Annotated in this window: 101 protein-coding genes and 1 pseudogene (1 of these 102 cut by a window edge); 60 read left to right on the forward strand and 42 right to left on the reverse strand. The window is 57.2% G+C overall.

The features are described from left to right. The 5 genes from glnP to CWM57_RS05580 form a co-directional block, all read right to left on the reverse strand. Nucleotides 1–491: the 5' portion of a glutamine ABC transporter permease GlnP gene (glnP, locus tag CWM57_RS05560; protein ID WP_100631724.1), read on the reverse strand. Its footprint begins 166 nt before the window's first position; the window shows 491 of its 657 coding nt (coding positions 1–491); the start codon lies at nucleotides 489–491; its stop codon lies off the left edge, out of view. A 51-nt stretch (nucleotides 492–542) separates the two neighbouring features. Beyond that, nucleotides 543–1,295, reverse strand: a complete 753-nt coding sequence (gene glnH / locus CWM57_RS05565) for a glutamine ABC transporter substrate-binding protein GlnH (RefSeq protein WP_008807644.1) — start codon at nucleotides 1,293–1,295, stop codon at nucleotides 543–545. A gap of 127 nt (nucleotides 1,296–1,422) precedes the next feature. Beyond that, on the reverse strand, nucleotides 1,423–1,977 hold the full coding sequence (locus CWM57_RS05570) for a carboxymuconolactone decarboxylase family protein (RefSeq protein ID WP_206052721.1): 555 nt from the start codon (nucleotides 1,975–1,977) through the stop codon (nucleotides 1,423–1,425). Continuing rightward, a complete protein-coding gene (locus CWM57_RS05575; protein ID WP_100675741.1) occupies nucleotides 1,974–3,302 on the reverse strand; it encodes an aspartate aminotransferase family protein in 1,329 nt (442 codons plus the stop codon). Before CWM57_RS05575 ends, CWM57_RS05570 begins: the two co-directional genes overlap by 4 nt. Nucleotides 3,303–3,430: 128 nt before the next feature. Then, nucleotides 3,431–4,288, reverse strand: a complete 858-nt coding sequence (locus tag CWM57_RS05580) for a MurR/RpiR family transcriptional regulator (protein ID WP_074386242.1) — start codon at nucleotides 4,286–4,288, stop codon at nucleotides 3,431–3,433. 226 nt (nucleotides 4,289–4,514) lie between these two features. Here CWM57_RS05580 and CWM57_RS05585 point away from each other — a divergent pair, with 226 nt between their 5' ends. Together CWM57_RS05585 and CWM57_RS05590 are read left to right on the forward strand one after the other, a co-directional pair. Further along, nucleotides 4,515–5,522: an AraC family transcriptional regulator gene (locus tag CWM57_RS05585; RefSeq protein WP_100675742.1), complete on the forward strand. Its 1,008-nt coding sequence runs from the start codon at nucleotides 4,515–4,517 to the stop codon at nucleotides 5,520–5,522. Between the two features lie 102 nt (nucleotides 5,523–5,624). Then, nucleotides 5,625–6,455 carry an oxidoreductase gene (locus CWM57_RS05590; protein WP_061156380.1) on the forward strand — a complete coding sequence of 277 codons (831 nt, stop codon included), beginning with the start codon at nucleotides 5,625–5,627 and terminating at the stop codon, nucleotides 6,453–6,455. Between the two features lie 13 nt (nucleotides 6,456–6,468). Here the strand turns inward: CWM57_RS05590 and CWM57_RS05595 are convergent, their stop codons facing one another. Next, a complete protein-coding gene (locus tag CWM57_RS05595) occupies nucleotides 6,469–7,404 on the reverse strand; it encodes a LysR family transcriptional regulator (protein ID WP_074386244.1) in 936 nt (311 codons plus the stop codon). 100 nt (nucleotides 7,405–7,504) lie between these two features. Here CWM57_RS05595 and CWM57_RS05600 point away from each other — a divergent pair, with 100 nt between their 5' ends. Continuing rightward, nucleotides 7,505–8,614, forward strand: a complete 1,110-nt coding sequence (locus CWM57_RS05600) for an alkene reductase (RefSeq protein ID WP_100675743.1) — start codon at nucleotides 7,505–7,507, stop codon at nucleotides 8,612–8,614. Between the two features lie 26 nt (nucleotides 8,615–8,640). Beyond that, a complete protein-coding gene (locus tag CWM57_RS05605) occupies nucleotides 8,641–9,234 on the forward strand; it encodes an ester cyclase (RefSeq protein ID WP_082228077.1) in 594 nt (197 codons plus the stop codon). A 90-nt stretch (nucleotides 9,235–9,324) separates the two neighbouring features. Here the strand turns inward: CWM57_RS05605 and CWM57_RS05610 are convergent, their stop codons facing one another. Continuing rightward, on the reverse strand, nucleotides 9,325–10,074 hold the full coding sequence (locus CWM57_RS05610) for an SDR family oxidoreductase (RefSeq protein WP_008807653.1): 750 nt from the start codon (nucleotides 10,072–10,074) through the stop codon (nucleotides 9,325–9,327). Between the two features lie 167 nt (nucleotides 10,075–10,241). On the opposite strand from CWM57_RS05610, the gene CWM57_RS05615 reads away from it, so the two are divergent. The 7 genes from CWM57_RS05615 (at nucleotide 10,242) to CWM57_RS05645 (ending at nucleotide 18,638) form a co-directional block, all read left to right on the forward strand. After that, the gene (locus tag CWM57_RS05615; RefSeq protein ID WP_012542113.1) at nucleotides 10,242–11,147 is read left to right on the forward strand and encodes a LysR family transcriptional regulator; all 906 of its coding nucleotides are present in this window, start codon (nucleotides 10,242–10,244) and stop codon (nucleotides 11,145–11,147) included. A gap of 438 nt (nucleotides 11,148–11,585) precedes the next feature. Beyond that, nucleotides 11,586–11,792 carry a hypothetical protein gene (locus tag CWM57_RS05620; RefSeq protein WP_223168502.1) on the forward strand — a complete coding sequence of 69 codons (207 nt, stop codon included), beginning with the start codon at nucleotides 11,586–11,588 and terminating at the stop codon, nucleotides 11,790–11,792. Nucleotides 11,793–12,107: 315 nt separating this feature from the next. Further along, nucleotides 12,108–14,801 (forward strand): magnesium-translocating P-type ATPase, encoded by a 2,694-nt coding sequence (gene mgtA / locus CWM57_RS05625; protein WP_082228020.1) that lies wholly within the window; start codon nucleotides 12,108–12,110, stop codon nucleotides 14,799–14,801. Between the two features lie 75 nt (nucleotides 14,802–14,876). Continuing rightward, a complete protein-coding gene (locus tag CWM57_RS05630; RefSeq protein WP_016160720.1) occupies nucleotides 14,877–15,101 on the forward strand; it encodes a hypothetical protein in 225 nt (74 codons plus the stop codon). Between the two features lie 14 nt (nucleotides 15,102–15,115). Beyond that, nucleotides 15,116–16,768: a Na/Pi cotransporter family protein gene (locus CWM57_RS05635; RefSeq protein WP_100675785.1), complete on the forward strand. Its 1,653-nt coding sequence runs from the start codon at nucleotides 15,116–15,118 to the stop codon at nucleotides 16,766–16,768. Between the two features lie 65 nt (nucleotides 16,769–16,833). Next, a complete protein-coding gene (locus CWM57_RS05640; RefSeq protein ID WP_008807658.1) occupies nucleotides 16,834–17,178 on the forward strand; it encodes an SLOG family protein in 345 nt (114 codons plus the stop codon). Nucleotides 17,179–17,504: 326 nt separating this feature from the next. After that, entirely contained in the window at nucleotides 17,505–18,638 is a 1,134-nt protein-coding gene (locus tag CWM57_RS05645; RefSeq protein WP_100675744.1) for an FAD-dependent oxidoreductase, read from the forward strand. Nucleotides 18,639–18,781: 143 nt separating this feature from the next. On the opposite strand, the gene CWM57_RS05650 is transcribed toward CWM57_RS05645, so the two are convergent. Beyond that, on the reverse strand, nucleotides 18,782–19,369 hold the full coding sequence (locus CWM57_RS05650) for a TetR/AcrR family transcriptional regulator C-terminal domain-containing protein (RefSeq protein ID WP_012542120.1): 588 nt from the start codon (nucleotides 19,367–19,369) through the stop codon (nucleotides 18,782–18,784). A gap of 165 nt (nucleotides 19,370–19,534) precedes the next feature. On the opposite strand from CWM57_RS05650, the gene CWM57_RS05655 reads away from it, so the two are divergent. Further along, complete coding sequence (locus CWM57_RS05655; protein WP_100675745.1) at nucleotides 19,535–20,977, forward strand: DHA2 family efflux MFS transporter permease subunit; 1,443 nt, start codon at nucleotides 19,535–19,537, stop codon at nucleotides 20,975–20,977. 122 nt (nucleotides 20,978–21,099) lie between these two features. On the opposite strand, the gene CWM57_RS05660 is transcribed toward CWM57_RS05655, so the two are convergent. Then, the gene (locus CWM57_RS05660; protein WP_100675746.1) at nucleotides 21,100–21,885 is read right to left on the reverse strand and encodes an SDR family oxidoreductase; all 786 of its coding nucleotides are present in this window, start codon (nucleotides 21,883–21,885) and stop codon (nucleotides 21,100–21,102) included. Between the two features lie 51 nt (nucleotides 21,886–21,936). Continuing rightward, nucleotides 21,937–22,833, reverse strand: coding sequence for a GntR family transcriptional regulator (locus tag CWM57_RS05665; RefSeq protein ID WP_012542124.1), 897 nt, complete (start codon nucleotides 22,831–22,833; stop codon nucleotides 21,937–21,939). 192 nt (nucleotides 22,834–23,025) lie between these two features. Here CWM57_RS05665 and CWM57_RS05670 point away from each other — a divergent pair, with 192 nt between their 5' ends. From CWM57_RS05670 to CWM57_RS05700, 7 genes are read left to right on the forward strand one after another with little or no spacing between them, the layout of a single operon-like run. Next, nucleotides 23,026–23,838 carry an ABC transporter substrate-binding protein gene (locus CWM57_RS05670; RefSeq protein ID WP_082228017.1) on the forward strand — a complete coding sequence of 271 codons (813 nt, stop codon included), beginning with the start codon at nucleotides 23,026–23,028 and terminating at the stop codon, nucleotides 23,836–23,838. A 27-nt stretch (nucleotides 23,839–23,865) separates the two neighbouring features. Next, complete coding sequence (locus CWM57_RS05675) at nucleotides 23,866–24,591, forward strand: amino acid ABC transporter permease (protein ID WP_008807665.1); 726 nt, start codon at nucleotides 23,866–23,868, stop codon at nucleotides 24,589–24,591. Beyond that, nucleotides 24,588–25,328 (forward strand): amino acid ABC transporter ATP-binding protein, encoded by a 741-nt coding sequence (locus CWM57_RS05680; protein ID WP_012968502.1) that lies wholly within the window; start codon nucleotides 24,588–24,590, stop codon nucleotides 25,326–25,328. Before CWM57_RS05675 ends, CWM57_RS05680 begins: the two co-directional genes overlap by 4 nt. A 13-nt stretch (nucleotides 25,329–25,341) precedes the next feature. Beyond that, complete coding sequence (locus CWM57_RS05685; protein ID WP_061154975.1) at nucleotides 25,342–26,517, forward strand: M20 family metallopeptidase; 1,176 nt, start codon at nucleotides 25,342–25,344, stop codon at nucleotides 26,515–26,517. Continuing rightward, nucleotides 26,514–27,614, forward strand: coding sequence for a mandelate racemase/muconate lactonizing enzyme family protein (locus CWM57_RS05690; RefSeq protein ID WP_100631728.1), 1,101 nt, complete (start codon nucleotides 26,514–26,516; stop codon nucleotides 27,612–27,614). The genes CWM57_RS05685 and CWM57_RS05690 overlap by 4 nt, the downstream gene beginning before the upstream one ends. Then, the gene (locus CWM57_RS05695; protein ID WP_016160709.1) at nucleotides 27,601–28,770 is read left to right on the forward strand and encodes a M24 family metallopeptidase; all 1,170 of its coding nucleotides are present in this window, start codon (nucleotides 27,601–27,603) and stop codon (nucleotides 28,768–28,770) included. The genes CWM57_RS05690 and CWM57_RS05695 overlap by 14 nt, the downstream gene beginning before the upstream one ends. A 10-nt stretch (nucleotides 28,771–28,780) precedes the next feature. Continuing rightward, nucleotides 28,781–29,704 (forward strand): dihydrodipicolinate synthase family protein, encoded by a 924-nt coding sequence (locus CWM57_RS05700; protein WP_074386254.1) that lies wholly within the window; start codon nucleotides 28,781–28,783, stop codon nucleotides 29,702–29,704. On the opposite strand, the gene CWM57_RS05705 is transcribed toward CWM57_RS05700, so the two are convergent. Beyond that, nucleotides 29,688–30,785, reverse strand: coding sequence for a glutamine amidotransferase-related protein (locus CWM57_RS05705; protein WP_100675747.1), 1,098 nt, complete (start codon nucleotides 30,783–30,785; stop codon nucleotides 29,688–29,690). The genes CWM57_RS05700 and CWM57_RS05705 overlap by 17 nt on opposite strands. A 68-nt stretch (nucleotides 30,786–30,853) precedes the next feature. Here CWM57_RS05705 and CWM57_RS05710 point away from each other — a divergent pair, with 68 nt between their 5' ends. Continuing rightward, nucleotides 30,854–32,062: a pyridoxal phosphate-dependent aminotransferase gene (locus CWM57_RS05710; protein ID WP_061154980.1), complete on the forward strand. Its 1,209-nt coding sequence runs from the start codon at nucleotides 30,854–30,856 to the stop codon at nucleotides 32,060–32,062. 386 nt (nucleotides 32,063–32,448) lie between these two features. Beyond that, nucleotides 32,449–33,036: a TetR/AcrR family transcriptional regulator gene (locus CWM57_RS05720; protein ID WP_100675786.1), complete on the forward strand. Its 588-nt coding sequence runs from the start codon at nucleotides 32,449–32,451 to the stop codon at nucleotides 33,034–33,036. Between the two features lie 26 nt (nucleotides 33,037–33,062). Here CWM57_RS05720 and CWM57_RS05725 read toward each other — a convergent pair whose 3' ends face one another. Beyond that, nucleotides 33,063–33,839, reverse strand: a complete 777-nt coding sequence (locus CWM57_RS05725) for a BPL-N domain-containing protein (protein ID WP_100675748.1) — start codon at nucleotides 33,837–33,839, stop codon at nucleotides 33,063–33,065. 494 nt (nucleotides 33,840–34,333) lie between these two features. Here CWM57_RS05725 and umuD point away from each other — a divergent pair, with 494 nt between their 5' ends. From umuD to CWM57_RS05740, 3 genes are all read left to right on the forward strand, one after another. Further along, nucleotides 34,334–34,753 (forward strand): translesion error-prone DNA polymerase V autoproteolytic subunit, encoded by a 420-nt coding sequence (gene umuD, locus CWM57_RS05730; RefSeq protein WP_008807676.1) that lies wholly within the window; start codon nucleotides 34,334–34,336, stop codon nucleotides 34,751–34,753. 2 nt (nucleotides 34,754–34,755) lie between these two features. Beyond that, the gene (gene umuC, locus CWM57_RS05735; protein WP_100675749.1) at nucleotides 34,756–36,018 is read left to right on the forward strand and encodes a translesion error-prone DNA polymerase V subunit UmuC; all 1,263 of its coding nucleotides are present in this window, start codon (nucleotides 34,756–34,758) and stop codon (nucleotides 36,016–36,018) included. Nucleotides 36,019–36,281: 263 nt separating this feature from the next. After that, nucleotides 36,282–36,524, forward strand: coding sequence for a DinI family protein (locus CWM57_RS05740; protein WP_002901096.1), 243 nt, complete (start codon nucleotides 36,282–36,284; stop codon nucleotides 36,522–36,524). A 171-nt stretch (nucleotides 36,525–36,695) separates the two neighbouring features. Here CWM57_RS05740 and CWM57_RS05745 read toward each other — a convergent pair whose 3' ends face one another. Further along, complete coding sequence (locus CWM57_RS05745) at nucleotides 36,696–37,832, reverse strand: glycosyltransferase family 9 protein (RefSeq protein ID WP_162822960.1); 1,137 nt, start codon at nucleotides 37,830–37,832, stop codon at nucleotides 36,696–36,698. Between CWM57_RS05745 and CWM57_RS28130 the strand changes: the two are divergent. The 3 genes and pseudogenes from CWM57_RS28130 to CWM57_RS05755 all read left to right on the forward strand — a co-directional run bounded on the left by CWM57_RS28130 (nucleotide 37,827) and on the right by CWM57_RS05755 (nucleotide 39,143). After that, nucleotides 37,827–37,983: pseudogene (locus CWM57_RS28130) on the forward strand (hypothetical protein). The gene CWM57_RS05745 and the pseudogene CWM57_RS28130 sit on opposite strands and share 6 nt — an antisense overlap. A 95-nt stretch (nucleotides 37,984–38,078) precedes the next feature. Beyond that, a complete protein-coding gene (locus CWM57_RS05750; protein WP_023339958.1) occupies nucleotides 38,079–38,579 on the forward strand; it encodes a YbaK/prolyl-tRNA synthetase associated domain-containing protein in 501 nt (166 codons plus the stop codon). Between the two features lie 117 nt (nucleotides 38,580–38,696). Continuing rightward, on the forward strand, nucleotides 38,697–39,143 hold the full coding sequence (locus CWM57_RS05755) for a DUF441 domain-containing protein (RefSeq protein ID WP_012968512.1): 447 nt from the start codon (nucleotides 38,697–38,699) through the stop codon (nucleotides 39,141–39,143). On the opposite strand, the gene CWM57_RS05760 is transcribed toward CWM57_RS05755, so the two are convergent. Next, on the reverse strand, nucleotides 39,127–39,921 hold the full coding sequence (locus tag CWM57_RS05760; RefSeq protein ID WP_008807682.1) for an AraC family transcriptional regulator: 795 nt from the start codon (nucleotides 39,919–39,921) through the stop codon (nucleotides 39,127–39,129). The genes CWM57_RS05755 and CWM57_RS05760 overlap by 17 nt on opposite strands. Before the next feature lie 106 nt (nucleotides 39,922–40,027). On the opposite strand from CWM57_RS05760, the gene CWM57_RS05765 reads away from it, so the two are divergent. After that, nucleotides 40,028–41,203: a CynX/NimT family MFS transporter gene (locus tag CWM57_RS05765; RefSeq protein ID WP_162493322.1), complete on the forward strand. Its 1,176-nt coding sequence runs from the start codon at nucleotides 40,028–40,030 to the stop codon at nucleotides 41,201–41,203. Between the two features lie 31 nt (nucleotides 41,204–41,234). On the opposite strand, the gene CWM57_RS05770 is transcribed toward CWM57_RS05765, so the two are convergent. After that, the gene (locus CWM57_RS05770) at nucleotides 41,235–41,927 is read right to left on the reverse strand and encodes a CTP synthase (RefSeq protein ID WP_100675750.1); all 693 of its coding nucleotides are present in this window, start codon (nucleotides 41,925–41,927) and stop codon (nucleotides 41,235–41,237) included. 145 nt (nucleotides 41,928–42,072) lie between these two features. Between CWM57_RS05770 and CWM57_RS05775 the strand changes: the two genes are divergently transcribed. Both CWM57_RS05775 and CWM57_RS05780 read left to right on the forward strand, forming a co-directional pair. Next, entirely contained in the window at nucleotides 42,073–42,582 is a 510-nt protein-coding gene (locus tag CWM57_RS05775) for a DUF523 domain-containing protein (protein WP_100675751.1), read from the forward strand. A 4-nt stretch (nucleotides 42,583–42,586) separates the two neighbouring features. Further along, nucleotides 42,587–42,925, forward strand: a complete 339-nt coding sequence (locus CWM57_RS05780; RefSeq protein WP_165784153.1) for a DUF488 domain-containing protein — start codon at nucleotides 42,587–42,589, stop codon at nucleotides 42,923–42,925. Here the strand turns inward: CWM57_RS05780 and CWM57_RS05785 are convergent. Next, nucleotides 42,915–43,154 carry a DUF333 domain-containing protein gene (locus CWM57_RS05785; RefSeq protein ID WP_100675752.1) on the reverse strand — a complete coding sequence of 80 codons (240 nt, stop codon included), beginning with the start codon at nucleotides 43,152–43,154 and terminating at the stop codon, nucleotides 42,915–42,917. The two genes, CWM57_RS05780 and CWM57_RS05785, sit on opposite strands and share 11 nt — an antisense overlap. A gap of 301 nt (nucleotides 43,155–43,455) precedes the next feature. Between CWM57_RS05785 and CWM57_RS05790 the strand changes: the two genes are divergently transcribed. From CWM57_RS05790 to CWM57_RS05805, 4 genes are all read left to right on the forward strand, one after another. Further along, nucleotides 43,456–44,469, forward strand: coding sequence for a sensor domain-containing diguanylate cyclase (locus tag CWM57_RS05790; RefSeq protein ID WP_074386264.1), 1,014 nt, complete (start codon nucleotides 43,456–43,458; stop codon nucleotides 44,467–44,469). 57 nt (nucleotides 44,470–44,526) lie between these two features. Then, the gene (locus CWM57_RS05795; RefSeq protein WP_004150782.1) at nucleotides 44,527–44,628 is read left to right on the forward strand and encodes a YoaK family small membrane protein; all 102 of its coding nucleotides are present in this window, start codon (nucleotides 44,527–44,529) and stop codon (nucleotides 44,626–44,628) included. Continuing rightward, nucleotides 44,628–44,702: a protein YoaJ gene (yoaJ, locus tag CWM57_RS28395; protein ID WP_004892898.1), complete on the forward strand. Its 75-nt coding sequence runs from the start codon at nucleotides 44,628–44,630 to the stop codon at nucleotides 44,700–44,702. The genes CWM57_RS05795 and yoaJ overlap by 1 nt, the downstream gene beginning before the upstream one ends. 119 nt (nucleotides 44,703–44,821) lie before the next feature. Further along, nucleotides 44,822–44,947 carry a hypothetical protein gene (locus CWM57_RS05805; RefSeq protein ID WP_012542130.1) on the forward strand — a complete coding sequence of 42 codons (126 nt, stop codon included), beginning with the start codon at nucleotides 44,822–44,824 and terminating at the stop codon, nucleotides 44,945–44,947. Nucleotides 44,948–45,006: 59 nt separating this feature from the next. Here the strand turns inward: CWM57_RS05805 and CWM57_RS05810 are convergent, their stop codons facing one another. The 4 genes from CWM57_RS05810 to fraE form a co-directional block, all read right to left on the reverse strand. Beyond that, a complete protein-coding gene (locus tag CWM57_RS05810) occupies nucleotides 45,007–45,270 on the reverse strand; it encodes a DUF2534 family protein (RefSeq protein ID WP_004203731.1) in 264 nt (87 codons plus the stop codon). A gap of 130 nt (nucleotides 45,271–45,400) precedes the next feature. Further along, the gene (leuE, locus tag CWM57_RS05815) at nucleotides 45,401–46,039 is read right to left on the reverse strand and encodes a leucine efflux protein LeuE (protein ID WP_061155011.1); all 639 of its coding nucleotides are present in this window, start codon (nucleotides 46,037–46,039) and stop codon (nucleotides 45,401–45,403) included. A gap of 89 nt (nucleotides 46,040–46,128) precedes the next feature. Beyond that, on the reverse strand, nucleotides 46,129–47,043 hold the full coding sequence (gene lpxP / locus CWM57_RS05820) for a kdo(2)-lipid IV(A) palmitoleoyltransferase (protein WP_061155012.1): 915 nt from the start codon (nucleotides 47,041–47,043) through the stop codon (nucleotides 46,129–46,131). A gap of 656 nt (nucleotides 47,044–47,699) precedes the next feature. Further along, nucleotides 47,700–48,743 carry a fructose-asparagine asparaginase gene (fraE, locus tag CWM57_RS05825; protein WP_074386265.1) on the reverse strand — a complete coding sequence of 348 codons (1,044 nt, stop codon included), beginning with the start codon at nucleotides 48,741–48,743 and terminating at the stop codon, nucleotides 47,700–47,702. Between the two features lie 309 nt (nucleotides 48,744–49,052). Here fraE and CWM57_RS05830 point away from each other — a divergent pair, with 309 nt between their 5' ends. Next, nucleotides 49,053–50,261, forward strand: a complete 1,209-nt coding sequence (locus CWM57_RS05830; protein ID WP_100675753.1) for an HD domain-containing phosphohydrolase — start codon at nucleotides 49,053–49,055, stop codon at nucleotides 50,259–50,261. 72 nt (nucleotides 50,262–50,333) lie between these two features. Next, nucleotides 50,334–52,118, forward strand: a complete 1,785-nt coding sequence (locus tag CWM57_RS05835) for a sensor domain-containing diguanylate cyclase (protein ID WP_100675754.1) — start codon at nucleotides 50,334–50,336, stop codon at nucleotides 52,116–52,118. Between the two features lie 6 nt (nucleotides 52,119–52,124). Here the strand turns inward: CWM57_RS05835 and CWM57_RS05840 are convergent, their stop codons facing one another. Then, nucleotides 52,125–53,015 (reverse strand): LysR substrate-binding domain-containing protein, encoded by an 891-nt coding sequence (locus tag CWM57_RS05840; protein WP_074386268.1) that lies wholly within the window; start codon nucleotides 53,013–53,015, stop codon nucleotides 52,125–52,127. A 120-nt stretch (nucleotides 53,016–53,135) separates the two neighbouring features. Between CWM57_RS05840 and CWM57_RS05845 the strand changes: the two genes are divergently transcribed. Then, entirely contained in the window at nucleotides 53,136–54,638 is a 1,503-nt protein-coding gene (locus CWM57_RS05845; RefSeq protein WP_016160696.1) for a UbiD family decarboxylase, read from the forward strand. Nucleotides 54,639–54,713: 75 nt separating this feature from the next. Here the strand turns inward: CWM57_RS05845 and CWM57_RS05850 are convergent, their stop codons facing one another. Beyond that, nucleotides 54,714–55,124, reverse strand: coding sequence for a Spy/CpxP family protein refolding chaperone (locus tag CWM57_RS05850; protein ID WP_074386270.1), 411 nt, complete (start codon nucleotides 55,122–55,124; stop codon nucleotides 54,714–54,716). 129 nt (nucleotides 55,125–55,253) lie between these two features. Further along, nucleotides 55,254–55,940 carry an EAL domain-containing protein gene (locus CWM57_RS05855; protein WP_061155017.1) on the reverse strand — a complete coding sequence of 229 codons (687 nt, stop codon included), beginning with the start codon at nucleotides 55,938–55,940 and terminating at the stop codon, nucleotides 55,254–55,256. 466 nt (nucleotides 55,941–56,406) lie between these two features. On the opposite strand from CWM57_RS05855, the gene CWM57_RS27160 reads away from it, so the two are divergent. Continuing rightward, on the forward strand, nucleotides 56,407–56,595 hold the full coding sequence (locus CWM57_RS27160) for a hypothetical protein (protein WP_133122269.1): 189 nt from the start codon (nucleotides 56,407–56,409) through the stop codon (nucleotides 56,593–56,595). Here CWM57_RS27160 and CWM57_RS05860 read toward each other — a convergent pair. After that, the gene (locus CWM57_RS05860) at nucleotides 56,574–57,206 is read right to left on the reverse strand and encodes a DNA-binding protein (protein WP_074386271.1); all 633 of its coding nucleotides are present in this window, start codon (nucleotides 57,204–57,206) and stop codon (nucleotides 56,574–56,576) included. The two genes, CWM57_RS27160 and CWM57_RS05860, sit on opposite strands and share 22 nt — an antisense overlap. Nucleotides 57,207–57,779: 573 nt before the next feature. Between CWM57_RS05860 and CWM57_RS05865 the strand changes: the two genes are divergently transcribed. After that, nucleotides 57,780–57,977, forward strand: coding sequence for a hypothetical protein (locus CWM57_RS05865; protein ID WP_032754041.1), 198 nt, complete (start codon nucleotides 57,780–57,782; stop codon nucleotides 57,975–57,977). Between the two features lie 59 nt (nucleotides 57,978–58,036). Here the strand turns inward: CWM57_RS05865 and CWM57_RS05870 are convergent, their stop codons facing one another. Further along, a complete protein-coding gene (locus CWM57_RS05870; protein WP_100675788.1) occupies nucleotides 58,037–58,831 on the reverse strand; it encodes an AraC family transcriptional regulator in 795 nt (264 codons plus the stop codon). A gap of 77 nt (nucleotides 58,832–58,908) precedes the next feature. On the opposite strand from CWM57_RS05870, the gene CWM57_RS05875 reads away from it, so the two are divergent. The 3 genes from CWM57_RS05875 to CWM57_RS05885 are packed head-to-tail and all read left to right on the forward strand — an operon-like array spanning nucleotide 58,909 to nucleotide 62,082. After that, nucleotides 58,909–60,960 (forward strand): FUSC family protein, encoded by a 2,052-nt coding sequence (locus CWM57_RS05875; RefSeq protein WP_100675755.1) that lies wholly within the window; start codon nucleotides 58,909–58,911, stop codon nucleotides 60,958–60,960. Beyond that, entirely contained in the window at nucleotides 60,953–61,165 is a 213-nt protein-coding gene (locus CWM57_RS05880; RefSeq protein ID WP_074386273.1) for a DUF1656 domain-containing protein, read from the forward strand. The genes CWM57_RS05875 and CWM57_RS05880 overlap by 8 nt, the downstream gene beginning before the upstream one ends. Beyond that, nucleotides 61,162–62,082 (forward strand): HlyD family secretion protein, encoded by a 921-nt coding sequence (locus CWM57_RS05885; RefSeq protein ID WP_100675756.1) that lies wholly within the window; start codon nucleotides 61,162–61,164, stop codon nucleotides 62,080–62,082. The genes CWM57_RS05880 and CWM57_RS05885 overlap by 4 nt, the downstream gene beginning before the upstream one ends. Here CWM57_RS05885 and cydB read toward each other — a convergent pair. From cydB to CWM57_RS05915, 6 genes are all read right to left on the reverse strand, one after another. Then, nucleotides 62,076–63,086 (reverse strand): cytochrome d ubiquinol oxidase subunit II, encoded by a 1,011-nt coding sequence (gene cydB, locus CWM57_RS05890; protein WP_074386275.1) that lies wholly within the window; start codon nucleotides 63,084–63,086, stop codon nucleotides 62,076–62,078. The genes CWM57_RS05885 and cydB overlap by 7 nt on opposite strands. Next, nucleotides 63,083–64,489, reverse strand: coding sequence for a cytochrome ubiquinol oxidase subunit I (locus tag CWM57_RS05895; RefSeq protein WP_061155025.1), 1,407 nt, complete (start codon nucleotides 64,487–64,489; stop codon nucleotides 63,083–63,085). Before CWM57_RS05895 ends, cydB begins: the two co-directional genes overlap by 4 nt. Before the next feature lie 55 nt (nucleotides 64,490–64,544). After that, nucleotides 64,545–65,432 (reverse strand): manganese catalase family protein, encoded by an 888-nt coding sequence (locus CWM57_RS05900; RefSeq protein WP_100631739.1) that lies wholly within the window; start codon nucleotides 65,430–65,432, stop codon nucleotides 64,545–64,547. A gap of 16 nt (nucleotides 65,433–65,448) precedes the next feature. Then, a complete protein-coding gene (locus CWM57_RS05905; RefSeq protein WP_074386277.1) occupies nucleotides 65,449–65,955 on the reverse strand; it encodes a ferritin-like domain-containing protein in 507 nt (168 codons plus the stop codon). 26 nt (nucleotides 65,956–65,981) lie between these two features. Then, nucleotides 65,982–66,476: a ferritin-like domain-containing protein gene (locus CWM57_RS05910; RefSeq protein WP_074386278.1), complete on the reverse strand. Its 495-nt coding sequence runs from the start codon at nucleotides 66,474–66,476 to the stop codon at nucleotides 65,982–65,984. A gap of 89 nt (nucleotides 66,477–66,565) precedes the next feature. Continuing rightward, on the reverse strand, nucleotides 66,566–66,751 hold the full coding sequence (locus CWM57_RS05915; RefSeq protein ID WP_004150795.1) for a general stress protein: 186 nt from the start codon (nucleotides 66,749–66,751) through the stop codon (nucleotides 66,566–66,568). 610 nt (nucleotides 66,752–67,361) lie between these two features. On the opposite strand from CWM57_RS05915, the gene CWM57_RS05925 reads away from it, so the two are divergent. Next, nucleotides 67,362–68,555 carry a zinc-dependent alcohol dehydrogenase gene (locus tag CWM57_RS05925; RefSeq protein ID WP_074386279.1) on the forward strand — a complete coding sequence of 398 codons (1,194 nt, stop codon included), beginning with the start codon at nucleotides 67,362–67,364 and terminating at the stop codon, nucleotides 68,553–68,555. A 107-nt stretch (nucleotides 68,556–68,662) separates the two neighbouring features. Continuing rightward, nucleotides 68,663–68,890: a DUF1272 domain-containing protein gene (locus tag CWM57_RS05930; RefSeq protein ID WP_012542149.1), complete on the forward strand. Its 228-nt coding sequence runs from the start codon at nucleotides 68,663–68,665 to the stop codon at nucleotides 68,888–68,890. Nucleotides 68,891–68,944: 54 nt separating this feature from the next. On the opposite strand, the gene CWM57_RS05935 is transcribed toward CWM57_RS05930, so the two are convergent. Beyond that, entirely contained in the window at nucleotides 68,945–69,490 is a 546-nt protein-coding gene (locus CWM57_RS05935; RefSeq protein WP_074386280.1) for a cysteine hydrolase family protein, read from the reverse strand. A gap of 293 nt (nucleotides 69,491–69,783) precedes the next feature. Continuing rightward, nucleotides 69,784–70,425 carry a GntR family transcriptional regulator gene (locus CWM57_RS05940; RefSeq protein WP_074386281.1) on the reverse strand — a complete coding sequence of 214 codons (642 nt, stop codon included), beginning with the start codon at nucleotides 70,423–70,425 and terminating at the stop codon, nucleotides 69,784–69,786. A gap of 172 nt (nucleotides 70,426–70,597) precedes the next feature. Here CWM57_RS05940 and CWM57_RS05945 point away from each other — a divergent pair, with 172 nt between their 5' ends. The 4 genes from CWM57_RS05945 to CWM57_RS05960 all read left to right on the forward strand — a co-directional run bounded on the left by CWM57_RS05945 (nucleotide 70,598) and on the right by CWM57_RS05960 (nucleotide 72,626). After that, nucleotides 70,598–71,071 (forward strand): OsmC family protein, encoded by a 474-nt coding sequence (locus CWM57_RS05945; RefSeq protein ID WP_074386282.1) that lies wholly within the window; start codon nucleotides 70,598–70,600, stop codon nucleotides 71,069–71,071. Nucleotides 71,072–71,207: 136 nt separating this feature from the next. After that, nucleotides 71,208–71,531: an antibiotic biosynthesis monooxygenase family protein gene (locus tag CWM57_RS05950; protein ID WP_012542151.1), complete on the forward strand. Its 324-nt coding sequence runs from the start codon at nucleotides 71,208–71,210 to the stop codon at nucleotides 71,529–71,531. Continuing rightward, nucleotides 71,524–71,916 carry an amino acid-binding protein gene (locus CWM57_RS05955; protein ID WP_074386283.1) on the forward strand — a complete coding sequence of 131 codons (393 nt, stop codon included), beginning with the start codon at nucleotides 71,524–71,526 and terminating at the stop codon, nucleotides 71,914–71,916. Before CWM57_RS05950 ends, CWM57_RS05955 begins: the two co-directional genes overlap by 8 nt. Continuing rightward, nucleotides 71,913–72,626 carry an ArsR/SmtB family transcription factor gene (locus tag CWM57_RS05960; RefSeq protein WP_074386284.1) on the forward strand — a complete coding sequence of 238 codons (714 nt, stop codon included), beginning with the start codon at nucleotides 71,913–71,915 and terminating at the stop codon, nucleotides 72,624–72,626. The genes CWM57_RS05955 and CWM57_RS05960 overlap by 4 nt, the downstream gene beginning before the upstream one ends. Nucleotides 72,627–72,742: 116 nt before the next feature. Here the strand turns inward: CWM57_RS05960 and CWM57_RS05965 are convergent, their stop codons facing one another. Then, the gene (locus tag CWM57_RS05965) at nucleotides 72,743–73,183 is read right to left on the reverse strand and encodes a GNAT family N-acetyltransferase (protein WP_064143977.1); all 441 of its coding nucleotides are present in this window, start codon (nucleotides 73,181–73,183) and stop codon (nucleotides 72,743–72,745) included. Nucleotides 73,184–73,464: 281 nt separating this feature from the next. Beyond that, nucleotides 73,465–74,715 (reverse strand): NADP-dependent isocitrate dehydrogenase, encoded by a 1,251-nt coding sequence (gene icd, locus CWM57_RS05970; RefSeq protein WP_008806032.1) that lies wholly within the window; start codon nucleotides 74,713–74,715, stop codon nucleotides 73,465–73,467. Between the two features lie 240 nt (nucleotides 74,716–74,955). On the opposite strand from icd, the gene rluE reads away from it, so the two are divergent. The 5 genes from rluE to purB are packed head-to-tail and all read left to right on the forward strand — an operon-like array spanning nucleotide 74,956 to nucleotide 79,313. Beyond that, complete coding sequence (gene rluE, locus CWM57_RS05975) at nucleotides 74,956–75,606, forward strand: 23S rRNA pseudouridine(2457) synthase RluE (RefSeq protein ID WP_032729972.1); 651 nt, start codon at nucleotides 74,956–74,958, stop codon at nucleotides 75,604–75,606. A gap of 16 nt (nucleotides 75,607–75,622) precedes the next feature. Next, nucleotides 75,623–76,081 (forward strand): NUDIX hydrolase, encoded by a 459-nt coding sequence (locus tag CWM57_RS05980; protein WP_061155057.1) that lies wholly within the window; start codon nucleotides 75,623–75,625, stop codon nucleotides 76,079–76,081. Between the two features lie 56 nt (nucleotides 76,082–76,137). Then, nucleotides 76,138–77,244 (forward strand): tRNA 2-thiouridine(34) synthase MnmA, encoded by a 1,107-nt coding sequence (gene mnmA / locus CWM57_RS05985; RefSeq protein WP_074386605.1) that lies wholly within the window; start codon nucleotides 76,138–76,140, stop codon nucleotides 77,242–77,244. A gap of 53 nt (nucleotides 77,245–77,297) precedes the next feature. Then, complete coding sequence (hflD, locus tag CWM57_RS05990) at nucleotides 77,298–77,939, forward strand: high frequency lysogenization protein HflD (RefSeq protein ID WP_004140557.1); 642 nt, start codon at nucleotides 77,298–77,300, stop codon at nucleotides 77,937–77,939. 3 nt (nucleotides 77,940–77,942) lie between these two features. Then, the gene (gene purB / locus CWM57_RS05995) at nucleotides 77,943–79,313 is read left to right on the forward strand and encodes an adenylosuccinate lyase (protein WP_100675757.1); all 1,371 of its coding nucleotides are present in this window, start codon (nucleotides 77,943–77,945) and stop codon (nucleotides 79,311–79,313) included. Nucleotides 79,314–79,367: 54 nt separating this feature from the next. Here the strand turns inward: purB and CWM57_RS06000 are convergent, their stop codons facing one another. Both CWM57_RS06000 and CWM57_RS06005 read right to left on the reverse strand, forming a co-directional pair. Beyond that, a complete protein-coding gene (locus tag CWM57_RS06000; RefSeq protein ID WP_074386307.1) occupies nucleotides 79,368–79,730 on the reverse strand; it encodes a cupin domain-containing protein in 363 nt (120 codons plus the stop codon). Nucleotides 79,731–79,813: 83 nt separating this feature from the next. Next, a complete protein-coding gene (locus CWM57_RS06005; RefSeq protein ID WP_074386308.1) occupies nucleotides 79,814–80,620 on the reverse strand; it encodes an AraC family transcriptional regulator in 807 nt (268 codons plus the stop codon). Between the two features lie 282 nt (nucleotides 80,621–80,902). Here CWM57_RS06005 and phoP point away from each other — a divergent pair, with 282 nt between their 5' ends. From phoP to CWM57_RS06020, 3 genes are all read left to right on the forward strand, one after another. After that, entirely contained in the window at nucleotides 80,903–81,574 is a 672-nt protein-coding gene (gene phoP / locus CWM57_RS06010; RefSeq protein WP_004150807.1) for a two-component system response regulator PhoP, read from the forward strand. Continuing rightward, nucleotides 81,574–83,040, forward strand: coding sequence for a two-component system sensor histidine kinase PhoQ (gene phoQ, locus CWM57_RS06015; protein ID WP_074386309.1), 1,467 nt, complete (start codon nucleotides 81,574–81,576; stop codon nucleotides 83,038–83,040). Before phoP ends, phoQ begins: the two co-directional genes overlap by 1 nt. A gap of 85 nt (nucleotides 83,041–83,125) precedes the next feature. Next, on the forward strand, nucleotides 83,126–84,247 hold the full coding sequence (locus CWM57_RS06020; protein WP_012542214.1) for a cupin domain-containing protein: 1,122 nt from the start codon (nucleotides 83,126–83,128) through the stop codon (nucleotides 84,245–84,247). A gap of 137 nt (nucleotides 84,248–84,384) precedes the next feature. Here the strand turns inward: CWM57_RS06020 and CWM57_RS06025 are convergent, their stop codons facing one another. Together CWM57_RS06025 and pepT are read right to left on the reverse strand one after the other, a co-directional pair. Then, complete coding sequence (locus CWM57_RS06025; RefSeq protein ID WP_088717287.1) at nucleotides 84,385–84,876, reverse strand: REP-associated tyrosine transposase; 492 nt, start codon at nucleotides 84,874–84,876, stop codon at nucleotides 84,385–84,387. 156 nt (nucleotides 84,877–85,032) lie between these two features. Continuing rightward, complete coding sequence (pepT, locus tag CWM57_RS06035) at nucleotides 85,033–86,265, reverse strand: peptidase T (protein ID WP_100675758.1); 1,233 nt, start codon at nucleotides 86,263–86,265, stop codon at nucleotides 85,033–85,035. A 257-nt stretch (nucleotides 86,266–86,522) separates the two neighbouring features. On the opposite strand from pepT, the gene potA reads away from it, so the two are divergent. The 4 genes from potA to potD are packed head-to-tail and all read left to right on the forward strand — an operon-like array spanning nucleotide 86,523 to nucleotide 90,325. Next, nucleotides 86,523–87,659: a spermidine/putrescine ABC transporter ATP-binding protein PotA gene (potA, locus tag CWM57_RS06040; RefSeq protein WP_074386312.1), complete on the forward strand. Its 1,137-nt coding sequence runs from the start codon at nucleotides 86,523–86,525 to the stop codon at nucleotides 87,657–87,659. Then, on the forward strand, nucleotides 87,643–88,500 hold the full coding sequence (potB, locus tag CWM57_RS06045) for a spermidine/putrescine ABC transporter permease PotB (protein WP_008806020.1): 858 nt from the start codon (nucleotides 87,643–87,645) through the stop codon (nucleotides 88,498–88,500). Before potA ends, potB begins: the two co-directional genes overlap by 17 nt. Continuing rightward, on the forward strand, nucleotides 88,497–89,282 hold the full coding sequence (potC, locus tag CWM57_RS06050) for a spermidine/putrescine ABC transporter permease PotC (protein ID WP_074386314.1): 786 nt from the start codon (nucleotides 88,497–88,499) through the stop codon (nucleotides 89,280–89,282). The genes potB and potC overlap by 4 nt, the downstream gene beginning before the upstream one ends. Further along, complete coding sequence (gene potD / locus CWM57_RS06055) at nucleotides 89,279–90,325, forward strand: spermidine/putrescine ABC transporter substrate-binding protein PotD (RefSeq protein ID WP_008806018.1); 1,047 nt, start codon at nucleotides 89,279–89,281, stop codon at nucleotides 90,323–90,325. Before potC ends, potD begins: the two co-directional genes overlap by 4 nt. 45 nt (nucleotides 90,326–90,370) lie before the next feature. Here potD and CWM57_RS06060 read toward each other — a convergent pair whose 3' ends face one another. The 3 genes from CWM57_RS06060 to tkt form a co-directional block, all read right to left on the reverse strand. After that, nucleotides 90,371–92,095 (reverse strand): aldehyde dehydrogenase family protein, encoded by a 1,725-nt coding sequence (locus CWM57_RS06060; protein ID WP_100675759.1) that lies wholly within the window; start codon nucleotides 92,093–92,095, stop codon nucleotides 90,371–90,373. Then, entirely contained in the window at nucleotides 92,092–93,720 is a 1,629-nt protein-coding gene (locus CWM57_RS06065) for a long-chain fatty acid--CoA ligase (RefSeq protein ID WP_100675760.1), read from the reverse strand. Before CWM57_RS06065 ends, CWM57_RS06060 begins: the two co-directional genes overlap by 4 nt. Before the next feature lie 237 nt (nucleotides 93,721–93,957). Further along, the coding region (gene tkt, locus CWM57_RS06070; protein ID WP_100675761.1) for a transketolase at nucleotides 93,958–95,561 on the reverse strand (1,604 nt) is incomplete at its 5' end.

Below are 95,561 nucleotides of genomic sequence, written 5' to 3' on the forward strand. Positions count from 1 at the left end.
AATAGCGATGTATCTTTTATACTGATAATCCACTGATTGCCTAATGCCGGGATCATTCGCCGAAAAGCCAGCGGCATAATGACATGTAATAGGGTGCTGCGTGGCGATAACCCCATCGCCAGGCTGGCTTCTTTAAAACCTTTATTGATCGACAGAATCGCGCCCCGGGTGATCTCGGCAATATAAGCACCGGAGTTAATCACAATGGTGATAATAGCGGCAGGAACCGGGTCAATACGCACCGGCAACACCATCGGCAGGGCGAAGTAGATAAACATCACCTGCACCATGATCGGCGTTCCACGAATTAATTCCACAAACACCAGCGATACCGTTTTTGATATTTTACCCCCTAATGCGCGGCAGGTACCCGCCAGCAAGCCAATGACTAACCCACCTAACAAACCGGACAAAGATATAATCAGCGTCAGCTGCAAGCCCTGCATCAGCAGCGGTAAAGCATCCCAAATATAGCGACTGTCAAAATTCATCATTCTACCCGTCAAGAAGAAATGAGGCCGGATCGCTCCGACCTGGCAGGGTTATTTCGGCTGCTTAGCAAACCATTTAACGTAAATCTTGTCGTAGGTACCATCGGCACGCAGCGCCTGCAGAGCCTGGTTCACTTTTGGCGTCAGGCTGCTGTTTTTCTGCATCGCAAACCCATATTGCTGTGGCAGAATGCTGTCCGTCTCACCGGTGGATTTGACCTTGCCATTACCCGCCGTCTTCACGTAGTAAAGGACATTCGGCGAATCGTGAACGACGGCATCGAGATTGCCGGCCTGCAGATCAAGGTAGGCGTTATCGATGTTCGGGAACTCGATATAATTCGCTTTATATTTGCTTTTCATAAAGCTGGCCGCCGCCGTCCCCTGCTTAAGGCCAACTTTTTTCCCGGTCAAATCACTGAATTTGGCAATGGAATTATCAGTACTTTTCACGGCTATTAACAGGTCGGCATTATAATACCCATCACTGAAATCCACGACCTGTTTACGCGCATCGGTAATGGTTATGCCGGCCATCGCCACGTCCAGATTACGCGACTGCAGTCCGGGGATGAGGCCGCCGAAATCCATCGGCCTTAATTCGTAGCTGATATGCATTTTCTTTGCGATAGCGTCCCACAAATCGATATCAAAGCCGACATATTTATCACCTTGTTTAAATTCAAAAGGGACAAAAGCGGTATCCACGCCCACCGTTATTTTGTCCTGGGCTGCTGTCACAAAACTGGCAGAACAAATAACCAAAGCCAGCGTCAGTTTTAATTTATTAAATAGTCCAGTCATAATTACCCTCAGCGTCAATGAAATGGCATGCAACGAATATCAGCCTGCGATATATATCGCCGGAAGAACCAATAACAACACTTGATATGCAGGGCGCATTATTATGCGCCCGAATGAAAAGGCTAACTTATTCAGAAAATAGAGAATCGGTGGTATCCGGTACGGGCGTCTGGGCGCTGTTCATCACCATGGAGAGAAAACTGTAATAACCGTTTATCCCAATCAGATCCACCACGCCCTTCTCACCCCATAAATCAACGGCTTGTTGCCAGGTGCTATCACTCACCTTTTGCTGTTGATGCAGTTGCTGACAGAAGTCATAGATCACCTGCTCATCGGGCCGGAGATCGTCTGGCAAACGCTGTTGCTTAATCGCCCGCACCGCCGCGGCAGAGATGCCCTTCTCACGTGCTATAGGCGCATGGATCGCCCACTCTACCGGCTGTGACCAGTGCCGTGCGGTCAGCAAAATCGCCAGTTCAGAAAGACGCTGACCCAGCGCGCTGCGATAACGTAAATACTCCCCCATACGCTGGGCATGCGCCATCAGCTCGGGACTACGCAGCAGCGGCTCAAAAGGCGGCAGTAAGGCGCCGCGCGGCCCATTGATGATCTCTTCCGCTAACTGACGTTGCTGCTCGTCCCATTCCTGTTCCGCCAGGGGCGGTAAACGATTGATCATAATTTTCCCGTCTCTTCGCGGATCACGCTGTTCAGCGTATCGACCACAAAGTCGATCTGCGCCGGGGTGATGATAAACGGCGGCGCGATCAGGATGTGATCGCCATACTGACCATCGATCGTGCCGCCCATGGGGTAGACCATCAACCCACGCGCCATACAATTTGCTTTGATCGCAGCATGCAGCTTCAGGGCAGGATCGAACGGGGTTTTGTTGTCTTTATCGCGCACCAGCTCGACGCCGGCAAACAGGCCGCGCCCGCGCGTATCGCCGACATGCGGTAACTCACCCAGCACCTCGCGCAGGGCCTGTTGCAGATAGGCGCCCTGCTGTTTGACGGCAGCCAGTAAATTATCGCGCGCAATCACCTGCTGCACCGCCAGAGCTGCCGACGCGGCGGTAGCATGACAAATGTAAGTGTGGCCATGCTGGAACAACCCGCTGCCCGCCTTCAGCGCGGAAACAATGGTCTCACTCGCCAGTACCGCCCCAATCGGCTGATAACCCCCGCCGAGCCCCTTGGCGATGGTCACTAAATCAGGCACCACGTCGTCTTGTTCAAACGCGTGCAGCGTCCCGGTCCGCCCCATACCGCACATGACCTCATCGGCGATATACAGGATGCCGTATTTATCGCACAGGCGGCGCACCCCCTTCAGATAGCCCGGCGTCGGCGGCGTGGCCCCCGTCGTCGCCCCCACCACGGTTTCCGCACAGAAACCGATAATCGTTTCCGGGCCGGCCTCAAGGATGGCTTGCTCCAGCTCATTAAGCAGACGTTCGGTATACTGTTGCTGGGTCTCGTCAGCCCGGCGATCGCGGTACTCATTGCAGGCTGAGACGCGGATAACATCCATTAATAAGGGGGCAAACTGGCGACGGCGCCATTCGTTACCGCCCACCGCCAGCGCGCCCAGCGTATTGCCGTGATAGCTCTGTTTACGGGCGATAAATCGGGTGCGCGATGGCTGGCCGATCTCCACAAAGTACTGCCGCGCCATCTTCAGCGCCGTCTCTATTGCCTCGGATCCGCCCGAGACAAAGTAGGCATAGTTAAGCTCGCCGGGTGCCGTGCGGGTGAGATGGTCGGCCAGCTGCTCTACGACATCACTGGTAAAGAAACTGGTATGCGCATAGGCCAGCTGATCGATCTGGCGGTGCATCGCCGCCAGCACATCAGGGTGTGCGTGTCCGAGGCAGGAAACCGCCGCCCCGCAGCAGGCATCAAGATACGGTTTTCCCTGGGCATCAAAGATATAGGCCCCCTGGGCACGGGAGGCCACGATCGGCGTGCTACGCAGGCTGCGGTGAATGACATGACTCATACTGGGTTCTGCTCCTGAATCCGCTACATTAATTGAGCGTATCTTGCAGGATCCATTTGGATCACGTCAACGAAATAAAGATATGAATGCATCCGTTATTCTTATACCAGATACATTTGAATCATTTATCAGGATTTACCGGGGATCACATAGGCGCCAGAATCGATAAGATAGCGTTCGGCACTTTCAATTTTACTCACCGCCTCACGGCCGTGGCGCACCACCAGCATCGCCAGTAAACACTCTGCCAGCCCCATGCCGGAGACCACGGAAGGGAAAAATGATGGACTGTCGATGGAAAACAGCAGCGTGCAGTCTGCCGCCTGCGCTAAAGGGGAAACCGGCGAGTCGGTGATGGCGAGGATCTTCGCCCCTGCCTGCCGGGCTGCCTGTAAAACATCCAGTGATTCGCGTGAATAGGGAGCAAAGCTGGTGAGTAAGACGCAATCCCGGCTGGTCAGTTCGCGGGTGAAAACTTCGATATTGCTGGCCAGGCCGTCGATTAACGATACCTGCCGGTTGAACAGTCGATAGACATAAAACAGCGACCACGCGATCGGAAAGCTGGCGCGGAATCCGCAGATATAGACATTCTCCGCGCTATCGAGCAAGGTCACCGCCTGCTCCATCTCCTGCGCATTTTCGTTTTGCGTAAAGGTCAGATTCGCCTGATGCGCCTGAAAAACCTCTTTATACAGCTGCGTTTGCGTGCCGCGGGCCATCATTTTTTCCGCTTTTGATACGTACGTATCATTGCGCAGCCCCAGGTCGTCAATGAAATCGCTTTTCAGCTCGCTCCAGCCGCGGTAACCCAGCCGCTGCGCCAGACGCAGCAGCGTCGCCGGTTTTACCCCGGCTTCCGCCGCGAAGGCACGCATCGATAACACCACCAGTTGGCTGGCATTTTGCAGTGAGAACTCGGCGGCGCGTTGCAGCTCGGGCGACAACCCGCCGAATTCATTAATGATTTTTTCCCTGAGATTCATGGCAGCTACTTACTGGTTTTAAGTGAAAGCTATCTAATCATATTTGAGATCAAGACTCTATAGGTGGCTAACGACCTCGCGGGTCACATCCGTCCCCCCTTCTCGTTGCTGGCGTGCTTTACTTCAAATATGGCGCAAGAGGAATGTCACTGGCCGGTGGGAAAAGGTATGCTCTTATCAGGGGGCGTTGCACATCAAAGCCCTGTTCACTGCTGGAAATCTCACCATGGCACGCAACCGCACTTTTTCTCTCAATCTCCGTTGGCGAGCGCTGCTCAAAGACGCAGGGATGGAGCCTGAACATCTCCTCCGCCAGGCCAATTTGCCGGACGACACCTTTTCAGACACCAATCGCGGTCTGACTACCGATGAGTATCTGCGTTTCTGGCGCGTGCTAGAAAAAGAAAGCGACGACCAGGCCTTTCCTTTGCCTTTTGTAGAAAGGGTCTCTGCGGAAGTGTTTGATCCCCCGCTGTTCGCCGCCTTGTGTAGTACCCACATGATGCAGGCGGTCCAGCGGCTGGCCAAGTATAAACTGCTTATTGCCCCCATGGTGCTGGAGACGACGGTCGTGCAGAACGGCACGCTGACAGTGTCTCCGCGCTGGCTGGGAGCAACAGAAATCCCTGCCTCTCTGGAAGTGGCGGAACTGGCATTTTTACTTCGCCTGAACCGACTGGCCACCCGCGAACCGGTTCAGGCCGTGAAAGTGACGCTCTCACAGCCCCTCACCCGCCAGCAGACCCACCACTTTTCAGCCTTCTTCGGCACGACCATACAGCGTGGAAAGCGGGCGACCATCAGCTTTGCCGCCGCTGATGCCCTGCGGCCCTTTTTGACGGTGAACGAGGGTATGTGGCAGGTCTTTGAGCCGGAGCTGCAGCGTCGTCTCAGCCAGCTTAGCGATCAGGCCTCAACGGCTGAACGTGTTCATGCAGTTCTGCTGGAGCTTCTGCCGGGCAACGACGCCTCTATCGACAATACGGCGCAACGTCTGGGAATGAGTAAACGCACCCTGCAGCGCAGGCTGGAGCAGGAGGGAGAGAATTATCGCGCCCTTGTTCACGCTTGTCGCGAAGCGCTGGCTCGCCACTATCTTCTCAATACCACGCTTTCCGGTTATGAGATCGCCTTTCTGCTCGGTTTTGAAGATCCGAATTCCTTCTACCGGGCTTTTATGGCGTGGACCGGCCAGACGCCAGAAACCCTCAGAGACATGATGCGCCTCAACTAAGCGCGCGTCATGGCGCGCTTTGCCAGTATTGTGGCGCACCGTGCCAGCGACACCGCGCCTGACAGCAGGCACACTCGGCGCAGTCTACTTGCCGAGGTGCTTATGTTTATTCAGGAAAATAAAACCGCGCTGGTCACCGGCGCATCGTCAGGGATGGGGAAAGCCATTGCCCGTCGTCTTATCCAGGAGGGTTACCAGGTTTACGTTGCTGCCCGGCAGCTCGGGAAAATGGACGATCTGGCTTCGCTAGGGGCCCAATGCCTGCAGATGGATCTCTCACGGCAGGACGATCGGCTGGCTGTCGTGAACACCATTCTGTCTCAGACCGGAGGGGTCGATGTACTGGTCAATAATGCCGGTTTTGGCCTGTATGGCCCGGTCGAAGAGATCGGTATCGATGAGGCTCGCTACCAGTTTGAGGTCAATCTCTTCGGCGCGGCGCATCTCACGCAACTACTGCTTCCCGCGATGCGCGCCCGCCGTCGCGGATATATTGTCAATATCTCTTCCATGGGTGGCAAGATGTATAGCGTCCTCGGCGCATGGTACCACGCCACCAAACATGCACTTGAGGGATGGTCAGACTGCCTGCGGCTGGAAGTTGCCGACTTCGGCATCAAGGTGGTTATCATCGAACCTGGAGTGATTGAAACCGGCTTCGGCGATGCGGCCAGTGAAAGTATTGTCAAACGTTCGGCCACAGGACCGTATGGTCAGTTGGTAAAAGGGGTCGCCCTGTCGATCCAAAAAACGTACGGCCATGGCACCGGCAGCGACCCGCAGACGATCGCCGAGGTGGTCCTGGTCGCGGTGAATGCCTCAAATCCACGCCCCCGTTATGCCGTCGGTAAGTATGCCAAATTGCTTATCCGGATGCGTGTCTGGCTGGGCGACCGTCTTTTCGATCGTATTATCCTCAGCCAGATGCGCTGAGGTGATGTTCTGCTCACTTTCGCCTCGCGCTGGAGGGGGATGACTCTCCCAGCCAGTCGATAAAAAACGCCATAAACGCCGATACCTGAGGGGGCTGCAGCTTTCGCTGGGGAAAGACAAACTGCAGCCCGACCTCCTTACGGTCTAAGGGGCTGAATCCGGTGAAGCGCTCGGCAAACAGCACCTGAAGCCGTCCCTCCTCGACATCCCTCTTCACATCCCACCATGATTTACCGGCGATCCCCGCCCCGCTGAGCGCCCACTGCCGCAGTAGTGCCCCATCGTCGCAGACCATCGCCGGTGTCACCCGCACGACGCGCTCCTTTCCCGCCTCCTCAAAGCGCCATTCATTCATCACCACACCGTGCCGCTCCAGCGCCAGGCAGCGGTGATGGTGCAACTCGTCGAGGGCGGCAGGCGTTCCGTGAGTGGCAAGATAAGCCTCCGAAGCCACCAGCACCCGGTGGTTGGGGCGGATATGGCGGATCGCCAAACTACTGTCTGGCAGGTTACCGACGCGAATACTCATATCCAGCCGGTTGGCGACCAGATCCTCCACGCGCTCCCCTAAGAACACGGAAAACGTGACCTCGGGGTGACGGCGGGAAAAGTCGACGATGGCCGGGCTAAGATACTGTCGGCCAAAGTCGGAGGGGGCGGAAAGACGAATATTGCCGCTCAGCACGCCTTCCTTTTGCGTCAGCAACGATTCGGCGTGGCGGGCCTCCTCCAGTACGCGCCGCGCGGCATGATAAAAATCTTCCCCCGCCCTGGTCAGGGTGATAGCGCGCGTGGAACGATGGAACAGGCGGGTCTGGTAACGCTCTTCCATCGCCTTCAGGCGGGCCGTCATGGTGGCCGGTGAGAGCGATAACCGTCTGCCGGCGGCGGAGAGTCCCCCCGCCTCGGCGACAGCCACCAGCAGCGCCATATCTTCCAGCTTGCCCATTTTTCGTATTTCCTGAAAAGTGAATCTGTTTTTAGCCTAATTATCAAAATCAGATCCCGACTGTAAAGTGATTTTCATTCCACTCGCAAGGTACACCCGTATGAACAGCCTCTCACTTTTCGATCGTTACCGCATCGGCACGCTGCCATTGAAAAACCGCATCGTCATGGCTCCCATGACCCGGGCGCGCGCCCTGCAGCCCGGAAATATCCCCTCCGCGCTGATGGCAGAATATTACCGCCAGCGCGCCAGCGCCGGATTGATCGTCACGGAGGCGACGCAAATCTCTCCTGAGGGACAGGGATACTCCTGGACGCCTGGCCTGCATTCCGCTGAGCAGATTGCCGGCTGGCAGTTGACGACCGGGGCCGTTCACCAGGCTGGCGGCGTTATTTTTTCTCAGCTCTGGCACGTGGGGCGGATGTCGCACGCTCGTTTTCATGCGGATGGGCAACCCGTGGCCCCGTCGGCGCTGGCGCCGGACGCCCAGGTCTGGGTGGTGGATGAGCAAGGCCGGGGCCAGATGGTGGACTGCCCACCGCCGCGGGCGCTCTCCCGATCGGATATTCAGCGTATTGTCGCCGATTACCGTCAGGCGGCGCGCAATGCGATAGCGGCGGGGTTTGACGGCGTGGAAGTGCACGGCGGCAATGGCTATCTGATCGACCAGTTCCTGCGGCGTACCGCCAACCAGCGTACTGATGAGTACGGCGGTAGCCTGAGCAACCGGATCCGTTTTGCCCAGGAGGTGCTGACCGCCATCGGCGACGTTATTGGCCGCGAGCGGACGGGCATCCGCCTTTCCCCCTACATTACCCAGCGCGGGATGAACGACCCGCAAGTGATCGACGCCATCCTTGCCCTGGCGGCCTGGTGCGAACAGCAGGGTATCGCCTTTATCCACCTGGCGGAGGCGGACTGGGACGATGCGCCAGCCGTTCCCCAGCACTTTCGTGACACGCTGCGCGCGACCTTCAGCGGCACCCTGATCATGGCCGGCAATTACGATCAGCAAAAGGCGGAACGTATCCTCACCGCCGGTTTCGCCGACCTGGTGGCTTTCGGCCGCCCGTTTATTGCTAATCCTGACCTGCCGCAGCGGCTTCAGCACCGCTGGCCGCTGGCGACCGTCAGCGATCCCGCCACGCTGTTTGGCGGGACAGAGGTGGGCTATACCGACTATCCCTTCTATACGGAGCATAAAGAGTGAAAATGAACGGAGCATAAAGAGTGAAAATGACCCGCAAAATGTTACCTGCCAGCCTTGGTGTCGCTGTTGTCTGCGCGCAGGCCAGACACGGCATCACGCTGCGGCGCTGCGCCACAGCGCTGCTGCTTGCCGGGATATCCGGCTCCGCGTTTTCAGCCCCGCAGGGTTTGCTGAAGCCAGCCCAGCTCATCGTTGACAGCGGCCTTCCCCCTGCCACACGCGCCGCCAATGAATATGTCGCCAGACAATACGCCACGTTCTGGAATACCGGTGATGAAGCGCTGGCCCGGGCGGCGCTGGCGGGGAATTTTATCGATAAAACGCCCCCGGAAGGGCGCCGACAAGGGCCGGAAGGCGCGATCCTCGCCTCCAGAGCATTTCGTCAGGCGGTGCCGGATTTACGCTGTGATGTCGAACAAATGATTGTGGCCGGTGACCGGGTGGTCTCACACTTACATTTTCATGGCCACTTTACCGGGACCTTCGGCACCCGGAAGGGTAAGGGACAAAATATCGATTTTATTGCCACCGATATCTATCAGATCAGCGGCAGTAAAATTGCCGCCAACTGGCATATTGAAGATAACCGGACGCTGATGAAACAGCTGGGCGTGCAATAAGCTGCCCACCCGGACGGTGAGTAAGCGATCGCCATAACCACGAGCCGCCCCGGTATCCGCCGGGGCGGCTCGCCTGGCGACAGACTGTGCTTAGATTTGCGCCATTCCGCCGTCGACATAGATCTCTGCGGCGTTAATAAAGCTCGACTCGTCAGACGCTAAAAATACCACCGTCCTGCCAATCTCCTCCGGCTCGCCCAGCCGCCCGAGCGGTACGCTGGCGGCCAGGGCGTCGAACAAGCCCTGACGGTCCGCCTCCGCGACCAGTCCTCCCAGACCCGGGGTACGCACCGGCCCCGGGCTGACGACATTGATGCGGATCCCGCGATCGTTCACCTCCAGCGCCCAGGAGCGCGCCAGGCTGCGTACCGCCGCTTTACTGGCGCTATAGATGCTGAAGTTAGCCGTCCCTTTGACCGCCGCCGTAGAGCCGGTCAAAATCACCGAGGCGCCGTCGGTGAGCAGCGGCAGCGCTTTCTGGACGGTGAACACCACCCCGCGCACGTTGGTGGCGAATATCCGCTCGATGTGCGCTTCGGTGATGGCGCTGAGTGGCAGCATATCCCCGCCGCCAGCATTGGCGAACAGCACATCCAGGCGGCCGGACTCGTCGGCAATGGTCGCAAATACCGCGTCAAGGTCGCTTAACACGGCGGCGTCGGCGCGGATCCCGCGGGCGGCGGGCCCGATGAATCTTACCGCCGCATCCAGCTCCTCCTGTCGGCGGCCGGTGATATACACCTTCGCGCCCTGCTCCGCCAGCGCTTTCGCCGACGCCAGGCCAATCCCGGTGCTGCCGCCGGTCACTAACGCCACTTTATCCGCAAGTTTTTTGCTCATGGTGCATTTCCTTGGTTAGAGTATAAACAGGCCAGGCTCGCGAAAGCGCCCCGCCGGGTATGGAAAGCACTGTAATCGCCTCAAAGAGGCGGAAAAATGGCCTAATCTGAAAAACACTTTTCCCCTCCGTGGATAATGGACGCCCGCTAACCAGGATACTGCGAATAATGGACCGATTTTCAGCCCTCAAAGCCTTCACCCGCGTTGTCGAAGCCGGCAGCTTTACCCGCGCCGCGGACTCGCTGGATATGCCCAACGCCACGCTCAGCAAAACCATCAAGCAACTGGAAGCGCATCTGGGGGTTTCCCTCCTGCAGCGCACCACCCGGCGTATTACCGTGACGCCGGAAGGACGGGAGTACTATGAAAAAGCTCGCTGCCTGCTGGAAGACCTGGAAGAGATCGACGCCTCCTTCAATACCGCCCACAATAAGCCGAAGGGCCATCTACGGATCGCCATCGGTGGGTCGACCGCGTGCGATGTGCTGATCCCGCTGCTGGCGGACTTTATGACCGCCTGGCCGGATATCCGTATCGATTTACAGGTGGCCGATAAACCCGCGGACCTCATCAGCGGCAATATTGACTGCGCCATCCGCGGCGGGCCGATGGATGACTCGACGCTGATCGCCCGTAAAATCGGCGAGGCGACGCTGGTCACCTGCGCCACCCCTGGCTATCTTCAGCGCTGCGGCACGCCCGCCTCGCCGGATGAACTCCATCATGGCCACCAGCTCATCAGCTATCTGTCGCCGGCCAGCGGCAGAGCGTTTCCGTTTCGCTTTACGCGTCACGGCGTCAGTACCGAGCTCAAGACAGAGCCCCATCTCGGCATCAATGAGAGCAACGCGCATATTGCCGCTGGCGAGGCGGGCTTAGGCATTGTGCAAACCTTTACCTATTCGCTAAAACCCGCGCTGGCAAGTGGCAAGCTGGTGGAGATCCTCGCCGCCTGGCGCCCGGCCCCCTATCCCTTTCACGTCGTCTATGCCCGGCACCGGCACGTGCCGCCCCGGCTCCGCGTCTTTATTGAATGGCTGGCGGCGGTTTTTCCAGCTGCGGTGCAGGGATAAAGCGCGTTATCTGACGCCGCGCCGAGGGGGGGGCCGTAAATGAACACACTGACCGCTATTATCCTTTTTACGACCGTCCGAAAACATCGCTGATTAAATCGACGATTTGATGTTTCTACACAAAATATAAACGAAGATTTAAATTGATATGAATGGGTTGACAATAACATTGGCTATGGGTAGATTTCATGGGCCTAAGTTGTGGCCTTTCCTAATCTGACATAAGAGACTAATGGATACTGAATTTAGTAGCGGTCCGAATATTGCCTTAACGGTTATTCGGACAAGTAAACATAAAATCGATTGTGATCACTTCTTCGTTTTGGTGTGTCTCGCCGGAGCTTGATGCTCTCGTGTTGTCCCACCTCGACCAGAGTTTTCACGGTCCCGAGGTGTGTTATGAACTTCAAATCTACCCTTTTTCCTGGTGTCAAAACCATGACATCAACGCTGCGTGTCCGGCCGCCCCGCGATCGGGCGTCGTCTGCGCGTAAAAAACAGCAAAGCTCTATATTCTCTTCTAAAATCAGCGAGTTGAATCAACGCATTACTAACTGGCGCGTCAGTCCTGTCACCGGCCAGCTGGAGCGTCGTTGCCGCTTCTCTGATGGCGAAGACCCACAAAGTCGCCCCTTCGTCGCCTGATTCAGCCGTTACGCCGTAGGCCGTGTCTGCGCGCTATGCCGCAGCCCGTTTTCGTGCGTCACGCTGAGTTACGTCACTGCTGGTACCTGTTTATTCACTGATGTATTTATATTTGTACATCGGCAGGAATAATCACGTCCAAATAAAACAAAATATAAACTTCACGCCTGTTTATTTTTAATAATAAACAGCGGGAAGCCCTGTGCGAAATTAATTAAAACCGATCGCTGATGCGACATCGGGCTATTTTCGGCCGCCCTTAATCCGGGTCTTACCGTAAAAAGCCTGCTGCCGCCCGGCGACAGGAGCAGCACCATGACTGTACAAACCAAGAACCGAAATAAAAAAAGCACGCTGTCTATGCGTGCCGCCCAGGAAGCCCAAAACGGTATCGCAGAAACCCTGGTCAACCTCAACACTACCCGGGAAGGGCTGCAGGAAGCCCAGGCAAATGCCCGGCTGGAGCGGGATGGCCTGAACGAAGTGACTCATGACAAGCCGCCGCATGCGCTGATCCAGCTGCTGATGGCGTTTAACAACCCGTTTATTTATGTGCTCGCCATTCTCGCCGGGATCAGCTTCTTCACCGACTACTGGCTGCCCACCAGCCATGGCGAAGACGGCGACCTGACGACGGTGATAATCATCGGTACCATGGTTGCCCTCAGCGGACTGGTGCGCTTCTGGCAGGAACACCGCTCGGCCAAATCGGCCGAAGCGCTGAAAGCGATGGTTCGCACCACCGCGACGGTCGTTCGTCGCGAACACGCCGGGCAAAAAGGAACGCCACGTGAAATCCCGATGCGCGAGCTGGTGGTGGGCGATATCGTGCAGCTCTATGCGGGCGACATGATCCCGGCCGACGTCCGTTTGATCGAATCACGCGACCTGTTTATCAGTCAGGCCGTCCTGACCGGCGAAGCGCTGCCGATTGAGAAGTACGACACCCTCGGCGACGTGGCGCAGAAATCCGCACACGACAAGGCGGTTGACAACGAGAACCTGTTGGATATGCCTAACATCTGCTTCATGGGGACCAACGTTGTCAGCGGCACCGCTCAGGCGGTCGTGGTGGCGACCGGGCCGAGGACCTACTTTGGCTCACTGGCAAAAGCGATTGTCGGCACCCGGGCGCAAACGGCGTTTGACCGCGGGGTGAACAGCGTCAGCTGGCTGTTGATCCGCTTTATGCTAGTGATGGTGCCGGTGGTGTTCCTGATTAACGGCCTGATGAAGGGCGAATGGTGGGATGCCCTGCTGTTTGCTCTGGCCGTCGCCGTAGGTCTGACGCCAGAAATGCTGCCAATGATCGTCAGCGCCAACCTAGCCAAGGGCGCGGTGGCTATGGCGAAGCGTAAAGTCGTGGTTAAGCGCCTTAACGCGATTCAGAACCTGGGCGCGATGGACGTGCTGTGCACCGACAAAACCGGCACCCTGACGCAGGATAAAATCATCCTTGAGCACCACGTCGACACGCACGGTCAGAAAAATCAGTCCGTGCTGGCGCTGGCCTGGCTCAACAGCCACTATCAAAGCGGCATCAAAAACCTGATGGATCAGGCGGTCATTTACTTCTCTGAAAATGAGTCGGGCTTTGTGCAACCTCAGGGGTACAGCAAAGTCGATGAGATGCCGTTCGACTTCGTGCGCCGTCGCCTGTCGATTGTGGTGAAAGACAGCCAGAGCAATCATCTGCTGGTGTGCAAAGGCGCCGTGGAGGAGATGCTGAGCATCGCCTCCCACATGGAAGAGAATGGCAAGGTTATCCCCCTCGACGATCAGCGCCGTGACGCCATGCTGGCGATGGCGAACGACTACAACAAAGACGGCTTCCGCGTTCTGGTGGTCGCTACGCGCGACATTCCGAAAGCCGAAGCGAAAAGACTGTACAGCACCGCTGATGAGCACGATCTGATTATCCGCGGCTTCCTCACCTTCCTCGATCCACCTAAGGAGAGCGCGGGTCCGGCGATTGCTGCCCTGATGGATATTGGCGTCGCAGTCAAAGTGCTGACCGGCGATAACGCGATTGTCACTACGCGGATTTGCCGCCAGGTGGGACTGGAACCAGGCGAACCGGTACTCGGCCCGCAGATTGAGTCGTCGAGCGACACGGCCCTGCAGCAGTTGGTGGAAGAGCGCACGGTGTTCGCCAAGCTAACGCCGCTGCAGAAATCACGCGTGCTGAAGGCGTTGCAGGCCAACGGTCATACGGTGGGCTTTCTTGGTGACGGCATTAACGATGCCCCTGCTCTGCGCGATGCCGACGTGGGTATCTCGGTCGACAGTGGCACCGATATCGCCAAGGAATCGGCCGACATCATCTTGCTGGAAAAGAGCCTGATGGTGCTGGAAGAAGGCGTCATCAAAGGCCGCGAGACCTTTGGCAACATTATGAAGTACCTGAACATGACCGCCAGCTCCAACTTCGGCAACGTGTTCTCGGTGCTGGTGGCCAGCGCGTTCATTCCGTTCCTGCCGATGCTCGCGATCCAGTTGCTGCTGCAAAACCTGATGTACGACATCTCCCAGCTCGCGCTGCCGTGGGACAAAACGGACAAAGAGTTCCTGAGCAAACCGCGCAAGTGGGATGCAAGAAACATCGGCCGCTTTATGGTCTGGATTGGCCCGACATCGTCCATTTTTGACATGACGACCTTTGCGCTGATGTGGTTTGTATTCAGCGCCAACAGCGAACACATGCAGACCCTGTTCCAGTCCGGCTGGTTCGTTGAAGGCCTGCTGTCGCAGACGCTGGTGGTGCACATGCTGCGTACCCAGAAAATTCCGTTCATTCAGAGCACCGCCGCCTGGCCGGTACTGATGATGACCGGTCTGATTATGGCTATTGGAATTTACGTGCCGTTCTCTCCGCTTGGGCCGTTGGTTGGGCTGCAGGCACTGCCGTGGCAGTACTTCCCGTGGCTGGTCGGCACCCTGCTCGCCTACTGCTGCGTGGCCCAGGGCATGAAAACGTTCTACATCCGTCGCTTCAGGCAGTGGCACTAATTCTGCGTTAAAGACAGTGATTCACGTGCCGCTTCGGCGGCACCTTTCAGGCAGGCCACACAGGCTGGAAGCATTATGGAAAAGCAACATTCCATCATTTTCCTGATTAAAAATAAGACCATCGCGTTGATTGTCTTATTTTTAATGAAAATAACCCGCACCCTTCGCGTCCGTGCCCTGGCATGGTACGCCGGAGGGAAGATTAACTATCAACACACTAAAGCATTACTGAACCTCGCCAGCGCCATACATCGTTTTTCGATCAGGTTACTGCGTTTTATTTCACTACCCGCCCTGTAGAGGGGGAATTCATGATGTCCGGAACCACTCTGTTAATTAACCTGGCTGGCGCCATCGCATTGCTGCTCTGGGGCAGCCATATGATTTCAACGGCGCTGCAGCGCGGCTTCGGCACGCCGCTGCGCAACTGGATGGGACGCCACCTCACTAACCGCTGGACCGCCCTGCTCTCCGGCATTGGCATTACCGGCATTCTGCAAAGCAGCACGGCGGTCAGTATGATGGCGACGTCATTTACCGCCGCAGGTACGCTAAGCCTTGCCCCCGCGCTTGCGGTGATGCTCGGCGCCAACATCGGCTCCACGCTGGTGGTCCAGCTGATGAGCTTTAACATGGAAATCGCCATTCCGCTGCTTCTGCTGGCCGGGTTTGTGGTTTTCAAGCTACGCGACCATTCCAGCTTTGAAAGTGTGGGCTGCGCCCTGATTGGCCTCGGCCTGATGCTGCTGGCGCTGCATTTACTGGGCGGCACGCTGCAGGACATTGAGGTCACGCCGGTGTTTCATGCCGTGATGCAGGGGCTACAGGGCGATATTTTCATTGCCCTGCTGGTGGCGGCGCTCCTGACGCTCCTGTGCCACTCCAGCGTGGCGATGATTTTGCTGATCGTCTCCCTCGCCGGTACCGGCACGCTGACCCCGGCTACGGCCCTGGTGCTGGTGCTTGGCGCCAACATCGGCGGCGCGTTACCGCCAGTGTTAAACGCCGGGTCCGCGGTGGCCCGCCGCCTGCCGGTTGGCAACCTGATGGTCCGCCTGTCCGGCTGCGCGCTGGCATTACTGCTTCTGCCGTTGCTGATGGCGATCGCCCGTAAATCCGGGCTGAACACGCCGCAGCTGGTGGTGTGGTTTCATACCGCCTTTAGCGTGGCGCTCGCGCTGCTGTTTATCGGCCTGAACGTGCCAATGGCTCGCTTCCTGGAGCGACTGTTTCCGGAAGAAGAGCGCGTAGGCGACCCGGGTATGCCAATGTATCTCGACGATGCGGGTCTGGAAGTGGCTTATATCGGCCTGTCCAATTCGGTTCGCGAATCGCTGCGCGCCGCCGACATGCTAACCATCATGCTGGACCGACTGCTGGTGCTGTTTGTGACCCAGGAAAAACAGGCTGCCGATGACATCCGCCAGCTGGAGCAGTCGGTCGATCTGCTGAGCGCGGCGGTTCGCGCCTACCTCGCCGACATTGGTCAGGACGGGCTGAATGATGCAGATGCCGATCGTGCCCAGGAGATCCTGATGTTCATCATCAATGTTGAGCACGCGGGCGACATTCTCTCCAGCAATCTGACCCAGCTGGCCACGCGCCGCGCACGCCGGGGAGAGCAGTTTAACGACTTTGAATTACACCATATTCGCCTGCTGCATGCGGAGCTCCTCACCAGCCTGAACTTAGGCATAGCGGCATTCCTGCGTGAAGACTTGTCTGCTGCCCACCAGCTGGTGCAGCGCAAAGAAACCATCCGCCAGCTGGAGGCCTCCGCCAGCCGCGAGCACTTCAAAAAACTGCGGGAGGACAAGAATGCCTGGGCGGAATCCGGCGACATTTTCCAGCGGGTGCTACGGGACTACCGCCGCGTGCATCACCATATCGCCGCCGTCGCCTACCCGGTCATTGACCGCCTGGGCGATACCTCGCTGCGGTTTATTGAAACGCCGCCGGATGTTTAAAAAACAATAACCGCCAGCGCGCGGACGAGATCCTTTTCAAGGCAAGCAACGTTAAGGTACAAAAAATGCGAGTGTTAATCTGCTCGGGTCGGTTTTATGCCGACACCCATACCATCACCCATGTGCTGGATCTCTATGCCCGTACACAGACGATTAACGTGTTGATTCACGGAGGGCACCAGGCGCTGGGCGGCGCGATAGAAAACTGGGCGCGCGGGATCGACGTTCACGTGATCCGCTACCCGGCAAACTGGGCGCTGCACGGAAAATATGCAGAGACAAGGCGCAATTTGTTTATGCTGGAAGATAGCCGCCCTGACGTACTGCTGGCTTTTCCTGGCGGAGAAGATACGGCGGAGTGCATAAAGATGGCGAAAAACAGAGGGATCCGCGTCATCGACGTCGTTTAACCTGAGTGGGTGAAGTTCGGTGACCATGGCCACAGGCAGGCGTCCGCTGGAGGGGTATTGAATGACGGCCTTGACGATTAACCAGCAATGGTCAATATAGAGAACCTTACTCGTCTAAGTGTAAGCTGAGCGCAGAGAGGACAGTCAGGCGGGGGGCCCGGCCCCCCAATTGTCCGGGAACATTATGGGCAATACCGCTCAGCATACCCTCAGGCTTCCGTCGGTCCCCGGGATGAGATTTCACGTCCACTCCCCTTATTCGCGCGGTATCGAAACCAGGAACAGCCGGACAACGACACCCGCCATACCTTACCTGGAGCGAAAAAATGACCTCATCCATTGCCATCGTCGGAGCAGGACTCGGCGGCCTCATGCTCGCACGTATTTTACATGTCCACGGCATTTCCTCTGTGGTCTACGAAGCTGAAGCCTCTCCCGAGGCCCGCCCACAAGGTGGCTTGCTGGATATCCACGATCATAATGGCCAGCGGGCGCTGATAGCGGCAGGCCTGTACGATGCCTTCCGGGCCCTTATTCTTCCTGGTGGTCAATCCACGCGCGTACTCGATAAAGCGGGCAACGTATTGTTCGAGCAGTTCGATGATGGTTTGGGCGGCCGACCAGAAGTCTCTCGCGGCGCGCTTCGCACGCTGCTGCTGGAGTCGCTTCCTGCGGACACCGTGCAATGGGGCCGTAAAGTGGCAGATATCGTCCCCCATGATGACGGCACGCATAGTTTGTACTTTACGGATGGCTCCACCACCAGGGTCTCCCTGGTGGTGGGCGCAGATGGTGCCTGGTCGCGTGTCCGTGCTCTGGTCACCGATGCTGTGCCTGCCTATGCGGGATTTTCGTATGTCGAGCGCTGGCTTAGTCACGTTGATACTGATCATCTGGCTTGCGCGCAAGCAGTAGGCCGCGGCTCATTTTTTGCGCTCTCGCCGGGCAAGGGTATCATGGCGCACCGGGAGCCTGGCGGCGTGATCCACGTTTACATTGCTCTGTGCCGACCCCAGGCCTGGTTCGCTGACGTGACGTCCGCTAATGCACAGGTTGACGTGCAACGCATAGTCGATGAATTCGATGGCTGGGCGCATCCACTGCAAACATTGATCACTGAGGGTGATGGTGAGCCCGTATTGCGCCCTATTCACTTTTTACCTCCCGGACTTCGATGGCCGCGAACAGCAGGCGTAACGCTGTTGGGTGACGCCGCGCATCTTATGCTGCCGTTCGGCGAAGGCGCTAATCTCGCGTTAGAGGATGGCGCTGAGCTGGGACTCGCGATTGCGGCCAATGCAGATAATCCTGAAGCCGCGCTGTCCGCTTATGAAGAACAGATGTTTATCCGCGTCGAAACCGCGGCCAACGACGCGCAGGCAATGGCTGGCATTCTCTTTGGGGACGAGACACCCGACGCGTTGTTGCATTTTTTTAATCAATATAAAACGGGATCCTGATCCCCCAACGCTGCGGTGATTTTTGCGCCATGAACAAATAACCCTCCCGCTATCGGGAGGTCACCGTTCAGGATGTCCGGAGAATAACGCTCCGGAGATAAAATCATTAAAACGCTGTCGCAATAGCTGAAATCTGGAACGAGTTATTTTAATAACCCCTTCATGATCAAAGACAGACCGAACTCAAAACAGGTATCCGGATGTTGGTGGGTAAGCGCATCGATACGACTGATTTCTGTTGAGGGTGTAGACAATCTTTCATCATCATGTCTGTCTGTACGAGACTGCTCCTCTAATACGCATCCCAGGGTATATTCGCTAATAGTGAGTAATATCATTGCGGCTTCGGCCTCAGAAAAGCCGGCCCGCATAAGGTAAGCCACCTTTGGGTAGAACGTTTCCCCTCCTACCCGCGCCGGTGTTGTCCCCGCATGGAGCAGTGCGCCATCCCGATGAGCGAGAAGCGCGCGGCGGAAACTGCGCGCGTTATTTGCCAGCCAGTCTGCCCACTCGGCCGTGTCTTCAGCCAGCGGAAGCGAATGGTGCCTGGCCAAAACAGTTGCGGCCATCTCTTCCAGTAAGCTGGCCTTGTTCCTGAAATGCCAGTACAGCGTTGCGGATTCTACCCCCAGCTTTTGCGCCAGCTTTCGCGTCGTTATCGCTTCCAGCCCAACTTCATCTAAGAGTGCTAATGCAGCATTAATGACCTGATCCCGCTGAATTTTAGCCATGGTGTTCATCCTGTTGTTAATGCATCCAACCGAGCCCGTGGTAGATAAAAAGAGATCTTCTCCTGACCAGGAGCCTACCGGCGCCATTGATGAAAATAAATCTATCATTGATAGAAAAATTGATCAATGATAGATTTTTAACGCATCGCACCTAAAGGTCATCCCATGAATATCAATCGAGATACGCAGGTAAAGAAAACAAACCATGCTGGCCCCATCAATGCCATCCCGCCGGTTTTGTGGCTGCAAGCCGCCATCATCACCCTTGGGGCATTCGCTACCATGCTCTCATCCACCATGCTCAGTGCTGCGCTTCCGGCCATGGCAAAGGGCCTTGGGGTGACGGACGCCTCCATCCAGTGGATAGCCACCGCGTACCTCATGGCTCTGGCCGCAGGCGTTCCGGTTAGCGCATGGGCGGTAAAACGGTTTGGCGCCACCCAACTTTGGCTCTATGCACTTATTTTATTTGGTGTTTTCTCGGCATTTTGCGCGTTATCCCCGAATATCGAGGTGCTGCTCACCGCCAGAATAATGCAAGGTCTGGCAGGCGGGTTACTCGTGCCAGCCGGGCAGACGATCCTGGGTCTGGTGGTCGGTCGTGAGCGCCTCGGGCGGATCATTGGTACGATAGGCGTGGCTATCGTCATTGCGCCCTTACTGGGAACGTCTCTGGGTGCCGTTCTGCTTCAGGTCTGCGGATGGCGAGTCTTGTTTTTTATTAATGTCCCCTTATCTCTCTGTGCATGGCTTGCGGGATGGAAATTACTCCCTCGCCCGACAATAAAAAATGATAAGCCGCTCTCCCTGGACTGGATGGGGTTAATACTGATTCTTTGTAGCCTTCCCCTGCTCATGGAGGGTATTAAAGGTGTCAGCCTGAATAGTGGTGAAAATAGCGGGAACATTATCTTACTCAGCGTGGGCGCACTGTTTATCGGCTTGTTTATCTTTCGCTCTTTTCGCATTGACTCGCCTTTACTTCATCTCAGCCTTTTCAAACATCGTGGCTTCACATTATCGGCGTTGCTGATGGCTATCGGAGGTGCGGTGAATTTTGGTGGGCAGTTCCTGCTCCCGTTGTATTTCCGCGACGTTTGCCATGAAGCACTGGCTGACGTGGGTTTGCTCCTTACTCCGCAGTTAATCGGTTCTGCCATAGGATTCCCGGTCGCCGGTTATTTCTCAGACCGGCTGGGTCCTCGCGTGGTGCTGATCGTTGGCGGCTTGCTCTCGGTGTTGGCGACATGGCCGCTGGCCATGATTGATGGAGGCAGTAGCTACACCCTGGTCGGTAGCGCACTCGCTATCAGGGGATTCGGTTTAGCCCTTGCGACAGTGCCGGCGATGGCGGCAGGCCTGGCGATGGCGGGTACCCGTCATGTTTCTGATGCAGCACCGATTCTCAACATCCTGCAGCGTGTTGGCGCGATGGCTGGCGCGGCCCTGGTGACGGCGTGCTACGTCAGACTGGCGCATACGCAGGGTAGCTTAGCCGCCTTTCAGCACGCCGGGTGGATACTGATCAGCGGCGCCATACTACTCACGCTTTCAGCACTTTTCATGGTGAACCATCAGGGTTCATCAACGCGAGAAGAAACAAGATAACCGGTCTGGCGTCCTGTCCCGCACCCGAGACGCAATAGTTAACACCTCATGCTGAATGAGCGCGTGAGAGGCGTGAATGCCAGTCAGCGGCACCAGCGACTGGCATTGCACGCGACGCCCCACTAAATCGAACCAATCAATCCGCCATCGACCCGGATCACCGCCCCGGTAATGTAGCTGGCAGGCTGGCTTGCCAAAAAGGCAGCGGTGGCGCCGTACTCCTGGGGGTGGCCATAACGTCCCGCCGGAATGCTCAGACGACTCTTCTCCGCGACCGCTTCCGCAGTGGAATGTTCCCGTTTCGCCTTGATAGCATCCAGCTGACCCACCCGGTCGGTAGCGATGCGCCCAGGCACCATCACATTCACTGTGACGCCGTCGGCCGCCACTTCAGCGGCAAGGGTTTTCGACCAGCCGAGTAAGCTCATGCGTAGCGCATTCGACAGGGCGAGACCCGGAATCGGGGCAATCACACCGGACGAAGTGGTGGTAATAATGCGTCCCCAGCCACGGCTGCGCATGGCGGGCAGTAGTTTATCGGTGAGCTGGATTAACGAGGCGACCATCACTGAAAATTGCTGTTGCCAGACGGCGCCGTCCGTCCCCTGTGCCAGCGTGGGCGGTGGGCCACCGGAATTATTGACCAGAATATTGATGTCGCCCCAGTGCTCGCGGATATCGGCGATGACCGTATCAAACTGTTCCGGGACGGCAAGATCCAGCGGCCAGGCGCGGGCGGTACCGCCCAGCTGAGTGATGCGTTCCACCGTTTGCGCCAGCTTCTCTCTGTTGCGGCCTGTCACGGCGACCTTCACGCCTTCCTGCGCCAGTGAGCAGGCGATAGCCTGTCCAAGGCCACTTCCCGCACCGCAAACCAGTGCCACACGCTGTTGTATCTGCAAATTCATAAATGCTCCTGATTGTATTTTCAGGAGCATTATGTGCAATAGTGATGCCAGTTATACGCGTGGGCTTTTTACATTGACCTGGTCAAACGCGTATTGCAGGTGTTTTCTCATCAACTCTGCCGCCTGTTCCTGCTTGTTCTCTCGCAGGGCATCGATGATGGCAACGTGCTCTTCGCACCACTCTTTCACGCGACGCTTATTGTGATAGCTACCAAATTCCAGCAGGCGGCGCAGCCGGTTTTGCTGCTGAATGGCCTGTAATACAAACAGATTGCCGCTGGCCTCTGCCAGCAACTCATGAAACGCCGCATCGGTTTCGAAAATCTCTTTGGCCGGGACCTGCGTAATGTCCGGGTGGGTGATGAGTCTCAGATGCCGGGCGCGCAGACGTTTAAGCATCTGCCGGTCAACATGCAGGTTGGGCGTCAGCAACGCCATCGGTTCAATCATCAGGCGAAAACCGTAGCTATTGCGCAGAGCGATATCGGAGTTCAGGGTTTGCAGAAAGCGCCAGCCATGCCCTGCATTGCGGGCAATCAGGCCATCCTCCGATAGCTTCACCAGCGTACGGGTCAGCACGCCGCGATCAACATCATAGCGCTGGCTGATTTCGGTCTGGGTAAAGGATTCCGGCAGGATACCTGCAATGCGGTCATGGACCAGTTGCTCGTACAACTTCTGGTCATTGCTCTTGGACTGCTCAATCTCCAGCTGATCCAGCTCATTACTGCGTTTAAGCAGGAAAAAACCCTGGTTTGGCCGCGCTTCAACCGCCCCCATGCGGGTCAGTTCCTTGAGCCCGGCACGTACCGGCGTACGCGAAACACCCAACGCATCGGCAAGATGTTGCTCACGTAAATGATGACCTGGATCGAATCTTGCTTCAGATATCAGGTCGAGTATTTGCCGGGCTATCCGGCGACTGCTCGCAGTGGAGTCAGGCTGCATGAATTCACGATTCCCTGAAATGCATTGTTGTGGTCGATATATACAATATCACGACCAACAAAACGCAGCAAAGTAAAGCAAGGAGTGCACGCTTAACGTGCAACACGCACCAGAATGAGACATTTTTTTCATACGCATAATTGTATTTATTGACTCACTAAATTCAATTTAAACCTTAGCCAGGAGACGACTATGTCCAGCAATTCTTTTCTGTTTCGCCGCGTGCGTACCTTGATGTTCGCGCTGACCGCCCTGCCACTGGTCAGCCATGCGGCGGTGGAAACCATCGCCAAGGGTCAGTTGACCTATGGAACGGCAGCGACGTTCATGCCTTTTGAATACGTGAAAGCAGGCAAGCTTACCGGCTTCGATATCGACCTGATTAACGCGCTAAGCAAAGAGATCCAACTGACGCCAGCGCCAATGCCGATGGAATTCAAAGGGCTTATTCCGGCGCTGCAGGGTAAACGTCTGGATATCATCAACTCCGCCATGTACGTCAATCCGACCCGTGCCGAGCAGGTTGACTTCGTACCCTATCTGAAAATCGGCAGCCGCGTGGTGGTCCGCAAAGGTAACCCGGCCAACATCACCGGACGTGACCTGAGCCTCTGCGGCAAAAACATCGCCGTGACGCTCGGCGGGATCGAAGAGAGCCAGGCCCGGGCAGACAATCAGCGCTGCCTGGAGGCCAAAAAACCGGCCATCAACGTCATGACGTTCCCCGCGGCCACCGATTCCGCCGTGGCCGTCGCCCAGGGACGTGCCGATGCCGAGTTCCTCTCCACGCCGGGCACCGTCGCCCTGTTTACCGAAAAAGCTGGCATGTTCGAAGCGGTTGGCGCCGAGTTCGAAGCGAATACTCACATCGCCTTTGCCGTGCGTAAAGGCGATACCGCAACCCAGGCCCTGCTGGAGCAAGGTCTGCAGAGCCTCGTCAAAAATGGCACCTACGCGCAACTGATTAAGAAGTGGAACTTCCCAGACTCCGTTGCCCTTTTCTAACCCGTTTGCCATTAACCGGAGAACGCTATGTCGATCGATTTAATGTGGCAGTACTTCCTCTCCCCCGAATTTATTCGGGGTGCGTGGATGACGCTACTGATTACCCTCTGCTCACTGTTGTGTGGCGTGGTGCTGGGCCTGGTGTTGGCGCTGTTGCAGGAAGCGCCGTTTCGCGCCGGGAAAGGGCTGGCCTTTTTCTACCTGTGGCTGTTTCGCGGGACGCCGGTGCTGTTCCAGATAATCTTTGTCTACAACGTGCTGCCAGGCTTCGGCTTACGCTTCTCCGCGTTTACCTGTGCAGTGCTGGCGCTTTCGCTCAATGAAGGCGCCTACATGGCGGAAATTCTGCGCTCTGGCCTGCAGGCGGTGAAAAGCGGCCAGCGCACCGCCGGCATGGCGCTGGGTATGACTCATGGCCAGATCATGCGAAAAATCGTTCTGCCCCAGGCCGCGCGCATCGTTCTGCCGCCGATGGGTAACCAGATGATCAGCATGCTGAAATCGAGCGCGCTGGTCTCGGTTATCGCCGTTCAGGAACTGCTGCTGGTCGCTAACCAGGCCGCCAGCGCCAGCTTCCGTTACTTCGAAGCGCTTTGCGCCGCGGGCATCTATTACCTGCTGCTCACCAGCCTGTTCATGATCTTCCAGTCGTGGCTGGAACGCGTGCTGGATCCCAGGCAGCGCCGCAGCAAAAGCCAGAAGCGGCTAACTCGCCTGTTTAAATTACCGAAAACCGTCCGGGAGGAACCATGAGTGAGAAACCGCTGCTGGAGATGATCGGCATTGATAAGACTTTTGGTCGCCAGACCGTACTCAAAAACTGCTCTCTTACCGTGCAACGCGGAGAAACCGTGGTGCTGATTGGCCCGTCCGGCTCGGGAAAATCCACCCTGCTACGCTGCGTCAACATGCTCTCGCCCGCCGACAGCGGCGATGTGTTCTTCGCCAGCCAGCACATCAGCCGGGGCGACGTGCCGGCGCACAAACTGCGTCAGCGCATTGGCATGGTGTTCCAGAACTACGAGCTGTTCTCGCACCTGACCGCAGCGGAAAACATCATGCTGGCCCCGATGACGGTGTTGGGAATGAACCGTATTGATGCCCGCAAACTGGCGGACAACCTGCTGGCAAAAGTGCGCATCAACGAACGTGCAGACCATTTTCCGGACGAGCTCTCCGGCGGACAGCAGCAGCGCGTGGCGATTGCCCGGGCGCTGGCGATGAAGCCGGAGCTGATGCTCTACGACGAACCCACCTCCGCCCTCGACCCGGAGATGATCCGTGAAGTGCTGGAAGTGATGGCGGAGCTCAGCGCGGAAGGCATGACCAGCATGGTGGTGACTCACGAAATGGGCTTCGCCCGTCGGGCCGCTAACAAGATTCTGTTTATGGAAGACGGCGAAATTATCGATCGCGCCAACACCAGTGATTTCTTCGCCGGCCATGTCAGCGACCGCGCACAGCGCTTCCTGACGCAAATATTACATTAATCACGGAGTTCCTATGTCCAGTTATCAGGTTGACAGCGCACGTATGAAAAAGGACTTAGCGACGCTGGTTGCCATCAACACGGAGAATCCACCGGGCCATGAGCGCGAAGCCGCCGAATGTCTGGAAGGCTGGCTGCTGACCGCCGGGTTCGATCTCTCCTTTAGCGAATACGCACCGGGGCGGACCAACGTTATCGCCGTCCTGAACAATGGACCGGGGCCGTGTTTCGCCTTTAACACCCACCTCGACACCGTTCCGGCGGGCAGCGGCTGGGCCAGCGATCCCTTCACGCTCACCGAGCGTGACGGACGCCTGTACGGACGCGGCGCCTGCGATGCCAAAGGCCCGCTGGTGGCGATGGTTGAAGCCCTGCGTCTGCTGGCTGCCAACCGTCAGCAGTGGTCCGGCACATTGATGGGGGTGTTCACCGCCGATGAAGAGGTCGCCAGCGAAGGGGCGAAATTCTACGTCCGCGATAATCCACCGGCGATTGATTTCGCGGTGATTGGCGAGCCGACCTCGAATGCCACCTTCTCCGCCCACAAAGGCAGCTTACGTCCTCGCGTGCGGGTTAAAGGCGTCACCGCGCATTCCGGTACGCCGGAGCTGGGGATTAACGCGATTTACCAGTCGGCGCGCCTTTTAGGGTTGATTGAAGAAGCCCACCACCAGCAGGTGCGTTGCCGCTGCCACGATCTGGTCGGCAACGCCAGCCTGACGGTAACCCGCATCCACGGCGGCCATGCGGACAATGTGGTGCCAGACAGCTGTGAGCTGCTGCTTGACCGTCGCATGGTTCCGGGCGAAGACGAAGAGGTCGTCAAAGCCGAACTGCAGCAACTGCTCGACCACGCGTACGCACATGCAGGTGTGGAAGCCGAAATTATCGCCTGGCAGCCCACCACCGGCGGCGCGACGCAAACCGACAGCCGCGAAGCGATTGTCGAGCAAAGCCTTGCTGCCTGTCGCCGTCATGGGCAGAGCGAACCCGGCCCGTTTGGTTTTCAGGGGGGATGTGACCTGGTGCATTTCCGTTCGCTGGGCGCAAAAGGCGTCGTGATTGGCCCCGGTTCGCTGGCCGTGGCTCACAAACCCGATGAATTTGTCCCTGTCGATGAATTTATCGCCGCGGCCTACCTCTATCTCGATATTGCGCTCGCCATGCTGCCGCCGGAGCCCGGTTTATGAAAGCACAGCTCTTTCGGGGAGATCTGCATTACGCCGATGTGACGCTGCATACCGCTGCCTCTGGTCCGGTAACGGCGCTCGATACGCTCTGGCTGCGTCTGGAAGACCAGGGAGTGATCGGGATTGGCGAAGTGCGGCTCAACATTCGCTACCTGCATGGCTACCGCGAAGAGCAGGTGCTGAACAACCTGCTTCAGATACTTCGCCGCTGGGACTGGCGCCAGGCGCCCGCCGCGCGACTCGCCGCGTTAGATGATGGAGACTGCACGCTCCTGCCGCCATCGCGCATGGTGCTGGATATGGCCTTGCACGACCTGCTGGCGCGTCAGCAAGGGATAAGCGTTGCCGCCTGGCTGGGGGCGCGGGATGGCCTGCCTGCGTGGCACACCAACCAGACCCTGTTCTGGGGCAGCGAGAGACAGATGCTGGAGCAGGCGCAACGCTATGTCGATCGCGGTTTCACCCAGCTGAAGTTGCGCACAGGCGTGGCAGATTTCGCTACCGACCTGGCCCGTCTGCAACGGCTGCGCCAGCGGTTCGGCCAGCAGATTTCGCTGGCGATTGACGTGAACGGCCAGTGGTCTCTGGCGCAGGCTCACGCGGCATTCCCGTCTCTGCGCGAGCTGAAGCTCAGCTACATCGAACAGCCGTTAAGCCCGGCAAACGACAGCCAGCTTGCGGAGCTGTACGCCTACGGCATCCCGATCATGCTCGACGAAAGCCTCAACAGTGACGCCGCCATCACCCGGCTGATCGCCGCCAAAGGTGCGCTGTGGGGGCATCTCAAACTGGTGAAACTGGGTGGCCTTGCGCCGACGCTGGCCGCCGCCAACCGGCTGCGACTCGCCGACGTGCCATTCATGATTGGCCAGATGAATGAAGGCCATGCTGCCACCGCCGCCGCGCTCCAGCTGTGTCGTGTCGTGCAACCGGCATTTGCCGAGCTGTATGGCGCCGATGGCTTAACGGATGATCCCGTCAGCGGGCTGGAATACCGCAATGGCCTGGTCACCGTCAATGACTCACCCGGTCTGGGCGTGCAGTTTGATGCCGCGCAGGCCAACTTACTCCAGGAGTTTACTCATGCAAGATGTTAACAATGTGATTCAGGGCAGTGAGTCCGCCTTTAGCGCTGATGAATATGCGCAACGCATTCGACGCACCCGCGAACGCTTAAGCCGCGCGGGCGTGGACGTCATGATCGTTACCGGCCCGGAAAACATTTTCTGGCTCACCGGTCAGCAAACACCGGGCTATTACACCTTCCAGGCGCTGTTGCTGCCGGTAGAAGGGGATCCGGTGTTTGTGATTCGCCAGCTCGAATACTTTAACTTTATCGCCAACACCTTTATTTCTGACGCCGCCATCTACCAGGATGGCGATAACCCGGTGGATTTTCTGGTGGGCATGCTGCAACAGCGCGGCTGGCTCCACAAACGGATTGGGCTGGACAAACGCGGTTGGTTCCTGCCGGTTGCCGTGTATGAAGCCCTGCAGGCCAGGCTCGGCACCATTGCCGATACCGCGGGCGTCATCGAGCCGCTGCGCGCCGTGAAATCGGCGGCGGAGGTGGAAAAAATCGCCATCGCAGCGCGCTATGTGGACGCGGGCATGCGCGCGGGCATGGCGGCGATTCGCAGCGGCGCAGACGAAAACGCGCTGGTCTCGGCGATGATGGGGGCCGCCATTGCCGCCGGTTCCGAGTATGTCGGCATGGAACCGCTGGTCTCGACCGGCCCACGCAGCGGCGTGCCGCATGGCACATGGCGTCGTCGGGTGATGCAGGATAACGACCCGGTATTTCTCGAAATGTCAGCGGCTCACGACCGCTACCACGCCGCGATGATGCGCTCCGCCTGGCTGGGGCGGCCGCCCGCTATCGCCATCGAAATGGAAAAAGTGTGTCAGGAAGCCCTGCAGGCCTCCCTTGATGCCATTCGTCCGGGCGCCACCTGCGAAGCGCCGCACCTGGCCTGCCAGAAGGTGATTGATCGCGCCGGGTTCACCGAAAACTTCAAAAAACGCACCGGTTACTCCATCGGTATCGCCTTTGCGCCGGACTGGGGCGAAGGCGGCATTCTCAGTCTGTATCGTGGCGTCACCACTGAGCTGCAGCCAGGAATGACCTTCCACATTCCACCGGCTCTGCGGATCTACGGTCAATTTACCGTCGGCGTCAGTGAAACCGTGGTGGTGACCGAAACCGGATATCGTCAGCTGGGTTCCCTGGCTCGCCCTCTCACACTGCTGTAAGGAAAGAAAAATGAAAGATATCAATGAATGCCGTGAACGCCTGCGCGGTATTTTCAACATCACCGTCACCCCGTTCACCGCCAGCGGTGCGATCGACTTTCCGGCGTTACGTGAAAATATTGAACGCGTGATTGGTCTGGGTTATGACGGTCTGCTGATTGGCGGCACCTACGGTGAATTCCCGGTGATGACCGTCGAAGAACGCCGTGAGCTGTTTCATCAAGTCATGGCCTGTGTGGATGACCGCGTGGCGGTCATGCTGTGCAGCGCCAGCGCCGACCCGCGCGATGCCCGTGAGCTGACGCTGCTGGCAAGCGAGCTGGGCGGCCTGCCGATGGTGACCGCGCCCTTTGTCAGCGAAATCACTGACCAACAGATCGTCAGCTACTTCAAAGAGATGGCTCCCTTATCCAAGACCGGCATCCTGGTGTACAACGCGCCGGGCATCGGCATCACCCTCTCCCCGGCGCTGCTGGAACAACTGGCAGAGATCCCCAACGTGGTCGGCATCAAACAGGGCGACCTCAACCCCACCGCCATCGACCAGATTGCCAACCGCCTGCGTGGACGTCTGCGCCTGTTCTGTGCATCCGATCTGGCCTTCCTCGGGCCAATGATGGCCGGGTTTGACGGCATCAGCACCACCAACAGCGGCGCGCTGCCGGAGCTGATTATCAATACCTTCCGTGCCGTGGAACAGGGCGATGCCGCCACGGCCCGCGATCTGCATCAGCTGTGGTACGCGTATCGCGCGCTGGCGCGCAAACATGGTCAGCCGCAGCTGGTGAAAGCGGCGATGGCGCTGCGCGGTTTTAACGGCGGCACCGTACGCGCACCGTTAAAACCGATCGACGACGCGGCGCTGGTGGAGCTGACTCACGTCATGTCGGCGCTTGCCAGCGACAGCCGTAGCGGCGTTACGCTTGTGCGTTAAGCGCCGCCCGTAAAAAGGCGACGAACAGCGGATGGGGGGCATCCGGGCGGGACATCAGTTCCGGGTGCCCCTGCACACCATGCCAGAACGGCAGTTCCGGCTGGGAGATGGCCTCCACGATATCGTCCGTTTGCGCACTGACGCTGACCCCGCTGCGATCCAGCGCCGGCAATAAGTCGGTGTTAAAGCAGTAGCGATGGTTGTAGTGCATTTCGCGGATATCACCGGAGATCAACCCGAAGGAAAAAGGGAAGACGCCGCAGCGATGACGGCCATCGACAAAGGGAACAAAGCTGTGTAGAGCCTCATCCGGAGCCACTTCCGCGGGAATGGCCGATTCGCAACCCGGACGCCGGCGCACGACTGCGGTCATCATGCTCTGCATTCCCAGGCATAACCCCAGCGTGGGCTGTCCGCGGGCAAGCGTATCTTCCGCCACGCGGATTTGTCCCTTGACGGCCGCCATCGAGGAACCGCCTGGCAACACGACGCCCTGGACGTCGTGAAGGACGTGTAATCCAGGGGACAGGCTGACTGGCGCGAAGAAATGGACATCCAGGTTCAGCCCCAGCGACGCCGCGGCATCACCCAGTGAGCCAAGCGTGGCGGGGAAGACCAGACGGTGGTCTGACTCACGGCCAATCAGTGCGATGCGCAAGGACGTCCCGGCAGACGATGGCTCCCCGGCATCCCAGCGACCATAGCGATCGGCGGTGAGGTCTAACAACGTATGTTGTCCGTCGCTGAGCGTCAGGCGGTGGTTGCGGTCATCGCTGAACAGCCGTTGGCCCGGCAGGTCGGCGATAAGCGCTGCCTGCGAGGACGCCAGCACAATGACAGCATCTGACTCAGGCAGGCAGGCGATATCGCGTACCTCTTCACGCAGCGTATCGCTGCGCCAGAGGCCGCTGGTCACGCAGTACCCGGCCCGAATGACGTGCTGATGGCTGTCGGGAACATCCCCGGCGAAGTCGGGGCGAAGGCTCCAGAGAGGCAGTCCAAGACGATTAGCCCACAGGCTGGCGGTAATACCGTAGCGAGCGGGCACAGAGGTGTTATCGAGAATAAAGATCGGTGACACGGCGAGTTTCCTGCTGAGGTTGGGGACCTAATTGTATTAATTGAATCATTAGATACAAAAGAGGATTTATGAATAACAGTCAAATCGCCCGTCGTATGCAATCTGTACGCCCTTCACCGACAGCGGCCATTTCTGACCAGGTACGGGCACTGGAAGCCGCAGGCAAGCCGGTTATCAACCTGGGCGAAGGAGAACTGGATTTTGCTACCCCGGCCCATATTAGCTATGCGGGCATTGAAGCGATCGTGCATCATCAGACTAAGTATACCGCCGTTTCCGGCACCGCCGCGTTAAAGGAGGCCATTGCCGCCAAATTCGCTCGCGACAATCAGTTGCATTACCGTCCGCAAGAGATCATCGCTGGCAGTGGCGCCAAGCAGCTTATTTTCAATGCTTTTCTGGCCACCCTCGACGCCGGGCAGCAGGTCATCATTCCCGCCCCCTACTGGGTCTCGTATCCGGATATGGTCTCTCTGGCCGATGGCGAACCGGTGATTGTGCCCTGTGATGAACAAAACGGCTGGAAGCTGACGCCGGAACAACTGGCCGCCGCCCTCACCCCGTCAACGCGCTGGCTGATCCTCAACTCGCCGGGCAACCCGACGGGGGCGATTTACAGCGAGCAGGAGCTGTGTGCCCTGGCTGCGGTGCTGGCGGATTACCCACAGGTGCTGGTGATGGCCGACGACATTTATGAGCCGCTGCGTTACGACAATACCCCGTTCACCACGTTTGCTCAGGCCGCCCCGCAGATGGTTTCGCGTACCCTGACGGTAAACGGTGTGTCCAAAAGCCACGCCATGACCGGCTGGCGTCTGGGCTATGCGGGAGGGCCGCAATGGCTGATTGCCGCCATGCAGATCCTGCAATCACAAAGTACCTCCAACCCCAGCAGTATTTCGCAGGCTGCGGCGGTCGCAGCGCTTACCCATTCAGCCAATTTCTTCGACGGCTGGCTCAACGTGTTAGATAAACGCCGCCAACAGGTGCTGGGAATGATTGCCGCCACCGATGGCCTGAGCGCCACCACTCCCCAGGGGGCATTCTATGTGTTTGCCAACTGCCAGGCGCTTATGGGCCGGGTAACCCCTGGCGGCGAAATCCTTCGCGACGACAGCGCGCTGGCGAACTGGCTATTAGAACAAACCCAGGTGGCCGTTTTACACGGCTCCGCGTTTGGAATGCCGGGGTATTTGCGTATTGCGTATGCGGTAGAAGATGGCCTGCTGACTCAAGCCTGCCAGCGGATAGCGGGCGCCTGCGCGCAATTGCGTTAAAGGCGTGTGCTGGCGCAGCGGCTACCCACGCGGCGGCAAACCACGCTCGGTCTGAAAAATGCCGTGCTTATCGCCTACCTTGCCGATAAGCACGTTGTCATCACGATAGCTCGCCGGGTCATCGCGACATTCTCTTTCCCGGTTTTCCACTCCACCGTTGCGGCCACCACCGCACGCGGCAGGAATAGCATCCTGCGCATAGCTAATAATAAAGCAACCTCCTTGCAGCTGAATTTATACCAGACCCACAAAATAGATTTTCGTTATTTTGTTTATGCTATATAAAACACAATGCTAACAGCTATCCCCGAATGTTGAACACGTGCAAGGTTTCAGAAATTATGATATAGTTTGCGCTTTAATGGATAGTGATTAAGGTTGAAATATTGAAAACGGCCAATTTTTCTGAGTTGATAAAAATAGCAGCGCTACAACTGTTCAGAGAAAAAGGGTTTAGCAATGTCTCAACCCGTGATTTGACGCAAAAAATGAATATTTCCAGAAGTCATATCTATCACTATTATCGAGACTGGGAAACACTCAAGAAATCCACTATTCAGTATATGTTTGAAAATGACATACAAGAATGTCATGCGTTTTTAAACGCGTCAGAAAAAATGAGCGCTAGTGAAAGAGTAAACCTCTATATCAGAACGCTGTTACCCGATGCACCTTCGGCACACTGGCTGCTCTACCTTGAACTATGGCCAATGGCAGCACGCGATGCGGATTATGCTAAATTAGTGCACGATCACTCCCTGCAATGGATCACTATTATTGAAGGCATCATTAGCGTAGGGATGCAGGAAGGCGAGTTCCTTGCGGAAAACGCCGCTACCTCAGCCAGACAAATAAACACATTAATTGATGGGTATTCCAGCTTGCTGATCCTCGATTATTCAGAAGACAGACGCAGCATTTTTCTTAATGAAATATCTGAGCTTGCCTTTAAAATCCTTAAAAAGAATTTCTGAGTGGGTGAAGCAAGGTAGCGTATCAGTTAACCCTTTTTTATATTGAGATAACTCAAAATACGCTGCATTTTACTTTCTGCCGTCGTATTTCCTGACGCAGTACTGTCTATCCAGGTCTCATCGGCTTCAGGATGCGGACCTGACAGGATGATGTTTCCCTTGCCATACCGGTACTTACCAATGGCGATATCTCCATTCTTGTAGTACGCGATCGGCTGGAATCCAGTACTTGAGATACTACTGTTGAGATAAGGCCCATCCTGGTAGTAAAAAGGCTCTTGTTTATTATTCCATGTCAGTTGCAGGGTATAATCGCCTTCATCAACGGCCTGCGAACCGGGTCTCCCCACCTCTGACTCTAAAGGCGCATCAATAAGCCCTATCCAGTCTTTGTCGGCAAGATAGGCCCCCATACAAAGACCAAGAAAGGATTTGCCGCTTTTCACAAAATTACGGATAGCCTCTGCCCCTTCATCACCCAGGGCTTGATAAGATCCGGGTATATCCTGACCGCCGCCAGGTTGAATATAGAGATCGAACTTTTTCAGTGTTTGCGCATTTAATTTCAGCTTTTCTTTTTCACCAACATAAGAAATGTGCAGAGGCAGACCTGTCGCGACCAGCGATTTTACCACCATTTCAGAACAGCCTGGGCACCCGGCCTCCCCGCGATAAACGGCGACATGATAACTCTCTGATTGCGAGGACTTTGCCTGCACCGATGCGGTGAAAAAGGCGAAAGAAAAGGCAACCGTTAGTATTTTTGCTTTTTTAAGTCTGGTGCCCTGGAAAAAAATTTTCATGTCAGTAGATCCCCTGGTTATGTAGTGTCATGGTTAATCACAGCGTATCACTTTCGGATCCCGCAGATGATGACGATAAATTAGAGCACTTGCTCAAATTTATCCTCAACATCAAATTTGTCAAGCCATTTTAGTTAAAATAAATAATGTTTCTTTATTCTGTAAAGTAAAGGCGACAATATTTTATAAATATCTTTTAATGAGATATTCTCATATCTTATTGTCTTCTCAATAACATTAAATACCGAAGATAGGGTGAAAAAAGAGTCGATCATGCTCCATGTAATACCGCGGTCGTCTTACCGGGCAAACGTCAACGTTGACGTACTGGTCTCGCTACACAGCGATTGCAGTTCAGTAACAGCACCACATGGCATGCTTTACATAAATCATCATTATATTCATGTAGTTATAAAAACAACGTCACGTGCGCCTTGATCCATCAGCACATTCAATAATACTGTATATAAAAACAGTATTCGAGGATCGATACCATGCAGTTTACTCGGCCAACTGAGATTTCGCCCCCACTCATGCTCCCCCTCTTCTCCGAGAGGGTGCCCTGCGGATTTCCCAGCCCCGCTCAGGATTATGTTGAGGACAGGCTGGATCTCAATAAATTATTGATAAAACATCCGAGTGCTACCTACTTCATCAAAGTCAGCGGAGAGTCTATGCGTGATGCCGGCATCAGTGATGGAGACCTTTTAGTGGTTGACCGCTCACTGTCTGCCGTACATGGTGATATCGTCATTGCGGCTATCGCAGGTGAATTCACCGTGAAAGAACTTCGCACTCATCCTTTTTTACAGCTAGTGCCGCACAATCGCGATTACGCTTCCATTTCGTTTCATAATGCCGAAGAATTAGAAATATTTGGCGTGGTCATTTTTAGCATTAAAGCGCATAAATAATTATGTTTGCCCTCGTCGATGTCAATAATTTCTATACTTCTTGTGAAACGGTTTTTCGCCCTGATTTAAAGGGGAAGCCTATTGTGGTCGTGTCCAATAACGATGGTTGCATTATTTCTCGCTCTGCCGAAGCAAAATCCCTCGGTATAAAAAATGGCGAACCTTTCTTTAAAATAAAAAATAACCCTTATTATTCCAGTGTTCATTTTTTCAGTTCTAACTATGCGCTTTATGCCGACCTCAGTGACCGTGTTATGCAAACGCTCACGGCAATGTCTCCGTCAATAGAAATCTACTCCATCGATGAAGCCTTTATTAATTTATCCGGAGTAATGAATTGCGTCCCCTTATCCACCTTCGGCCATGAAATAAGAACTAACATATTGAAAAATACTGGCTTAACGGTGGGCGTAGGTATTGCGCAAACCAAGACATTAGCCAAGCTCGCTAACCATGCCGCCAAGACATGGCGCGGCACGGGCGGCGTTGTCGACTTATCCAATATTGTGCGCCAACGCAGGCTACTCGCCCTTGTCCCTGTTGAAGAGGTCTGGGGCGTTGGGCGAAAAATGAGTAAAAAACTTAATTTAATGGGTATTAATACCGCTCTGGATCTGGCAGAAAGCTCATTATGGGTCATAAAAAAGCACTTCAATGTGGTGCTGGAAAGGACCGTTCGCGAACTGCGTGGTGAGCCATGTTTTGAGCTACAAGAATTTTCCCCAACAAAACAACAGATTATTTGTAGTCGCTCTTTTGGCAACCGGGTAACGCAGTATTCAGATATGCATCAAGCCATTTGCGCCTATGCTGAGCGAGCAGCAGAAAAATTACGCAGTGAGCATCAATTTTGCCGCTTCGTTAGCGTATTTGTCCGGACGAGTCCGCACGCCGTTAATGAAACATATTATGGCAACCAAGCGTCAATGAAGCTATTAACGCCGTCTAATGATACCCGTGACATTATAAATTGTGCCACAAACTGCCTGCAGAGAATTTGGATTGATGGTTATCGATATATGAAAGCCGGTGTTATGCTTGCTGATTTCTTCAGTAATGGCATAGCGCAGCTAAACTTATTTGACGATAACGCTCCGCGCAAAAATAGTGCTGCGTTAATGGACGTTATCGACCAATTAAATCAATCCGGGAAAGGAAAGGTCTGGTTTGCCGGTCAGGGGATCGAAAAATCCTGGGCGATGAAGCGTGAAATGCTTTCCCCGGCTTACACCACCCGATATTCAGACCTACCCGTCGCGAAATGAATGTACGCAGGTAATGACATCGCTTCGGGTGAAGGTCACTGCGTTTACCAGGCCTACGCAATCAGCGATAACGCCTTTGCAGCGCGGAAATCCCCTCCGCTCGTCAGTGAGGCCTGCCTGACCGCCGGCGGACGAGGTGCTGCTTTTGCGCGCAGCCCGTCTACCGCACGAGGTTGCGGATGAGCAGCACCGCGGCATTCGCTTGACACTGTACATTAATACAGTAAAACTATCGCCCGCGATCAGCATACAGAGGACAGAAGATGTTTGTGGAACTGATTTATGACAAGCGCAATTTTGCCGGGCTGCCGGGTGCCAGAGAGGCCATTCTTAACGAACTGACCAAACGCATGCAGCGCATTTTCCCGGAAGCGGAAGTGCGGGTGAAGCCGATGATGACGCTGCCGGCGATCAACACCGACGCCAGCAAGCATGAAAAAGAGCTGATCAGCCGTACGGTGCAGGAGATGTTTGAAGAAGCGGATATGTGGCTCACTGAAGAGTGATGCCGCCCGTCGTTGGCGGCGGCCATCTCTTTAAGAGCTTTCCCGGATGTGTCAGAGCAGCGGGCAACAGTACAATAGCGGCGGTTGCAGACTGGCAATGCAACCTTCGCTCACCTGCTGGCTCTTGCATACGGTCAGCAGGTGAGCCCTACCAGCCTCCCCTCATCGCCCTCACAGCGTCTCCGGTAGCGCCGCTATAATTCTATCCACCAGCTCGCGATGCTGATGGACCTTCCCGCATTTAACAATGATCTGCCTGGCGTTGTCATAGCCCGGGGCCCACAGCCGGTTATTGAGCAGAACGTCCTTATAGACCGCGATCAGCGGTTTGTTCCACGCCGCCGCCATATGCACCACCGAGGTGTCCGGAGAGATAATCAGCTCCGCCTGGGCAATCAGCGCCATCGCATGGTGCAGCGTGTTAAACGGATTAATCACCACCTCCGGCGGCAGCGAGATGCGGATCTCACGCCGGTGATCGAGCAGAATAACCGCCAGCCCCGGATGGCGAGCCCGCAGCTTGTCGAGCAGTTCGGCCAGCTGCGTCTGGGAGAGACTCCGGTCGGCATGGCCGGCAAAAATATTAATCACTACCGCTTTTCCGCTCAGCGACGCCAGATACTGCGCCACCTCCTGCATAATCGGCCCGGGCACCGCCAGGTCGTAAGTGTCCAGAGCGCGGGTGTCCAGTTGGAGATAGTCGGCGATCAACGCGAACGTCTTCGTTACGTGCCAGCGCTGGCAGTCAAAATCAAAAGAGTGAGAGTAATGTTTAATCGATGGCCATTTATTAAACCCGAGCACTGATTTGGCTTTTATTTGTCGAAAAAGCCGCAGGCGATGCACGGGAATATCGAACAGCGAAGGGTCAATAATAATATCGTACTTATTATTAGCCAGTTCATTAATGACGTCGCGGGGAACGTTATGGTTAAATTTACGCAAAAAATCAGCGGAATTGACCGGCTCAGCTTCATAAATATGGCGGATCCGCGGGTTATAGCGCATCACCTGGCTGTTAGAGGTCGTCAGCAGAAAATCAACGATATAACCTGACTGATGCAGGCATTTTACCAGCGCGGAATCCACCACCACATCGCCGACCGCCCCCTCATTACGCATGAGTAAGACAGTTTTCGCGGACGACAAATCCACCGGCTGACGGCGTCGGCGGTCCCAGAGCGCTTTCGCCACTCCCACCCGCAGGGCATTACGTACTTTCTTAGTAAAGTAATTCCGCCGTCTGTTGAGCTCCCTTATTTTATTAAACTTCTTGCGTGGGGAACCCTGCATGGTTGCATCGTGCATCATCCTAACCTCATTACGGCAATTATTAATATTCTGTGTCGTCCGATAGAGACTGAGCGAAATAAAAAAAGTTCGATTGAAAATGAAAATCATTCTTTTTTTTATTTACAAAACTCATCTGCGCCTGCGAGATTGCACCACAGCACTGTGAAGCAATAATGAGCGAATGGTGAATTTCCCGGCCCACCGTTGGCAGGCTGACGCAACAGCGCTAAGCTGGCGGCTTGATGATGTCAGGAGGACGCTATGCTTAAAGCAGTAGAAGGTAATATCCACCAGCGGCTGTGCGCGCTGCTCGACGAACACCAGGCGCGCTACCGGGTGATGGCGCATGACGCGGTCGGCCAGTGCGAAGCCGTCTCGGCGATCCGCGGCACCGCGCTTGGCCAGGGCGCAAAAGCGCTAGTCTGTAAAGTAAAAGGAAACGGCGTCAACCAGCATGTGCTGGCGATCCTCGCCGCCGATCAGCAGGCCGATCTCGCCAGCCTGGCCCGGCATATCGGCGGCAGCAAAGCCTCGCTGGCCAGTCCGGCGGAAGTGGATGCCCTCACCGCCTGCGTGTTCGGCGCCATTCCCCCCTTCAGCTTCCATCCGGCGCTGCGGCTGGTGGCCGACCCGCTGCTGTTTGAGCGCTTTCCACAAATCGCCTTTAACGCCGGACGCCTGGACCGGTCGATCATTCTCGATACCGAGGATTATTTACATATCGCCCGACCGGAGATCGCGACCTTTCGCCGCCTTAGCTAACCGGGCATCCGCCCTGATTTTCGCCGCATGGCGTAAAAATCCTGTTTATTCACGCCACGATGCGTAGAGTAAGCGGGATATTTTTTGGCTTTCTTTTTTTGGCAAGGACCTCTGTACATGTTTGATACCACCCTGTTGATCCTGCTGGGTCTGGCGGCGCTCGGCTTTATCAGCCATAACACCACCGTAGCGATCTCTATCCTCGTGCTGATTATCGTGCGCGTTACACCGCTGAACACCTTCTTTCCCTGGATTGAGAAACAGGGGCTGACCGTCGGGATCATTATTTTAACCATCGGCGTGATGGCGCCTATCGCCAGCGGTACGCTGCCGCCCTCGACGCTGATCCACTCCTTTATGAACTGGAAATCACTGCTGGCGATTGCGGTCGGGGTGTTTGTTTCGTGGCTCGGCGGGCGCGGTGTCTCCCTGATGGGCTCCCAGCCGCATCTGGTGGCCGGGCTGCTGGTCGGCACGGTACTCGGCGTCGCCCTGTTTCGCGGCGTCCCGGTCGGACCGCTGATTGCCGCCGGGATCATCTCATTGTTTATTGGGAAGTCGTAGCCAGGCTGCCGTGATAGCGGCCCGGCGTCTGTCCGAGCCCTTTTTTAAACATGGTGATGAAAGCGGTGGTGGAATCGTAGCCCAGCGCCTGAGCCGTTTGCTGCACCGTCTGCCCGCGGATCAGCAGCTGTAGCGCGAGGATCAGCTGCAGCTGATGGCGCCAGCGGCGAAAGCTCAGCCCCGTTTCGCGCACTACCAGGCGGGCCAGATTGCGCTCGCTCATCGCAAACACCGCCGCCCACTGGCTCAGGGTCTGCCAGCGCGCCGGATCCTCGGCCATCATCGTCACCATCTGACGAATTTTCGGGTGGTTTGATACCGGCAGCTGCAGGTGCTCCTGCGGCTGCCGGGGCAGCTCATCAAACAGAACCTGCACCAGCCGGGCCGTGGCAGGGGCGGCCAGCAACTCCCCGCCGCGTTCCGCCAGGGTGAGGATCAGCTCCCGCACCAGCGGAGAAATCTTTAACGTACAGCAGCGGTCCGGCATCGGCGCGGCGCCCGGTTCGATGAACAGGAAACACACCTGGGCGCCGGGGGTGGCGCGGTTACTGTGGGAAAGCTGTCCCGGGACCCACACCGCATACTGCGGCGGCACCATCCACATCGCGTTCTCCACCTCGCAGGTCAAGGCGCCGTGCAGGGCGAGGATCAGCTGCCCCTTACGGTGAGAATGCGCCGGAATATACTGCTCCGCCTCCACCACCTGAATACGAAAGGCAATGGCCGATTCGTGGCCACTGTCCGGTTCATAACCATCCAGACCCAGTCCGATCATCATGTTGTCCGATATTAGCGATAATCTGTCATTTTAGCTTGATTTAAACAGGGGACAAAGTCGCTATCGTAACCCCCTCGTTAGTTACCTTGAGAATGATATGTCTTCTGTGATCTCCTCTACCGGCCGCCGCCCCGCGCTGCTGATTGCCGGTATCTTGCTCATCGCCACCACCCTGCGCGTGGTCTTTACCGGCGCGGCGCCGCTGCTGGACGCGATTCGTAGCGACTATGGCCTGACCACCGCGCAGACCGGGCTGCTCACTACCCTGCCGCTGCTGGCCTTTGGCCTTGTCTCGCCGCTGGCGGCAGGAGTTGCCCGCCGGTTCGGCATGGAACGCAGCCTGCTGCTGGCGATGCTGCTGATCTGCGCCGGCATTGCCCTGCGCTCCCTGCCCTCCGCTGCACTGCTGTTTATCGGTACGGCGGTGATCGGCTGCGGTATTGCGCTGGGTAACGTGCTGCTGCCCGGACTGATTAAACGCGATTTCTCGCAGCATGTCGCGCGGATGACCGGCGCCTATTCCCTGACGATGGGCGGCGCGGCGGCGCTCGGCTCGGCGCTGGTGGTTCCCGTGGCAATGGCCGGATTCGGCTGGCGCGGCGCGCTGTTGCTGCTGATGGTCTTCCCGCTGCTGGCGCTCCTCAGCTGGCTGCCACAGTCCCGGCGCCGGGCGGAGGCGCCATTGACCGGCTCAGGCGCCATGCATAATCGGGGGATCTGGCGGTCGGCGCTGGCCTGGCAGGTGACGCTGTTCCTCGGCATCAACTCGCTGGTCTATTACGTGATTATCGGCTGGCTGCCGTCGATTCTACAGAGTATGGGCTATAGCGAAGCGCAGGCCGGCTCGCTGCATGGCCTGCTGCAGCTGGCGACCGCCGCGCCAGGTCTGGCGATACCGTTGATCCTGCATCGGCTGCGCGACCAGCGTGGGATCGCGGTGCTGGTCGCCCTGATGTGCGCCATCAGCGCCGCCGGGCTGTGGCTGCTGCCAGGGCTGGCGATCGGCTGGACGCTGCTGTTCGGCTTTGGCTCCGGAGCTACCATGATCCTCGGCCTGACGTTTATCGGCCTGCGCGCCAGCTCGGCGCACCAGGCCGCGGCGCTGTCAGGGATGGCGCAGAGCGTCGGCTATCTGCTGGCCGCCTGCGGGCCGCCGCTGATGGGTAAGATCCACGATGCTAATGGCGACTGGCATATTCCGCTGCTGGCGGTGGCGCTGATTTCGCTGGTGATGGCGGTCTGCGGCGCCCTCGCCGGACGTGACCGGGAAATCCATTCCTGAAGATGACCGGCAGCGCCCGCTGCCGGTGGGTTTATTGTGCCGCGGCGCGAATCAGCGCCTGGACCAGCGGCGAGGGACGCCCATCCAGCGCGTGGCGTTCATGCTGGAACAACGTGGCGACAAAAAACGGGTGCGTCACCAGCTCGACGGCGCGGATCTCACCCTCTTCATCCCAGCCGGTGACGCGCAGATCGCCCTGTTCCAGCTCACCGGCAAACGCGCTGTCCACCCCGTACCGGCAGTGGTAGCCCTCTTCAATGCTCTCCCGGCCATAGGCGCGGGCAATCAGCGTATTCGCCCGCAGCTCGACGACGGCGGAGGTCTCCACCAGCGAACAGCTAAGGGGAGCGATCACCATCCGCCCTTCGCTGTCAGTTTCCGCATGGCCGGCATCCTGCCAGCCGAGCACGTTACGGGCGTATTCAATCACCGCGTGCTGAAAGCCGCCGCAGGTGCCGAGGAAAGGGATGCCGTTTTCGCGGGCATAGCGGATCGCAGTAAAGGCCCCCTGCGGATGACGATACGGGCTACCGGGAACGACCCAGACGGCATCGTAATCGGCCAACACATCGCCGGAGACAATCGACGGGGTGGCGAGCCAGTCATATTTCACCGGCTGCTCCAGCACGGCGGCAGCATCGTCTATCGCCAGGGGAATGGCCTGATGGGCAACAATATCGGGGTGATAATCGCCGACGAGGGCGAGGCGTAAAGGGGTTTTCATAGCAGGTTCCTTATGTCTGGACGAGACGAGCAGCACAAGGCACGTCAGGATAGCGATCCCTCCTGTGGAACACAATCCTTATTTTCGCCCCACCGCCCCCGCCGGCGGGTAAGGTATACTGGAGCAAGCGTGAAAGGGAGAAAGGATGAAAAGTAAGCTTTTGGTCAGCGCCTGCCTGATGGGATTCCAGGTGCGGTATAACGGTAGCGAGAAGGCACAGCTGGCGGCGACGCTGTCCCGCTGGCAGCAGACGGGGCGGCTGGTGATCCACTGCCCGGAGCTGGCGGCCGGTCTGTCCACGCCCCGTCTGCCGGCGGAGATCGTCGGCGGCGCCGGCGGGGATGTACTTGCCGGGCGGGCGCGGATCGTGGAAAGCGACGGCCGCGACGTCACGGGACATTACCAGCTGGCCGCCTGGCTGGCGCTCAGCGCCGCCCGGGAAGCGGGCTGTCAGGCAGCGTTACTCACCGATGGCAGCCCTACCTGCGGCAGCCAGTTTGTCTATGATGGTTCTTTTCACGGACGACGCAAAGCGGGCGCCGGGGTCGCGGCCGATCTGCTGCGCGCCCACGGCATCACGGTATTTTCCGACGGGCAAATCCCGCAGTTGCTCGCCTGGATGGCACAGAGGGAGCAGGATGATGATTCAATGTAAACGGGTGTATGACCCGCAGGAAAGCAGCGACGGCTACCGGGTGCTGGTCGACCGTCTCTGGCCGCGGGGGATGAAAAAAGAGGCGCTGGCCTGTGATGAATGGTGTAAGGCGTTAACGCCTTCCGCTGAGCTGCGAAAAGCCTTTCACGGCGAGGAGATCGATTTCGCCCACTTCAGCCAGCGCTATCGCCAGGAGCTCGACGCCCATCGTGAAACGGGACTGCGGCTGGCGGCGCTGGCGCAGCGCCAGCCGTTGACGCTGCTGTACGCCGCGAAGAACACCGAGCAGAATCATGCCCGGGTGCTGGCCGCCTGGCTGGCGGCCCTGCCGGTTACGATTTAGTCGGATGATCCCGACGCCACAGCGCCCACTCGTCGAGGGTTTCGCCGCTGGGCAGTTTGCACTGGGTGCTGACGCCCTGCGGCGTTTGCACCGGCACCCGGGTGCCGCCGGATTGCTGACAGTACACCGCCGCGGGATTGGCCATGCCGATGGTTTTCGTCGGCGCGGTGGACTGCGGCTGGATACAGCCGGCTAATACCAGTGGCAGAATAGCCAGTAACTTTTTCATCGTTCCTCCCTTTCCTGAATGCCCGGGGATTTTAGCCTGAATCTCCACGTTTTCTCCATCTTGCCTGCACTTTTCCCCCGTAGAGTAGTCCCTGTTCTCGAACTGACCAGAGAACAGATCATTCCATAATCAATGAGTTTTTCCCCGTCGCCCCCGACGGGGCTTTTTTTCCTGCCGCGTGGACAAGTATTCCCCAAACAGATGTGATAAATTTAAAAATATCACTGTTTATTCGACGCTGATGTCCGTTTGCAGCCCATTATGCTGGGGTGACGTTTGGCGTGCTGGAGCTGTATTATTCATGTCAGATTTTATTCTTGCCCGGGTGTCGCAAACCCTCGCTGCGGAACAGTCCCTGGAAACCCTGGTGCGCCAGCTGCTGGAGATGCTGGAGGCGGTGACCCGAATGGAGTCCACCTATCTTACCCGCATCGATATCAACGCCCAGCGGCAGCAGGTGATGTTCGCCCACAACAGCAGCGAAATGCAGATCCCGGAAGGATTCTCCGTCCCCTGGGATGAATCCCTGTGCAAACGCGCCCTTGAGGATCAGTGCACGTTTAGCAACGACGTGGCCCATCGCTGGCACTCCTGCATCGCCGCCCAGGAGCTGGGGATCGCCACCTTTTTAAGCATTCCCGTCCGCCTGGCCGATGGCTCTCTGTTCGGTACCCTCTGCGCCACCAGCCGACAGAAGCAACCTTATAATCTCGAAGGTGAACAGGTGATGGGCCTGTTCGCGAAGCTCATTTCCCACTACGTGGAAAAAGACACCCTGGTGCAACAGCTGCAGGCGGCTAACGTCGCGCTGGAGCTGCACTCGTCGACCGATGAACTCACCCAGCTTCCTAATCGCCGTGCGCTGTTTAAGCAGCTGGCGTTACGCTTTGCCTCCGCCCGCGCCCAGCAGCAGCAAGTCTCGCTGATTTTTATCGATCTCGACGGTTTCAAAGCCATTAACGATCGGTTCGGTCATCCGTGCGGCGACAGCTTTCTGGTGCAGGTCGGCGAACGACTCACTGCCGTCGCGCGCCGTGAGGATATCGTTGGTCGCCTTGGCGGCGATGAGTTTTTGATCGTCGGTAGCGCCCAGGATCCCGCGGCGCAGCAAGCGTATGTCGCGATCCTGCGCCAGGCCCTGTGCGGTGTCTACTTCCTCGGCGAGCAGCGTATCGACTATGAGGGAGCCAGTTTCGGGGTGATCATCTGCGATCCGCAGAGTATCGATGTTGAAGCGGCCTTGCGCGCCGCCGATGAGGCGATGTACCAGGATAAGAAGTCCCGCCGTCAGGAGAATTTCATTCATATTGACTAAAGTACCGTGATATCCAGTATCATGCTGGGCATCATTCGTGGGTACAGGGACACTATCATGAAATTGGGTATTCTTTTCCCGGTGGCGATCTTTATCATCGCCGTCGTCTTTCTCGGCTGGTTTTTCGTCGGCGGCTATGCGGCGCCGGGTGGGGCATAATGAAAAAAAGCACCATTATCATGCTGGTTGTCGCCATCGTGGCGGTGGCTGGCAGCCAGTTCGGCTGGTGGTGATCGCGGCGGCGATATTGCGGAGTTATCCTATCCCATCAACAAGTTAACCCTTTACACTCACGTTATCCACCGCGGCATTCTCTGCCCCGGGGAAAGCAGAATAGCGGGAGAAGTAAGGGATGAAAAAACCGATCGTGTTACCGTTGATTATTGCGCTGTGCACGCTGTTATCGGGATGCATTATTGACGATGGGTACCACGCCCATCGCCATCACCACCATCATCACTATCATGACGATGATTAATCCTTCAAGCTGTTGATGGGCCGATAAGACAGGGCGAACCACGGTTCGCCCGTTGACGCTTAATCCTGGCGCTCGTCGCCAAGGAAAATAAAGCCGAGAGGAATAGCGAAGAGCGCGGTAAAGACAATGCTGTAAACCGTCACCATCGCCCCCTGCAGGAAGAACATGGACGTCGTCCACTCCGAGTACGGCATATTATACTCGCTCACCACGCCCCCGAAGGTCGCCCGCCCCACTACCGCCAGCGCGATAGCAAACACCGCCGCGAGCGACAGACAGTATTTTTTGCAGTTTTTATTGCTGAGGAGTTTTTGCAGAATCATCGGGGCTTCCTTTTTGCTGAGCGATAAACGGCTGTATATGTAACACCAATGCAATAAAAAATGAAGGGTTTTTGTTACAGGGCAGAATAAGAGACGGCGGGCCGGTCAGCGGGTAACCGGCCCGTGGGGATCAGGACTGCAGGGTAGCCAGGCGCGCGGCAAACCCAACGAAAACCAGACCAATCAGGCTGTTGCCCAGTTTTGCCAGCTTCTTACGGGTTTTGACGTAGCGGGTGACAAACGAGCCGGAGAGGATCAAAAAGCTCATATAGCAGAAGCTAATCACCTCGAGAGTCAGCGCCAGAATAAAGAACGCCACGCCGGGCGCTTTGGCGTTAACATCGATAAACTGCACGAAAAACGACACATAGAACAGAATCGCTTTCGGATTGGTCAGACTCAGGGTCAGAGAGCGCTTGAGGATCGCGCTCGCCGGCTCCGCGCTGGCATCGGTCTGGCCATCGCGCTGGGTCAGCACCGCGTAGAGCATTTTGCCCCCCAGCCACAGCAGGTAGATCGCCCCGAGGTAGCGGACGACGTTAAACAGCACCGGCGTGGTCTTAATCAGCGTCGCCACGCCGGCAAAGGCCAGAAACATCAGCACCGCGTCGCCAATAAAGACGCCCGCCGCTGCCAGATAGCCTTTCTTCACGCCGTGGGCAATGCCCGTCTTCAGCACAAAAAACGTATTAGGACCAGGGACGAGGATGATAAACACCGCCCCGACCAGGTAGGTCAAATAATTCAGAACACCAAACTCAGCGAACACTCTGCACTCCTTCGCGCACGACTAAAACATGATCCGGCTCACGTTACCCCAACTGTCGGGATTTTGAAAGCGCAGCCTGTGCGGGAAGGTTAATAGACGGAAGGTTCACCCAGCGGGCGGGTTTTAAATCGACGGTGTACCCACAGATACTGCTCGGGGGCGCGCAAAATCTCGCGCTCGATGACCTTGTTGATATAGCCAGCGGCGATCTGCTTATCTTCACCCGGATAATCATTCATCACTTCGCTAATGTGCAGACTGTAGCCCTTACGACCCAGCTTGCGTACCATACTGATGCTCAGCATTTTCGCACCCGATAAACGGGACAGGACATAGGTGCCGTTGGTGGTCGCCGCCTGCGGGACAGAGAAAAACGGCGCAAACACGCTGCCCTTAGGACCGTAATCCTGGTCGGGAGCAAACCACACCGCTTCGCCTGATTTTAAGGCATGCACCAGACCGGTCAGGTTGTTGCGATCGATCATCGCTTTGTTCGAACGCAGGCGACCACGGGTTTGCACCCACTCCATCAGCGGGCTGTTGTGCGGACGATAAGTGGCCATCATTGGACGGCACAGTCCCATCGCGCGTCCGCCCAGCTCCAGCGACATAAAATGCACGCCGACCACCATCACCCCTTTGCCGCCGCTAAGCGCATGATTAAGATTGGCGAATCCTTCGACATCAAACCATTTCTTGACCCGCTCGTCGCTCCAGAACCAGGCCATGCCGGTTTCGATAAGCCCCATTCCCAGCGACATAAAGTTTTGATCGATCAGGGTCTCGCGCGCCGCCGGCGACATGTCCGGGAAGCAGAGCTCAATATTGCGCCGGGCGATATGTTCGCGGCGTTTGAGAAAGCGTCGGGAGAGCCGACCCGCGCTGGTGCCAATAAAATGCAGCAGCGGATAAGGCAGTTGCACGATTAACCAGAGGATGCCGAGCCCAAACCAGGTCAGCCAGTTGCGCGGGTGTAAAAGTTGTTTATTAAATACGCAGGCCATGATTTTTCCTGTAAACATTCATTATGTGGTAACGCTTAAGGAAAACAGAATCCATTTATCATCATTAGGCGGTACGTACAGCAACTTCGACAATACTAATCCGCTGAAATTCACTCCGGCAAGTAAAAAACAACTTGCTGACAAAAAAACATAATTGCGGCACATATGTTACCAAATGTAAACTTAAATCTTACCCCTCTCTTAATATATTCATCGTGCATATCATTTTCACGCTAATCATCAGCGTTACTATCAGAATAACCGAAACCCGCCGCGAGAACGCCTTGTCTGCCGGGGACTGAGCCCGCTCAGCCACGTGGCCCGCAGCCTGCCCGCCTCACCAGGATAGTCGGCTGTACCGCGAAAGAATTAAAGCGCTCCAGCTTCAGAGTGAAACATTTTTTATCCGTCGGCATAAGGAATATTAAAATCGCCTTAAGGGAATAATTAAGAATAGACTTATTTAAAGATGCTTTAAAAATAAGCGTCTTGCCAGTTGTTTGCACTTTAATACCGCCCTCACCCGCCGTAAAAAAAATATTTCTTTACGCCTTATATGCATAAAGCGCGGCATTTAGCGCGGACAGTGACCCGACATCGGGTCACTGTGGGGCAAATCGCAGCGAAGGCGTGAACGACGCCCTGGCCGCAGAGGATCAGTAAGTGTGGAAATATTGCTGGATCAGCTGCGGATCTTTCGTTTGCGTCAGCGCGGTCATCAACAGAATACGCGCTTTCGCTGGGTTGAGGGAGTCGGACACCAGCCCGGGCTGGCTGTCATCCGGCGGCACGACACCGCTGCCGGTACGGGAGGCGCGAACCACCACGATACCCGCCTGCTGCGCTTTTTTGATGCCCGCAGCGCTACGTACCGACACCGACCCCGCCCCGGTTCCGGCATAGATAATACCGTCGGCATGATGGGCGATCGCCGCATCGTACATATACTCCGGGTCGTCCTGGTAACCATAAATGATCACCACTTTCGGCAGGGTCTTCAGTTGGCGGACATCGAACACCGAGCGCAGGGTGTGAATTTTATCCACGCGCGTCTCGAACTGGGGTTTTCCGCCCACCACGACGCCAAGGTAGCCCTCCTCCGGCGCCCGGAAGGTATCCAGCGAAGTGGCATTGGTTTTGGTGACGAAGCGCGCCGCGCCGATGCGGTCGTTCAGCACCACCATTACCCCGCGTCCCCGGGCATCAGGATCGGCAGCGACCGTGACCGCTTCCAGCAGGTTCATCGGCCCGTCGGCGCTTATCGCCGTCGCCGGACGCATCGCCGCGCTAAAGACCACCGGCTTGTTGCTTTTCACCGTGAGATTGAGGAAATAAGGGGTTTCATCGAGGGTGTCCGTGCCGTGGGTGATCACCACGCCATCGACATCATCCCGGGCCAATAACGCATTCACCCGCTTCGAGAGTTCCAGAATAATGTCACTGGTCATATTCTCACTGCCGATATTCGCCACCTGCTCGCCTTCGACGTGGGCGATTTTACTCATTTCCGGTACGGCGTTAATCAGCGTCTGCACCCCAATCGCCCCGGCCTTATAACCCGTTGTCTGGGTATTGCTGGCAGCCGAACCGGCAATCGTCCCGCCGGTGGCTAAAATAACGATATGCGGTAGACGCGTCTCGCTAAACGCCAGGCTGCTCATCGTCAATAACGCAATGGTAAGTAATGCTCTAAAATTCATACAGGCCACTCCCTTCATAGACATTAATCAAACTAACGCTTGCTTAATGCAAAGGGCTTGCCAGAATTTATTTATTTTTTGGGGGGGAAATGGTTAACTATCAGACAATAATAAGGTTCTCGCATCAACATCGCCCAAATCTGGTGCACGGCTGGCTCTGAACCGGGCAGGCGCTATGAACCTGATACATTCTGGGTACTAACCTGTTCAGCAACAAACAACACAACACGCATTGCGATCAGATTATCGACACTTCCGTCACCCGCGAGGTCATTTTTGCCCGCCAGGTAACGCGTACGGAGAACAGAAATGCGTATTGCCCTGAAGTCAGCGCTGATGCTGACGACCAGAGTCATTCAGATCATTAACCCTGAACTGCACCGGCATATGCAACGAACGGCCTTAATCGCCCTAACGCTGGCGCAGAGGCTGGGGCTGCCTGCCGAGCGGCAACAGACCATTTTTTGCGCCGCGCTGCTGCATGATATCGGCGTGCTGGGAGATAAACGCACCATTCATTCGCTGGATGCCATCGATAACATCTACGATCCGCATCAGCGCCAGGGAGCGGCGATGCTGGAAGGGTTAGTAACCTTTCTGCCCATTGTCCCCTTCATTCGCGATCACCATTTTAGCCCGGACCACCGGGGTAGCCGCGAACAGCATATTGTCTACTTTGCCGATGCCTTTGAACGGCTGCTGCCTGCCGGGAGTCACGTGGCCGCCTGGCCCACGCGGGCAGTAGTGGAGCAGTTCGTGTCTGTGCACCGGGAAATCGATCCACCGCTGTGCGATATGCTGTGTGAGGTCGCTGAAAATGCGAACTTCTGGCAGCATCTTCATCCCGGCCATATTCAACGGCTGCTGGAGATCATTGCCCCTATCAACACGCTGTATCTGGATATTCATGGTCTGAAAGATGTCTGCCTGCTGATTGCCAAAATTGTCGACACCTACAGCAGCTTTACCGCCAGCCATAGCATCATGGTGGGGGAAATTGCCCGCCAGCTTGCCCGCTGGATGCCGCTGCCGGAGCCCACCTGCCAGCAAATTCAGATTGCCGGCTACCTGCATGATATTGGCAAGGTCTATATCCCGCTCTCCATCCTCGAAAAAGAGGGCGAGCTGGATGAGGACGAACTGAACCAGGTGCGCGAGCACAGCTATATGACCGGCGAGATCCTCAGCGACTACAGCGAACTTGGCGACATAATTAACTGGGCGTCGAATCACCATGAAAAACTGGACGGCAGCGGCTACCCTCTGCATCTCGAAAAAAATCATCTGACCCTCGCCGACCGTATTATCTCTATCGCCGATATTTTCACCGCGCTGACCGAAGATCGCCCTTATCGCAAAGGGATGGCCTGGCAGGAGGCCTTACAGATCATCGAAGCGGATGTTATAAATGGCGCTCTGGATAGCGATGTCTTTCTCGTTTTGCGCCACCATGCAGAAACGCTGCACGCCATCATTCTTCAGGCCCTCGAACACCCCCGCAGCGAGCACCGCCCCTGAAGCGGGCCCCGTCAAGGCGGGGGGCGAGTTCTATAATTAAAACAGCTTCATCTGCATGCAAGGAAATACAGGGTGAGAATCGCCACCATCACCAACTGGGCTTACGGGATCACCGTCGGCCTGACGCTGGCATCCGGCAGCGCCATGCTCATGGCCTCCAGCGCCGACCGCGTCGAACGCCAGGCGGTACAGCAGCGCCAGGCCTTTGATACCCTCTCCGACGAGGTGGAAAACGACGCCTGGGCGCAGTCTGACCTCGCCCGGCTGTACGTGGTTAAGCCTTCGCCGGAGACGCTTACGCAATATCAGCAGCTGCAGCAGGCCAACAAGAGCATTGAGCAGCGGCTGGCCAGGCTGAAAGATAACGGCGCCAGCCGCGAGGAGCTGGCGCTACTGCACGATGGCCTGCAGATCGCCGATGAGCTGCAGGATGAGCAGCAGGCGGCCCTGACGCATGTCGCCCGCGGCGATGCGCCAGCGGCCATCGCCGTGCTGTACGGCAAAGCGTATGAGACCGAACTGGAACGAATGCAGACGCAGATCGATCACTTCCGCCTGATGCTTGAGCATCGCGCCTCCGCCGCCATTGACCAGGCCACCGAGCGCTCGCGGACCTGGCGCACCCTGTCGGAAATCATGGTCGGCCTGACCGCCCTGATGTTTTTGTTTGTCCTCGGCTTCATTCTCAAACGCCGGGTACTGTATCCGGTGGTGCGCCTGAGCGATGTGGTGCAGCGTCTCGCCTCCCAGGATTATGCGGTGGAGACGCCGCAGTTCACCCAGGTGGATGAGATTGGCGATATGGCTCAGGCTATCCGCATTTTTCGCGAGAACGGTCTGGCCCGCCAGCAGCTGGAACAGCAACGCGACGCCGACTGGGCGATCCGTGAACTGCTGGCGCGTATGACCCAGCGTCTGCAGGGCTGTGAAACCATTGAGGATGTGATTAAGGTGGCGGAGCTGTTCGCGCCGAACATCGCCCCGACGATCCCCGGTAAACTGTATATTCTGGATACCGATCCGTGGCAGATGCGCTGCGTGGCGCAGTGGCTGTCGCCCGCCGAGGAGACGACGCCCTTTGCTCCCGACGACTGCTGGGCGATACGTCGGGGACTCAGCCATCCGCCGGTGCAGGGTGAGCCCGATATCACCTGCTATCATCTGCCGGAGGCGCACGCCGGCCAGTCGCTCTGCGTACCGCTCATCGCCCAGGGCGAAGCGATCGGTCTGCTGAGCTTTCAGAACGTCACCGCCAGTGACGCCCCTTCCCGGGCTTACCTGGAGCTGATGGCCGAAGCGCTGGGACTGGCGCTCGCCAATCAGCGTTTACGCAGCGCCCTGCTGGAAAAAGCGTTGTTCGATTCGCTGACCGGCCTGCGTAACCGCCATCATCTTGACGAAGCGCTGCACTCGCAGATGGCGCTGGCGGTCCATACCCACACCCCGCTGAGCTGCCTAATGATTGACATCGATCACTTCAAAGCCATCAATGACCGCTACGGCCATGAGGCCGGGGATCTGGTGATTAAGAGCGTCGCGACCATTGTGCAGCGCGCGGTGCGCGATATCGGCATGGCTTTCCGCTACGGCGGCGAGGAGTTTTTAGTGTTGCTCCCCGGCATTGACGAAGCCGAGGCACACCAGTGCGCCAGCGAGATCTACACCCAGGTGCACAATATGACGCTGCGCGATGGTCTGACCGAGATAGGCCAGGTGGATGTATCGATTGGCATCGCCAGCTACCCGCAGCACACCCAAAGCGACAGCCTGCTGCGCGCAGCGGACGCCGCGCTGTACCGGGCGAAAGAGCTGGGCCGCTCAAGAATTGTCAGCTTTGGTCGCCTGAAGACCGGCTAAACGGGATTATGGCTCAGCGGCATTGAGCAGCGAGATAACTTTCCGCACCACCGCCGAACGGATATGGCGGTGGTAAACCATGCTCAGCTCGCTCTCCGCCAGCCGGTCCTGGAGATCGATATACACCACGTTATCAAGGCGTAAGGCCCGCGCCGAGACCGGAACCAGCGCCACCCCCACCCCAGCGGAGACCAGGCTAATCATCGAGGTGACGTCGTTAATTCGCTGCACCACCTGCGGCGTAAAGCCCGCGACGCGACAGGCGTCAATAAACACCTGCTCCAGTCCGGTGCCCTGCGGATCGTCAAGCGAGATCCAGTTGTCAGTGCGCAGCGAGGCCAGATTGAGCGCCCCCACGCCTGCCAGCGGATGCTGTTGATAGAGCGCCAGACACAGTTTTTCCCGCACAAATGGCCTAACCACCAGCGCGTCCGGTGGTGAAGCCAGCGGCGCGCGGATGATAGCGATATCCAGACGCAGATCCAGCAGCGCTTCGTAGAGCATTTGCACATCACCCTGCACCAGCGACAGCTCAATCCCCGGCCAGTCGGTGCGCAGCTCGCGCAGGAGCCCCGGCAGTTTGCTGTCATACATCGCACTGGAGACATAGCCCAGATGCAATCTCCCCTGCTCGCCTCGCGCGGTGCGCTGGGCGTCCAGGACCGCCTGATCGGCCATCTCCAGCGCCAGCCGCGTCTTCTGCAAGAAGGCCTCGCCCGCGGCGGTAAGGGTCAAGCGCCGGTTAGCGCGAGAGAAGAGCACCACGCCCAGGCGCTGCTCGAGTTGTTTAATCTGCTGGCTGAGGGCGGGCTGGGCGATATGTAACCGCTCCGCCGCCCGATGCATATGTAATTCTTCAGCAACGACCACAAAATGGCGTAACGCGCGAAAAGACATGGCCGAACTCCGCGGAGTAAATTGATAATAAAAATATTATCAATAACGCATGAATGATGCAATTGATAACCATTAGCCTGCGAAGCATACTATCCGCATCGACACGCTAAGGAGAACATCATGACCGCACCGATTCAGGATCTGCGCGACGCTATCGCGCTGCTGCAACAGCATGACAATCAGTACCTCGAAACCGATCATCCGGTTGACCCTAACGCAGAGCTGGCCGGCGTCTATCGCCACATCGGCGCGGGCGGCACCGTGAAGCGCCCCACCCGCATCGGCCCGGCGATGATGTTTAACAATATTAAGGGCTATCCGCACTCGCGCATCCTGGTGGGCATGCACGCCAGCCGCCAGCGGGCCGCGCTGCTGCTGGGCTGCGAAGCCTCACAGCTGGCGCTGGAAGTAGGCAAAGCGGTGAAAAAACCCGTCGCGCCGGTGGTCGTTCCGGCCAGCAGCGCCCCCTGTCAGGAACAGGTCTTTCTGGCCGACGATCCGGATTTTGATTTGCGCACCCTGCTCCCGGCGCCCACCAACACCCCGATCGACGCCGGTCCCTTCTTCTGCCTGGGCCTGGCGCTGGCCAGCGATCCCGACGACGCCTCGCTCACCGACGTCACCATCCACCGCTTGTGCGTCCAGGGCCGGGATGAGCTGTCGATGTTTCTCGCCGCTGGCCGCCATATCGAAGTGTTTCGTCAGAAAGCCGAGGCCGCTGGCAAACCGCTGCCGATAACCATCAATATGGGTCTCGATCCGGCTATCTATATCGGCGCCTGCTTTGAAGCGCCGACCACCCCGTTTGGCTATAACGAACTGGGCGTCGCCGGCGCGCTGCGTCAGCGTCCGGTAGAGCTGGTACAGGGCGTCAGCGTCCCGGAGAAAGCCATCGCTCGCGCCGAGATCGTTATCGAAGGGGAACTGCTGCCGGGCGTACGCGTCAGAGAAGATCAGCACACCAACAGCGGCCACGCGATGCCGGAGTTTCCTGGCTACTGCGGCGGTGCCAATCCATCGCTGCCAGTCATTAAAGTCAAAGCGGTGACCATGCGAAACAATGCGATTCTGCAGACGCTGGTAGGGCCGGGCGAAGAGCATACCACCCTCGCCGGGCTGCCAACGGAAGCCAGTATCTGGAATGCCGTTGAAGCCGCTATCCCGGGCTTTTTACAAAATGTCTACGCCCACACCGCGGGCGGCGGCAAATTCCTCGGGATCCTGCAGGTGAAAAAACGCCAGCCCGCCGACGAAGGGCGTCAGGGGCAGGCCGCGCTGGTAGCGCTGGCGACCTATTCCGAGCTGAAAAATATCATTCTGGTCGATGAAGATGTCGATATCTTTGACAGCGACGATATCCTGTGGGCGATGACCACCCGCATGCAGGGGGATGTCAGCATCACGACGATCCCCGGCATCCGTGGTCACCAGCTGGATCCTTCCCAGACCCCGGCATACAGCCCGTCGATCCGCGGAGAGGGTATCAGTTGCAAGACGATTTTCGATTGCACGGTGCCGTGGGCGTTAAAATCACACTTCGAACGCGCACCGTTTGCCGATGTCGATCCGCGTCCGTTTGCGCCGGAGTATTTTGCCCGGCTGGAAAAAAACCACGGTCAGTAAAATCAGGTGATAGCCGCCGGAGCACGGCGGCATCTTCCGAGCCAGTATCACCTGCAGCGGGTGGCTGAGGCAGGGTTAGTTGATCGCAGCGGAGAGGTCTTTTTTCACCTGCTCACGCTGCTCGGGGGTCAGCACCTGGCTCACGTCGAAGTAGTATTTCACACGATAATACCGCACCTGCTGGTCCAGCTGGCCAAAGGCGGCCAGCTGCTGTTTGACCTTAGCGTCATCCCATTTTCCGGAGTGAATAACGTCTGCCAGGGCACCATCCTGATAGCCGCTGATTTTAATCTGGCTTACATTATTTTCGAATCCCTGACGCAGCGCCTGGATTTTGGCGACCTGCTCTTCACTCAGCTTCAGGTGCTGGACGACCGGATCCTGCGAGACAGACGGTACGTCGGCGGAGGTCGACGCCTGGCTGGCTGCCGTAAAGCAGGTGGTCAGCGCAATGGCGAGCAGGGTGTTACGCAAGCAAGTATTCACAGTGAATGATCCTTCAGAAAAGAAAATGAGAGGCGATTATCACTGCGCTAATAAAGACTATCTGTAACAAAGGGTTAATTTAAAACTGGATAAAAAAAGGATGGTAAGAAACAGAAATCAGATCCCGAGTCAGCAGCACAGAAAGATATATTCATCCTTCCAGTAACGGCCCTGTCCAATGATATCCCCGGCGGCGCTGATTAACTGTTTTTGCTTTTCGGTTTCAATACCCTCAACGATCACATGGCTGGTCAGGGTATGAATAGACTGCAACAGCCCGGGAAAAGCGGGGTCGTTTTCTTTATCCCAGAAGTAATCTTTATCCACTTTGACGCAATCGAAGCGGAAGCGCTCGAGCAGCGGGAAGGACGTCCGTCCGCGGCCAAAATCATCCAGCCAGACCGGGCAAAGCGCCGCCAGCGTGCTCAGCGCCGTCAGCTCACGTCCGGCGATAAACTCGTGAAAGTTCTCATTTATTTCCAGAGCAATGTGTTTACAGGAGCGCAGGAAATCACAGAGATAGCGATCCGTCAGAATAAAGTGGCTTAATAAATCATCAATGTTCAGCGATATCGGCTTATTATCGACCCGGGCGAAATCAAATACGGAAAGTAACTCGATTTGCCGAATAAATAGAGCAAGCTTGTCGCGTTCGGTGAGCGTGGAGAAAGAAAACGTCGACGCAGAGGTGGTATTTTGTGCAGGTGCTATAATATCTTTAGTGAGCAATTCCCACGAGTGGTAGCCGCCATCGTCGCTAATAGCGGGCTCCAGAACGAAGCGATAAGAGGTATTTTTCACGTTTTCTTCAACCATTTAAAAAATACCAAAAATAAGAAAGGGTTAAAGCATGTCATATATTTTCCGCCAACAAAAATAGTTTAAAGTGATCGATAATAATCATTCGATAGTTAAAAGCTATCAAGATATAATTTATTGATCGGTAAATTGAATTAATATAAATTAGCCACTGCTGTAACACCCTCTTAAATGTCAATTAAAATATCGTTTCAAACCAGCCAGTTACCAGAGCAATCTGCGTAAAGCATGGTCACTTCACGCGTTGTCCCGCCAGGTAAAAAAGTGAGGTGTAATAAAAATGAAAAATACAAGCCGCCAATTTTAGTCATATCATTATGCCGAATATGAATAACGCCGGTCTCTGCGGCGCCTCTTCGCCTGGCATGTCATGAATCCTCAATAAAAAAATGTGATCCCGTCGACAAAACGTCATACTTTCCCGCTACCCTGCAACGAGGAAGAGTGAAGTGGATGACAGGCAGTGAAAAAAATAAACGTGATTCCGCTGGGGCTGATGCTATTCATGCTCATCGCCAGCGCGTGGCTGGGACCTGCGCCGCGGCACACCGGCAGAATGCAGTGCGTTTGGTTTGACGGGGCAATGGTGAGCTGCCTGCAAAAGCAACGGCTGGGCGAAGGCTCACCGCATCATTCGCTGGTCAGACGATAAACCGGTACCCGTCGGAGGCTGTTGAACAGATTGTCGCTGACTTCCACCTCTTCGGTGACAATTCCCATGCCGGACCGGCGCAATTGCGCAATGTCCGCCGCCACCCGCTGACTGCCGAACCAGAATAGCGCATCAAGCGCGGTAACCGGCAAGCCGGCAAGTAGCGCATGGCGAAGTCGCTCCCGGGCCGGCTTTATCTCGCGGGCAATCTGCTGGTACGGGGCCGCCGTCGGTCCCTGCGGATCGACGCGACGGATACGGTTTGACAGGTGGTACTGGAAGGTCTCCGGAATCGCCTGTAAATCCTGCTTCAGACTGTAGACACAACCGTAACGTTTGCCGTTGAAAACGGCGGCTTTACGGTTGAGCTGCAGCGCCTCGCGCAAATCCGCGATCAGCTGTGGCGCGCGCACCAGCAGCAGGCGAAAAGGCAGTTCGAAGCTGGTGACATAGTCGACGTTCAATAGCGCAATGCGCAGACGCTCCTCAGCCCCAGCCTGCAGCTGACGACACTCCAGATAGACCTCACGCCACTGCGCTCTGAGCCGTGGCGACTCACCGGCTTCGGTAAACTGGTATTTTTCAATATCGTAATCAATTCTCCCGGCCACCGCGCATTCCTTTCTGAATCAGTCCGGCGTCATAATAACATCCTCTGGCGCAGTACCCTATGCCGAGCGCCCTCGCGCATCCCCTTCCCGGTTATTTACGATACAGATAACGGGTGATGACCACATCAAGGACATACAGCAGGAAAATAACGCTGCTTAACCACAATAAACCTGCGAATAAATCAAGTAATTGCATCGTTGCTCCCTCACTGTTAGCCATCGCCAAATGACGCCCTATCACCATAAAGTAGTTAAGTTCTGCCTTAACAGCCACCGAATAACATTATTTAGTGAAAAGAAACCCCGGCGCTATTGTACGTTCATTTCACTGTCATCAATTTGTCATCATAAAATGTCTATCATCAACCCGCGCCGCAGGGTTGCCCCGCGCCTCATGGCATCCAGGAGAAACGCGCGGCCACAGGTTTAACAACATGGAATAATATCGCCCCACCGTATCCTTAATGACATTGCATCATCTTATATCAGGCGCCACTGTCATCCTGCTGAATAATCCGGAAAACGCTTTAAACAATAAACGCCCTGCTGATTGGTTTACCATGGAGAAATAAGATGCCCAGCGAAAAAGCCCGCAGTCTTGACCATTTCTATGAATTACTGGCGACAGGACAACACCCGAAAATCGAACTCGATTTTGATGTCGACGCGGACGATTTTTTTAAAATCGCCACCGAGTTTGGCGATATTGGCGCGAAGATCACCCGGGTCAACGAGCGATTTATTATTAAGATCAAGCCGCCGAAAGCGTAAGCGCCCCCCTGCCACCTTGTTGGGCGTCACGCCAGCCGTCGCGGCCCGACAAGGTTTTCTTAACGAGCCGCGGTCTGACGTTCGGCAAAATAGTGCGCCGGTGTCGCCCCCATCGTTTTTTTGAACATGGTAATAAAGGCATTTACCGATTCATACCCCAGCTTAGTCGCCACGTTTTGTACCGAAACGCCGCTGGCCAGCTCCTGCAGGGCAATAATCAAATGCAGCTGCTGACGCCAGCGCCCGAAGGTGAGGCCAGTCTCCCGCAGCATCACCCGTGCCAGCGAGCGCTCACTCAGCGCCAGACGCTTCGCCCACACCGACAGGGTACTGCGATCGTCAGGATGGCTGACCAGCCGGTCGGCCATCGCACGAATTTTGGGATGTGCTGAGACGGGCAGATTCAGGCGCTGCGCCGGCATGGTCGCCAGTTCGTCAAGGGTCACCCGGGTGAGTCTCCCGGCATGGCTATCCGCCACATAATCCGCCCCCTCACGAGTGAGTCGCTCCACCAGCTCGTGGATCAGGGGAGAGAGCGCCAGGGTGCAGCAGCTGCCAGGCAGCGCGGCAGCGCCGGGTTCAATAAACAGATAATTGAGGCGCGCGTTCCAGGTGGCGGACACACTGTGCGGAATACCGCCCGGGATCCATACCGCGCAGCGAGGCGGCACAATCCACAGGTTATTTTCCGCCCGACAGCTCACCGCACCATACAGCACAATAATCAACTGCCCTTTGCGATGGGTATGCACCGGCACTTCCGCTTCATACTCGACAAAATCAAGATGACAGGCGACGGCCGGACAGGACGCGGCGTCCGGATCGTATAGCGTATTGGCAAAAGGTGATGGCATATGATTGGCCAGATTCAGGTATTTTTTGACAGAATAGAGTATTTCGCCGCAAGCGCAAGCCAGCAATAATCCGCGGCATGAACATTAACCGCTTTCGCCAGGCCTCCTGGCTGCGTGCCGCAGGCGCCGTCGCGCGCCCTTTCATGCCGCAATCGACTTCAGCCGTCCTGCGCAGTGATGCCCAGGCGGTACTCTTTTCCGCAAAGAGTTTCGCCGCGGCGATGCTGGCGTACTATCTTGCGCTATTCATCGGTCTGCAAAGGCCTTCGTGGGCCATCATCACTGTCTATATTGTGTCGCAGACCTCGGTGGGCGCATCGCTAAGCCGCAGCGTCTATCGCCTGGTCGGGACCCTCGTCGGCGCGGCGGCCACCGTCTTCATCGTGCCCACCTTCGTCAACCAGCCGATCCTGTGTAGCGCCATGCTGGCCCTGTGGATCGCGGGTTGCCTGTGTCTGTCGCTACTTGAGCGCACGCCGCGCGGATACGCTTTTTTGCTGGCGGGTTACACCGCGAGCCTGATTGGCTTTCCCGCCGTCTCCGCGCCCGGGACGATCTTTGACCTCGCGGTCACTCGGGTGGAAGAGATCGCCATCGGTATCTTGTGCGCCGGATTGATTCACCGCTTCGTGCTGCCGGTGCGCATCGCCGGGCGGTTTAACAGCACGCTGGCACAGACGCTGGCAACCGCCCGGCAGCGGATCGCCGATACGCTGGCCGGTAAGCCGGTGGCGGCGGAAACGCTGCGGCTGGCACTGAGCCTGCAGTTTTTGCAGGGCATCAACCACCATCTTCCCTGGGATGACGACCTCTCGGTTCCCCACCGCCAGGCCAGAAAAGCGATCCACGACCGGCTGGCACGACTGTTGATCGTTAATGGCGAATTGCACGACCGTTTACAGAGAGCCGGAAAGCGGCCAGCTGACCTGCAGATGCTGCTGGCGGAAGCAGAGAGCTGGCTGAGAGGCCAGGAAGCCCACAGAACGGCGCTCTCCGCCGACGAGCTACTCTCCCGCTGCGAGCCGCTCATCAACCGGTACGCCCCTGCGCAGACGCTGAACGAGGCGCTGCGCGTTAGCCTGGTGCGCCACCTGGCGGAAGCCATCCGTCTCCTGCAGCAGATCGAACGGCTGGCGAAGGCGATTTATCACCGGCGCTCGCCAGCCCTTCCCCCTGACGCCCGCTCGGCAAAGGGCTATGTTTTCCATCGCGATCCGCTCAGCGCCCTGCGGACCGCCTTCGGTGCCTTCGTCATCATCCTCAGCGGCTGCCTTATCTGGATAGGCTCTGCCTGGCCCGATGGCGGCACCGCGGTCTCGATCCTCGGGGTCTGCTGTAGCCTGTTCGCCAGCTTCGATGCACCGGCGGCGCATCTGGTGAAATACCTGATCGGCTGCGTGTGGGGCGTGCTGTTCAGCCTGCTGTATAGTTTCGCCCTGCTGCCGCAGGTGAGCGAATTTGCCCTGCTGGCGGCGATGCTCGCCCCGGTCTATCTGCTGGCCGGTTCGCTGCAGGCGCGACCGCCCACCACCTTTATGGCGATGGGCATCACCCTGACGCTGCCGATAATGTGCGAACTGGGCCCCAGCTACCAGGGGGATTTCGCGACGGCGATGAATACCTCTATCGCGCTGTTTGTCGCCATCGGCTATGCCGCGTTTGGTATGCGCCTGCTGCAAACCGTGCAGGCCGATGCCGCTGTCCATCGTCTGCTGACGCTGTGCCGTCGCGATATCCGCCGCGCCGCGCGGGGCCGACTGGCGCACAATGCCCACCGCTGGACCAATCTGATGATCGACCGGACCGCTTTACTGCTGCCGCGGCTACCGCAGAGCGGGCCGGCCGCAGGTCAACTGCTGGACAAGATGCTGCACGATATTCGTACCGGCCTGGCGGTGATCCACCTGCGCCGTAGCTATCAGCCGATGGATCGAGAAGCGGCTACCGCTGTGCAGACGCTGCTTGACGCCCTTAAGCAGGAGCCTGATATAGGGGCCCTCGCGCAGCCTGTTGACGCGCTGTTGGCCCACGGTTTACCGGCTGATGCCGCCTCACATGAGCGCGCGGAAGCGCTCATTTCCCTGTATTGCGCCTTACACCGGCCTGAGGAGAGCCAAAGCCATGCGTGATCTCGCGATGGGCGGGGTATTTTTCCCCGGCCTGCTGGTTGTCGGCCTTATCGCCCTGCTCGCGACGCTGCTGTTGCAACCGCTTATTTTCTCCACCCGGGGACTGGGCCGCTTGCCCTGCCGCCCGCTGTGGGGGCTTTCCCTCTATATCGCACTCTTTTTCCTGCTCCTGCAGGAGGTTAACACGCTGGGGTTTGCCGTATGACAGTTTATCTCACTCTTCTGGGCCGCTACGCCCTGACCTTAGGCGCCGTTGCCGCCGCCGCGCTACTGGCTTTCATTCTCTGGAAACAGGAGGCGCAAACGCCCTGGACCCGCGATGGTCGGATGCGGGCCGACGTGGTGCAGATCGCCCCCGATGTCTCGGGGCCGGTGGCCAGCGTGGCGGTGAAAGACAACCAGTGGGTCAATCGGGGAGATGTGCTCTATTCCATCGATCCGCGCTGGCTGAAGCTGGCGGTCAGTAGCGCCCAGGCGGAGGTGGAAGCCCGACGCCAGGAGATGGCGATGCGCCAGGATGCCGCCAGACGACGGGCGCAGATCCAGGGCGTCATCTCCAGCGAAGATCTGAAACAGACCACCAGCGCGGCCAGCGTCGCGGCCGCTAACTACCAGGGCGCGCTGGCGGCACTGGCGCTGGCGCAACTGAATTTAGCGCATGCCACCGTGCGGACGCCGGTGGCCGGGTACGTCACCCATCTGCGGCTACGCCCGGGCGACTATGCCACCGCTGGGGTGACGAAAGTGGCCATTATCGATGGCCAGAGTTTCTGGGTGGTGGGGTATTTTGAAGAGACCCGCCTGCGCCACATCCACGTTGGCGATACCGCACACATCACGCTGATGGGGTATGATCCGGTCATTACCGGCCATGTGGAGAGTATCGGACACGGGATCGGCGATACCAGTGATGAGACCGGCGCCCTGGGCCTGCCGCAGGTCGAGCCGACCTTCAGCTGGGTGCGGCTGGCGCAGCGTGTGCCAGTGCGCATCCATATCGATACCCTGCCCGAGGGGGTGGAACGGGTCGCCGGTTTGTCCGCGACTGTCTCAGTCATTCCCGCGCGGTTGGCGCGGCGCGCCGGCAAATCCTCACCTGCCGGCGCGAATCAGGCTCAGTGATAGCCCTCGCTGCCGGAGACTTTGCCGCGAAAGACGTAATAGCTCCAGGCGGTATACATCAGGATCACCGGGATAATGAGCAGCGCCCCCGGCAGCATAAATACCTGGCTGGAGGGCGGCGCGGCAGCATCCCACAGGGAGATATTCGGTGGGATAATGTTCGGCCAGACGCTGATCCCCAACCCGCTGAAGCCGAGGAAAATCAGGCCCAGCGTCAGGATAAAGGGACGAGCGTGGCTGGCGGGACGCGCGCTCAGGCGCCAGATCCACAGGCTCAGCGCCAACACCAGAATCGGTACCGGCACGAACCAGAAGAAATTGGGCAGCGTAAACCAGCGCTCCGCCACGTAGCGCCAGCCCAACGGCGTCCAGACGCTGACCACCGCGATCACCACCATCAGCGCCAGCAGCACCTTGCGGGTCAGCGCGCGCATCCGCTGCTGCAGCGCGCCTTCGCTTTTCATGATCAGCCACGTGGTGCCGAGCAGCAGATAGGCCACCACCAGCCCCAGACCGCAGAACAGGTTAAAGGGGGTAAGCCAGTCCAGCGTCGAACCGGCGAAGCGGCGGTCAGCCACCGCAAAGCCATTGATAAACGCGCCGACGACAATCCCCTGGCTGAAGGTCGCCAGCAGCGAGCCGCCGGCGAAGGCAGAGTCCCAGAAGGTACGATGTGAGGGAACCGCTTTAAAACGAAATTCAAACGCCACGCCGCGAAAAATCAGTCCGATGAGCATCGCCGTCAGCGGGATGACCAGCGCATCGGTGATCACCGCATAGGCCAGCGGAAAGGCGCCGAACAGCCCTGCCCCGCCGAGTACCAGCCAGGTTTCATTTCCATCCCAGACGGGCGCTACGCTGTTGACCATCACGTCGCGCTCTTCGCCATCATGCACCACGCTGAACAGCATCCCAATACCTAAATCGAAACCATCCATCACGATATACATCAGCGTGGCGAAGACGATGATGACAAACCAAATCACCGAGATATCGATGCTCATGATGCGTTCTCCTCATCCCGCACCGGCTCTGCCGCCGAGAGCGGACGCGCCGGGGTGCCGGCGGTTTGCGAGGTCAGCTCCGTCACCGGCTGCGGCCCTTTTTTGATAAGCCGGAAAATGTAGTAATACCCCACGCCAAACACCGCGCAGTAGACCACGATAAACACCAGCAGGCTGATGGCCATCTGCAGCGTGCTGTGCAACGACACCGCATCCCGGGTGCGCAGCAAGCCGTAAATCACCCACGGCTGGCGGCCCATCTCGGTGGTCACCCACCCGGCGACCAGGGCAATAAGGCCAGCAGGCCCCATGCAGAGCGCAAACCACTGAAAGGGACGCGAGTGATACAGTCGCCGCCGATAGCGCAGCCAGGCGCTGCAGATCCCTAAGGCGATCATCAACATTCCCATCCCAACCATGATGCGAAACGACCAGAAAACGGCGGGCGAATAGGGTCGGTCCTCTTTCGGGAAGTCTTTCAGGGCCGGCACCTGCTTATGCAGACTGTGGGTGAGGATCAGGCTGCCGAGAGCGGGGATCTCCAGACCATAGCGGGTGCGCTCCTGTTCCATATCCGGCAGACCAAACAGCAGCAGCGGCGTGGCCTCGCCGGGTCGGTTTTCCCAGTGCCCCTCAATGGCGGCGATCTTCGCTGGCTGATGCTCAAGGGTGTTAAGACCATGCATATCCCCCACCACCGCCTGGATTGGCGCCACCAGCAGCGCCATCCACATCGCCATCGACAGCATTTTGCGGATGGCCGGCGAGTCGTTGCCACGCAGAAGATGCCACGCGGCAGAGGCCCCGACGAACATGGCGCTGCTGAGAAACGCGGCTATCGCCATATGAAACAAACGATACGGGAACGAGGGGTTAAAGATAATCGCCAGCCAGTCTTGCGGAATGAGATGGCCATTTTCGATGGTAAAACCCTGCGGCGTCTGCATCCAGCTGTTGGAGGCGAGGATCCAGAAAGTGGAGACCAGGGTGCCAAGCGCCACCATGCAGGTGGTAAAAAAATGCAGCGCCGGCGGCACTTTATTCCAGCCAAACAGCATCACCCCGAGGAATCCCGCTTCGAGGAAAAAGGCGGTCAACACTTCGTACAGCAGCAGCGGGCCGGTAATGCTGCCGGCAAACTGGGAGAATCCGCTCCAGTTGGTGCCGAACTGATAGGACATGACTAATCCGGAAACCACGCCCATCCCAAAATTGACGGCAAAAATTTTCAGCCAGAAATTGTAGAGTGAACGCCAGACATTATCCCGGGTTCGCAGCCACATCCCCTCAAGCACCACCAGGTAGCTGGCAAGGCCGATAGTGATAGCCGGAAACAGGATATGGAAGGAAACGGTAAAGGCAAATTGCAGTCGGGCCAGATGAAACGCGTCAAATTCAAACATAATCCGCACCCATCATTGTGAATCGCCCCGGCGGCAGCCGGGGCTCATGCGAACATCACTTAGCCGATGATGACGTGTTTTGCTTACCAGCACCGAGTTCGGCGCCGGTCAAAGGATCACCCTGCGGGTCAGACTGCGTTCGCTTCAGCATCGCTTTGCACAGCGCTTCCTGCTCTGGCGTCAGGCCGACAGAAGCGCTGCCATCTCCGCCATCCACGGCCGGCTGCGGATCCTTGACATAATCGAAGTGTTTGTCACTGTTCCAGCTGCCGCGTACTTCTCCACCTTCAGACATATTGTAGTAGGTGTTAGCGTACTCGCTAATGGGCGGCAGTTTGCCCGGCGGATAGTTGTTGCGAATCGACTGCAGCGCCTTCTCAAAAGAGAGCTGATGCGCCGCTTCGCGGGTCATCAGGAACGCCAGCGCGTCTTTCACGCCGGGATCGTCGGTCACGTTGATCAGGCGTTCATAGACGATCTTCGCCCTCGCCTCTGCGGCAACATTCGACCGCAGGTCGGCGGTGGGTTCACCGATAGTATCAATGTAGGCCGCCGTCCACGGCACGCCCGCCGAGTTGGTCAGCGGGGGACCGCCGCCGTACAGCAGCGAGGTAATATGGCTGTCATTGCCGTTGGCGGTGAGCGAACGATAGAGTTCCGCCTCGCTCTCGGTGCCCTCCGCCAGAGCTCCTTTGGCCCCTTTATTCAGCATGCCGACCAGGGTGCCAATGATCTCCAGATGGCTCAGCTCTTCTGTCGCGATATCCATCAGCATATCTTTGCGGCCGGGATCGTCATCGCTTAATCCCTGAGTGAAATAACGACACGCGGCGGCCAGCTCGCCCTGAGGACCGCCAAACTGTTCGAGCAGTAAATTCGCGAGCCCCGGATTGGGTTCAGCAACGCGCACGGTATACTGCAGTTGTTTCACATGACGAAACATAGGCCTGCCTCCTGGGTTATTTTTTCGCTTCTACGCCGTCAGCATCTGAACGCAGGAGAAACTGTTCCGTGGTCTGAGGAATATGTTTGATCAGCCAGTCAGCCATGGCCTGCTCTTCTGCCAGAATGGCTTCGATAGCCGGGATGGAGGCGGTATCGCCCGCTTTTTCAGCCGCCGCCAGCAGAGAGGTGTAGCAGGCGATCTCAAATTGCTCGAAGACGTACCCGCTGATCGAGCCTTTGACGATTTCATCGGAAGGAAAGATCCCGCCGATGGACTGGCCGAGAGCCGCCATTTTACTCATCGAATCTTTAATCACCGAGCGCGAAATGTCGTTGCGGTCGAGGATCTCTTCCAGCACGGTAATTTGCCGTTTGGTCTCATTAATATGCTGTTCAATTCTGGCACGGAGATCCGGATAATTATCGATACGGCCAGCCATCGATTCCAGCATGGATTCTGCCTGCTTTTCCATGGCATGCGCATCGCGTAGCCAGTCATGATAATGTTCAACGTGATTCATCGTCATTTCCTCGTGTCAGGGAGCGTTTATTTTTCCGCTTTTTTATTAATATGACCTACCGCCAAATCGGTTAATTTAACGTCGGTTTGCTTTTCTTCTTCCAGCGTTTCGGCCAGCAATTTGACCGCTTTTTTATAGCCCAGCTGTTCTGCCAGGGTGACCAGGGTACCGTAACTGGCTATTTCGTAATGCTCGACCTTTTGCGCAGCGGCAATTAGCGCAGCATCTCGTACCTCATTTTTTTCCGTGCTCTCAACAACTTCATTGGCCTCTTCGATTAATCCTTCCATGGCCACGCATTTCATGCGTTTGATTTTCAGGCCGGATTCCTGCTCAATAATCTGGTCAATACGTTCAATCTGGCCCTGGGTTTCTTCGAGATGAGCATTGAACGCCGCGCTGAGTTTTTCACTGGACGCCGCTCTGGCCAGTTTAGCCAGCCCGCGGGTTAATTGTTTCTCTGCGCTGTAGGTATCTGAGAGCAGGTGAATAAATACATCTTCAATGCTTTTCATATTCATAGAAATACCTTCTGGAGTCAGAAAATAACTGCGAGTCTATACAGACTCGCAGGAGATACTTTCACTTCAGGGTGCAAGGAAAAGGATAATCAGGAATTATCGGACTTGCGGCCACCGCCGTGGCTGTTTTGTCCGCCTTTTTTACCCGCTTCGGACGCACGCTGCGGATCATTTTTAAAGTTCCCGCCGCTGTGCTGACCACCTTTACGACCTGCTTCAGAAGCTTTTTCACGGTCTTCAGCAAAATTACCGGAACCACCACGATGCTCTGCCATATTTCACCTCATGTATATTGGTTATGTCAGTACGATACGAAAATATTCCGTATCACTCGTCGTTCGATATTTAACTCTAGCGGGTAATGCTGGTTAGTCAAATTATTATTCCGTTTTCACGACGTCTTTCAGCAGTAATTCGGAATAATTCTACAACACACATTAAAAATAACCAGACGGCACATCACCGCTAACTTACTGTGTTCAGGAAAATAATACCTGCAGTCCTCACGTTATCTATACAGACGAAGTACCCCTGTTGAGGTATATAACGAAGCGGTGCAGTGAGGCTTCGTCGGCATGAAATTCAGAAGTTTTCTAAAGATGACCAATAAAAAAAGCCGCTGGGGGAGCGGCTATCAAATAAAAAAATGGAGCGAATATCATACCTGATTAAGGCTAGTCTTCTTCATCCTAATATGCAAATAACCCAACAAACCAAACGTGAAATAAGCGAAGCGTAAAATCCATTCAGCAATTTAAATATCACACGCTTCCATTATTTGTACTCTACGCTTTATTTTTACGGTGGTTTATCGGTGGCCATCGCGTCAGGTCAATATGCCTTTGCGCCTGATGCGGTCAGCCGTTCTCTCCAGGAGACTACGCTATGAAAGCACTCACTTATCATGGTCCCCATCATGTCAGCGTCGACACCATGCCCGACCCGGCCCTTGAAGCGCCGGACGATATTATACTGCGCGTCACCGCGACGGCGATTTGCGGTTCCGATCTCCATCTTTACCGCGGAAAGATCCCCGGCACGCACCACGGCGATATTTTCGGCCATGAATTTATGGGGGAAGTGGTGGAAGCGGGTTCCGAGGTCACCGCGGTCCGCAAAGGCGACCGGGTGGTTATCCCGTTTGTGATCGCCTGCGGAGACTGCTTCTTTTGTCGTCTGCAGCAGTATGCCGCCTGCGAAAGCACCAATAGCGGCCAGGGGGCGACGCTCAACCGAAAAGGCATTTCGCCACCGGCGGCCCTGTTTGGCTATAGCGATTTGTACGGCGGCATCCCGGGCGGCCAGGCAGAATATGTACGGGTCCCCAAAGCCAATACCGGACCATTTAAAGTGCCTGACACCTTACCCGATGAAAAGGTGCTGTTTCTGTCAGATATTCTGCCCACCGCCTGGCAGGCAGTAAAAAACGCCGAGATCAAACCCGGCAGCAGCGTGGCTATTTTTGGCGCCGGCCCGGTAGGCCTGCTGTGCGCCTCCTGCGCCAGGCTCAATGGCGCAGAGCAGATATTTATCATCGATCATAACGATTACCGACTCGATTTCGCGCAGCAGCGCTATGGCGCGATCCCGATAAACTTCGACACCCATGACGACCCGGCGCAGTGGATTATCGATAACACGCCGGGACATCGCGGCGTCGACGCGGTGATTGACGCCGTGGGCTTCGAGGCGAAAGGCAGCCTCACGGAAACCGTCCTCAGCAACCTGAAAATCGAGGGCAGCAGCGGAAAAGCCCTGCGCCAGTGCATCGCCGCCGTGCGCCGCGGCGGTATCGTCAGCGTGCCCGGGGTTTACGCCGGTTTCATTCATGGGTTTATGTTTGGTGATGCCTTTGATAAGGGGCTGACCTTCAGGATGGGGCAAACCCACGTCCATGCCTGGCTGCCGGACCTGCTGGCGCTAATTGAGCAAGGGCTGCTCACCCCGGAGGAGATCGTCACTCACCATATGCCGCTGGAGGAGGCCGCGCGCGGCTATCAGATCTTTGAGAAACGCGAAGAGGCATGCCGCAAAGTCATCCTTGTGCCGGGGATGCGGCCCGGGAAGGCAACGCTTTGAGGCGGAAGTTAATCCGCCCTTCTCGGCAGCCAGTTCGGGCCGTGATATAAAAACAGCATGCGTTGACCCGCCGTCGCTGATACAGCCGTTAACCACAGGAGAAGTTAATGCTCGAGTTACGCCCGAATTGCGAATGCTGTGATAAAGATCTGCCGCCAGACTCACCCGAGGCGTTTATCTGCTCGTTCGAGTGTACTTTTTGCCGGGACTGCATGACGGCGCGGCTGCACGGTCGTTGCCCAAACTGTGGCGGCGAACTGGTGCGGCGCCCTGTGCGTCCGGAAGAGGCGCTGCGGCGGCACCCCGCCTCCACCCTGCGCCGCCATGCACAGTAAAATCGGATGAACTGGCGTGGCAAACGGGAGCCATCGAGCTCCCTTTCTTCACCCTTATTTCTCTGCAGAAAAGTGCCACTCTGCGGCGGTCGATAGCGTCACAAATGGCCCGGCAAGCGTGATATTGTGATGGCCGATAATGTCAGGCGCTGACAACCGTTCGTTATCCATGGTTGAGTGCGCATCCGAGATCAGCACCGTCCGCCATCCCAGCGCCGATGCCGCACGGCAGGTCGTGTCCACGCAGAATTCGGTTTTCATCCCGGCAATAACCAGCTGTTTTACGCCGGCCTGGGCGAGCCGATGTGCAAGGTCAGTGTGCTGGAAACAGGAAGGGTACTTTTTAATAAAGACGATATCCCGCTCGCCGTTAACACCCATCTCAGGCAGCAGTTGGGTTAATGGACTTTGTGCTGAGAACGGAGAATCGTCCGGCCCGGTATGGCGGGCAAAGAAGACGGGCACCTCAGCCTGTCTCGCTTTTTCAATCAGCAGGCAAACGTTCGCCAGAAGCGCATCGGCCTGATACGGAGAAACCGGGCTATGGAAAAGCCCCTGCTGCATATCGATAATTAAAAGGGCATGCTCAGATGAAATCATGATGGGTCTCCATTCAGTGTGTCACGAACGGAGAGGTCTCTCCCCGTCCACATTGGCGGGGAGTGAGGATCTGTTTGTCAGGAGCCGGTCACAGATACGCCCACATCACCGCAGGTTACGGTCGTGGTGGTGGTGACGGTGGTGGTAGGCTGAACTGACGTAATCATTATCTGACCTTCACTGATTCCTTACCGATAAAACATAAGCACCATTAAAACGGCTCTTTTCTTATAGCATTGAGCAGATACGGATGGCAATTTATGCGCGATCAACGCAGCCGCTTTGCACAACCATTAACGGCTTAAGATATAAGTGCGAAGGATTTCACCTGCTGAGAGAATATGTTTCACGGTATACGCCCGCGCCTCCTGTGGATTATTTTGCTGGCAGGCCATCAGGATCTGCTGATGCTCATCCTGGAATTTCAGCGTATCCGACAGCAGTCTGTTCTGAAAAAGCTCATATCTTTCAATCTGCTCGCGCAATTCACCGATCATCTTCAGCAGGCGCTGATTATTGCACTTCCGATAAAGCAGTTCATGAAACTCCCGGTTATATCTCCCCTGCTGCTCGGGTTCAGAAGCGCTGCTCAGTAGCTGATGCACCAGCGCTGCCCGGGCAAGCGTTTCCGGGTCCATATTCTCCAGGCTATGAAAAATGGCTTCACCTTCCAGGAGTGCCCGCAGCTGATAAATTTCATCGACATCAGCGGCCGTCAGCGTTTTCACCACCGCGCCACGATTTCTGTAAATCTCAACCAGACCTTCGCGCTCAAGCTGCTGTATCGCTTCTCTCATTGGGATACGGCTGACCGCAAACTGACTGGCCAGGTCCCTCTCAACGAGACGGTCGCCATCTCGCAACGTCCCCTTGTTGATTAAGGTTTTTAGCTCACCGGCAAGAATATCGGCGGTCGAACGGGAAGCGGTGTTCATTTGACTCTCTTTACATCACGCATAAATGGTATACCATTATGCCATTAGCATCAGCGTCATGACAACCTTGCGATTCCAACGGCAGCTTCGCTCAGGCAACGCAATAAAACGGGAAGATGCCTCAGCGATGAAAAGCGCATAAATCCCCCCTCCACAGAGAAAAGGCAAACCTATGCAACATGCTTATACCAGCCATATCACATGGACCGGCAATCAGGGCACGGGTACTTCGGGTTACAAGGCTTATGCCCGGACCTGGGATATCGCGGTAAAGGGAAAAAAACCCATTCATTGCTCAAATGACCCATTGCTGGGCGGCGATCCCGGCAAAATGAACCCGGAAGATCTCCTGCTATCTTCTCTTTCAGCCTGTCACATGCTGTGGTACTTACATCTGGCCTCCGATGCCGGCATTACGGTCATGGAATATCAGGACTCGCCGGTGGCAATGGGTGAAGTGTTAAAAGGGGGCGCGGGTCGCTTTATTTCTGCCACCCTCAGGCCGAAAATCACCGTACTACCAGGTACCGATCTCGACGCCGCCACGGCCATTCATCAGCAGATCCATCACGTCTGTTTTATCGCCCGTTCGGTCAATTTCCCGGTCAGTTACCAGCCTGAATTTATTATCTTTAACGCAGAGTAACGCGTTTCTGGGACGGTAATTCGGCGCGCAAGCGCTGTGGCTGAGGGTATCCCCCTCAGGCATATTTCGCTACAGACCGAAGCATCCTGCTCGGGCCGTCAGTAGACTGAGGGGAAATTCACCACGGAGCAGACTGATGATTGCGGTACTTTTTGAGGCCGACGCCTTACCAGAAGCACAGGAAAGATATTTACAGCTTGCGGCCGGGCTGACGCCTTTGCTTTCAGACACGCCGGGGTTTATTGCCATTGAGCGCTTTCAGAGCCTGAGTACGCCCGGCAAAATCCTCTCGCTATCCTGGTGGGAAGATGAAGCATCGGTGGCCAACTGGCAGCAAAATGAGCGGCATCTGGCTGCTCAGCGCGAAGGCAAAGCATCGATTTTTTCTTACTACAGAATACGCGTTGCCCGCGTGTTCCGGGATTACGCATCGGATCGGGGAGCGCAGCCAGATGTATGACATTCACGTAATTCTCAGCAACACGCCGGGCTCACTAGGCGCAATGGGTATGGCACTGGGTAACAACGGCGTGGGCCTCGAAGGCGGTGGCGTATTCACCACGCCTGAGGCCGGACATGCGCATTTTCTGGTGGAAGACGGTGAGAAAGCCCGCAGGGTACTGATCGAGGCCGGCTTTGTCGTCAGCAGCGTATGCCATCCTCTGATCAGAAAGTTACCTCAGGAGCGACCAGGGGAACTGGGCGACATCGCAGACACCCTTGCCCGCAACGGCATTAATATTCTGGTACAGTACAGCGACCACCGTAACCGGCTCATTCTCATTACCGATGATGACACCCGGGCAGCGGAAGTGACCAAAAAATGGGCCATACTTTCTGAATGAATCTCCTGAAAACGCAGCAAGACAGTGAGCCAGAGGAGGCGCTGGAAACCGCTATGGCGATGGTAGCCTCAGCCCTCTCTGACCCGTCAAGGGTCAGTATTCTGTGCGCGCTGATGGACGGGCGCGCATGGACGGCAACCGAACTCAGTACGGTCGCCGAGGTGTCCGCCTCCACCACCAGCGGACATCTTGCCCGACTGCTCAGCAACGGGCTGGTGGTGTGTCTCGCGCAGGGGCGCCACCGCTATTACCGCCTGGCTGGCCCGCATATCGCCGCGCTGCTGGAAAACCTGATGGGCGTCTCTATGCAGGCGCATAAGACGCTTCTCCCCAGCACGCCGGTTAACCTTCGTTACGCACGCACCTGCTACGACCATCTGGCTGGCGAGCTGGCGGTGAAAATTTATGAGTTTATGCTGCGGGAAAAATGGCTGGCGGCCGATGGACTGGCCCTGACATCAGCCGGTAAAGCCCAGCTTGAACGCCTTGGCGCAGTACTGAACACCCGCCCACGACGTAAGCCTTGCTGCCCCTGTCTTGACTGGAGCGAAAGACGTTTTCATCTGGGAGGTGACGCCGGTTCGTCGCTGATGGCACTGTTTGAGCAGAAAGGATGGATAACCCGCACGCCGGGATATCGGGAAGTGCAAGTGACGGATAGCGGCAGAGCGGCGCTGTCCCGGCTGTTTAATCTGAAGGTGAGCGGATAGCCAAAGCCATTCTCGCTCCTTAGCAGAAAACGAATAATATCGCTGGCGTTTGCTCTGCAATCATGCCTGCAAAATCAATCATGCAATATCACTTAACGCGTTAAAGCGCAGGCAAATTACAGCAGCTTGTTATAGACGAAAAATTGAGTATCCCGTACAAAGCCATTACGCTCATACAGCGCTTGTGCTCGGGTATTATCTGTCGCGGTACTAAGCATAATAAATGCCGAATCGCTCTCCTTCGCCAGTTGCTCCGCCCGGGAGATTAACGTCTGTGCAACACCGAGCTTGCGAGCGGATTCATCAACGAACAGATCATAAAGCAACCAGATACGCTTCATCTCGAGAGAGCAAAACAAAGGATAGAGTTGCGTAAAGCCTACCGCTTTTCCATCAACCTCGGCGTAAAAAATCACGGATTCATTAAGCTGCAGGCGCTTGAGAATAAAATCTCTGGCTTGCGATGCGTTTTCTTCGACCTCGTAGAAACGACGATAACCGAGATACAGAGGAAGGAGGGTATCCACATCATGTGGTTGGGCTTGATAAATTTTCATACAAAAACCTCATAACAATTACGCCTTTAATTGTATTACAAATAATCCTGTCTGTCTGCCCCTCTACAGGGATGAAGGCTTTGACTGTTGGAAATCCAGACATAAAGTTCTCGAACAGTCATGGCTTTAGTGGGTTCTTTATTGACGGAGTGGGGAAAAAAGCAGTGTGATTTTCAATCAGTTTTGGGGAGAAATTTGGGGTGAGTTTTGGAAAAGATTTTCCAGACGCCAAAAAAACGGGAGCCCATCGGCTCCCGTTTTTACTTAATCCACCAAGGGGATTACATGTTCGCGATAATCGCGTCGCCAAACTCGCTACATTTCAGCAGTTTAGCGCCTTCCATCAGACGTTCGAAGTCATAGGTCACGGTCTTGGCGGCGATAGCGCCTTCCATGCCTTTAACGATCAGGTCTGCGGCTTCGAACCACTGCATGTGGCGCAGCATCATCTCTGCGGACAGGATGATGGAGCCCGGGTTCACTTTGTCCTGGCCAGCATACTTCGGCGCAGTACCATGAGTCGCTTCGAACAGCGCGCACTCGTCACCGATGTTGGCGCCCGGGGCGATACCGATACCGCCAACCTGTGCCGCCAGCGCGTCAGAGATGTAGTCGCCGTTCAGGTTCATACAGGCGATAACGTCGTATTCCGCCGGACGCAGCAGGATCTGCTGCAGGAACGCATCGGCGATCACGTCTTTCACCACGATCTCTTTGCCGGTGTTCGGGTTCTTGATTTTCACCCACGGGCCGCCGTCGATCAGCTCGCCGCCGAACTCTTCGCGAGCCAGCTGGTAGCCCCAGTCTTTGAACGCGCCTTCGGTGAACTTCATGATGTTGCCTTTGTGCACCAGGGTGAGGGAATCACGATCGTTGGTGATCGCGTATTCAATCGCGGCGCGAACCAGGCGTTTGGTGCCTTCTTCAGAGCACGGCTTGATACCGATACCGCAATGTTCCGGGAAGCGAATTTTCTTCACGCCCATCTCATCGCGCAGGAATTTGATGACTTTGTCTGCTTCAGCAGAGTCGGCTTTCCACTCGATACCTGCATAGATATCTTCTGAGTTTTCACGGAAGATAACCATATCGGTCAGTTCAGGGTGCTTAACCGGGCTCGGGGTGCCCTGGTAGTAACGTACCGGACGCAGGCAGACGTAGAGGTCCAGCTCCTGGCGCAGCGCCACGTTCAGAGAACGGATGCCGCCGCCGACTGGGGTGGTCAGAGGACCTTTGATAGCAACGCGGTAGTCACGAATCAGATCGAGGGTTTCAGCTGGCAGCCAGACATCCTGGCCATAGACTTGGGTCGATTTTTCACCGGTGTAAACTTCCATCCAGGAAATTTTACGCTCGCCCTTATAGGCTTTCTCAACGGCGGCATCAACCACTTTCAGCATCGCTGGGGTAACGTCAACGCCGATACCATCACCTTCAATGAACGGGATAATCGGATTGTGAGGGACGTTCAGTTTGCCGTTTTGCAGGGTGATTTTTTGACCTTCCGCCGGAACTACTACTTTGCTTTCCATTAACCTCTCCTTCGAGCGCTTCTGGTTCTGCTCTTCCCTCTTCACGCGAGCCTGGTGTTGGCTGAGTCGGCCAGCTCCAGCGTACCGGGTTTTCCCGCTAAGCGGAGCTATCGCGTCCGTGTCGCCTTCCTGCCTGTAGTGCGAATCGGTTTGAGCAATTTTTTGTTAATAATTTGTAATGAGCATGTCAATACTACCTGAATGTTTGCGTCCATGAAAGGCATTCGTAATTAGGCTATAATGCGGCAATTGATAGAGCCTGAAAATACCATGCAGAAAACTTCATTTAGAAAACATCGCGTTGAGCGATTCAGCACACAACAAGTCACCAGACAACGTAAAGAACACCAGCCAAAAACTGTGATCTTGTTCAATAAACCCTATGATGTGTTGCCACAATTTACCGACGAAGCCGGGCGCAGCACGCTGAAAGATTTTATCCCCGTGGCGGGCGTCTACGCCGCCGGTCGTCTTGACCGCGACAGCGAAGGCCTGCTGGTGCTGACCAACGATGGCGCGCTGCAGGCGAAGCTAACCCAGCCGGGTAAACGCACCGGCAAGATTTACTACGTCCAGGTGGAAGGAGAACCCACCGCCGAGGCGCTGGCCGCGCTACGCAACGGCGTCACGCTCAATGATGGCCCCACCCTGCCTGCTGGCGTGGAAGTGGTGGAGGAGCCCGCGTGGCTGTGGCCGCGCAACCCGCCTATTCGCGAGCGCAAATCGATCCCCACCTGCTGGCTGAAAATCACCCTCTACGAGGGACGTAACCGCCAGGTGCGCCGGATGACCGCCCACGTCGGCTTCCCCACCCTGCGCCTGATCCGCTACGCCATGGGCGGCTATACGCTTGACGGGCTGGCGAATGGCGAATGGCGTAGAGCCGAATAACCGAAAAGGAAAAGCGATGTTTAAACCTCATGTTACTGTAGCCTGCGTGGTCCACGCCGAGGATAAATTCCTCATCGTCGAAGAGACTATTAACGGCAAAGCGCTGTGGAACCAGCCGGCGGGCCACCTGGAGGCCAATGAGACGCTGCTGCAGGCCGCCGAACGCGAACTGTGGGAAGAGACCGGCATTCGCGCCACGCCGCAGCACTTCATCCGCATGCACCAGTGGGTCGCTCCCGATAACACGCCATTTCTGCGCTTCCTGTTCGCCATCGAACTTAGCGATCTGTGCGCCACCGAACCGCATGACAGCGATATCGATCGCTGCCTGTGGCTCAGTGCTGAGGAAATTCTTAACGCGCCGAACCTGCGTTCACCGCTGGTTGCCGAAAGCATTCGCAGTTATCTGCAGGACCCGCGCCAGCCGCTGTCGCTGATTGGCGCATTTAACTGGCCGTTCACAGGGGGTGAATGAACGGTGAGCGCGTGCTAGAATACGCCGCCTCGAAGTTCAATGTAGCGAGTATTTCCATGTCAGAAAGCCAGAAAAAAGTGATCGTCGGCATGTCCGGCGGCGTCGACTCCTCGGTCTCCGCGTACCTGCTGCTGCAGCAAGGGTATAAGGTGGAAGGCCTGTTCATGAAGAACTGGGAGGAAGACGACGGCGAGGAATACTGCACCGCCGCCGCCGACCTTGCCGACGCGCAAGCGGTCTGCGATAAGCTGGGCATTGAACTGCACACCGTTAACTTTGCCGCCGAATATTGGGATAACGTCTTTGAGCTCTTCCTGGAAGAGTACAAAGCTGGCCGCACGCCGAACCCGGATATTCTGTGCAATAAAGAGATCAAGTTTAAAGCCTTCCTCGAGTTTGCCGCCGAAGACCTCGGCGCCGACTACATCGCCACCGGGCACTATGTGCGCCGCGCCGATGTCGACGGCAAAAGCCAGCTGCTGCGCGGCCTCGACGGTAACAAAGATCAGAGCTACTTCCTCTACACCCTTAGCCACGAGCAGATTGCCCAGAGCCTGTTCCCGGTGGGTGAGCTGGAAAAACCGCAGGTGCGTAAAATCGCCGAAGAGCTGGATCTGATCACCGCGAAGAAAAAAGATTCCACCGGCATCTGCTTTATCGGCGAGCGTAAATTCCGCGATTTCCTTGGCCGCTATCTGCCGGCGCAGCCGGGCAAAATCCTCACCGTCGACGGCGAGGAGATCGGTACCCATCAGGGGCTGATGTACCATACGCTGGGCCAGCGTAAAGGGCTGGGTATCGGCGGCACCAAAGAGGGTAGCGAAGATCCGTGGTACGTGGTGGATAAAGACGTTGAGAACAATATTCTTGTCGTCGCCCAGGGCCATGACCACCCGCGCCTGATGTCCGTCGGCCTGATTGCCCAACAGCTGCACTGGGTTGACCGTGAACCGCTGCGGGGCACCCTGCGCTGCACGGTGAAAACCCGCTATCGCCAGACCGATATCCCCTGCACCGTCACCGCGCTGGATGAAGACCGTATCGAAGTTCGCTTCGATGAGCCGGTCGCGGCGGTCACCCCGGGCCAGTCCGCGGTGTTCTATTTAGGTGAAGTATGCCTCGGCGGCGGTATTATTGAACAACGACTGCCTCTGCAGTCCTGAACGCGCGTTATTTCCGTCGGGACGAACCGCCCGACGGCTGACAAGGAGTATGTGTGGCGAAGAATTACTATGACATCACGCTGGCGCTGGCTGGCGTTTGCCAGGCGGCACGACTGGTTCAGCAACTGGCGCATCAGGGACATTGCGACAGCGATGCCCTGCATGTGTCGCTGAACAGCATCATCGACCTCGATCCCGAGTCGACGCTGGCGGTGTTCGGTGGCAGTGAAGCCAATCTTCGCCTCGGCCTTGAAACGCTGCTCGGGGTGCTCAATACCAGCAGCCGTCAGGGCCTCAATGCTGAACTGACGCGCTATACCCTGAGCCTGATGGTGCTGGAGCGCAAGCTCGCCGCCAGTAAAGGGGCGATGGACACGCTCGGCAACCGCATCGCTGGCCTGCACCGTCAACTGGAACATTTTGACCTGCAGTCCGAAACGCTGCTCAGCGCCATGGCAGGCATCTATGTTGACGTGATAAGCCCACTGGGGCCGCGTATTCAGGTGACCGGCTCCCCTGCCGTGCTGCAAAGCCCGCAGGTGCAGGCGAAAGTTCGCTCAGCGCTGCTGGCGGGTATTCGCGCCGCGGTGCTCTGGCATCAGGTGGGCGGCGGACGTCTGCAGCTTATGTTTTCCCGTAATCGTCTGGTTAACCAGGCAAAGCAAATTCTTGCTCATTTAACCCCGGAGTTGTGATCTATGGAATTATCCTCACTGACCGCCGTTTCCCCTGTAGACGGCCGCTACGGCGATAAAGTCAGCGCGCTGCGCGGTATCTTCAGCGAATTCGGTTTGCTGAAATTCCGCGTTCAGGTGGAAGTACGTTGGCTGCAAAAACTGGCCGCCCACGCAGCGATCAAGGAAGTTCCTGCTTTTGCTGCCGACGCAAACGGTTTCCTTGACAAAATCGTCGCCGATTTCAGCGTCGAAGACGCTGAGCGCATCAAAACCATCGAGCGCACCACCAACCACGACGTGAAAGCGGTAGAGTATTTTCTGAAAGAGAAAGTCGCTGACGTCGCCGAGCTGCACGCGGTATCAGAGTTTATTCACTTCGCCTGTACGTCTGAAGACATCAATAACCTCTCCCACGCGCTGATGCTGAAAACCGCCCGCGACGAAGTGGTTCTGCCTTACTGGCGCAAGCTGATTGACGCGGTAAAAGATCTGGCAACCCAGTACCGCGATGTGCCGCTGCTCTCCCGTACCCACGGTCAGCCGGCAACGCCGTCCACCATGGGTAAAGAGATGGCGAACGTCGCCTACCGTATGGAGCGCCAGTACCGTCAGCTGAACCAGGTGGAAATCCTCGGTAAAATCAACGGCGCGGTGGGTAACTACAACGCCCACATCGCGGCCTACCCGGAAGTCGACTGGCATCAGTTCAGCGAAGAGTTCGTCACCTCGCTGGGCATTCAGTGGAACCCGTACACCACCCAGATCGAGCCGCATGACTATATCGCTGAGCTGTTTGACTGCATCGCGCGCTTCAACACCATTCTGATCGACTTCGATCGCGATGTGTGGGGCTACATTGCGCTCAACCACTTCAAACAGAAGACCATCGCCGGAGAGATCGGCTCCTCCACCATGCCGCACAAGGTGAACCCGATTGACTTCGAAAACTCCGAAGGCAACCTCGGCCTGGCCAATGCGGTCATGCAGCACCTGGCCAGCAAACTGCCGGTTTCCCGCTGGCAGCGCGACCTGACCGACTCCACCGTCCTGCGTAACCTCGGCGTGGGCATCGGCTATGCGCTGATCGCCTATCAGTCCACCCTCAAAGGGATCAGCAAGCTGGAGCTGAACCAGGATCGCCTGCTGGACGAACTGGATCACAACTGGGAAGTACTGGCTGAGCCGATCCAGACCGTGATGCGCCGGTACGGTATCGAAAAACCGTACGAGAAGCTGAAAGAGCTGACCCGCGGCAAACGCGTTGACGCGGAAGGGATGAAGCAGTTTATTGACAGCCTCACCCTGCCGGAAGACGAAAAAGTGCGCCTCAAAGCGATGACTCCGGCCAACTATATCGGTCGGGCAACCACCATGGTTGACGAGCTGAAGTAATCGCCTTGCCCCTCTTTCCGGCGGAAAGAGGGGCGTTTTGTCGCCGGAAAGCAATCAGATCCAGACGTCGTTCACCGCCGTCCGCTCGCCGCCCTCATGGCCGGTATTCAGCACGCCACGCGGCTCAATCAGCATGAGCTTCGCTTCCGTCTCCGCCGAGGTCTTATGTTCCACCCCGCGCGGCACGACGATCATCTCCCCGGCCTTCACCAGCACATGTCCGTCGCGGAAGTCCACGCGTAATACCCCCTCCACCACCATCAATGTCTCATCGGTTTCCGGGTGGCTGTGCCAGATAAAATCGCCGGCGATACGCACGATCTTGAACTGATAGTCGTTCATCTCAGCCACCACTTTGGGCTGCCATTGTTCGCTGAACAGGGAAAATTTCTGAGCAAAATTAACGAGTTGATACATGGGCTGTCTCCTTGTGATAAAGGCAGTCAGCATAGTTCGCCTCGCCGCGGTCACGCTTGAACGATTGTGCAACCTGCACCGCGCTAGCCGCGGATCGCCCGCAGCCAGCGGCCCGGAGAGAGACCAAAGCGGCTGATAAACTGGCGCGTCATGTGGCTCTGATCGGCAAAGCCCGCGTCGGCGGCAATATCCACCAGACGTTCCCCGGCGCGCATCCGCTGGCGGCAAAAATCGAGCCGGCGCATCATGACGTAACGCCACGGGCTGGTGCCGTACAGCGTTCTGAAATCCCGGCTCAGGCTCCAGCGGTCCCGGCCGCTCACCTGCGATAAGGTGTCGAGGGTCATATCCTGCATAAAACAGGCATGGATATACTCCCGGGCCCTCTCCGCCGCCTGATAGTCAAATGCCTGGCGACGGGAACGCTGCCCGCCGACCACAGCCAGGGTCTGCGCCAGGTCGTACAGAGCATCCTCTTCCTCCAGCGGCTCGAAGGTGTCCGTGACCGCTTTTAACAACGGCTGCGCGGCGCAACGCAGACGCGGATCCGCCGACAGGCCGCCGGGGATAAACGGCAATGGCCTGCCGCCGAGTATCTTTTGGATCAGCGCCGGTTCGATATAGACCATGCGGTAGTGAAACCCCGCCTCGGTGCCCGCCTCGCCGTCGTGTATTTCGTCCGGGTGAAGCACCATCGTCCCGCCAGGCAGACTGTGCTGTTGCCCGCCGCGATAGTGAAAGCTCTGCACGCCGGCAATCGTCTGGCCGATAGCATAGGTATCATGCCGGTGCGGCTCGTAGCCGTGGCCGCCGAAGAAGGCTTCGATGCGTTCCGTCTGGCTGGGCGACTGCGCCAGCCTGACCCAGTCCGCACTTTTCTGTTGAGACATAATGGATAACCTGCGGCGACATTGAGAGGTGATCCCAGCACTATTACACAAAAAATTAACATCACCAACCCGCGCACTGCCCGCGCCCGCCGCTGGGCGTTTGCTGAAATAACGCATAGAATGAAGGAGTTCCATGCACTATGCGCAAAGGGCATCACCGAATGCTGGCCTGCCTGGCGGTGTTATGCGCCGTTGGTATAAAAAGCTTTATTTAACAGCTGTTTATATTTTGCGTATATAATGAGCGTCAGATTACTATCAACACAGGAAGGGAGAACAGTCATGCGCGTACTCGTGGTTGAGGATAACGCCCTGCTGCGTCACCACCTCAAAGTTCAGCTGCAGGAGCTGGGCCATCAGGTCGATGCGGCGGAAGATGCCAGGGAAGCGGACTACTATCTGGGCGAACATCTCCCGGATATCGCCATCGTCGACCTCGGCCTGCCGGATGAAGACGGACTATCGCTGATCCGCCGCTGGCGCAGCCACGATGTGTCGCTGCCGGTGCTGGTGCTGACCGCCCGCGAAGGGTGGCAGGATAAAGTGGAAGTGCTGAGCGCCGGGGCGGATGATTACGTCACCAAGCCTTTCCATATTGAAGAGGTTGCCGCCCGCATGCAGGCGCTGCTGCGCCGTAACAGCGGCCTGGCCTCGCAGGTGATCTCCCTGCCGCCGTTCCAGGTCGACCTCTCCCGGCGCGAGCTGTCGGTGAATGACCAGCCGATCAAGCTGACGGCCTTTGAGTACACCATTATGGAAACCCTGATCCGCAACCGCGGCAAAGTGGTCAGCAAAGATTCCCTGATGCTCCAGCTTTACCCGGATGCCGAACTGCGTGAGAGCCATACCATCGACGTACTGATGGGCCGGCTGCGCAAGAAAATTCAGGCTGAATACCCACAGGACGTCATCACCACGGTGCGCGGCCAGGGCTATCTGTTCGAACTGCGCTGATGAAGGGATTGTTGCGACATATCTTCCCGCTGTCATTACGGGTTCGCTTCCTGCTGGCGACCGCCGGGGTCGTGCTGGTGCTGTCGCTGGCCTATGGCATGGTAGCGCTGGTGGGCTACAGCGTCAGCTTCGATAAAACCACCTTCCGCCTGCTGCGCGGCGAGAGCAATCTCTTCTATATGCTGGCGAAATGGGAGAACGGCGCTATTGACGTCGATATCCCGGAAAATCTGAATATGGAAAGCCCGACGGTGACCCTTATCTACGATGAGAAGGGTAAACTGCTGTGGGCGCAGCGCGATGTCCCCTGGCTGGCGAAACGCATTCAACCGGAATGGCTGAAGAGCAATGGTTTCCATGAGATCGAAGCCGATGTCGACAGCAGTAGCATGCTGCTGCGCAACAACCACGAGATTCAGGAACAGCTGGACGCCATCCGCGAGCAGGGCGACGATTCGGAGATGACCCACTCGGTGGCGATCAACCTCTACCCGGCCACCAGCAAAATGCCCCAGCTCAGCATTGTGGTGGTCGATACCATTCCGGTGGAGCTCAAGCGCAGCTATATGGTATGGAGCTGGTTTATCTACGTGCTGGCCGCCAACCTGCTGCTGGTGATCCCCCTGCTGTGGGTCGCCGCCTGGTGGAGCCTGCGGCCTATCGAGTCGCTGGCGAAAGAGGTGCGTGAGCTGGAGGAGCACCACCGCGAAAAGCTCAATCCCAACACCACCCGCGAGCTGACCCGGCTGGTCAGCAACCTTAACCGCCTGGTTCGCAGCGAGCGTGAACGCTATGACAAATACCGCACCACCCTCACCGATCTCACCCACAGCCTCAAAACGCCGCTGGCGGTGATGCAGAGTACGCTTCGCTCGCTGCGCGGCGAGAAGATCAGCGTCGACGAGGCGGAGCCGGTGATGCTGGAGCAGATAAGCCGCATTTCGCAGCAGATTGGTTACTATTTGCATCGCGCCAGCATGCGCAGCGGCGGTACCCTGCTGAGCCGGGAACTGCACCCGATCGCCCCCCTGCTCGACAGCCTGACCTCCGCCCTCAACAAGGTCTATCAGCGTAAAGGGGTCAATATCTCGCTCGACATCTCGCCGGAGATCACTTTTGTCGGCGAGCAGAACGATTTTATGGAAGTGATGGGTAACGTTCTCGATAACGCCTGTAAGTACTGTCTGGAGTTCGTGGAAGTTTCCGTGCGCCAAACCACCGACAGCCATCTGCATATTCTGGTGGAAGACGATGGCCCGGGGATCCCGCAGAGCCAACGCCGCGCCGTCTTTGACCGCGGCCAGCGGGCAGATACGCTGCGTCCCGGCCAGGGTGTGGGGCTCTCCGTCGCCCGCGAAATCGTCGAACAATATGACGGGGAGATTATCGCCGGCGAAAGCCTGCTCGGCGGCGCCTGCATGGAGGTGGTGTTTGGCCGCCAGCTGATGGAAGATAAACAGGGTTAATCATTGAGTTTTTTAACGGCGCCTGCATCGCCGGGGCGCCGCATCCGTTATAATCCCTGTCAGACACCTGCAGTGGAATATCAATATGGATTATCAATTAACGCTTAACTGGCCCGACTTTATCGAACGCTACTGGCAAAAACGGCCGGTGGTACTGAAGCGCGGCTTCGCCAATTTTATCGACCCCCTAAGCCCGGACGAACTGGCTGGACTGGCCATGGAGAGCGAGGTCGATAGCCGCCTTGTCAGCCATCAGGATGGAAAATGGCAGGTCAGTCACGGTCCCTTCGAAAGCTACGATCACCTGAGTGAAAACAACTGGTCCCTGCTGGTGCAGGCGGTTAACCACTGGCATGAACCCTCAGCGGCGCTGATGCATCCGTTCCGCGCTCTGCCGGACTGGCGTATCGACGATCTGATGATCTCCTTCTCGGTACCCGGGGGCGGCGTCGGTCCGCATCTGGATCAGTATGATGTGTTTATCATTCAGGGCACCGGCCGTCGGCGCTGGCGCGTCGGGGAAAAGGTGCCGATGAAACAGCACTGCCCGCATCCGGACCTGCTGCAGGTTGACCCCTTCGAGGCGATCATCGATGAAGAGATGGAGCCGGGCGATATTCTTTATATTCCGCCAGGATTCCCGCATGAGGGGTATTCGCTGGAAAACTCGCTCAACTATTCGGTCGGCTATCGCGCGCCGAATGCCCGCGAGCTGTTCAGCGGCTTTGCCGACTACGTTCTCCAGCGCGAACTGGGCAGCCAGCGCTACGCCGATCCGGACGTGCCGTCGCGCGACCATCCGGCGGATATTTTACCCGTCGAACTCGACCGCCTGCGCGAGATGATGTTGGGGCTGATTAACCAACCAGAGCACTTTAAACAGTGGTTCGGCGAGTTTATCACCCAGTCGCGTCATGAGCTCGACGTCGCGCCGCCGGAGCCGCCGTATCAGCCAGATGAAATTTACGATGCCCTGCAGCAGGGCGACACGCTGGAACGGCTGGGCGGCCTGCGGGTGCTGCGCATTGACGGCGAGGTGTTCGTCAATGGTGAGAAGATCAACTCCCCGCACCGCCCGGCGCTGGACGCCTTAGCCACCCATCTGACGCTGCGCGCCGACCATTTTGGCGATGCGCTGGAAGATCCTTCTTTCCTCGCCATGCTGGCAGCGCTGGTCAACAGCGGCTACTGGTTCTTTGGCGACTGAGCCATCATCCTGCCCGGCGGCGCTGCGCTTGCCGGGCCTACGGGTTCTGCGGTCACCGGTTGGACCGTAGGCCGGATAAGGCGAAGCCGCCATCCGGCACTTTGTGGTTTCGATGGCGGCGATGTCTTACCCGAGCATTATCGCCTCTCGCCTGCATCAAATTCGCTTACCTCACCCGCCCAATCCGGCGGATACCCTCCCCGGCGCACGTCGCGATGAAAGGTCGAATACGGCCAATCCTCTACCCGACGGACATGACCGTGCTTAACGGGATTGATATAAACGTAATCCATATGCCGCCGGTAATCTTCTTCATTACGGATGGCATGTTCCCAGAAGCGCGGCTGCCAGATAGAGCGCTGTGCCAGCGCCCGGGTAAACGTTTTTTTAATATCCCGCCAGCGACCAGAATAATCGGTATCCCCCTCAGGCAGGGTCCAGATGCAGTGCATATGCTCTGGTAAAACCACCCAGCTATTAATCAGAAAAGGTTTTTTGCTTTTAACAAACGCTGTAGCGGCACGCAGATGATCAATATGCCGCGTCAGGAGATCGCTGTGGCGATTTTGCAGGTTAACGGTGAAGAACCAGCAGCCGCCGGGGAGATAACTGCGACGATAATCAGACATGTGAGGTTCCCTCCTCATTGCCAGCCTAAAAGCTTTTGCCCGGCGGCGCTGCGCTTGCCGGGCCTACAAACAGCACGGGTTACGTAGGCCGGATAAGGCGAAGCCGCCATCCGGCATCTTGTGCGACACGCAGAATGACCGGGCTGGTTGCGAAGGCTATTTCCCTTTTCGTGCCGCCGTCAGCTCGGCGATACGCACGATCACCTGCACCGCCTTCTCCATCCCTTCCAGGGTGACAAACTCATGTTTGCCATGATAGTTGTAGCCGCCGGTAAACAGGTTCGGGCACGGCAGGCCCATAAACGAGAGCTGCGCGCCGTCGGTGCCACCGCGGATCGGCTTCATTTGCGGTTCAATATCGCAGTCCACCATCGCCTGGCGGGCAATATCGACCACATGTGGATGGGCGATCACCTGCTCATGCATGTTGTAATAACTGTCCTCGATTACCAGCTCGATATAGCAGTCCGGGTGCAGCCCCTTGCCGACCTTTTTGGCGATCTCCATCATCTTGCGTTTACGCGCCTCAAAGTGCTTGCGGTCAAAATCGCGGATGATGTAGTGCATCTCGGCCCGATCCACGCTGCCTTTGATGCTGGTGAGGTGATAAAAGCCTTCATAACCTTCGGTGGTCTCTGGCGCCTCGTCGGCTGGCACTTCGGCATGAATGCGCGCGGCCAGCGACAGCGCGTTGACCATCACCCCTTTTGCGGTGCCGGGATGCACGTTATTGCCGACAATCTTGATGGTCACCGAGGCAGCGTTGAAGTTTTCAAACTCCAGTTCCCCCACGCCACCGCCGTCGACGGTATAGGCCCAGCGGGCGTCAAAGGCCTCGACATCGAAATGCTTCGCCCCTTTTCCGACCTCTTCATCGGGGGTGAAGGCCACGCGGATATCGCCGTGGGGGATGTTTTTCGCCTGCAGGGTCGCCAGCGCGGTCATGATCTCGGCGATGCCGGCCTTGTCGTCCGCCCCCAGCAGCGTTTTCCCGTCGGTGGTGATCAGCGTCTGTCCCAAAAGCTGATGCAGAACCGGGAACATCACCGGGGAGAGCACCTCATCGCCGATGCCCAGCGCGATATCGCCGCCGCGATAGTTTTCGACAATCTGCGGATTAACGTTTTTACCGCTGAAATCCGGGGAAGTATCGACGTGAGAGATAAAGCCGATGGCCGGGATATCGCCCTCCACGTTGGCGGGCAGGGTTCCCATTACCGTCCCTTTTTCACTCAGCGTTACCTTGACCAGTCCCATTTCTTCCAGCTGCGCCTGCAACAGGCGTAACAGCTTCCACTGCCCTTCCGTGCTGGGGATCTGACGAACGCCAGGCTTCGACTGCGTGTCCAAAGAAACGTACTGCAAAAAACGCTCAAGCAATTTATCCATGTAGCCACCCTCTTCTTTTGTGACAACATTATTCATAAGCCAGAAAAGACAAATATTGCGTCAGGTCATTCTTAGCCCGTAAAGCGAAATTTAATAACGGAACCGACGTTATGGTGTAAAGGTAGACTATGCAGGCGTATCAAGGATTGGCGATTACCCTCGTTTGCCGTAGAATGCTGGCCCTTATTAAAAACGTGCAACCCCAAAGGTGGTTAATCACAAACCCCGCAGCGGTCGGAAGTTTCCGTTGCGTCTACATGGGACAGAGTCAAAAATTGAATATACAACCGCGTTCGCGTTCGCCGCTGGTGCAACTGGCGGGAATTCGCAAGAGCTTTGATGGTAAAACGGTCATCGATAACCTTAACCTGACCATCAACAATGGTGAGTTTCTCACCCTGCTTGGCCCCTCTGGCTGCGGTAAAACCACCGTTCTGCGCCTTATCGCCGGTCTGGAAAACGTCGACAGCGGACGGATCCATCTCGAAGATCACGATATCACCCATGTCCCGGCGGAAAACCGCCACGTCAATACTGTCTTTCAAAGCTACGCCCTGTTTCCGCATATGACGGTATTCGAGAACGTCGCCTTTGGCCTGCGGATGCAGAAAACCCCGGCGGCGGAAATCACCCCGCGGGTTCTGGATGCCTTAAAGATGGTGCAGCTGGAAGACTTTGCCCAGCGCAAACCGCACCAGCTCTCCGGAGGCCAGCAGCAGCGCGTGGCCATCGCCCGCGCGGTGGTTAACAAACCGCGTCTGCTGCTGCTCGATGAATCCCTTTCGGCGCTGGATTACAAGTTGCGCAAGCAGATGCAGAACGAACTGAAAGCGCTGCAGCGTAAGCTCGGGATCACCTTCGTCTTCGTGACCCACGATCAGGAAGAGGCCCTGACCATGTCCGATCGCATCGTGGTCATGCGCGATGGAAAAATCGAACAGGACGGTACCCCGCGAGAGATCTACGAAGAGCCGAAAAACCTGTTCGTCGCCAGCTTTATCGGCGAGATCAATATCTTCGACGCCACCGTGATCGAGCGCCTCGACGCGCAGCGCGTGCGCGCCAGTGTCGAAGGACGGGAGTGCAACATCACCGTCAATTTTGCCGTGGAGGCCGGCCAGCGTCTGCACGTCCTGCTGCGCCCGGAAGATCTGCGCGTCGATGAGATCCACCACAACAGCGACGCCGACGGCCTGATCGGCTATGTGCGCGAGCGTAACTATAAGGGGATGACCCTTGAGTCGGTGGTGGAGCTGGAAAACGGCAAAATGGTGATGGTCAGCGAGTTCTTTAACGAAGACGACCCGGATTTCGACCACTCTCTTGATCAGAAAATGTCTATCAATTGGGTGGAGAGCTGGGAGGTGGTGCTGGCCGATGAAGAACTCCAGTAAATTCCAGAATGTGGTGATCGCCACCATCGTCGGTTGGCTGGTGCTGTTTGTCTTCCTGCCCAACCTGATGATCATCGCCACCAGCTTTCTGACCCGCGACGACGCCAACTTCGTCAAGCTGGTCTTCACGCTGGACAACTACTCGCGGCTGCTGGATCCGCTCTACTACGACGTGCTGCTGCATTCGCTGAACATGGCGCTGCTGGCGACCCTCGCCTGCCTGGCGCTGGGCTACCCGTTTGCGTGGTTCCTTGCCCGGCTGCCGCAGAAGGTGCGCCCCCTGCTGCTGTTTCTGCTGATCGTCCCCTTCTGGACCAATTCGTTGATCCGTATTTACGGGCTGAAGATTTTCCTCAGTACCAAAGGCTATCTGAACGAGTTCCTGCTGTGGTTAGGGGTGATCGACACGCCGATACGCATTATGTTCACCCCCTCGGCGGTGATTATCGGTCTGGTGTATATCCTGCTGCCGTTTATGGTGATGCCGCTCTACTCCAGCATTGAGAAACTGGATCGCCCGCTGCTGGAAGCGGCGAAAGATCTCGGCGCCAGTAAGCTGCAGACCTTTATCCGCATCATCATCCCGCTGACTATGCCGGGGATCATCGCCGGCTGTCTGCTGGTGATGCTGCCGGCGATGGGGCTGTTCTACGTTTCCGACCTGATGGGCGGCGCCAAGAACCTGCTGATCGGCAACGTGATCAAGAGTCAGTTCCTGAATATTCGCGACTGGCCGTTCGGCGCGGCTACCAGCATTACCTTAACCCTGGTGATGGGCCTGATGCTGTTGATTTACTGGCGCGCGGCGCGCCTGCTGAATAAAAAGGTGGAGCTGGAATGATTGGTCGACTGCTGCGCGGCGGCTTTATGACCGCCATCTACGCGTATCTCTACATCCCTATTATTATTCTGATCGTTAACTCGTTTAACCGGTCGCGCTTCGGTATCAACTGGCAGGGGTTCACCACCGACTGGTATAGCCTGCTGATGAACAACGACAGCCTGCTGCAGGCCGCCCAGCACTCCCTGACCATGGCGGTGCTGTCGGCAACCTTCGCCACCCTTATCGGCTCGCTGACCGCCGTGGCGCTGTACCGCTACCGCTTTCGTGGCAAACCGTTTGTCAGCGGCATGCTGTTTGTGGTGATGATGTCGCCCGATATTGTCATGGCCATCTCCCTGCTGGTGCTGTTTATGCTGATTGGTATTCAGCTTGGTTTCTGGTCGCTGCTGTTTTCGCATATCACCTTCTGCCTGCCGTTTGTGGTGGTCACCGTGTTCTCCCGGCTGAAAGGCTTTGATGTGCGGATGCTGGAGGCAGCGAAAGATCTCGGTGCCAGTGAGATGACCATCCTGCGCAAAATCATCCTGCCACTGGCGATGCCAGCGGTGGCTGCCGGATGGCTGCTGAGCTTCACCCTGTCGATGGATGACGTGGTGGTCTCTTCGTTCGTGACCGGTCCAGGGTATGAAATCCTGCCGCTGAAGATCTATTCGATGGTCAAGGTTGGCGTTTCGCCTGAGGTGAACGCCCTGGCCACGATTCTGTTGGTTCTGTCGCTGGTGATGGTCATCGCCAGTCAGTTAATTGCACGTGATAAAACTCAGGGGACGTTAAAATGAAAAAATGGTCACGCCACCTGCTCGCAGCCGGCGCTCTGGCAATCGGCATGAGCGCCGCGCACGCGGACGATAGCAAAACGCTCTATTTCTATAACTGGACCGAATACGTACCGCCGGGCCTGCTGGAGCAGTTCACCAAAGAGACCGGCATCAAGGTTATCTATTCGACCTATGAGTCGAACGAAACCATGTACGCCAAGCTCAAGACCTATAAAGACGGCGCGTACGACCTGGTCGTCCCGTCGACCTACTTCGTCGACAAGATGCGCAAAGAAGGCATGCTGCAGAAGATCGACAAGAGCAAGCTGACTAACTTCAGCAACCTCGATCCGCAGATGCTGAACAAACCGTTCGATCCGAATAACGACTACTCCATTCCCTATATCTGGGGGGCGACGGCTATCGGCGTCAACAGCGATGCGATTGACCCGAAAACCATCACCAGCTGGGCCGACCTGTGGAAACCGGAATACAAAAGCAGCCTGCTGCTGACCGACGACGCGCGCGAAGTGTTCCAGATGGCGCTGCGTAAGCTGGGTTATTCCGGCAACACCACCGACCCGAAAGAGATTGAAGCCGCCTATAACGAGCTGAAAAAGTTAATGCCTAACGTCGCGGCGTTTAACTCCGATAACCCGGCGAACCCGTATATGGAAGGCGAAGTGAACCTCGGGATGGTATGGAACGGCTCGGCTTACGTCGCCCGCCAGGCCGGTACCCCGCTGGAAGTGATCTGGCCGAAAGAAGGCGGCATCTTCTGGATGGACAGCCTGTCGATCCCGGCGAATGCCAAAAACGTCGACGGCGCGCTGAAGCTGATTAACTTCCTGCTGCGCCCGGATGTCGCCAAACAGGTCGCGGAAACCATCGGCTACCCCACGCCAAACCTGGCGGCGCGCAAAATGCTCAGCCCGGCAGTGGCCAACGATAAATCGCTCTATCCGGACGCTGCGACCATTGAGAAAGGCGAATGGCAGAATGACGTCGGCAGCGCCAGCGCCATTTATGAAGAGTATTACCAGAAGCTGAAAGCGGGCCGCTAATCCCGCAGGGCGGAACCGCGGTTCCGCCTTTTTTTTGCTCTCACCTTATCCCCTCAGCGCGCGCCAGAGGATCGCCGGCAGCTTGCGCCAGCGCGGCCGATGATAAAAATCCACCAGCTTCTGCGCCACCGCTTCCTGCCCCCGGTGGGTAATAAACCAGGGCGGCAGGGGCATCAGCGTCAGTTCGCCATGCCATAGACTGCGCGGAAACGGCCGAAACGGCGCCTCAATCACCGTGCGCTCGGTTTTCTCCAGCATAAAGCTGTTATGCACCTTGCCCCGCCCGCTCTGAATATCGTCGAGCGTGTGGCCGGGAAACGCGCCCCACGGGCAGGGGGCTAACAGGAAGGCCACCCCGCTCCAGCAGTTGATCGCCACCGTGCCGTAGCGCAGCTCAGCGATTAACGCGTTAAAACGCTTACGTCCAATCGCTTTGCGGGTGCGCGGGTGGATCACAATATTGGCCCCCAGCGTGCCCTGCAGCCGCTGATTCGCATAGCCGATCGCCTGGCGCAGAAAGCTTTCCGCACTGTCGGCCTCAAGACGAGTGACCGACAGCCCCGGGCCAAAGACCTCCTGCTGACAGAACGCCGGGTCATCCTCGGTGTTCGCCACAATCAACGGCAGCGCGTCGCCACGCGCTATCTCCAGCGGCTGACGGGCGCGCAGGCGAAAGTCGGTCAGCCGTTTTTCAGCGCCGGGGTAGTAGTCCGGGCGGGTATTCGTGGCGATCAGTCGGTACAGCTGATTCAGCAAGCCCGTCGCTGGCTCCCAGCCCTGCTGCAGGATCAGCACCTGGCTGGCCACGCAGTTAAACCCGCCGTTGTTCATCTTCTGCGTCGCCAGCTGCTGCGCCTGAAACGCGATATCCGCCTCGCTCCACGGCCCCGGTACGATAATGGTAGGGCTGACGCCGCCCAGCTCCGAGGTCACCCGACGCGGGTTCAGCGGCGTCCCGGCGGCCCGACGCTGGCGAGCCGCTTCACCGTCGCCCCAGACGATGGCGTCATGGGTCTCGCGTGAGCCGGTGATATGGATCTCGTCGACGGCGGGATGGGTGGTCAGCCACGCTCCCGCCTGGGCGTCGCCGGTGACGATGCGGAGCGCATCCATGGCAATCAGCGGCGCCAGGGCCTGGGCCAGCAGATCGTGCAGATAATCATTCACCGGGTTGAGCTTCAGCAGGCAGACCTGATTTTCAATAAACAACTTGTGTAGCACATCCAGTGGCGCAATCGAGGCCACATTGCCGGCGCCAAGCACCAGCGCCAGCTTGCCCTGCCGCGCGGCCGGCGGGATGTCGTATGCCCGCGCCGCATAGCGGTCGAGATGGGCCCGGGTGACGCCTGGCTGCATCCATATCTCAGCGCGAATGCCGGAGAGCAGCAGCCGATCCCAGAGCGTGCCGGGCACCACCCGCAGCGCCAGGCGGCCATCCGCCAGCGTCCGCAGCGGGATCCGCCGCAGAAAGGTCTTCTCTTCCAGTTGCTCCAGGGTGGCGATAAGCCCGTTGCAGCCGACCATTAGCGCGCAGGGGCCCGCCAGCCACTCCTCCCCCGCCAGCGGATCGCCCGCCGGCAGCCCTTTGGCCGCCGCCGCCGCGGCCACCCACGCCGGGGCAACGCCGGCCAGGGCATCCTTGATCTGACGCAACAGCGCCAGACGACGGTTCACCGAGGTTTCCGCCCAACGCTGGCGCGCCGCCGACAAGGCGTGCAGGGCAGCATCATACTGAGAGCAGGTCGTCAGACCGGGTCGCGCATGGCTCATTTTCCCTCACTCATTAAAATCTCTCCATAGGCCTGGCGCAGCTGATTTTTGAGCACCTTACCCGTGGCGCTGACCGGTAGCGCGTCGACAAATATCACCCGGTCCGGGATCTGCCACTTTGGCACCCGCGTCTCAAACCAGGTCAGCAGATCGGTCTCTTCCACTTCGCCCCCTTCCGCGCGAACGCACAGCAGCACCGGCCGCTCGTCCCAGCGCGGATGACGGGCGGCGATGGCCGCCGCGCTGCGCACCGCCGGATGCGCGATGGCGATATTCTCCAGCTCAACGGTGGAGATCCACTCGCCACCGGACTTGATAATATCCTTTGCCCGATCGCAGATCACCAGATAACCATTGGCGTCGAGCGTACCGATATCGCCAGTATCAAACCAGCCTGCCGCGGTCAGGGCGCTCGCGTCCTGACCATAGTACTGCTCCACCACCCAGTGCCCTCTGACCTGCAGATACCCCTGACTTTGACCATCCCGGGGCAACGGTTCGCCATCCACGTCTGCTACCTGCAGTTCGATGCCGAAAATGGGCCGCCCCTGACCGGCACGCTGCTTTTGCTGCTCCTGCACCGGGAGCGCATCATGTTTGCTCAACGGCGTGTTGATGGTGCCGATGGGCGATGTTTCGGTCATTCCCCAGGCGTGGGTCAGCGCAATGCCGTAATCACGCTGAAAGGCCTCGGCCATCGACGGCGGCAGCGCGGAGCCGCCGACCAGCGCACGTTTAAATTCAGGCAATCGGACGTCTGTCCGGCGCATCGCCGCCAGCAAGCCGGCCCAGATCACCGGCACGCCAAACCCCACCGTTACCTTCTCGGCGGCCAGCAGCTGCAGCAGGCTGTCGCCATCGAGCTGCGGCCCCGGCAGTACCAGCCGCGCGCCGACCATGGCAGCGATAAACGGCGTCCCCCACGCGTTGACATGGAACATCGGCACCACCGGCAACAGGCTGTCCTTCGCCGATATGCCGGCGGCGTCCGGCTGGTTGCCGCTCAGGGCATGCAGGACCAGCGAACGATGGGTATTCAACACCCCCTTCGGCCGGCCGGTGGTCCCCGACGTGTAGCAGAGCGAAGCTGGGGTCAGTTCATTGAGTGTCGGCCAGCGATAGTCTACTGTCCCCTGCTGCAACAGATCGTCAAAAAACAGCAATGAGGGCAGCTGGCTGAGCGCCGCTTCGCTGCGGGGTTCCATCAGCACGATGTGTTTCACCGTCGGCAGCTGCGGCAGCAGCTGCGCCACCAGTGGCAGAAAGGTCTGGTCAAAAAACAGCACTTCGTCGGCAGCGTCGTTGAGGATATACCGCAGATGGTCAACCGACAGCCGCGGGTTGACAGTGTGCGTCACCCAGCCGCCGGAGGCGACGGCAAAATAGATCTCCAGGTGGCGGCGATTATTCCATGCCAGGGTAGCGCAGCGGGCGCCTGGCGGCAGCCCCAGCGACGCCAGCGCCGATGCCAGCCGCCGAGCACGGCAGGCCACCGCCCCCCAGCTGCTGCGCTCCTTCTCACCGCCAGTACTCACCGAGACAATCTCGGTCTCGCTGTGATATTGCGCCGCATGGCCGAGCAGCGCGGCGGTGGTGAGATCCTGATAAATCATCGGTGACGGCATTACGGGGTCTCCTTTACAGACTTCCGGCAGGGAACAGGGTCGCGGCGCGATCGTGCGGGCGCCTATTGAATCTGGTCTACATTTGCCGGTCTGCACAAAAAAACGTACAGAAATCAGCGGTCACGCACAAAATAGAGTGAGAAATGATTCAGGAGGAAAAAGACGAAATCATAACAGGCAGGTCATTGCTCTGGGCGGGTATCGCCCGGCAGCGGGCCGGGCGATAGCGGCGGGGATTTACAGCAGCGCTTTGGCTTTAGCAACCACGTTGTCGACGGTGAAACCGAACTCTTCGAACAGCTGCTCAGCCGGCGCAGACTCACCGAAGGTGGTCATGCCAACGATCGCGCCGTTCAGGCCAACGTATTTGAACCAGTAGTCAGCGATACCGGCTTCTACCGCAACGCGGGCAGAAACGGCTTTCGGCAGTACGGATTCGCGATAAGCGGCATCCTGCTTGTCGAACGCGTCGGTGGACGGCATGGAGACCACGCGCGCCTTCACGCCTTCGGCAGTCAGTTTGTCCCACGCGGCAACCGCCAGCTCTACTTCTGAACCGGTGGCGATGAAGATCAGCTCCGGCTGGCCGGCACAATCTTTCAGCACGTAACCGCCGCGAGCGACGTTTGCCAGCTGCTCTGCGGTACGCTCCTGCTGCGCCAGGTTCTGACGGGACAGAATCAGCGCGGTCGGGCCGTCGTGACGCTCTACGCCATATTTCCACGCAATCGCGGATTCAACCTGGTCACACGGACGCCAGGTGGACATGTTCGGGGTCACGCGCAGGGAAGCCACCTGCTCTACCGGCTGGTGAGTCGGGCCGTCTTCGCCCAGACCGATGGAGTCGTGGGTGTAGACCATCACCTGACGCTGTTTCATCAGCGCGGCCATACGTACCGCATTACGCGCGTATTCCACGAACATCAGGAAGGTGGAGGTGTACGGCAGGAAACCGCCGTGCAGCGCGATACCGTTGGCGATAGCGGTCATACCGAATTCACGCACGCCGTAGTGAATGTAGTTACCGGCAGTGTCTTCGTTGATCGGCTTAGAACCAGACCACAGGGTCAGGTTGGACGGCGCCAGGTCAGCGGAGCCGCCGAGGAATTCCGGCAGCAGCGGGCCAAACGCTTCAATCGCGTTCTGCGATGCTTTACGGCTGGCGATTTTCGCCGGGTTCGCCTGCAGCTTCGCGATGAACTCGTTAGCTTTGGCGTCGAAGTCAGACGGCATCTCACCTTTCATACGACGGGTGAATTCGGCTGCTTCCTGCGGGAAGGCTTTCGCGTAGGCAGCAAACTTCTCATTCCATGCGGCTTCTTTTGCCTGGCCAGCTTCTTTTGCATCCCACTGCGCATAGATGTCAGACGGGATGTCAAACGGCGCGTGTTTCCAGCCCAGCGCTTCGCGGGTCAGCGCGATTTCTGCGTCGCCCAGCGGTGCGCCGTGGGAGTCATGGGTACCGGCTTTGTTCGGCGAACCAAAACCAATGATGGTTTTGCACATCAGCAGGGACGGTTTGTCGGTGACCGCACGCGCTTCTTCAACCGCGCGTTTGATGGCGTCAGCGTCGTGACCGTCAACGCCGCGCACCACGTGCCAGCCGTAGGCTTCAAAGCGTTTCGCGGTATCGTCGGTGAACCAGCCTTCAACGTGGCCGTCGATGGAGATGCCGTTGTCATCATAGAAGGCCACCAGTTTGCCCAGTTTCAGGGTACCGGCCAGGGAGCACACTTCATGAGAAATGCCTTCCATCATGCAGCCGTCGCCCATGAAGGCGTAGGTGTAGTGGTCGACGATGTCGTGTCCCGGACGGTTGAACTGCGCCGCCAGAGTTTTCT

The sequence above is a fragment of the Klebsiella sp. G-Nf4 genome (genome assembly GCF_002810615.1).
Lineage (GTDB): Bacteria > Pseudomonadota > Gammaproteobacteria > Enterobacterales > Enterobacteriaceae > Klebsiella > Klebsiella variicola.

Excerpts from the sequence above, each read along its gene's own strand:
- glnH (WP_008807644.1), bottom strand. The coding sequence starts at position 1,295 with ATGACTGGACTATTTAATAAATTAAAACTGACGCTGGCTTTGGTTATT.
- CWM57_RS05570 (WP_206052721.1), bottom strand. The coding sequence starts at position 1,977 with ATGATCAATCGTTTACCGCCCCTGGCGGAACAGGAATGGGACGAGCAG.
- CWM57_RS05575 (WP_100675741.1), bottom strand. The coding sequence starts at position 3,302 with ATGAGTCATGTCATTCACCGCAGCCTGCGTAGCACGCCGATCGTGGCC.
- CWM57_RS05580 (WP_074386242.1), bottom strand. The coding sequence starts at position 4,288 with ATGAATCTCAGGGAAAAAATCATTAATGAATTCGGCGGGTTGTCGCCC.
- CWM57_RS05585 (WP_100675742.1), top strand. The coding sequence starts at position 4,515 with ATGGCACGCAACCGCACTTTTTCTCTCAATCTCCGTTGGCGAGCGCTG.
- CWM57_RS05590 (WP_061156380.1), top strand. The coding sequence starts at position 5,625 with ATGTTTATTCAGGAAAATAAAACCGCGCTGGTCACCGGCGCATCGTCA.
- CWM57_RS05595 (WP_074386244.1), bottom strand. The coding sequence starts at position 7,404 with ATGGGCAAGCTGGAAGATATGGCGCTGCTGGTGGCTGTCGCCGAGGCG.
- CWM57_RS05600 (WP_100675743.1), top strand. The coding sequence starts at position 7,505 with ATGAACAGCCTCTCACTTTTCGATCGTTACCGCATCGGCACGCTGCCA.
- CWM57_RS05605 (WP_082228077.1), top strand. The coding sequence starts at position 8,641 with ATGACCCGCAAAATGTTACCTGCCAGCCTTGGTGTCGCTGTTGTCTGC.
- CWM57_RS05610 (WP_008807653.1), bottom strand. The coding sequence starts at position 10,074 with ATGAGCAAAAAACTTGCGGATAAAGTGGCGTTAGTGACCGGCGGCAGC.
- CWM57_RS05615 (WP_012542113.1), top strand. The coding sequence starts at position 10,242 with ATGGACCGATTTTCAGCCCTCAAAGCCTTCACCCGCGTTGTCGAAGCC.
- CWM57_RS05620 (WP_223168502.1), top strand. The coding sequence starts at position 11,586 with ATGACATCAACGCTGCGTGTCCGGCCGCCCCGCGATCGGGCGTCGTCT.
- mgtA (WP_082228020.1), top strand. The coding sequence starts at position 12,108 with ATGACTGTACAAACCAAGAACCGAAATAAAAAAAGCACGCTGTCTATG.
- CWM57_RS05630 (WP_016160720.1), top strand. The coding sequence starts at position 14,877 with ATGGAAAAGCAACATTCCATCATTTTCCTGATTAAAAATAAGACCATC.
- CWM57_RS05635 (WP_100675785.1), top strand. The coding sequence starts at position 15,116 with ATGTCCGGAACCACTCTGTTAATTAACCTGGCTGGCGCCATCGCATTG.
- CWM57_RS05640 (WP_008807658.1), top strand. The coding sequence starts at position 16,834 with ATGCGAGTGTTAATCTGCTCGGGTCGGTTTTATGCCGACACCCATACC.
- CWM57_RS05645 (WP_100675744.1), top strand. The coding sequence starts at position 17,505 with ATGACCTCATCCATTGCCATCGTCGGAGCAGGACTCGGCGGCCTCATG.
- CWM57_RS05650 (WP_012542120.1), bottom strand. The coding sequence starts at position 19,369 with ATGGCTAAAATTCAGCGGGATCAGGTCATTAATGCTGCATTAGCACTC.
- CWM57_RS05655 (WP_100675745.1), top strand. The coding sequence starts at position 19,535 with ATGAATATCAATCGAGATACGCAGGTAAAGAAAACAAACCATGCTGGC.
- CWM57_RS05660 (WP_100675746.1), bottom strand. The coding sequence starts at position 21,885 with ATGAATTTGCAGATACAACAGCGTGTGGCACTGGTTTGCGGTGCGGGA.
- CWM57_RS05665 (WP_012542124.1), bottom strand. The coding sequence starts at position 22,833 with ATGCAGCCTGACTCCACTGCGAGCAGTCGCCGGATAGCCCGGCAAATA.
- CWM57_RS05670 (WP_082228017.1), top strand. The coding sequence starts at position 23,026 with ATGTCCAGCAATTCTTTTCTGTTTCGCCGCGTGCGTACCTTGATGTTC.
- CWM57_RS05675 (WP_008807665.1), top strand. The coding sequence starts at position 23,866 with ATGTCGATCGATTTAATGTGGCAGTACTTCCTCTCCCCCGAATTTATT.
- CWM57_RS05680 (WP_012968502.1), top strand. The coding sequence starts at position 24,588 with ATGAGTGAGAAACCGCTGCTGGAGATGATCGGCATTGATAAGACTTTT.
- CWM57_RS05685 (WP_061154975.1), top strand. The coding sequence starts at position 25,342 with ATGTCCAGTTATCAGGTTGACAGCGCACGTATGAAAAAGGACTTAGCG.
- CWM57_RS05690 (WP_100631728.1), top strand. The coding sequence starts at position 26,514 with ATGAAAGCACAGCTCTTTCGGGGAGATCTGCATTACGCCGATGTGACG.
- CWM57_RS05695 (WP_016160709.1), top strand. The coding sequence starts at position 27,601 with ATGCAAGATGTTAACAATGTGATTCAGGGCAGTGAGTCCGCCTTTAGC.
- CWM57_RS05700 (WP_074386254.1), top strand. The coding sequence starts at position 28,781 with ATGAAAGATATCAATGAATGCCGTGAACGCCTGCGCGGTATTTTCAAC.
- CWM57_RS05710 (WP_061154980.1), top strand. The coding sequence starts at position 30,854 with ATGAATAACAGTCAAATCGCCCGTCGTATGCAATCTGTACGCCCTTCA.
- CWM57_RS05725 (WP_100675748.1), bottom strand. The coding sequence starts at position 33,839 with ATGAAAATTTTTTTCCAGGGCACCAGACTTAAAAAAGCAAAAATACTA.
- umuD (WP_008807676.1), top strand. The coding sequence starts at position 34,334 with ATGCAGTTTACTCGGCCAACTGAGATTTCGCCCCCACTCATGCTCCCC.
- umuC (WP_100675749.1), top strand. The coding sequence starts at position 34,756 with ATGTTTGCCCTCGTCGATGTCAATAATTTCTATACTTCTTGTGAAACG.
- CWM57_RS05740 (WP_002901096.1), top strand. The coding sequence starts at position 36,282 with ATGTTTGTGGAACTGATTTATGACAAGCGCAATTTTGCCGGGCTGCCG.
- CWM57_RS05745 (WP_162822960.1), bottom strand. The coding sequence starts at position 37,832 with ATGCACGATGCAACCATGCAGGGTTCCCCACGCAAGAAGTTTAATAAA.
- CWM57_RS05750 (WP_023339958.1), top strand. The coding sequence starts at position 38,079 with ATGCTTAAAGCAGTAGAAGGTAATATCCACCAGCGGCTGTGCGCGCTG.
- CWM57_RS05755 (WP_012968512.1), top strand. The coding sequence starts at position 38,697 with ATGTTTGATACCACCCTGTTGATCCTGCTGGGTCTGGCGGCGCTCGGC.
- CWM57_RS05760 (WP_008807682.1), bottom strand. The coding sequence starts at position 39,921 with ATGATGATCGGACTGGGTCTGGATGGTTATGAACCGGACAGTGGCCAC.
- CWM57_RS05770 (WP_100675750.1), bottom strand. The coding sequence starts at position 41,927 with ATGAAAACCCCTTTACGCCTCGCCCTCGTCGGCGATTATCACCCCGAT.
- CWM57_RS05775 (WP_100675751.1), top strand. The coding sequence starts at position 42,073 with ATGAAAAGTAAGCTTTTGGTCAGCGCCTGCCTGATGGGATTCCAGGTG.
- CWM57_RS05785 (WP_100675752.1), bottom strand. The coding sequence starts at position 43,154 with ATGAAAAAGTTACTGGCTATTCTGCCACTGGTATTAGCCGGCTGTATC.
- CWM57_RS05790 (WP_074386264.1), top strand. The coding sequence starts at position 43,456 with ATGTCAGATTTTATTCTTGCCCGGGTGTCGCAAACCCTCGCTGCGGAA.
- CWM57_RS05795 (WP_004150782.1), top strand. The coding sequence starts at position 44,527 with ATGAAATTGGGTATTCTTTTCCCGGTGGCGATCTTTATCATCGCCGTC.
- CWM57_RS05805 (WP_012542130.1), top strand. The coding sequence starts at position 44,822 with ATGAAAAAACCGATCGTGTTACCGTTGATTATTGCGCTGTGCACGCTG.
- CWM57_RS05810 (WP_004203731.1), bottom strand. The coding sequence starts at position 45,270 with ATGATTCTGCAAAAACTCCTCAGCAATAAAAACTGCAAAAAATACTGT.
- lpxP (WP_061155012.1), bottom strand. The coding sequence starts at position 47,043 with ATGGCCTGCGTATTTAATAAACAACTTTTACACCCGCGCAACTGGCTG.
- fraE (WP_074386265.1), bottom strand. The coding sequence starts at position 48,743 with ATGAATTTTAGAGCATTACTTACCATTGCGTTATTGACGATGAGCAGC.
- CWM57_RS05830 (WP_100675753.1), top strand. The coding sequence starts at position 49,053 with ATGCGTATTGCCCTGAAGTCAGCGCTGATGCTGACGACCAGAGTCATT.
- CWM57_RS05840 (WP_074386268.1), bottom strand. The coding sequence starts at position 53,015 with ATGTCTTTTCGCGCGTTACGCCATTTTGTGGTCGTTGCTGAAGAATTA.
- CWM57_RS05845 (WP_016160696.1), top strand. The coding sequence starts at position 53,136 with ATGACCGCACCGATTCAGGATCTGCGCGACGCTATCGCGCTGCTGCAA.
- CWM57_RS05855 (WP_061155017.1), bottom strand. The coding sequence starts at position 55,940 with ATGGTTGAAGAAAACGTGAAAAATACCTCTTATCGCTTCGTTCTGGAG.
- CWM57_RS05865 (WP_032754041.1), top strand. The coding sequence starts at position 57,780 with ATGCCCAGCGAAAAAGCCCGCAGTCTTGACCATTTCTATGAATTACTG.
- CWM57_RS05870 (WP_100675788.1), bottom strand. The coding sequence starts at position 58,831 with ATGCCATCACCTTTTGCCAATACGCTATACGATCCGGACGCCGCGTCC.
- CWM57_RS05875 (WP_100675755.1), top strand. The coding sequence starts at position 58,909 with ATGAACATTAACCGCTTTCGCCAGGCCTCCTGGCTGCGTGCCGCAGGC.
- CWM57_RS05880 (WP_074386273.1), top strand. The coding sequence starts at position 60,953 with ATGCGTGATCTCGCGATGGGCGGGGTATTTTTCCCCGGCCTGCTGGTT.
- CWM57_RS05885 (WP_100675756.1), top strand. The coding sequence starts at position 61,162 with ATGACAGTTTATCTCACTCTTCTGGGCCGCTACGCCCTGACCTTAGGC.
- cydB (WP_074386275.1), bottom strand. The coding sequence starts at position 63,086 with ATGAGCATCGATATCTCGGTGATTTGGTTTGTCATCATCGTCTTCGCC.
- CWM57_RS05895 (WP_061155025.1), bottom strand. The coding sequence starts at position 64,489 with ATGTTTGAATTTGACGCGTTTCATCTGGCCCGACTGCAATTTGCCTTT.
- CWM57_RS05900 (WP_100631739.1), bottom strand. The coding sequence starts at position 65,432 with ATGTTTCGTCATGTGAAACAACTGCAGTATACCGTGCGCGTTGCTGAA.
- CWM57_RS05905 (WP_074386277.1), bottom strand. The coding sequence starts at position 65,955 with ATGAATCACGTTGAACATTATCATGACTGGCTACGCGATGCGCATGCC.
- CWM57_RS05910 (WP_074386278.1), bottom strand. The coding sequence starts at position 66,476 with ATGAATATGAAAAGCATTGAAGATGTATTTATTCACCTGCTCTCAGAT.
- CWM57_RS05915 (WP_004150795.1), bottom strand. The coding sequence starts at position 66,751 with ATGGCAGAGCATCGTGGTGGTTCCGGTAATTTTGCTGAAGACCGTGAA.
- CWM57_RS05925 (WP_074386279.1), top strand. The coding sequence starts at position 67,362 with ATGAAAGCACTCACTTATCATGGTCCCCATCATGTCAGCGTCGACACC.
- CWM57_RS05930 (WP_012542149.1), top strand. The coding sequence starts at position 68,663 with ATGCTCGAGTTACGCCCGAATTGCGAATGCTGTGATAAAGATCTGCCG.
- CWM57_RS05935 (WP_074386280.1), bottom strand. The coding sequence starts at position 69,490 with ATGATTTCATCTGAGCATGCCCTTTTAATTATCGATATGCAGCAGGGG.
- CWM57_RS05940 (WP_074386281.1), bottom strand. The coding sequence starts at position 70,425 with ATGAACACCGCTTCCCGTTCGACCGCCGATATTCTTGCCGGTGAGCTA.
- CWM57_RS05945 (WP_074386282.1), top strand. The coding sequence starts at position 70,598 with ATGCAACATGCTTATACCAGCCATATCACATGGACCGGCAATCAGGGC.
- CWM57_RS05950 (WP_012542151.1), top strand. The coding sequence starts at position 71,208 with ATGATTGCGGTACTTTTTGAGGCCGACGCCTTACCAGAAGCACAGGAA.
- CWM57_RS05955 (WP_074386283.1), top strand. The coding sequence starts at position 71,524 with ATGTATGACATTCACGTAATTCTCAGCAACACGCCGGGCTCACTAGGC.
- CWM57_RS05960 (WP_074386284.1), top strand. The coding sequence starts at position 71,913 with ATGAATCTCCTGAAAACGCAGCAAGACAGTGAGCCAGAGGAGGCGCTG.
- CWM57_RS05965 (WP_064143977.1), bottom strand. The coding sequence starts at position 73,183 with ATGAAAATTTATCAAGCCCAACCACATGATGTGGATACCCTCCTTCCT.
- icd (WP_008806032.1), bottom strand. The coding sequence starts at position 74,715 with ATGGAAAGCAAAGTAGTAGTTCCGGCGGAAGGTCAAAAAATCACCCTG.
- rluE (WP_032729972.1), top strand. The coding sequence starts at position 74,956 with ATGCGGCAATTGATAGAGCCTGAAAATACCATGCAGAAAACTTCATTT.
- CWM57_RS05980 (WP_061155057.1), top strand. The coding sequence starts at position 75,623 with ATGTTTAAACCTCATGTTACTGTAGCCTGCGTGGTCCACGCCGAGGAT.
- mnmA (WP_074386605.1), top strand. The coding sequence starts at position 76,138 with ATGTCAGAAAGCCAGAAAAAAGTGATCGTCGGCATGTCCGGCGGCGTC.
- purB (WP_100675757.1), top strand. The coding sequence starts at position 77,943 with ATGGAATTATCCTCACTGACCGCCGTTTCCCCTGTAGACGGCCGCTAC.
- CWM57_RS06000 (WP_074386307.1), bottom strand. The coding sequence starts at position 79,730 with ATGTATCAACTCGTTAATTTTGCTCAGAAATTTTCCCTGTTCAGCGAA.
- CWM57_RS06005 (WP_074386308.1), bottom strand. The coding sequence starts at position 80,620 with ATGTCTCAACAGAAAAGTGCGGACTGGGTCAGGCTGGCGCAGTCGCCC.
- phoP (WP_004150807.1), top strand. The coding sequence starts at position 80,903 with ATGCGCGTACTCGTGGTTGAGGATAACGCCCTGCTGCGTCACCACCTC.
- phoQ (WP_074386309.1), top strand. The coding sequence starts at position 81,574 with ATGAAGGGATTGTTGCGACATATCTTCCCGCTGTCATTACGGGTTCGC.
- CWM57_RS06020 (WP_012542214.1), top strand. The coding sequence starts at position 83,126 with ATGGATTATCAATTAACGCTTAACTGGCCCGACTTTATCGAACGCTAC.
- CWM57_RS06025 (WP_088717287.1), bottom strand. The coding sequence starts at position 84,876 with ATGTCTGATTATCGTCGCAGTTATCTCCCCGGCGGCTGCTGGTTCTTC.
- pepT (WP_100675758.1), bottom strand. The coding sequence starts at position 86,265 with ATGGATAAATTGCTTGAGCGTTTTTTGCAGTACGTTTCTTTGGACACG.
- potA (WP_074386312.1), top strand. The coding sequence starts at position 86,523 with ATGGGACAGAGTCAAAAATTGAATATACAACCGCGTTCGCGTTCGCCG.
- potB (WP_008806020.1), top strand. The coding sequence starts at position 87,643 with ATGAAGAACTCCAGTAAATTCCAGAATGTGGTGATCGCCACCATCGTC.
- potC (WP_074386314.1), top strand. The coding sequence starts at position 88,497 with ATGATTGGTCGACTGCTGCGCGGCGGCTTTATGACCGCCATCTACGCG.
- potD (WP_008806018.1), top strand. The coding sequence starts at position 89,279 with ATGAAAAAATGGTCACGCCACCTGCTCGCAGCCGGCGCTCTGGCAATC.
- CWM57_RS06060 (WP_100675759.1), bottom strand. The coding sequence starts at position 92,095 with ATGAGCCATGCGCGACCCGGTCTGACGACCTGCTCTCAGTATGATGCT.
- CWM57_RS06065 (WP_100675760.1), bottom strand. The coding sequence starts at position 93,720 with ATGCCGTCACCGATGATTTATCAGGATCTCACCACCGCCGCGCTGCTC.